The organism is Haemophilus parainfluenzae ATCC 33392 (assembly GCF_031191205.1).
In the GTDB taxonomy this organism is placed as follows: Bacteria; Pseudomonadota; Gammaproteobacteria; order Enterobacterales; family Pasteurellaceae; genus Haemophilus_D; species Haemophilus_D parainfluenzae.
This window is the reverse complement of record NZ_CP133470.1, coordinates 584,215-699,557: the sequence shown is the minus strand read 5'-3', so window position 1 is coordinate 699,557 and position 115,343 is coordinate 584,215. Positions and strand designations below refer to the sequence as shown.

The window sequence follows — 115,343 nt, the reverse complement described above, 5'->3', positions numbered from 1 at the left end:
GATCTTCACCGTCCAGGACATGTTTTCCCATTACGTGCCGCAGAAGGTGGTGTTTTAACGCGTCGCGGTCATACTGAAGCCTCAGTTGATTTAGCGCGTTTAAGTGGTTTTAAACCGGCAGGGGTGATTTGTGAAATTACGAATGATGATGGCACTATGGCTCGCGCACCAGAAATTATCGAATTTGCGAAAAAATTTGGTTATGTAGTGTTAACAATTGAAGATTTAGTGGCGTATCGTCAAAAACATCATTGCTAATTAAATACTCAGAAAAAAAGTGCGGTCAGAAAATCTGTTAAATTCTGACCGCACTTTACATTTTATAGATTTAATTGGTTTCCACAAAGCTTAATGCCGTTTCAACCACTTCAATGCCCGCGCCTTGTTTAAAGGCATTTTCACTTAGATAGCGTCGCCATTGTCTTGCCCCTTTGCAGTTTTGAAATGCACCGAGCATATGTCGAACGATATGATTTAAATAAACGCCTTGGCTCAGTTGTTTTTCAATATAAGGGAACATGGCTTCCACCGCTTGTTTTGGTGTGACGATATCCGCATTAGCATCAAAAAGCATTTGATCAACATAGCCTAGCAACGATGGATTTTGATAAGCCTCACGCCCAACCATCACGCCATCCACAAATTGCAAATGATGTTTCATTTCTTCGATGGTTTTAATGCCGCCATTAATTGCAATGGTCAACTGCGGGAAGTCTTTCTTTAATTGATAAACGCGATCATAATCCAAAGGGGGAATCTCGCGATTCTCTTTTGGGCTTAATCCTGAAAGCCAGGCTTTTCGTGCGTGAACAATAAATTCTTGGCAACCTGCATGATGAACTTTTTTGATAAAGTCGCAGAGAAATTGATAGCTATCCAAATCATCAATGCCAATGCGGGTTTTCACAGTGACAGGAATATTCACGACACGTTGCATTTCAGCAATACATTCTGCTACTAAATCGGCTTTTGCCATTAAACATGCCCCAAACATGCCGTTTTGCACGCGATCGGAAGGGCAGCCGACATTCAGATTGATTTCATGATAGCCTCGTTCTTCGGCTAATTTGGCACAATGTTTTAGCTGTGCGGGGTCGCTTCCGCCAAGTTGTAAGGCAACCGGGTTTTCTTGCAAATCAAAATCTAAATGATCGTATTTCGCATGAATAATGGCGGGAGCTGTGACCATTTCAGTATAAAGCAACGCATTTTTACTAAATTGACGATGAAAATAGCGACAATGGCGAGTCGTCCAATCTAGCATTGGCGCAACGGAAAAGCGGCCACGATAAAAGTGCGGTTGGTTTTCTGACATTTTTTATTTCTCTTGAATCTCGTTACGGCGAAGATCTTCTGCTTGTTGTTCCTGCATTCGTTGACGGAAACGTCCAGCCGCAAAGTGGTAAAAAGGTTTCGGACTAAATTGGCGCGAAATTATGGAGGCAATGATACTGGAAATCAAGAGCCAAATCAGCACAGGTTGAGCCCCTGTCATTTCCATCACCACTACGCTGGCGGTCACAGGAGATTGTGTGCCGCCAGCTAAGAAGGCGGCCATACATAAAATGACCAAGAAACGTTGATCGACCATGCCGTTGCTGATTTCCCATAACATAGTGCCGATACCAGCACCGGTGGTGAGAGATGGGGTAAAAATCCCACCCGCAATGCCATTCCAATAAGTCGTAACCGTTGCGAAGAGTTTTAGTATCCCCACTTCAGGCGAAACGAGTTGTCCTTCTAATGCTCTTGCGACAACATCATAACCTGTTCCATAGGTTTGCCCTTCGCTGTAGGTCCCTATCGCGGCAAGTATTAAACCGAGCAATAAAGCAATGTAAATAGGGTGTTTGCGAATCCAATCACGCCATTTGAGTGGAGAGAGTCCCGCTAATCCTTTTGCAAGGAGTCGCCCAAATATACCACCCAGTACGCCACAAATTACGCCACAAATAGCAAGCCAAAGATATAAATAGGGAATAGCTGTTGCACCTTTATAGGCAGGAAAGTAAGGGCTATTGCCTTGAATCGCTACTAAAATAAAACCAGCCGCTAATACACCGAGCAATACGCGTCGCTCCCAGCGTAACATCACGCCTCGACCAAGTTCTTCGATGGCAAAAATTACCCCAGCTAAAGGCGCATTAAATGCGGCGGCAAGACCGCCTGCAGCACCCGTTGCGATAAGTTCATTCGTACTTAAGCCACGGAAAGCAAAGTTATATTTACGACAGAAATTTCCCCAAGCGAGCATGACTGCAGCACCCACTTGAACAGAAGGGCCTTCACGGCCAACAGACGCACCGATAACCATTGCAAAGAAAGTAAGTGGAATTTTCCAAATGGTTTGGCGAAATTTAACCAGTTTCGTTTTATAGCCATTGTAAGGAAGATTAATGGAGGCAATCACTTGTGGAATACCGCTGCCGCCAACATAAGGCGTGTATTTAGCGGTAAACCAGGTGAGAAAAGCAAGACCAAGCGGTAAAACGATCCAAACGGTGAGAGGGTATTTAGCAGACCAATAGGCATTAAATTCAAGTCCAATATCGGCTAGCTTGGCAAATCCAAAGGAAAAGAGGGCAACAAACGTCGCTCCAATCAGTAAACATACAAACTCGAGTGTTTTATGAGAGATACGATGCGTTTGTCGAAGCTTTTTGTGATAGAAATAACGTAAGTGAAAAATAAATGAACGTAACATAATGATTGCCAACAAAATAATTCTGTTTGAAATTATAAAACCCTCATCATAGACAGGCAATTGATTTGGCAAAGTGCGTTCTGTTTTATCTGAATTTTTTGCTAAGCGATCCTTTGCGATCCTATTTCTGTTTAAATATTGACAATGTTAGGCGAAACCATTAAAATTCAGCGTCTATTTCTTCTGTCTATTGGATGGAGAGATGGATTTTGTAACAAACATTCTATTATGAATAACATTTAAACTGGAGCTTTTTTAATGGCAACTATCAACCAGCTAGTACGCAAACCGCGTGTGAAAAAGGTTGTAAAAAGTAACGTTCCTGCATTAGAGGCTTGCCCGCAGAAACGTGGTGTGTGCACTCGTGTATACACAACTACACCTAAAAAACCGAACTCAGCATTACGTAAAGTATGTCGTATTCGTTTAACTAATGGCTTTGAAGTAACTTCTTACATTGGCGGCGAAGGTCACAACCTTCAAGAGCACAGTGTTGTGCTTATCCGTGGTGGTCGTGTTAAAGACTTACCAGGTGTTCGTTACCACACTGTACGCGGCGCATTAGACTGTGCAGGCGTTAAAGATCGTAAACAAGGTCGTTCTAAATACGGCGTTAAACGTCCTAAAGCTTAATGGAACTCCGTTAAGTAAGGCCAAACGTCTAAATTAGTAAAAATTTAAATCAGAAACTCCAGTATCACATTAGCTCACTTTAAAGTGCGGTTAATTTTTATAGAGTTTTGGATATCCTGAAGATTAAATATACGGAGAAATTCGCAATGCCACGTCGTCGTAGTGTTGAACCACGCAAGATTCTTCCAGATCCGAAGTTCGGTTCAGAGTTACTTGCAAAATTTATTAATGTATTAATGGTAGACGGTAAAAAATCCGTTGCTGAAACCATCGTTTACGGTGCGTTAGACAAACTTGCAGAACGCACAGGTAAAGAACCTTTAGAAGCATTTGAAATTGCACTTGAAAACGTTCGCCCAACTGTTGAGGTTAAATCTCGTCGTGTTGGTGGTTCTACTTACCAAGTGCCAGTTGAAGTACGTCCAGTTCGTCGTAACGCATTAGGTATGCGTTGGATCGTTGAAGCTGCACGTAAACGCGGTGATAAATCAATGGCTTTACGTCTTGCAAATGAATTATCTGATGCATCAGATAACAAAGGCGCAGCTGTGAAAAAACGTGAAGACGTTCACCGTATGGCTGAAGCTAACAAAGCATTTGCTCACTTCCGTTGGTAATACGCTTTTAAAATTTAAGGGCTTCATCCTCGATGAAGCCTTACCCTTATATAAACAGATATTAAACTTAACAAGGTTATAATAATGGCTCGTACAACCCCTATTGAAAGATATCGTAATATCGGTATTAGTGCGCACATTGATGCTGGTAAAACTACTACCACTGAACGTATCTTATTCTACACTGGTGTAAGTCACAAAATTGGTGAAGTACACGATGGTGCAGCAACAATGGACTGGATGGAACAAGAACAAGAGCGTGGTATTACCATTACCTCTGCGGCAACTACCGCATTCTGGTCTGGTATGTCACAACAGTTCCCACAACACCGTATCAACGTTATCGATACCCCGGGACACGTAGACTTTACTGTTGAAGTAGAACGTTCTATGCGTGTTCTTGATGGTGCGGTAATGGTTTACTGTGCAGTTGGTGGTGTTCAACCTCAGTCTGAAACTGTATGGCGTCAAGCTAACAAATATCAAGTTCCACGTATTGCGTTCGTAAACAAAATGGACCGTACTGGTGCTAACTTCTTACGTGTTGTTGAACAACTTAAAACTCGTTTAGGTGCGAATGCTGTTCCTCTTCAACTTCCAATCGGTGCAGAAGAAAGTTTCACTGGTGTTGTTGATTTGATCAAAATGAAAGCGATCAACTGGAACGAAGCTGACCAAGGTATGACCTTCACTTATGAAGATATTCCGGCAGATATGCAAGCAGCGTGTGAAGAATGGCGTCAAAACCTTGTTGATGCAGCAGCTGAAGCAACTGAAGAATTAATGGAAAAATATCTTGGTGGTGAAGACTTAAGCGAAGAAGAAATCAAAGCAGGTCTTCGTCAACGCGTATTAGCAAACGAAATCATCTTGGTAACTTGTGGTTCTGCATTCAAAAACAAAGGTGTTCAAGCGATGCTTGATGCAGTTGTTGAATACTTACCAGCACCAACTGATATTCCAGCAATCAAAGGTATCAACCCAGATGAAACTGAAGGTGAACGTCACGCAAGCGATGATGAGCCGTTCTCTTCATTAGCATTCAAAATTGCAACTGACCCATTCGTAGGTAACTTAACCTTCTTCCGTGTGTACTCAGGTGTAATTAACTCTGGTGATACAGTATTAAACTCTGTACGTCAAAAACGTGAACGTTTTGGTCGTATCGTACAGATGCACGCTAATAAACGTGAAGAAATCAAAGAAGTTCGTGCGGGCGATATCGCTGCAGCAATCGGTTTAAAAGATGTAACTACGGGTGATACATTATGTGCAATCGAAGCACCAATCATCCTTGAACGTATGGAATTCCCAGAGCCAGTAATCTCTGTAGCAGTAGAACCTAAAACTAAAGCTGACCAAGAAAAAATGGGTCTTGCGTTAGGTCGTCTAGCTCAAGAAGACCCTTCATTCCGTGTTCACACTGATGAAGAATCTGGTGAAACCATTATTTCTGGTATGGGTGAGTTACACTTAGACATCATCGTTGACCGTATGAAACGTGAGTTCAAAGTGGAAGCTAATATCGGTAAACCACAAGTATCTTACCGTGAAACTATCCGTACTCGTGTTAACGATGTGGAAGGTAAACACGCAAAACAATCTGGTGGTCGCGGTCAATATGGTCATGTTGTTATTGACTTATACCCATTAGATCCAGAAGGTCCTGGTTACGAATTTGTAAACGAAATCAAAGGTGGTGTAATCCCTGGTGAATACATTCCTGCAGTTGATAAAGGTATCCAAGAACAGCTTAAATCTGGTCCATTAGCGGGTTACCCAGTAGTAGATCTTGGTGTACGTTTACACTTCGGTTCATACCATGATGTTGACTCATCAGAATTAGCGTTTAAATTAGCGGCTTCTTTAGCATTTAAAGCAGCGTTCGCTAAAGCAAACCCAGTTCTACTTGAGCCAATCATGAAAGTTGAAGTAGAAACTCCACCTGAGTATGTGGGTGATGTAATCGGTGACTTAAGCCGTCGTCGTGCTATGGTTAACGGTCAAGAAGCGAACGAATTCGTTGTTAAAATCGATGCAGAAGTTCCACTTTCTGAAATGTTCGGTTATGCAACAGACTTACGTTCACAAACTCAAGGTCGTGCATCATACTCAATGGAACCGTTAAAATATGCTGAAGCGCCAACAAGTGTTGCTGCTGCAGTAATTGAAGCGCGTAAAAAATAATTTTTTGTAACAATCCGCTCTATAAGTCGAATGGCTTATAGAGCATTTTCTAGGAAACTAAACAAATGTCTAAAGAAAAATTTGAACGTACAAAACCGCACGTAAACGTGGGTACAATCGGCCACGTTGACCACGGTAAAACAACTTTAACAGCAGCAATCACAACCGTATTAGCAAAACACTACGGTGGTGCAGCTCGTGCATTCGACCAAATCGATAATGCGCCAGAAGAAAAAGCGCGTGGTATCACCATCAATACCTCACACGTTGAATACGATACTCCAACTCGTCACTATGCACACGTTGACTGCCCAGGACACGCGGACTATGTTAAAAACATGATTACCGGTGCGGCACAAATGGATGGTGCAATCTTAGTAGTAGCAGCGACAGATGGTCCTATGCCACAAACTCGTGAGCACATCTTATTAGGTCGCCAAGTAGGTGTACCTTACATCATCGTATTCTTAAACAAATGCGACATGGTAGATGACGAAGAGTTATTAGAATTAGTAGAAATGGAAGTTCGTGAACTTCTTTCTCAATATGATTTCCCAGGTGATGATACACCAATCGTACGTGGTTCTGCATTACAAGCATTAAACGGCGTTGCAGAATGGGAAGAAAAAATCCTTGAGTTAGCAAACCACTTAGATACTTACATTCCTGAACCAGAGCGTGCAATTGACCAGCCGTTCCTTCTTCCAATCGAAGACGTGTTCTCAATTTCAGGTCGTGGTACAGTAGTAACAGGTCGTGTTGAGCGTGGTATCATCCGCACTGGTGATGAAGTTGAAATCGTAGGTATCAAACCAACAGCGAAAACAACTGTAACTGGTGTTGAAATGTTCCGTAAATTACTTGACGAAGGTCGTGCAGGTGAGAACATTGGTGCATTATTACGTGGTACCAAACGTGAAGAAATCGAACGTGGTCAAGTATTAGCGAAACCAGGTTCAATCACTCCACACACAGACTTCGAATCAGAAGTTTACGTATTATCAAAAGATGAAGGTGGTCGTCACACTCCATTCTTCAAAGGTTACCGTCCACAATTCTATTTCCGTACAACTGACGTAACTGGTACAATTGAATTACCAGAAGGCGTGGAAATGGTAATGCCTGGTGATAACATCAAAATGACAGTAAGCTTAATCCACCCAATCGCGATGGACCAAGGTTTACGTTTCGCAATCCGTGAAGGTGGCCGTACAGTAGGTGCTGGCGTTGTTGCGAAAATCATCAAATAATTGATGTATTAACTGTAACAGTTAGATTAAGAAGGCGTATCGAAAGATACGCCTTTTTCTTTACCTGAAATATTGCAAAATTGTAATGAAATTTAAAATAAAAATATGAATATTCAGAAAAGATGAATATTGGTTAGGAAGAAAAGTGTGGCGGAAGGTCATGGGAGTTGAACCCACCCGGGAACGCTGGCGTCCCCAACAGGATTTGAAGTCCTGCCACCTCACCGGAGATGACGACCTTCCATTATTGAAATTGCGGTTACTTTAGCGTAAATTAGTTCGTAATTCAACGCCATTTTGAAATAGGAATTAAAAATGACCGCACTTTTTCAACAACTTCCTTCGGTAGATAAATTTTTAAAAACACCAGAAGGTGAAATGCTTTTAACTGAATTTGGTCATTCAGCCGTTGTACGTGAATTGCGCCAATTATTGTCTGAAGGACGCGAGTTTATCAAACAACACCAAAACTTACCGCACTTTTTTGCCGATCATCCGAGTACATTGCATTATTTACAAGAGCGATTAACTCAACAAAATCATGTGCAGATTAAATCAGTTCATAACTTAACGGGCACGGTATTACATACAAATTTAGGGCGAGCATTATGGGCTGAAAGTGCACAACAAGCGGCACTTCATGCGATGAAAGGTAACGTTGCGCTGGAATATGATTTGGAAGAAGGCAAACGCAGTCATCGAGATAATTATATTAGTGAACTACTTGCGCAACTCACAGGTGCAGAAGCTGCATGTATTGTGAATAATAATGCGGCAGCCGTGCTCTTGATGTTAGCCACCTTTGCAAAAGATAAAGAAGTGATTATTTCTCGTGGTGAGTTAATTGAAATCGGTGGCGCATTTCGCATCCCTGACATTATGGCTCAAGCCGGCTGTAAACTGGTTGAAGTCGGAACTACAAACCGCACACATTTGAAAGATTATCGTCAAGCAATTAATGAAAATACCGCCTTCTTAATGAAAGTACATTGCAGTAACTATCATATTAGTGGATTTACTGCTTCGGTTTCAGAACAAGAGTTGGTTGATCTTGGGCGAGAATTTGATATTCCTGTTATTACGGATCTGGGTAGTGGGGCATTGATTGATCTAAGCCAATATAATTTACCAAATGAGCCAACGGTACAAGAAAAAGTTGCACAAGGCGTAAACTTGGTGTCATTCTCGGGTGATAAATTATTGGGCGGAACACAAGCTGGCATTATTGTTGGTAAAAAAGAGTGGATTGCTCAGTTACAAGCTCATCCATTAAAGCGTGTATTACGTTGCGATAAAGTGATTTTAGCCGGACTTGAGGCAACATTGCGCCTTTATCTTCAGCCCGAAAAGCTTACTGAAACGTTGCCAACTTTGCATTTGCTTACCCAGTCAATGGATGTATTACAAGAAAAAGCGGAACAACTTAAAGCTTGTTTAGCAAATCGTTTAAAAGATTATCATGTAGAGATTGAAGAAAGTTTTGCTCAAATTGGGAGTGGTTCCCAACCAATGGCGACGATCCCTTCTTTTGCAGTGACGATTGCTGAAAAAACAGAAGCAAAATTGACCGCACTTTTAACAGTATTCAAAGCGTTAGAACAACCAATAATTGGTCGTGTTGAAAAAGGAAAGATTTGGTTAGATTTACGTAGCGTGGCTGACTTTAAAGCATTATTAGATACGGTGGAAAAATTATGATCATAGTAACATCAGGGCACGTCGATCATGGTAAAACAGCCCTTTTAAAAGCACTGACAGGTACGAATACCGCCCATTTGCCGGAAGAAAAAAAACGTGGCATGACCATTGATTTAGGCTATGCCTATTTGCCTTTAAAAGAGAAAGTGCTTGGATTTATTGATGTACCTGGCCATGAAAAGTTTCTCGCCAACATGTTGGCCGGGCTTGGTGGTGTGCATTATGCCATGCTTATTGTTGCAGCCGATGAAGGGATTGCCGCACAAACTAAAGAACACTTAGCGATTTTACGTCAGCTTCAATTTACTGAAATCATGGTGGTGATTACCAAGGCTGATCGAGCAACAGATGAGCAAATTGAGGCATTAAAAACACAAATTCAGACGGCTTATCCATTCTTAGCTGAATCTCATTATTTTATTACATCGGCACAAACAGGCTTAGGAATTGATTCGTTACGCGATTATTTAGCCAATTTACCTGAATTAGCTGAAATAGATAAACCATTCCGTTACGCCATCGACCGAGTCTTTAGCGTGAAAGGGGCGGGGACAGTGGTAACAGGGACTGCATTTGCGGGAACGGTGGCCATTGATGATGAACTCTTCCTTTCTACGGGACAAAAGGTTCGCGTAAAAAATATTCATGCTCAGAATAAACCGAGCGAAAAAGGCTTGGCTGGTCAACGCTTAGCGCTCAATTTAAACGTTGATTTAGATCGTATTCCAATGCAGCGTGGTGATTGGTTGTTAGCCTCAGAACCGCTTGAGCCAACCGATCGTATTACCATTGAAATTACACCTGAAGTAAATTTGAAAGACAGTCAGCCTGTACACATTTATCATGCGGCAAGCCGTACGACAGGTAAGCTTACCTTGCTTGAAAGCAAAAATGCAATGAAAAATGACCGCACTTTGGCAGAAGTTATTTTAGAACAGCCATTATTTTTAGCTTTTGGGGATAAATTAATTTTACGTAGTGGTGATGCGAAAGCGTTAATTGGTGGTGCCAAGGTACTCGAAATTCATTCACCAAAACGTTATAAGCGCACAGAGGCTCGCTTAGCGTTCTTAGCTAAACTTAATCAGGTTCAAACCGCCACACAACGCATCGGATTGACCTTACAAAAAGAGGCGATTTCAGCTCAAGCTTTAATGTGGAGTGAGCAACTAACCGAAAATCAATTGGCTGAAGCATTGGCCGAGAACGGCGATATCCGTTTCCAAAATTGGTGTTTTAATCGCGATTATCAACGTGAAAAAACGCAGCAAATTTTGACCGCACTTGCTACCTATCATGAGCAACATAATGATCAGCTAGGTTTGAGTAAGGCCCGCTTATACCGTATTGCGACACTAAACCAACCGGAAAATCTGATTTATCATTTTATTGAAGAAATGCTTGATGAAGGCCAATTGCAGCAGACTCGTGGTTGGTTACATTTGCCTTCTCACAAAATCCAATTTTCAGCCGAAGAACAAAGCTTATGGCAAGCGGTGTTAGCTGAATTTGAGAAAGCGCATGGTCAAGCCATTTGGGTGCGTGATATGGCAACAGCCTTGGCGCAAGATGAAAGTGTGATGCGTAATTTTATGTATAAAGCGGGTAAATTGGGCTATCTTACGCCAATCGTAAAAGATCGTTTTTTCCTAACTGAAAGCATTTATGCTTATGCTCGGTTAATTAAGGAAATAGCAGGCGAAGAAGGTAAAGTTGCCGTAAATGAATTACGTGATAAACTGAACTTCGGTCGAAAACTGACAGTGCAATTAATGGAATATTTTGACCGTACCGGTTTTTTACGCCGCAAAGGCAATGATCACATTCTACGTGATAAAGATACATTTGATTTATAGGATAACATATGAAAAAGACATTCATTTCAGCCTTAATTTTAACTGCACTTTTTACTGTAACAGGTTGCGAAGATAAAGAAGCGAAAGCAATGATTGAGCAACAAACACAGACAATTGCGCAATTGACGGCAGAAAATACGCAATTAAAAGCTGAAAAAGAAAAGGCAGAAAAGGTTATTCCTGCTATTTTTGCGGAAAAAGACGTTATTTTTGAAAAAGTAGAAAAAATTAAATATACCCCATCGCAAGAACGTTGGTTTGAGCGTGATGAGGTAGAAATCGATATTAGTCTCTTAGGATTAAAAACGAATATAGATTGGTTAGATGAGCTGTTATGGTCAGAATTGGTTAAAAAGGAATTCGGAGAAAATGCATCTAAAACGCGAGACCAGGTGGTAAGTGAATACCAAATAAATTTTAATGATGTAAAAGCATCCTTAGAAAAAGAACCTGAGCTAGGTTTCTCTCGTAATTCTTGGATGACATTTGTTGGTCAAAAAGAAAAATTAGCGACTTTTGCTATGGGGTATTATAGCTATACTGGGGGGGCACATGGTCTTGAGGGGAACGAATATTTAACTGTAGATATGACTACACATAAAGTACTGACGCTTTCTGATATTATTGATCAGAAAAAGCTCCCTGAGGTTAAAGAATTATTGTGGAGTTTTTATACGAATTTTGGCTCTACTAAAGATGAGGATGCGTTTACGAAAAAAACAGATTTTGATGTTTCTGAGAATTTCTATCTTGCACACGATGGTATCCATTTCATTTATCACGAGTATGAAATTGCTTCGTATGCCGAGGGCGAGCAAGATTTAGTAATTCCATGGGCTTGGCTACAACGTGAAAATTTATTAACTTCAGATTTTGTAAAACAGAAGTATTATGATTTAGGATACACAGCACCAGTAAAAGGGTAATCAACGTGCGGTCAATAATGGCCGCATTTTTATTGGCCTTTTTTCACCCAGTATTTAAAAGGGGTGTCTTGGGTTTCACTCGCTAAAAGCGTATGTTCCATAAATTGGCAGAAGCTAGGAATATCGCGAGTCGTGGCAGGATCGTCCGCTAAAATAAGCAATACTTCACCTTCATTCATGTGGCGAATGTTTTTTCTCACGAGCATTACAGGTTCTGGACAACGTAAACCAACGGTATCAAGGGTTTTATTGACAGTAATTTCAGTCATTGTTATTCATTAGTTTTATTGAAATTGAGCTACATCATACAATAATTATGGGGAAATTTCGATAAATCCGCTATCAATGATAAACTACGCAACAAATTTACTTGAATAATATTCCATGGCTGAATACCTTATCCCCAAAAGTGCGATCGTTTTTGAAGAAGAAATTAAGAAAAGTCGATTTATCACGTATTTGCAACATACGGAAGGACTTGAACAAGCCAAAGCTTTTTGGGCAGAAATTAAAGCGCAGCACCCTAATGCCCGCCATCATTGTTGGGCGGCAGTGGCCGGCAAGCCAACGGATTCTCAACAATTAGGCTTTTCCGATGACGGTGAGCCAGCAGGTACTGCAGGGAAACCGATGCTATCCGCTTTGCAAGGTAGCCAAATCGGTGAGATTAGTGCCGTAGTTGTTCGTTATTATGGTGGCATTTTATTAGGCACTGGCGGTTTAGTTCGTGCTTATGGAAATGGTGTTCAGCAAGCTTTAAAATTATTAGAAACTGAACGAAAAGTAGAACGTCAGTTATTTCAAGTTCATTGTGATTATGCACAATTAAATTGGATCCAAATTTTATGTGAACAGCATAAAATTGAAATTTATCAGCAAGATTTTCAAGTGCAGATTACATTGCAGTTAGGCATTAGTGAAGATCAAATTAAACCTTTTGAACAAGCATTAATTGAGCGTTCTGCAGGAACGTTGAAATTAGAAGAAATGAATTAAGCGAGATATTGTGCATATTTTATCCATTATTCGGATTATCGGCATTTTGATCATGTGTTTTTCCGGCACAATGCTGATTCCAGCCTTCGTGGCGCTTATTTATGGCGATGGCGGCGGTAAAGCGTTTATGCAAGCTTTTGCATTAAGCTTAACCGTGGGCATGTTGCTTTGGTGGCCTTGTCATCACCATAAACAAGAACTGCGATCTCGAGATGGTTTCTTAATTGTGGTGGCATTTTGGTTCGTTCTGGGCGGTCTAGCAACCTTGCCATTGCTATTATTTGATTCACCTCATTTAACAGTGGCTTCCGCCGTATTTGAGGCGTTTTCCGGGTTAACAACCACGGGTGCCACCGTCATGACAGGATTAGATAATTTACCGAAAGCCATTCTGTTTTATCGTCAATTCCTACAATGGTTAGGCGGGATGGGGATCATCGTACTCGCGATTGCAATTATTCCTTTATTAGGTATTGGCGGAATGCAGTTATACCGTGCGGAAATGTCAGGCCCAATGAAAGATCAGAAAATTCAGCCACGGATAGCTGAAACGGCAAAGGCGTTGTGGTTTGTTTATTTCTTTTTAACCATGTCTTGTGCTTTGGCTTATTGGTTAGCAGGCATGACACCGTTCGATGCGATTACACATAGTTTCTCGACGGTATCCATTGGTGGTTTTTCTACTCATGATGCCAGTATCGGCTACTTTAATAGTTCGGCGATTAATTTTATCACGATCATTTTCTTGTGGATTTCAGCTTGTAACTTCGCATTGCACTTCAGAGCATTTTCGACTTTAGGACGAGAAAATATTTTGAAGATTTATACAAAAGATCCAGAATTCCGATTCTTTATGAGTATTCAAATTTTACTTATCGTGGTTTGTACATTAGTGATGATAAGCCATCAATATTTTGATTCCTCATGGCAAGATTTTGAGCAAGTCGTATTCCAAGCGGTATCGATCTCAACAACAACAGGTTACACCACATCAAATTTCGCTGAATGGCCTTCTTTTGTGCCAATGTTATTAATTATTGCGTCTTTTATTGGGGGCTGTGCTGGCTCAGTTGGTGGCGGTTTGCGTGTTGCGCGGATTTTAGTGTTATATCTTCAAGGTGCGAGAGAGCTAAAACGATTTGTTCACCCAAATTTAGTGTATCCAATTAAATGGGGTCAAAATGTTCTTGATGAACGTGTGATTGGAAGTATTTGGGCCTTTTTCTCAGCATATCTATTGGTATTCACTATTTGTTTATTAAGTGTGATTGCATGTGGTGTCGAACCTTTTGATGCCTTTAATGCGGTATTAGCAAGTATTAATAACCTTGGACCGGGATTAGGTTCAGTAAGCAGTAATATGACGGCGATGCCCGATAGTGCTAAATGGGTACTCACCATTGCGATGGTATGCGGTCGTTTAGAAATTTTCACATTATTGGCGCTCTTCACACCAGCGTTTTGGAAGGCATAATGAAAATATTAATTTTATATTCAAGCCGTGATGGACAAACTAAAAAGATTGCTGAATTTATGGCTCAGCATCTTGAAGGAGAAGTGGTGGTTTCACCGTTAATGGAGGAGCAGGATCTTCAAGTTTTTGATCGCGTGATTATTGGGGCATCCGTTCGTTATGGTCACTTTAATAAACAGGTATATCGTTTTGTAGAACGCCATCACGAATTATTGAATGCAAAAAGTGCGGTCTTTTTTGGTGTAGGTTTAACCGCGAGAAAAGAAGGAAAAGATACGCCAGAGGGAAATGTCTATGTGCGTAAGTTCCTTCAACACATAAAATGGACTCCGGTAAAAGTCGGCGTGTTTGCAGGTGCGTTGCTATATCCACGCTATAAATGGATTGATCGTGTCATGATTCAATTGATTATGAAAATTACAAATGGCGAAACGGATACGACCAAAGAAATTGAATATACCGATTGGGAAAAAGTAAAGGCATTTGCGGAAAGCCTGAATTCCTTGAATAAGACATCATAAAAATTGTGTTTTTAGGGCGATTTGATTAAAAGATCTTCAACCGATAAAAAATTTACATTTTTTTACAAAAAGAGCTTGCAAAGGCATCTGAAATGCCTATAATACGCCCCACACAACGACGCGCTGTTGTGACTATTAAGAAAAAACCAGTGCGTCGTTCTTTTTTGCTCTTTAACAATATATCAGACAATCTGTGTGGGCACTTGTTGATTGACTTGTTTTAAAAATATTTTTTAATTTTGAAGTCTTAATAGGTGCTAACTAGAAATTCATAATACTTTTTAAGTAGTGACATTTTATGTCAGCAGTATTGAGCGATTGAACTTGAATTGAAGAGTTTGATCATGGCTCAGATTGAACGCTGGCGGCAGGCTTAACACATGCAAGTCGAACGGTAACATGAAGAAGCTTGCTTCTTTGATGACGAGTGGCGGACGGGTGAGTAATGCTTGGGAATCTAGCTTATGGAGGGGGATAACTACGGGAAACTGTAGCTAATACCGCGTAGTATCGGAAGATGAAAGTGTGGGACCTTCGGGCCACATGCCATAGGATGAGCCCAAGTGGGATTAGGTAGTTGGTGAGGTAAAGGCTCACCAAGCCGACGATCTCTAGCTGGTCTGAGAGGATGACCAGCCACACTGGGACTGAGACACGGCCCAGACTCCTACGGGAGGCAGCAGTGGGGAATATTGCGCAATGGGGGCAACCCTGACGCAGCCATGCCGCGTGAATGAAGAAGGCCTTCGGGTTGTAAAGTTCTTTCGGTAGCGAGGAAGGCATTTAGTTTAATAGACTAGGTGATTGACGTTAACTACAGAAGAAGCACCGGCTAACTCCGTGCCAGCAGCCGCGGTAATACGGAGGGTGCGAGCGTTAATCGGAATAACTGGGCGTAAAGGGCACGCAGGCGGTGACTTAAGTGAGGTGTGAAAGCCCCGGGCTTAACCTGGGAATTGCATTTCATACTGGGTCGCTAGAGTACTTTAGGGAGGGGTAGAATTCCACGTGTAGCGGTGAAATGCGTAGAGATGTGGAGGAATACCGAAGGCGAAGGCAGCCCCTTGGGAATGTACTGACGCTCATGTGCGAAAGCGTGGGGAGCAAACAGGATTAGATACCCTGGTAGTCCACGCTGTAAACGATGTCGATTTGGGGGTTGAGCTTTAAGCTTGGCGCCCGTAGCTAACGTGATAAATCGACCGCCTGGGGAGTACGGCCGCAAGGTTAAAACTCAAATGAATTGACGGGGGCCCGCACAAGCGGTGGAGCATGTGGTTTAATTCGATGCAACGCGAAGAACCTTACCTACTCTTGACATCCAGAGAACATTCCAGAGATGGATTGGTGCCTTCGGGAACTCTGAGACAGGTGCTGCATGGCTGTCGTCAGCTCGTGTTGTGAAATGTTGGGTTAAGTCCCGCAACGAGCGCAACCCTTATCCTTTGTTGCCAGCGATTCGGTCGGGAACTCAAAGGAGACTGCCGGTGATAAACCGGAGGAAGGTGGGGATGACGTCAAGTCATCATGGCCCTTACGAGTAGGGCTACACACGTGCTACAATGGCGTATACAGAGGGAAGCGAGAGTGCGAGCTGGAGCGAATCTCACAAAGTACGTCTAAGTCCGGATTGGAGTCTGCAACTCGACTCCATGAAGTCGGAATCGCTAGTAATCGCAAATCAGAATGTTGCGGTGAATACGTTCCCGGGCCTTGTACACACCGCCCGTCACACCATGGGAGTGGGTTGTACCAGAAGTAGATAGCTTAACCTTCGGGGGGGCGTTTACCACGGTATGATTCATGACTGGGGTGAAGTCGTAACAAGGTAACCGTAGGGGAACCTGCGGTTGGATCACCTCCTTACCAAAAACGAGAGACAATAAGTGTCCACACAGATTGATTGATATATTGTAGACAATATCGAGCAGAAAGCCGTTATTCCCTTGGGTCTGTAGCTCAGGTGGTTAGAGCGCACCCCTGATAAGGGTGAGGTCGGTGGTTCAAGTCCACTCAGACCCACCACTCAAACTGAGTGAGTGATGAAGGTGAATAAGGTGATAAATAAACGATGACATGGGGATATAGCTCAGCTGGGAGAGCGCCTGCCTTGCACGCAGGAGGTCAGCGGTTCGATCCCGCTTATCTCCACCACTTATCATCGTTAAGTAAATTGACTGATTTAATGCTTAAAGTGCTTTAATGAGTTTATTTAACGATGATAACTGAAAATGTTATTTCTGTTCTTTAACAACCAGGAAACAAGCTGAAAAACTGAAGAGACTTTCAAGTCCTTTTAAAGGATAAGAAAAAGTCTGAGTAAGAAAAAAATCTTGATTGAACAAAAGCAATCAAGTGTTTAGTTGAAAACACAACATCAAGAATTTTTGAGGTTGTATAGTTAAGTGACTAAGCGTACAAGGTGGATGCCTTGGCAATCAGAGGCGAGGAAGGACGTGCTAATCTGCGAAAAGCTTGGATGAGTCGATAAGAGGCGTTTAATCCAAGATGTCCGAATGGGGAAACCCAGTAGATGAAGAATCTACTATCACTTACTGAATCCATAGGTAAGTGAGGCAAACCGGGAGAACTGAAACATCTAAGTACCCCGAGGAAAAGAAATCAACCGAGATTTCGTTAGTAGCGGCGAGCGAACGCGAAGGAGCCTGTTAGTGATAATGGCAGAGACAGAGGAACAAGCTGGGAAGCTTGGCGATACAGGGTGATAGCCCCGTACTCGAAGTCCAGGTCATGGTACTAAGCTAACGACAAGTAGGGCGGGACACGTGATATCCTGTTTGAAGATGGGGGGACCATCCTCCAAGGCTAAATACTCCTGATTGACCGATAGTGAACCAGTACTGTGAAGGAAAGGCGAAAAGAACCCCGGTGAGGGGAGTGAAATAGAACCTGAAACCTTGTACGTACAAGCAGTGGGAGCCCTTTAAGGGTGACTGCGTACCTTTTGTATAATGGGTCAGCGACTTATATTTTGTAGCGAGGTTAACCGAATAGGGGAGCCGAAGGGAAACCGAGTCTTAACTGGGCGTCTAGTTGCAAGGTATAGACCCGAAACCCGGTGATCTAGCCATGGGCAGGTTGAAGGTTGGGTAACACTAACTGGAGGACCGAACCGACTAATGTTGAAAAATTAGCGGATGACTTGTGGCTGGGGGTGAAAGGCCAATCAAACCGGGAGATAGCTGGTTCTCCCCGAAATCTATTTAGGTAGAGCCTTGAGCGGACACCTTCGGGGGTAGAGCACTGTTTCGGCTAGGGGTCCATCCCGGATTACCAACCCGATGCAAACTACGAATACCGAAGAGTGATACTCAGGAGACACACGGCGGGTGCTAACGTCCGTCGTGGAGAGGGAAACAACCCAGACCGCCAGCTAAGGTCCCAAAGTCTATATTAAGTGGGAAACGAAGTGGGAAGGCTTAGACAGCTAGGATGTTGGCTTAGAAGCAGCCATCATTTAAAGAAAGCGTAATAGCTCACTAGTCGAGTCGGCCTGCGCGGAAGATGTAACGGGGCTCAAATATAGCACCGAAGCTGCGGCATCAGTAGCAATACTGTTGGGTAGGGGAGCGTTCTGTAAGCGGATGAAGATGGCTCGAGAGGGCTGTTGGACGTATCAGAAGTGCGAATGCTGACATAAGTAACGATAAAACGGGTGAAAAACCCGTTCGCCGGAAGACCAAGGGTTCCTGTCCAACGTTAATCGGGGCAGGGTGAGTCGGCCCCTAAGGCGAGGCTGAAAAGCGTAGTCGATGGGAAACGGGTTAATATTCCCGTACTTGGATAAACTGCGATGTGGGGACGGAGCAGGTTAGGTTATCGCACTGTTGGATATGTGCGTTTAAGTTGGTAGGTGTGAAGTTTAGGCAAATCCGGACTTCTTTAACACCGAGAGATGATGACGAGGCTCTACGGAGCTGAAGTAACCGATACCACACTTCCAGGAAAAGCCACTAAGCTTCAGGTTTATCTAAACCGTACTGAAAACCGACACAGGTGGTCAGGTAGAGAATACTCAGGCGCTTGAGAGAACTCGGGTGAAGGAACTAGGCAAAATAGCACCGTAACTTCGGGAGAAGGTGCGCCGGCGTAGATTGTAGTCCCTTGCGGATGAAGGTTGAACCGGTCGAAGATACCAGCTGGCTGCAACTGTTTATTAAAAACACAGCACTCTGCAAACACGAAAGTGGACGTATAGGGTGTGATGCCTGCCCGGTGCTGGAAGGTTAATTGATGGTGTAATCGAAAGAGAAGCTCCTGATCGAAGCCCCAGTAAACGGCGGCCGTAACTATAACGGTCCTAAGGTAGCGAAATTCCTTGTCGGGTAAGTTCCGACCTGCACGAATGGCATAATGATGGCCAGGCTGTCTCCACCCGAGACTCAGTGAAATTGAAATCGCCGTGAAGATGCGGTGTACCCGCGGCTAGACGGAAAGACCCCGTGAACCTTTACTATAGCTTGACACTGAACATTGAATTTTGATGTGTAGGATAGGTGGGAGACTTAGAAGCAGTCACGCCAGTGATTGTGGAGTCGACCTTGAAATACCACCCTTTAACGTTTGATGTTCTAACGAAGATTACGAAACGTGGTCTCGGACAGTGTCTGGTGGGTAGTTTGACTGGGGCGGTCTCCTCCCAAAGAGTAACGGAGGAGCACGAAGGTTTGCTAATGACGGTCGGACATCGTCAGGTTAGTGCAATGGTATAAGCAAGCTTAACTGCGAGACAGACAAGTCGAGCAGGTACGAAAGTAGGTCATAGTGATCCGGTGGTTCTGAATGGAAGGGCCATCGCTCAACGGATAAAAGGTACTCCGGGGATAACAGGCTGATACCGCCCAAGAGTTCATATCGACGGCGGTGTTTGGCACCTCGATGTCGGCTCATCACATCCTGGGGCTGAAGTAGGTCCCAAGGGTATGGCTGTTCGCCATTTAAAGTGGTACGCGAGCTGGGTTTAGAACGTCGTGAGACAGTTCGGTCCCTATCTGCCGTGGGCGTTGGAGAATTGAAAGGGGCTGCTCCTAGTACGAGAGGACCGGAGTGGACGCACCACTGGTGTTCCGGTTGTGTCGCCAGACGCATTGCCGGGTAGCTAAGTGCGGAAGAGATAAGTGCTGAAAGCATCTAAGCACGAAACTTGCCTTGAGATGAGTTCTCCCTGTCTTTAAGACAGTAAGGGTTGTTTAAGACTAAGACGTAGATAGGTCTGGTGTGTAAGCGGTGCGAGCCGTTGAGCTAACAGATACTAATTGCCCGAGAGGCTTAACTATACAACGCTCAAGGGTTTTTGAGGTTGTAAGACTAAAATAAAAAGATTCAGAGATGAAGAAGAAAGTTTTGAAGTGAATCAGCTTGTTTGGTTGTGAGCACTAGAGATAGTGAGAGCAGAGAGAAAAGTTATTAAAGGAATAATCCTGGCGGCGATAGAGCGGTGGTCCCACCTGACCCCATACCGAACTCAGAAGTGAAACGCCGATGCGCCGATGGTAGTGTGGGGCTTCCCCATGTGAGAGTAGGACACCGCCAGGTACTTTTTATTTTGTTAGTTTATTTTAATAGTAAATTAACAAAATAAAAATTTTGGCAGCAACAGTGCAATGGTCCCACCTGAATCCATATCGAACTCAGAAGTGAAACATTGTTACGCCGATGGTAGTGTGGGGCTTCCCCATGTGAGAGTAGGTCACTGCCAATCATACCTTATTTAGCGGAGTGGTAGTTCAGCTGGTTAGAATACCTGCCTGTCACGCAGGGGGTCGCGGGTTCGAGTCCCGTCCATTCCGCCAATTCTTAATACCAATAGGGGCGTAGTTCAATTGGTAGAGCACCGGTCTCCAAAACCGGGTGTTGGGAGTTCGAGCCTCTCCGCCCCTGCCATTATTCCATATCAATTTATCTTTAATTTTTTATAAGAATATTGTCTATTTTGTTATTCGTTTTATACTAATTGCATTTTAGTGTTTCAGAGATATTCTTATGCGTTATTCTATTCAAGATTTTATTCAATTAATTGCACAATTACGTAATCCTAATGGAGGCTGTCCTTGGGATCTTAAACAAAATTATGACTCCATGATTCCTTGTTTAACTGAAGAAACTTATGAAGTCATTGATGCCATCCAAAAGAAAGATATTGCTAATTTAAGAGAAGAGCTTGGTGATCTTTTATTACAGGTGGTGTTTTTCAGTCAACTCGCTTCAGAGGATGGTTATTTTACATTTGATGATGTTCTTAATGATGTTTCTGAAAAGATTGTACGTCGCCATCCTCATGTATTTGGTGATGCTACAGCTGGAAATGAAGAAGAAGCGTTAGCCCGTTGGAACAGTATCAAAGCACAAGAAAAATTAGCTCAAAAACAACAGTCTATTTTAGATAATGTTCCAAATGCTTTTCCTGCATTGTTAAGAGCACAGAAAATGCAAAAACAGTGTTCAAAGATTGGGTTTGATTGGAATGAACTTGAGCCTGTATTTGCTAAAGTTGAAGAAGAATTAGAAGAAGTACTAGATGAAATCAACCAAACACCTCGCAATCAAGAAAGAATAGAAGAAGAAATCGGGGATTTATTTTTTGCTACTGTCAATTTGTCTCGCCATCTTAAATGTAATGCGGAAGAGGCTTTACGTAAGGCAAATAATAAATTTGAACAACGTTTTCGCAAAGTTGAAGGAAAGGCATTAGAACGAGGCGTATTACTTAAAGATCTTTCTTTAATCGAAATGGATATTCTGTGGGATGAAGTGAAAAAAGAAGAAAAATAATCAAAATGGCAGAGGCGTTTTCCTCTGCCATTTTTTATTTTATGGAATGGATAAGTAACATATAAGCACTGATTACCAATAAAATAATACCCAATAGTTTTTTGACTAAGTGCGGTGATAATTTACCTCGAATTTTCATTGAGAAAAATCCAGTTACAAAGGCACTTAACACAACAATAATCACAATCGAAAAATTGACATAACCGATTTGCCAACCAAAGTGATAAGTCGAGTTTTTTGAAAGATAGCCATAAAGGCTGCCTAATCCACCAATAAACATCATTGCATTGGTATAAGGCGCAATTTGATGAGCTTTAACGGATTTTAACTGACCAATTAAAGGCGCCATAATTGAGCCTCCTCCAATGCCAGTCATGCCAGCAATAAATCCACCTATCGTTGAAAGCCCTATTCCTTTAATCGTTTCATCCGCTGTAGATTGCTGAATTATTGCGGTTTCTTTACTAAAAATAGTACGAATTGCTAATAGGGAAAGTGTGATAACAAACACACTGATGATGGCAATATCAGGTACATAAAAACTGGATTCGAATCCTAGCTGCACACCAATAATCATACCCACAGACCAAATGAGCATCGCTTTGTAATTAATCGATACTTTTTGTTTGTAAAAATAAATTAAGTTAATAAAGGATGACCCCATGACAATCGTCAATGATGTAGCAGCAATCATTTGTAAAGGGAACTGTGGGAATAAGGTGTAGAGAATAGGTACCATCAATACGCCGCCACCGATGCCAAAAATAGCGGACATTATATTTGTCATCACACCACATAAAATTAAAATAAAAATTAACTGTAAACTCATTTCAAACTCCTTTTTTGTGGGAGTACGGCATTATTATTCTTTTGGATAAATAAATAATTTATGATCTTGCTCATAATTATCTATAAAAACAGACTTTATTTTAATTTTGTGATCCTTCTCACACAATCAGTATGACAATTATCATATGCTCTTTATACACCTAGCAGTAGTCTATAAATGGATATTAATAATGGCTTCTACAAGGAGGAGCGTATGCTATTAACAGTTTCGAGTTTCCTCATCGTAACAGCTTTGGTAGCCTATATTTCATGGCTACGGACGAAAAACGATGATTTAACCACCTCGAAAGGTTATTTCTTAGCGGGACGAGGATTAAGCGGTATTGTGATTGGTTGCTCAATGGTTTTAACTTCACTTTCTACTGAGCAATTGATTGGGGTGAATGCCGTTTCTTATCAAAACAACTTTTCTATTATTGCGTGGACTGTGCCAACGGTGATTCCGCTTTGTTTCTTGGCGCTTTATATGTTGCCGAAATATTTGCGTAACGGTTATACCACCATTCCTGAATTCTTTGAAAATCGCTTTGACCGACAAACACGTTTGATTATGTCTGGATTATTCTTAGTCTTTTATCTTTTAATCGTTATTCCGACCGCACTTTATACTGGAGCGATTGCCTTTAATAAAATCTTCAATCTAGAAACGATCTTCGGATTAAGCTATGCACAGGCAATTGTCTATACCGTGATTGCTATCGGTGTAGTGGGTGCGATTTATGCGATTTTTGGTGGGTTAAAAGCGGTAGCCGTTTCCGATACCATCAATGCCGTGATCTTAGTGATTGGTGCGTTGCTTGTACCTGTATTTGCGTTACTTTATTTAGGTAATGGCAGTATTTCAGAAGGGTTGAATATCATCACTACCACCCACGTTGAAAAATGGAACGCTATTGGTAGTTCAACCGACTCTACCCCTTGGCCGACAATTTTTACCGGTATTATGGTTGTTCACTTCTTCTATTGGACAACGAACCAAGCCATCGTACAACGTTGTTTAGGGGCGAAGGATTTAGCATCGGGTCAAAAAGGGATTTTAATTGCAGCACTCTTCCTACTCACATTACCGATTATTCTTAATTTACCGGGTTTATTGAGTTTCCATATTCTAGGTGAAGGCTTAAATCCAATTGATACCTCTTATCCATTGTTGGTGAATAAAGTGATGCCGACTGCATTACAAGGCTTCTTTATTGCCGCACTTTTCGGTGCAATTTTAAGTACCTTTAACTCATTCTTAAACTCTGCAGCGACCATTTATTGTAAAGACTTATTACCATCTATCAGTAAAAAACAACGTACCGATCAAGAGTTGATCGTCTATGCGAAAAAAGTCTCAACCATTATGGCGATTGTGACCATGATTATTGGCCCACTTTTGATGTTCGGTACAGATGGTATTTTCTTAATCACTAAACGCTTTGCCGGTTTTGTGAATATTCCAATCGTGGCGTTATTTGCTGTGGGTTTATTTAATAAAACTGTTTCTGGCTTGGCTGCACGTATTGCTTTACTTGTACACGTAGTACTTTATTTCAGTATTGTTTGGGTGTTCAATGTGAAAATCAATTTCGTGTATGTGATGGGTGGATTATTCGTATTTGATGTTGTTTTCATGTTGATTCTAGGTCAATTCTTAAAACGTGAACCTTATGTGGAAAATACCATCAATAAAGGCGATGTAGACTTAACCAATTGGAAATACATTAAAGTAACATCTGTTTCATTAATTCTTGGTTTAATTGCGCTTTATGCATTCTTATCACCAATTGGTATTGCTTCACCAGATGGCAATCCAATGTTAGTGTTGGAAGTGTATGCGGTATTACAACTCATTGTGTTGATTGTCTTTAGACCAAAAAATGAAAAAACAGAACATCAATTACATCTTTCTAACCAACATTAAGCAGTCGGGCGTACATCACGTACGCCCTTAAAATAGATAAGGATTGTGTATGAACATTATCTATATTTTACTCGACCAAGTGCGTAAAGATATGTTGGGGGCTTATGGTCACCAGATCGTTAAAACCCCGAATATCGACCGTCTAGCTAAAGATGGCGTGCGTTTTAATAATGCCTTTACGCCTGCTTCCGTTTGTGGGCCCGCACGGACTTCGCTCTTTACCGGTTTAATGCCATCTACCCATGGCATCATTCGTAATGGTGAAAAAGGCGGTACAGGTGAAGTGAGCGAAGCTGCACCGAATATCGGTAAACTAGACGGCTACAACACCTATGTTGTGGGTAAATGGCACGTGGGTACAAAATCCGTGCCGGAAGATTATGGCATTAAAGGGCATAACTTTGATGGCTATGGTTATCCGGGCAGTGGTGTGTATAAAAATTTAGTGTTCAACCAACCGCCGACACATTCCAATCGTTATAAAGAATGGTTAGATGAAAAAGGCTATGAAATTCCTGAAGTGAGCCGTGCTTATTTCGGTGATAACCCTCATTTACGTGTACAAGAACTTTGTGGTTTGCTTTCAGGCACAAAAGAACAAACCATCCCGTATTTCATCATTGATGAAGCGAAAAGTTATATTAGTGAATCACTTGCTGAAAATAAACCGTTCTTTACATGGATTAATTTCTGGGGACCGCATACGCCTTGTATCGTGCCAGAACCTTATTATTCCATGTATAAAAAAGAAGATGTGGTGCTAGATGAAAGCTTCTTCAAGCCACTAGAAGGCAAACCAGGACACTATCGTACCATCTCTAAAATGTGGGGGATGTGGGAAGCGAGCGAAGATCATTGGAAAGAGGTGATCACAAAATTCTGGGGTTATATCACCTTGATTGATGATGCAATTGGTGAGCTATTTACCTTCTTAGAAAACAACGGTATTTATGACCGCACTTTTATTGTGGCAACCGCTGACCATGGGGATGCGATGGGTGCTCATCGAATGATTGAGAAAGGGGAGTTCATGTTTGATACCACCTACAATATTCCGATGATTATCAAAGACCCAAATTCAAATCGTGTTAATCAACAAGATGATAACCTTGTCTATCTCCATGATTTAACCTCGACCGTTTATGATCTCGCTAATCAGCCTATTCCTCAGGCCTTTGAAGGGGAAAGTATTTTGCCGATTGTTCGTCAACATCAAGATAATCAACGTAAAGGGATATTGGCTCAGTTAGCAGGGCATTTCGTTTACTTTGAACAACGCATGTGGCACCGTAAAGACTATAAATTAGTATTTAATGCTTCGGATATTTGTGAGCTTTATGATGTGAAAAATGATCCGGCTGAAATGCATAATTTGTTCTACAAGCCAGAATATGAGGCGGTCAAAAAAGAGATGCTGGAAGAAATGCGTCAAGAAATGAAACGCTTAAATGATCCATTAGAAAATTGGGTATATCGGATTATAAACGAAGTGTAGAACCAATAAAAAATTGACCGCACTTTTAAGGGATGATTATGGAAAATTGCGCAATCAAGCCTACTGAATTGTCACATTGTCAGTTTACTGAGCTGCATCACTTACCGAAAGGTTCCTTCTTGTATCAACAAGGTGAGTCAGCACATGAATTTTATTATGTGCAAGCAGGCTTGGTTGGCTTATTTCATACCCTTGAAAATGGCAAGGAAAGCTTAGTGCGATTATATTCCAAGGGCGATTATTTTGGTTTTCGAACTTTGTTTTCGATGGCGGATAAACATTATCATTGCAATGCAAAAGTCTTAATTGATGCGGAGATTACTCGCATCAAACCTAATGTAGTGACTGAATTTTTCACACACAATACAGTGATGAGCCAATGTTTATTACAGATTTTGGCAGATGAATTACGTGAAGCAGAAGAACGTTTGGCAAAAAGTGCCTATTTGCGTACTTTAGATCGTGTGATGGATAGTTTGTATTTTCTCAAACAACATTTTCCTGATTATAATTGGACATATCGTGAAATTGCAGAATATGCCGGCTGTGAAACCGAAACTGCCATTCGTATTGCAAAAGAACTCAAACAAAATGGTGCATTAGACCGAATATCAGGTCATAAATAATGTTGTAACAAAGGATGGTTGATGTCTGTTTTTCCACCACAAGCTCATTTTCACTTAATGGCGAAACCAAGCAGTTTTCACTGTAACATTCAGTGTGAATATTGCTTCTATTTGGAAAAATCAGAACAGTTTGGGCAATATGCGCCTTTTATGTCGAAAGACACCTTAAAACATTACGTCAAAAACTATATCCAATCGCATGCAGGGAATGTGGTTGAATTTGCTTGGCAAGGTGGGGAGCCGACTCTCTTAGGCTTAGATTTTTATAAGCAAGCCGTTGAATATCAGCAGGAATTTGCTCAAGGCAAACAGATTACAAACGCCTTTCAAACCAATGGCATTGCCCTTAATCAGCAATGGGCTGCATTTTTCAAACAACATCATTTTCTCATTGGGCTTTCTATTGACGGTTTAAGTGCTGTGCATAATCGTTATCGTATTTCAGGTAATGGCAATCCCACTTTTGAAAAAGTCGTAAAAGCGTTAAATTTGCTGCAAGAATATGGCGTGGAATTTAACACCCTGACCGTCATTAATGATCAAAATTGGCAAAAAGGAAGAGAAACCTATTTAGCGCTCAAACAGCTTGGTTCGACTTATATGCAGTTTATTCCTATCGTCGAACGTCATACCAAAACACAATCAGTAACCGATTTTTCAGTACCATCAGAAGGTTATGGGCAATTTCTCGTGGATGTCTTTCATGAATGGTATGCTCATGATGTAGGAAAAATTTATGTGTCGCAGTTTGATAATTTACTAGGACAATGGCTCGGTTATCCTTCTACAACTTGTGTTCATCAACCCACTTGCGGTCAATCTCTTGTGGCAGAAGCCAATGGTGATGTGTATGCTTGCGATCATTTTGTGTATCCCGAATACAAGATGGGGAATTTAACTCAGCAACCTTTAACGGAGATTGTGCTTTCCAGTAAACAGCAACAATTCGGTTTAGAAAAATCACAAAAATTGACCGCACTTTGCCGTCATTGTGAGTTTCGTAAACTCTGTTATGGTGGCTGCCCTAAACATCGTTTTGTTTCTCTCAAAAATGAACCCAATCCACATAATTATTTATGTGCCTCTTACCGTTATTTCTTTGAACAAACGGCACTCTATATGCAAGCCATGGCTCGTCAAATTCGGTTACATCCATCCGCCGCTTAAGGTAGAATGGTGTTTTCTACTTTACGTTTTGATTGATATGAATCCTTGGATATTACTCGCTATTTCTATTTGTCTTGAAATTGTGGCAACAAATTTATTAAAAGTCAGTGATGGCTTTACCAAACTTTTACCCACCGTTGGTTCATTAGCGCTATATGCCATTTCGTTTTATTTTGTCTCCATTGTTTTCCGAACACTTTCCGTGGGCTTGGTTTACGCCATTTGGTCGGGCGTTGGTATTGTTCTGACCGCTATTGTGGCATATTTCGCATTTGGTCAGAAAATTGATACCGCAGGGCTGATAGGCATGGCGTTGATTATCAGTGGTGTTTTAGTGATTAACTTGTTTTCTCAAACAGGGCATTAATCCTCCAAATGAAATGTGATCAAGCTCACGAATTTTATTTTTCTTCAAAATAAAATTATGTAAGCAATCGATTCACCGCTATAATTCTCCGGCATTTTTAACCGCACTTTGTGCAACTTTAAGGAAATTCTATGAAAAAATTACTTTGTTCATTATTTGCGCTTTCTGCAATTAGTACTGCAATGGCACAAGAAGTGAATATTAAATTATTAGGGACCTCCGATGTTCACGGTCGTATCGTACCTTGGAGCTATGGTGCAGACGTAGAGGACAAATCAGGTTCTTATGCACAAATTGCAACTTATGTGAAAGATGTGCGTAAAAATAATAAAAACGTGGTGTTAGTGGAAGTCGGTGATGCGATCCAAGATAACCAAATCGAAGTGTTCGCAAAAGATAAAAAATACTATAAAAATCACCCGGTTCCAAAAGTATTAAACGAAATGAATTATGATATTTTCGTATTGGGTAACCACGAATTTAACTTTGGGATGAAAGCATTAGATGAAATCCTAAAAGATATCAAAGCGAAAAAATTAACCGCAAACTTCTATCATAAGAAAAATGACAAACGTTATATCGATGCGACAACTATCATCGAAAAAGATGGCGTGAAGTTAGGGATTATTGGTTTAAGTACCCCAATGTCAGCAAAATTTGAAGAAGACACGGGAAACTTAAAAGACATGAAATTTACTTCGCCGACAGAAGAAGCGCGTACACAAGTTGAGAAATTAAAAGCAAAAGGCGTGGATGCGATTATTGCGGTAACCCACATGGGTATCGATAATGAAAACAATATTCCTGATACCGGTATGCGTGATGTCATCAATGCAGTAGATGGTATTGATGTGGTTATCGCGGGTCACATGCACAAAGATGTACCAAGTGAAACCATTAAAAACACACTAATCACTGAACCACACCGTTACGGTACCGTGGTATCTGAAGTGAATCTCACTTTTGATATCAATGATAAAAAAGAAGTGAAATTAGTGAAGAAAGAATCTAAAACGGTTCCAGTTAAAGCACTTGAAGCAGATAAGAAAATTGTGGAAATCTACAAACCTTATCACGAGAAATTACGTGAATTAAACAACGTAGTAATCGGTCAAACAGCGAATGAAATGGTACCTCAAGAGACTAAACACGGTGTATCTGCTGCATTCTCAAAAGATACTGGTTTATCTTCATTTATTAATGATGTTGAACAACATTACAGCGGTGCAGATGTGGTGACTTTCTCTTTCGACCATCAAAAAGCACGTATGGATAAAGGCGATATCAAGAAAAAAGACATCATCTTTAACTATCGTTATGCAGGCGGTGATGTTACCGTTTATGAAATGACCGGTAAACAATTGAAAGAATATATGGAATGGTCTGCAAACTACTTCGATACCATCCAACCAGGTGATACTGAATACCGTTACAATGCAGAGCGTAAAAAATCAAAATATGTGACTTACGACATTTTCGGTGGCGTAAATTATAAAATTGACTTACGTAATCCAAAAGGTAGCAAAATCGTTGATTTAACCCTTGCTGACGGCAAACCGGTGACAGATGATATGAAATTAAAAGTGGGTATGAACTCATATCGTTTCGCTCAATTAAACGGTAAAGGTGGTATTTGGGAAGGTCAAGAAATCCCAGTACTTTGGGAATCTAAAGTCGCAATGGGCCGCGAAAAAGGCACTATCCAAAATATGATGATCGATTACATCACGAATGTGAAAAAAGGCAAAATCGATGGTCAATCTCACAACCGTTGGGAAATCATTGGATTAAACTAATCGGTCTTTTTAAAATACGATAAAAACCAACCGCACTTTGAGGTAATTGAATCAAGTGCGGTTATTTTTTTCTTTGTTTTCAGCTAAAACTTGTAAATAATCAAGGTAAAATTAAGCCTAACGTAGTAAACTACAAGGACTTTTATCCTTTAGGAGATGACAAATGAAACCTTATTTAATCGCCCCTTCTATCCTTTCTGCAGATCTTGCTCGTCTAGGAGATGATGTGCAAAACGTGTTGAATGCCGGTGCGGATGTGATTCATTTTGATGTAATGGATAATCACTATGTGCCGAATTTAACCTTTGGCCCAGCTGTGTGTAAAGCTTTGCGTGATTATGGCATTAAAGCACCTATTGACGTGCATTTAATGGTTAAACCGGTCGATCGTATCATTCCTGATTTTGCCAAAGCAGGTGCAGATTACATTACGTTTCACCCTGAAGCCAGTGAACATATTGACCGCTCTTTACAACTCATTCGTGAGCACGGCTGTAAAGCGGGTTTAGTGTTTAATCCTGCCACACCATTAAGTTATTTGGATTATGTATTAGATAAGGTTGATGTGATTTTGTTAATGTCCGTGAATCCAGGATTTGGTGGACAATCCTTTTTACCTTCAACATTGAAGAAATTACAACAAGCTCGTCGTTTGATTGATGAAAGCGGTTTAGATATCCGTTTAGAAGTTGATGGTGGTGTAAAAGTGAATAATATTGCAGAAATCGCGGCGGCTGGTGCAGATATGTTTGTGGCAGGCTCAGCGATTTTTGGCAAACCAGATTATAAACAAATCATTGATCAAATGCGTGCACAGTTAGCTTCAGTTAAATAGATGGTGGTGAGAATGAAGACTCAATTTAAAGTTATCGGTTTTGATTTAGATGGTACGCTCGTGAATAGCTTGCCGGATTTAGCGTTATCCGTGAATTCTGCATTGGCTGATTTTGGTTTTGCACCTGCATCAGAAGCACAGGTTTTAACTTGGATTGGTAATGGCGCACCTGTATTAATTGCGCGTGCTTTAAAATGGACGGAAGAGCAAACAGGTAAGACATTCTCTGAAGCTGAAATCGAGCAAGTGAAAGAGCGTTTTAATGTGCATTATGCTGAAAATCTTTGCAATGTGAGTCGTTTATATCCAAATGTAAAAGAAACATTGGAAACTTTGAAAGCTCGAGGTTATACCTTAGCCGTGGTAACGAACAAACCAACTCGTCATGTTCAGCCAGTATTAGCGGCATTTGGTATCGATCATCTATTCAGTGAAATGCTTGGTGGACAATCATTACCCGCGATTAAACCACACCCAGGCCCATTGTATTATTTATGCGGTAAATTTGGCGTAGAACCTCGCCAAGTGCTGTTTGTGGGTGACTCTCGAAATGATATCCTCGCGGCACATTCAGCAGGTTGCCCGGTTGTGGGATTAACTTACGGATACAACTACAATATCCCAATTGCTGAATCAAACCCAGATTGGGTGTTTGATGACTTTGCGAAGTTATTAGAGATTCTTTAATTTTATTACTGAAAGTTTAGTTAAAATATAATAAATCTGGGATGCTATATAGCTGTATAAATTTAAGGGAATAGTATGAGTGTATTGGATAATACTCGAGATGAAAAAGCTATCTTTGACGATTTAGAAGCTTTATGTCAGCAACCTGGCTATGCACATATAATTGCTTACTTTTGTTTTAGAGATAATTCTATTTTCTCTGATTCTAAGCAGGCAACTAAAGATGCTATTTTAGAAAAATATAACCAGAATAAATTAATTAGGAATGAAATATCTCTACTCATAGGTTTAATGTGCAAAAAAACTCTAAATTTAGAACTTCCTGAACCTAAAAAATTCCAAGAATTAGTGAGTCAAACAGAACTTTTATTAAAAGAGTTACATTTATCAATGATGATAGGAACCGGTGATTCAGGTTCAATTGAAGAATTTTTGAAATATATGAATTCAGGAGAGATGCTAAGAGAACCTATATTTTATACAGGTGATTCAGCATATCATTTTCAGTATAGAGACTTTTCAAAATTTAAGTATAGCTATGATAATGATTGGTTTATCCTTAATAAAGAATATTCTGTAGAGCAACTTTATAAAGTTATCTCATCTATAGAGGGTATTCAAACAGAAAAAATAAATGAAACGTTGAAGGATTTACAAAAAGAGAAGTTAAATAATTATACAATTCTACCTGGATATATATTTTCTATACAGGATATTTCTTATAAGACAGGAATAGATGCAAAAACTATAGAAAATATTATTAATTCATTTTCTTTTTCAAAAGAGTCTAATGATAAATTTGAATGCATTAATGATTTTAATGCCACTAATGCGTATCCAATTTTACCGTTAGAAAACGGTGAATTTCTACTACTTCAGTATTATAGCTTATTGGAAGCTCTATACGAAACGCCCTTCTTTTGGTTTAATCAAGATCCTAAGTATAAAAATAAAGCAATGGAACATAGAGGGAAATTCACAGAAGATTTCTCCTATGAGCGATTAAGGCATGTATTTGGTGAAAAAAATGTATTTAAAAATATAGATATAAAAGATACTAATAGCAATAAATTAGGCGAAATAGATGTATTAGTTACTTTTGGTAATAGATTAATAATATTGCAAGCAAAATCTAAAAAATTAACAATTTCCGCTAGAGCAGGAAATGATGACGCTTTAAATAATGATTTTAAGAAGGCTATACAAGCATCCTATGATCAAGCTGTAGAATGTGGAATATTTTTATTAGATACTACAAATACACTAATTTTACCCTCTGGTGAGGAATTAAAAATTAATAGAAACATTGCTGAAATATATCCTTTATCTATTATTTCTGATCATTATCCTGCTTTATCTATACAGGCTAGACATTTTTTAAAACAGAGACAACATCCTATTATTAAATCTGCTTTTGTTATAGATATTTTTACTTTAGATGTAATCACAGAAATATTAAAAACTCCGTTATATTTTTTAAGTTATATTAACCGTCGTGTTACATATGGGGATAAAGTTATTTCCAACCATGAATTGACAATTCTTTCTTATCATTTAAAAAATAATTTATATTTAACCGAAGAACATTCAGTTCTATGGCTCCTTGATGATATTGGAGCTGAACTAGATCTAGTAATGCTATCTAGAAGCGGAGGATTAGGAAATGAATATGCTCACAGTGGGATATTAACTAAGTATCAAGGAACATTCTTTGATACCTTAATTAAAGATATTGAGAATGATAAAAATCCTAATGTTATTGACTTAGGATTTAAATTATTGATGTTGAGTGAAACTTCTGTATCTGAGTTAAATGAGAAAGTTCGTAGAATCTGCTTAGATAGTATGAGAGATAGGAAGTTACATGATCTTACTTTAATTTTTGGTAAGGATAACTCTTTTGGTTTAACGATCCATTGCACAGATGCACCTGATGATGAGGCTATGCTTAAATTGAATAGTCACTGCGAATTAAGAAAATATGTATCTAAATTAGAGCATTGGTTTGGTATTGCCGTTAATATTGATAGTTCTAGGGTTCGATTCGGTATAAATAAAATTTATAAATGGCGGCAATCAGACGAAATGGACGAAAAGTGTCGGAGATTTACTAAACTTATTTCTCAGTCAAGCTTAGGAAAATTTAAGAGAAAAACTGGACGAAACGATAGCTGCCCATGTGGAAGTGGAAAAAAATATAAAAAATGTTGTCTTAATAAATAGGATTAATTTACCGCACTTTTTCTTAAACCTCCCACCAAATCAACGCCCATTTGCGTTGTCCGTGTTTTATCGGTTCATTGTTTATTTGTTTTTGTTGATAGAATTTTGCTAAATCTTGTTTTTCTTTTTCGGTGAGATTACCGAGAGAAAACTCCACAGAATTTAATAAATCCTCAAAGGTTTCGCCTTGGAAATGACCGGATTCGGTTTCAATAAAACTCACATTCGCGTGAATGCCTTTTTGGTAGAGACGATTGACTAAATAAATATAAGTTGGGAAGCCAACGTCATCACGGCCAATGGCTTCAAATACGCCTTCATCGAGAAAATGGCGTTGGGTCACTGAGGTTAAAAAAATGCGTTTTTTCGCCTTGCTTTGCAGCTTTTCAATCATATCATCCAAATCATCCACAAGCGTCGAGCGAGAGGCGAGTATTACATCCGCTTGAGGCACATCATCCCAGTTATCGGACCATGATTTATGTAGAAGGGTAATATTATTCAGTTGATGCTTTTCTTTGTATTGTTGCACCATATCCAGCATCCCTTGGCTGTAATCGAGGGCATACACAGCTTGGCATTGTTGGGCTAAAGGAATCACAAACGTGCCGGGGCCACAGCCAATATCTAACACCGTTTCATTGGGTTGCACATTCATGGCTTTAAGCAAAGTATCGTTATAACGGCTTGGTTTACCTACTAAATTCTCGGCCATTTTAGGCGCTTTTTTATCCCACTTTGTTGGTGGAAGATTATAGTGATTGCAGGCTTTCAGATGTTGTTGATAGAGATCGTTGAAATTGATGTCATTGATGATCATAGTGGCGCCCCAAAGTGCGGTTAGTTTTCGGATTGTTTTTAAATTGCTTGATGATTATATGCTTTCTCCCACTGAAAATCATTTGAAAATGATTGACGCAAACGTTTTCGTTTTGGCGTATTTTCCTTTATAATAGCCCGCGATTTTCATCTCAAACATAACTCAAAGGTACCCGTATGTTTCAAACTTTTCGTGGCTCACCCGCCCTTTCTGAATTCCGTATTCAAGGTTTAATGCAAAAATTCCAACAAAATCAATTACCGGTGAAATCGGTTTACGCGGAATATTTGCATTTTGTGGAATTAAATCGACCGCTTGTTAGCGAGCAGGAAGCAAAACTAAAAGCATTGTTACATTACGGACCAACCTTGGCAGAGCATGAAGCCAAAGGCGAAACTTTTATCGTGATTCCACGTGTTGGCACGATTTCTTCTTGGTCTTCTAAAGCGACCGATATTGCACATAACTGTGGTTTAAGTGAAGTGGAGCGTATTGAGCGTGGTTTGGCGTATTATTTTGAGTTAAGCCAACCGCTTGATGAAAAAACAACAGAAAAATTGACCGCACTTTTACATGACCGAATGATGGAAACCGTGGTGCGCAATCCGCAAGATGCGGAGATTTTATTCCGTCATCAAGATCCGAAACCGTTCAAAACCGTGGATATTTTAAAAGGCGGACGTGAAGCCTTAGTCACTGCCAACGTAGAATTAGGTTTAGCACTGGCAGAAGATGAAATTGATTATTTGGTGGAAAACTTTACCCAATTAGGACGCAATCCACACGATATTGAACTTTATATGTTTGCGCAAGCCAACTCTGAGCACTGCCGTCATAAAATCTTTAATGCGGATTGGATTATTGACGGCAAAAAACAGGATAAATCCCTGTTTAAGATGATTAAAAACACCTTTGAGAAAACCCCTGATTTCGTGCTTTCAGCCTATAAAGATAATGCCGCGGTAATGGAAGGCTCAAAAGTCGGCCGTTTCTTTGCGGATCAAGATGGGCAATATCGCTATCACAATGAAGATGCACATATCTTAATGAAAGTGGAAACCCACAACCATCCAACCGCAATTTCGCCATTCCCGGGGGCCGCAACGGGTTCTGGCGGTGAGATTCGTGACGAAGGGGCAACCGGTCGAGGTGCAAAACCAAAAGCTGGTTTAACCGGTTTCTCGGTATCAAACCTCATCATTCCAAACTTTGAACAACCTTGGGAAAATCCACTTTCCAAACCAAACCGTATTGCTTCAGCCTTAGATATTATGATTGAAGGCCCATTAGGTGGCGCTGCATTTAACAATGAATTCGGTCGCCCTGCGTTATTGGGTTATTTCCGTACCTATGAAGAGAAAGTCAACAGCTTCAATGGCGAAGAAGTACGCGGTTATCACAAACCGATCATGTTGGCCGGTGGTATCGGTAACATTCGTGGCGAACACGTTCAAAAAGGCGAAATACCAGTGGGTGCGAAATTGATCGTATTGGGTGGCCCAGCCATGAACATCGGCTTAGGCGGTGGGGCAGCTTCTTCGATGGACAGCGGTAAATCAAAAGAAGATTTAGATTTTGCTTCCGTTCAACGTGAAAACCCAGAAATGGAACGCCGCTGCCAAGAGGTGATTGACCGCTGCTGGCAATTAGGCGAAGAAAACCCAATTCTCTTTATTCACGATGTGGGCGCGGGTGGTTTATCCAACGCGATGCCTGAATTGGTGCACGATGGCGAACGTGGCGGTAAATTTGATTTACGCTCAATTCTTTGCGATGAAAAAGGCATGTCACCATTGGAAATTTGGTGTAACGAATCGCAAGAACGTTATGTCTTAGCGGTTGCGCCAGAAAAACTCAAATTATTTACCGCACTTTGTGAACGTGAGCGTGCGCCATTTGCGGTCATTGGTGAGGCAACGGAAGAGAAACATTTAACCTTGCACGATAGTCATTTTGACAATAACCCAATTGATTTGCCAATGAATGTGTTATTGGGCAAAACCCCGAAAATGACGCGCGAGGTTTCGTCAAAAACTGTCGAAAATCGACCGCTTGCAACAGAAAATATTCAATTAAAAGAAGCCTTCCATCGTGTATTACGTTTACCGGTGGTGGCAGAAAAAACCTTCTTAATCACCATTGGCGACCGTTCGGTAACCGGTATGGTGGCGCGTGATCAAATGGTCGGCCCATGGCAAATTCCGGTGTCTGATGTTGCCGTCACAACTGCCTCATTAGACAGCTATCATGGTGAAGCCATGGCAATGGGCGAACGTGCTCCAGTGGCATTATTAGACTTTGGTGCATCTGCACGTTTAGCGGTGGCTGAATCCATTACCAACATTGCAGGCACCAACATTGGCGATATTAAACGTATTAAACTTTCTGCAAACTGGATGTCTGCAGCCGGTCATGGTGGTGAAGATGCCGGCTTATATGAAGCGGTGAAAGCAGTCGGCGAAGAACTTTGCCCTGCGTTAGGTATCACCATTCCAGTGGGTAAAGACTCCATGTCGATGAAAACCACTTGGGAAGAAAATGGCGAGAAAAAATTCGTTACTGCTCCGCTTTCTTTAGTGATTTCATCTTTTGCGCGAGTGGAAGATGTGCGCAAAACTGTGACCCCGCAATTACGTACAGACAAAGGTGCAAGCCGCTTATTATTGATTGATTTAGGCGAAAGAAAAAATCGCTTAGGCGCGACCGCACTTGCGCAAGTGTATAAACAATTAGGTGATAAACCAGCCGATGTGGTGAGTGTCGCCAAACTGAAAAACTTCTTCGATGCAATGCAAGCATTGGTGGCAGAGCGTAAATTATTGGCTTACCACGACCGTTCAGACGGTGGTTTAATCACTACGCTTGCAGAAATGGCATTTGCGGGTAACTGCGGTGTAGATATGGATATCTCTGCATTAGGCGATAATGATTTAGCCGTGTTATTCAATGAAGAATTAGGTGCAGTGATCCAAGTATCAGAAAGTGAATTAAGCGCGGTGCGTGAGGTATTAAAAGCCCATGACTTGCTTGGTTTAACTTATGAACTTGGTTCTGTAAGTACAGAAGATCGTTTTGAAATCACACGAGGCAGCAAAAAACTATTAAGCGAAAAACGCTCTGAATTACGCGGTATTTGGGCAGAACTCACTCACCAAATGCAACGCTTACGTGATAACCCAGAATGTGCTGACCAAGAATTTGAAGCGAAAAAAGCCACTGACAACAAAGGCTTATCCGCTTACTTAACCTATGATGTGAATGAAGATATTGCTGCGCCTTACATTAGTAAAGGCGTGAAACCGAAAGTAGCCGTATTGCGTGAACAAGGCGTAAACAGCCACGTTGAAATGGCAGCCGCTTTTGACCGTGCTGGCTTTGCAGCGATTGATGTTCATATGAGCGATTTAATGGCAGGCCGTTACAACTTAAACGACTTCAATGCGATGGTGGCCTGTGGTGGCTTTTCTTACGGTGACGTATTAGGCGCAGGTGGCGGCTGGGCGAAATCCATTTTATTCAACCCACAATTACGCGATCAGTTCAGCCAATTCTTCGCCAATGAAAACACCCTTTCATTAGGTGTATGTAACGGCTGTCAATTTATCTCCACCCTTGCGGAAATCATCCCTGGTGCAGAAAACTGGCCACGTTTCGTGCGTAATAAATCAGAGCGTTTTGAAGCGCGTGCTGCAATGGTGAAAATCAACGACACTAACTCATTATGGTTTAAAGGCATGGCAGGTTCACATATGCCGATTGCCGTTTCTCATGGTGAAGGTCGCGTAGAATTCAAAACACCTGAGAATTTGACCGCACTTCAAGCGCAAAACTTAATTGTGGCGCAATATATCGACAGCCATTTAAACGTGACGGAAACTTATCCCGCTAACCCGAATGGTTCGGCATTAGGGATTACTGCTATTTCTAACGTCGATGGTCGTATTGCTGCGATGATGCCACACCCTGAGCGTGTATTCCGTGCCGTGAGCAACTCATGGTATCCGGAAGATTGGTCTGAAGATGGTGCTTGGATGCGAATTTTTAGAAATGCGAGAGTGAATTTTAAATAATGTGAGATTGCTCACAGAAAATTAATCAAAAATAAGAGATACTACTAAATTGGTATCTCTTTTTTATTATATAAATTTTAGTAATAAAAAATGCCAACAATATTAGCAAGTAATATTGTTAATGTTTATATAAAAATTCTTGGGCATTATGCCCGTAATATCAATTGAACTATATGAGGAGTTCTACATGAGTGCATTAGTTACATTGCTAGCTAATATTGTTGCGCCATTGCAACGTCAATTTATTAACTTTATCCGCATTGCCATTTGTGTTGTGATGGTTTGGATTGGAGGTTTAAAAGTTTGCCAATATGAGGCAGATGGTATTGCACACTTTGTGTCAAATAGTCCTTTCTTAAGCTTCCTTTACAAAAACGGTGCAAATGAAGTGACAAATGATAAGGGTGTTTTAGTAAAAGAATATACCTTATATAAAAACCCTGAAGGCAAAATGGTCGCAAAAAATATCGAATGGCATAAAGCCAACGGCACCTACACAGCATCTTATATTATTGGCGCAATCATTGTGACAATTGGTATTTTAGTATTAGCAGGCATTTGGTCTCCAACATTAGGTTTATTCGGAGGCTTACTCACCTTTGGTATGTCGATAGTCACGCTGTCGTTCCTGATATTTACGCCAGAAACCTGGGTGCCAAATTTAGGTGGGGACTTCCCAACACCTAATTATGGCTTCCCATATCTCTCAGGTGCTGGCCGACTCGTGATTAAAGATATTATTATGATGGCAGGCGGCTTAGTTGCTGCAGCAGAATGTGCAAAACGCTATTTAGAGAATAAAAAGCAATTTGCTTAATTGCGTTATTTTAGAAGGCTTGCTGGGATAAATGGCAAGCCTTTTTATTTTTTAATATAAAATAATAAAAAAGAATGAATTAATAGTATTCATATGGTGAGTGGTTCGGTAATTCTATGACCAGATTATTTATTCCGTATAATGAATGATGCATTATGTCTAGTGTCTTAGTCTAAAATTTCTGCTTGAATTTGAAGTTTTAGAAATTCTATACATTTTATTTTATAAGTAGGTAATAATTAGATTTTTTCTTTATTTTAAGGCTTTGTATATGGCAAAAAATAAATATCAATTAGATAGATTGTTATATAAGAAAACGGATGATAAATCGTTTCATGAGATAATTAAATTAGTAGGTTTTTTTAGTGCGTTTATAAAGTATGCTCCATTGCTTGGAGTGTTGTTGATATTTAAATATTGTTTTATTGATATAAATTATATTCCTAAAGGGCTAAGTATTTCGGATTCACTTGTTTATATATTTGTTTCTGTTGGATTTGGTATATTTATTATTTTTTTTACATTACTTCATGTTTTTTCAATATTGTTTTTATCTTCTTATTTAAGGAAAAGGTACTTGTCCACAAATAATAGATTTGAATCGTGTTTCTTAATTTTTATGGGGTTTGTTTTTCTTTTTCTTGTTTTTTTCATTCGTTTGTATATATTTGACAATATTTATTTTAATATTATTCTGCTTTTTGTTTATTTTGTTATTATATATTTTTCATTAATTGAGATTGATAAATCTAAAAATAGTAGTGTTAAGGTTTTTTTTGGCATTTCTCTCGTTTTTTTTAATTTTGTTTTGGGTGGTGTTTCTGAAAGGTTATTAGATAAAACCTTGTCTAGCTTAAGTATAAAAAATGATCATGCAAGTATTAGGGTAACTGATAAAGATTTTTTATTCATAAATGATATTTTGGAAAAGCAAAATTTAAGTCTTAAAACAACTTGTGATGTGCTATATAAAACTAATATTATTCATGATGTGAGGGTATTATGGGGTATTGGTCAAGAATCATTTCTTGACATAGAAGGAGTTAGATTTTCTATAAATAATGATAATTTGACTATTATTAAAAATACGAACTCACCTCCTAGAAAATGTGTTTTAAAAAAATTTAGATGGATTTTTGATGAAGGGGCATACCATATTCAAGACAGTGCAAAAAAAGAAGTTGATGACTTTGTATTAAAATATCCTAAAGAAAGTATAAAAGAAATAACAATCTATGGACTTACAGATCTAAAGCCTTATAAGAAAGGTGGAAATAAAAAGTTATCTGAAAAACGAGCTGAATCTGTAGTTCAATACATAAAAGAAATAGATAAAAAATCCAATTATGAAAGAAATATATCTTTAAAAACAAAAGGATTGGCAAACTTTGAGTATAATCCTTATTGTAAAAAAAATATATTACCGATTAGGGATCTTAAAGATTGTGATGGTATTAATAGAGGTGTTATTTTGGAATTAGAATTAGATAATAAAGAGGGCAAGGAAGATCCTATCCATCATAATAATACTCTTAACAGTATCTGGAGTTATTTTTCTTCTATAAAATTTTAGTATATTCAATATGAATATAGAAGAATTACTTTTTTAGTAGCATACTATTAGTGTTTTAGTTAAAAAAGCGGTCAAAAATCACAACGAATTTTGACCGCTCTTTTTATTACTTTTACTTACGTATTATTTTTGTTTTTTCAAAAACTCAACACCAGTATCTGGGAAGTCGGTGAATACACCGGTTGCACCAGATTTGTTCAATAACGCATCGTACATTTGATTTACGTCAGTGAAGAATTCAGGTAACGCATCTTTACGCACGGTGTATGGGTGTAATTCCACTTTGTATTGTGCAAGTTCTTTCACTAATGGGGTGTACACGATGTTGCCTGGTTTAGATTTTTCTTTATCCACTAACATGTACCAGCCAGGACCAACGCCGTCAGCATATTTTACCACTTCTGCCATTGCGCCTGGTTTGAACATCCAATCGTAATCGTAGTTCACCCATTTGCCTTTCGCATCTTTTTCTTCAGTTTCATGCCAGTCGGTGTATGCCACTAATTGAACAAGTTTTAAATCCATGCCCATTTTTGGTAGCAATTCGTTTTTGATACGTTTTAACTCATTGAAGTCGAAGGTTTGTAAGTAAACCATGTCAGATTTCTTGTCGTAACCGTATTTTTTCAACACTTTAAGGGTTTCAACTGCAATGTCTTTGCCATTTTGGTGGTGGAACCAAGGTGCTTTGATTTCAGGGTAGATACCCACTTTTTTACCGGTAGATTTTTCTAAACCTTGGATGAATTCGATTTCATCTTCAAAAGTGTGAATTCTGAAATGCGATTTCCAAAGTGGGAAGCGTCCTGGATATACTGCAACTTGTTTACCATCTTTAGTTTCAAAGTTTTCAGTCATATTTAAACTTTGAATTTCTTTTAAGGTGAAGTCAATTACATAGTAACGACCATCTTTACGATGACGATTTGGGAATTTTTTCGCTACGTCAGTTAAGCCGTCTAAGAAGTGGTCATGGATAACCACTAAACGACCATCTTTTGTCATCGCTAAGTCTTGTTCTAAGTAGTCTGCGTGTTGTGCAAATGCAAGCGCTTTAGATTCAAGCGTATGTTCTGGTAAGTAACCACTTGCACCACGGTGAGCAATGATAATTTTGTCTGATTTCATAGTGTCCACAGAAGAGTGTGCGCTACATCCTGCAAGTACGCCTGCAGCTAATAAAGAAAGCGCTAAAGTTTTGAGTTTCATTGTGTGTTCTCCTTGATTTACTTATTACATCTTGGTTTCATGTCGTAAAAATAGATTTCACTAATTTCACGGTCATATCCTGGATAAAATCCTTTTGGCATCCCTAACACAATTTGTTTGCCTCGGTTTGCATGGACAAGCAGTTGTTTCGTTTTCGGATTCACATTCAAGCCTTCGACTTCGCCGACATCTCGAATGTCATTCAATGTTTTTTCTAAAACAACGCGAGCTTCATTATTTTTATCTGAAATTTCTACACGATAAATATGATCGGGTTCTTTTTCATCTGCCGTACCATCATCAGATGTAACGTAGAGATCACCGTTATAGGCATAAACCCCTTGAATCCATTGTGGAACAGGTTGTAAATGCACTTTACGTTTATATTTACCTGTTGAAAGATCATATTCATATAAATAACGGCCACTTTCTTCACCAACCCAAGATGCCATCCAAACTGAATTGTGAACGGTATCTACAGTGATGCCGGAAACTTCGACTTGACCTGACTCAGGATTAAAATCAACTGATCTTTTTAATGCGAGGGTTTCAGGATCGTGAATCGCAATTTGAATATTTTTACCTACGCCGGCATCAAACCATTCGGAGGAAACATAAAGTTCATTGTTGTAGATATCAATGTCGCCAATGTGATTGGCTTCCTTTTGGTAGCCGACAAAAGGATCTTTATTTTCTTTAATCAGTTTCCCATTCATATCGTATTTAGCGAGCGTTTTACTGCCTGATACATATAAATATTTACCATCAGTGGTAATGCCTTGACGTCCGTTGACTTCGAGCACCTTGTCTAATTTATAAGTATAAGCGGGGAGTGCTGAACGATAGGGCGCTTCACAAGTTTGATTTGCTAATGCTGCATTTGCCATAACTGCCGCGCCTAACATAATGGTTAATTTATTCAATTTCATCACATTATCTCCTTTTAAAGTGCGGTTAAAAATTCAGTTGTTTTTGTAATAAAAAAGGCGGCAAGCCTTCGCCTGTCGCCTTTAATTTATAGATTATTTAGTACCGTAGGTATCGCCTAATTTAGCTTTATGTTTACCTTCTTCAACCATTACGATGAAGAGTAATAACACCGCTAAGATACCACCGCCGATCATGACGTAGAAACCGCCGTCCCAGCCATAGTGTTGTGCTGCCCAACCGATAACAGCTGATGCTGATACTGTACCGCCTAAGTAACCGAATAAACCGGTGAAACCTGCTGCTGTACCTGCTGCTTTTTTCGGTGCAAGCTCAAGAGCGTGTAAGCCGATTAACATTACAGGACCGTAGATTAAGAAACCGATTAAGGTCATTAAGATGAAGTCAGTTAATTGATATGGGTTTTCATACCAAGCTGCATAGTTTGCAAGCTCTGCTTCAGGTGTAGCTGGGTTCATCCAGTATGCTACAACTGCTGCGGTAGTTAAGATCATGAAGATGAAACCGGTTAAACCACGTTTACCTTTGAAGACTTTATCTGATACCCAACCACATAATAATGTACCTGGAACCGCTGCTAATTCATAGATTGTGTAAGCCCATGCAGTACCTTTGATGTTGAAGTGTTTTACTTCACTTAAGTAAACCGGAGACCATTTCAATACGCCGTAGCGGATTAAGTATACGAATACGTTAGCAATCGCGATGTACCATAACAATTTGTTTTTCAATACATAAGTGACGAAGATTTCTTTTGTGCTTAAATCGTTTTCGTAAGTTTTTTCGTTATAGTCATCTGGGTAGTCATTACGCCATTTTTCGATTGATGGTAAACCACAAGATTGTGGAGTATCACGCATGACGAAGTAAACTGGAATTGCACAGAGCATTGCCGCAATACCCGGATAGTAGAGGGATTGTTGCCAAATATCTTTTGCTTGCGCTTCGACACCATGAGTGCTGAAGAAGACGGCACTTGCTAATAGCACCATTGCACCCGGCATCATACCACCGATGTTGTGCGCGGTATTCCAGATAGATACGATAGTACCGCGTTCTGATTTAGACCACCAGTGTACCATTGTACGACCACATGGAGGCCAACCCATACCTTGGAACCAACCATTTAAGAAAATCATTACCCACATGATGGCCACGCCAGAGGTTGCCCATGGGAATAAACCCATCATGGTCATACAAAGACCAGAAAGCAATAAACCAAATGGTAAGAATACGCGAGGGTTCGAACGGTCAGACATACCTGCCATGACGAACTTAGATAAACCGTAGGCAAGACCAGCCGCTGAGCCGATAACACCTAGTTGCGCTTTAGTGTACAAGCCCTGTTGAATTAAACCGGGTTGTGCTAAGTCAAAGTTTGCACGTACAAAATAGTAAGCAGCATAACCAAAGAAGATCCCTGCAAACACTTGCCAACGTAAGCGTTTATACGTGGAATCAATTTTCTCCGCTGGAAGTTCCGCAATATGCGGAGCGGGTTTAAATGGTCCAAACATAATTTCTCTCCAATATCATTTTAATTATGAGTCCACCCCCATGCTGGGGATAGCGTGCATAATAAAATAAAAATAGAAATTAAAAAGGGAAATAATTCAAAAATGTGATGCATTTCACAAAATATTTTTTAACAAATGAGCGAATTCGAAAATTGTGTGATCTGTCTCACAAAACAGCTTTCTTTTTCGCTCAAAATGTTGTGAATTTAACCGCTCTCTCATACAATAGCCATGGAATTTGTAACAGTTTTTACGTTTCTTTTTATTAATATTTTGGCTTTGGGGGTAACAATGGGATTATCGCCTAATATGTATCGTGATGTGGGTGATTTTTCACCTATCTCGACGGATGTGATTATCATTGGTGGCGGTGCGACAGGTGCGGGGATTGCCCGTGACTGTGCATTGCGTGGAATTAACTGTATTTTATTAGAGCGTCGTGATATTGCGACAGGCGCAACAGGCCGTAACCATGGTTTGTTACATAGTGGTGCGCGTTATGCCGTGAACGATCAGGAATCAGCAGAAGAATGTATTAAAGAAAATAAAATTCTGCGCAATATCGCTCGTCACTGTGTGGATGAAACAGAAGGTTTATTTATCACCTTACCTGAAGATTCCCTTGATTATCAAAAAACCTTCATCGAAAGTTGTACCAAATCCGGTATTGAAGCGGTCGCCATTGATCCTAAACTTGCCCAAATTATGGAACCATCAGTCAACCCTAATTTAGTGGGTGCCGTTGTGGTGCCAGATGGTTCAATCGATCCTTTCCGTTTAACGGCTTCCAACGTGATGGATGCCACCGAAAATGGCGCGAAAATGTTCACTTATTGTGAAGTAAAAAGCTTAATTCGCGAAGGTGGCAAAGTGATCGGTGTGGATGTTTACGATCACAAAAATCGTGTAAATCGTAAATTCTTTGCGCCATTAGTCGTCAATGCGGGTGGTATTTGGGGACAAGGTATCGCAGAATATGCGGATCTCAAAATCAAAATGTTCCCCGCAAAAGGCGCATTACTTGTCATGGGGCACCGCATCAACAAAATGGTCATTAACCGTTGCCGTAAACCGGCGGATGCGGACATTCTTGTGCCAGGTGATACCATTTGTGTTATCGGTACAACCTCTAGCCGTATTCCTTATGATCAAATCGATAACATGGAAGTCACCCCGGAAGAAGTGGATATTTTATTCCGTGAAGGGGAAAAACTTGCACCAAGCTTGCGTCATACTCGCGTATTACGTGCTTATGCCGGTGTACGTCCGTTAGTCGCGTCTGATGATGACCCATCTGGTCGTAACGTGAGTCGAGGTATCGTGTTGCTTGACCACGCAGAGCGTGATGGCTTAGAAGGCTTTATCACTATCACTGGCGGTAAATTAATGACTTATCGCCTAATGGCAGAATGGGCAACGGATCTTGTTTGTAAAAAACTCAACAAAACCGCACGTTGTACAACCGCTGAGAGTCCATTGCCGGGTTCAACTGAAAGCCGCGCAGAAACCAATCAGAAAGTCATTTCACTTCCAAGTACGATTCGTTATTCAGCCGTGTATCGTCATGGTTCTCGCGCCACTCGTTTATTAGATAAAGAACGTCTCGACCGTTCAATGGTGTGCGAATGTGAAGCCGTGACAGCGGGTGAAGTCCGTTATGCCGTTGATGAATTAAATGTGAATAACTTAGTGGATTTACGTCGCCGTACTCGTGTAGGTATGGGTACTTGCCAAGCTGAGCTTTGCGCATGTCGTGCAGCGGGTTTAATGAACCGTTTTGACGTAGCAACACCTCGTCAATCGACCACTCAATTAACCGCTTTCATGGAAGAGCGTTGGCGCGGTATTGAGCCTATTGCATGGGGTGAAGCGATTCGTGAAGCGGAATTTACTTCATGGATGTATGGCAGTGTGTTGGGTTTAAATGACGTTCAACCGCTTGAAACTGACAAACAGCAAGGGACGGATAACAATGAATTTTGATGTAGTGATTATTGGTGGCGGCCTTGCAGGTTTAACTTGCGGCATCGCCCTACAAGAACAAGGCAAACGTTGTGTCATTATCAATAACGGCCAAGCAGCGATTGATTTTGCATCCGGCTCATTAGATTTATTAAGCCGTTTACCAAATGGTGCGTTTGTTAAAAATATTCCTGAAAATTTGACCGCACTTGCAGCTCAATTACCACAACACCCTTATAGCATTATGGGTGCTGAACGTGTATTAGCGAAAGCGCAAGATTTCGAGAAATTAGCGGAATCGTTAAATTTAGATTTAATTGGTTCAACCGCAGAAAATCATCTTCGTGTAACGGGTTTAGGTAGCTTACGCGGTGCATGGCTTTCACCAAATAGTGTGCCAACCGTGCAAGGCGAAACCCCATTCCCTTATAAAAAAATTGCGGTTTTAGGCATTGAAGGCTATCACGATTTCCAACCAGAATTATTGGCAGATAACCTCACGCTCAATCCACAATTTGCACATTGTGAAGTGAAAACCGGCTTTTTAAATATCCCTGAATTAGATCAGTTACGTGCAAACTCTCGTGAGTTCCGCAGTGTAAACATTGCTCAAGTTTTAGAATATAAACTGAAATTTGATGATCTTGTAGCTGAAATGAAAGAAGCGGCGAAAGGTAATGAAGCCATTTTCTTGCCAGCATGTTTCGGCTTAGAAAATCAAGAGTTTATGGAGTCACTTCGTAAAGCAACTGGCTTACCATTATTTGAATTGCCAACTTTACCGCCTTCTTTATTAGGTATGCGTCAACGTATTCAATTACGTCATCGTTTTGAGAAATTAGGCGGACTCATGATGAATGGTGATAGCGCATTAAAAGCACATTTTCATGGCAATAAAGTTCGTGCTATTCAAACGCGTTTGCACGAAGAGGAAGAAATCACAGCAGAACATTTTGTCTTAGCTTCTGGCAGTTTCTTCAGTAAAGGTTTAGTTTCTGAATTCGATAAAATCTACGAACCCGTATTCCATTCTGACATCATCGGTGTGGAAGGTTTTAACGATACGGATCGCTTTACTTGGACTGATCACCGTTTCTCAAATCCACAACCGTACCAATCTGCGGGCGTGGCGATTAATGCGCAATGCCAAGTACAAAAGAGCGGTCAATTTTTAACGAATTTATATGCGGTGGGTAATGTGATTGGTGGTTTCAATGCCCTAGAGCTTGGTTGTGGTTCTGGCGTAGCAGTGGTAACAGCGCTTGCTGTTGCTGATGAAATTCTTCACAACACACATTAAGGAGGCGTTATGAACATTCAACAATTAATTGAAAATGCAAAACAATCCCTTAATGCACCACAACATCATCATGCCTTTGATGAGAGTTTTGAAAGTTGTATTAAATGTACGGCTTGTACAGCAGTGTGTCCGGTTTCGCGTCAGAATCCAAACTATCCAGGTCCAAAACAATCGGGGCCGGATGGTGAGCGTTTACGCTTAAAATCAGCCGAGCTTTATGATGAAGCATTGAAATACTGTACTAATTGTAAACGTTGTGAAATTGCCTGTCCGTCTGATGTAAAAATCGGTGACATTATTGTTCGCGCAAGAAACAAATACCTTGCTCAACAACACAAGCCCGCAGTGCAAAAATTACGTGATGCGATTTTAAGTAACACCGATATTATGGGGTCACTTAATACACCGCTTGCACCAATTGTGAATACGATTACAGGCTTGAAAGCGACAAAATTTGTGTTGGAAAAAGCGTTAAAAATCAGTCGTCATCGTACATTACCAAAATATTCCTTTGGTACGTTCCGCAGCTGGTATATGAAAAAAATGTTGGAAAGCCAACAAAAATTCGAACGTAAAGTGGCGTATTATCATGGCTGTTATGTGAACTACAATAACCCACAATTGGGCAAAGAATTTATTCAAGTATTCAATGCCATGGATATTGGCGTGGTATTATTGGAAAAAGAAAAATGCTGTGGCTTGCCATTAAGCGTGAACCAGTTCCCAGAACGAGCGAAGAAAATCGCACAATTTAATACCGATTACATCAGCAAAATGGTGGATGAAAATGGCTTGGATGTGATCAGTGAAGCATCAAGTTGTGCCTTAAATTTACGTGATGAATATCATCATATTTTAGGTATCGACAATGCGAAAGTTCGTCCGCATATTCACATGGTGACACCATTCTTATATCAACTCTTTAAAGAAGGTAAAACTTTACCACTTAAACCACTGAAATTGCGTGTGGCTTATCACACCGCATGTCACGTGGATAAAGCGGGTTGGGCACCCTACACCTTGGAAGTGTTAAAACAAATTCCAGGTTTAGAAGTAGTGATGCTCCCATCACAATGTTGTGGTATCGCAGGAACATACGGTTTCAAAGAAGAAAACTACGAGGTTTCCCAATCTATCGGTAAAAACTTATTCGATAACATCAATGCAGGCGGATTTGATTACGTAATCTCTGAATGCCAAACTTGTAAATGGCAGATCGATATGTCATCTAACGTGACTTGTATCCATCCATTAACATTATTGTGTATGTCAATGAATCAAGTTTAGTGAAAAGAGCGGAAACTGATAAAAAAAGTGACCGCTCTTTTTGTTATTCAATCCAATATGGAGAATTAATTATGCAAAAAATCTTCAAAGTTTCCTTACTTGCTGTGCTTTCATCCCTTGCGGTCAACAGCTTTGCCAGCACGGCAGAAGTGAAAGTGCTTGAGCCTCAATTAAATTACCAACAACTTCTTACTCAAAGACAGGTTGTGGATGAGTTGCTTGAACAAGCAGTGAAAATCCAAAACTCGCCGGCTCGTGTGTCAAATGCAGGTTTTACGGCGAAACTTCCTTCTAATATGGAGCGTATTGCGGATCTTTTATTGGAAGCGTATAAGCTTGAGCCTTATCGTGTGGATTTTTTGTTTGGCGCAGCGAATGCCAATATTTATAACGGTAATACAGATAAAGCCATTGAGCTTTACCAAAAAGTGCTTGATGTGGCGCCAGATGATGTGAAAGCCCACACTTACTTGGCGGCATGGAATCGTTTTAAAGGCAATCAAGCAGAAACTACTAAACATTTAGAACGCTTAAAACAACTTTCACCAGAAAGTGCGAGCAAATTAGAAAAAGTCTTTGCCGTGATTGATAAAGCAGCTAATCAACCAATTACAGATAAACTGGAAACCAAGTTACCGGCACAATCTGCAATTATTGCATTGGGCTATGCGTTAAACCCAGATGGCAGTATGCATGATATTTTGGTGCAACGTTTAGAGAAAACCTTAGAAATTGCGAATCAAAATCCAGATGCGTTAATTATTGTGACGGGCGGTGTGCCACAAAATAATAAAACCGAAGGGGATTTGATGAAGCAATGGTTGATTGAGAAAGGCGTGGATGCAAGCCGTATTTATTCTGATAACTATGCACGTTCAACTGTTGAAAATGCGCTTTTCTCTCGTTACTCTTTAGCGAAACATAAAATCAAACATGCTGTGTTGATTAGCTCGGGTAGTCATGTTCGTCGTGGACAAGCGTTATTTGAAATTGCGACGCAAGAATCCGGTCCACAAGGTATTGTGATTGAAACGGTCGCCGCATTAGATAAACCGTTAGATCAGCTACAAAAAATTACAGAGAAAGATTTGCTGGGTATTTATCGTGACAGCTTAAAAACCATGGGATTGCCAATGTTTAATAGCGGGCCATTGCAAGATTAATTAATCTTTCCAAAAACAAAAGTGCGGTGAAATTTCACCGCACTTTTTTATCTTCTCGTTCGATTAAAGAATATGTTGATATTGTTCTAACATTTCTTTTGGCCATACGCTTGATTGCACTTCACCAATGTGTTTTTTGTGAAGTAAAAGCATTGCCATACGAGACTGACCGATACCACCACCGATAGTGATAGGTAATTTGCCGTTTAATAAATCTTGGTGCCAATCCATTTTTAAGCGATCTTCATCGCCGGTTAAACCAACTTGTAAACGCAATGCGGATTCATCTACACGAATACCCATTGAAGAAAGCTCAAACGCTTTACCTAACTCAGCGTTCCATACCAAAATGTCGCCGTTTAAACCTTTGTAGCCGTTTTCAGATTCTGTTGTCCAGTCATCGTAGTCTGGTGCACGACCATCATGTGGTTTACCGTCTGATAATTTGCCACCGATACCAATTAAGAACACGGCACCATATTCTTTACAAATGGCGTTTTCACGCTCTTTGCTTGAAAGAGCTGGGTAGCGTTTCACTAAATCTTCACTGTGAACGAAGGTGATTTCTTTTGGTAAGCTTGATGGAATGTCAAAGCGAGCTTCTACGGCTAATTCAGTTAAACGGATTGCACGATAGATAGAACGTACAGTTTCTTTTAAATAAGCAAAGTTACGACGACCTTCAGGAATCACTTTTTCCCAGTCCCATTGATCCACATAAACAGAGTGAGTTTGATCCAATGAATCTTCATCTGGACGTAATGCTTTCATATGAACAAATAAGCCTTCACCTTCTTTAAAGTGGAAACGTGCGAGAGTATGACGTTTCCATTTAGCCAATGAGTGAACCACTTCATAAACGGCATTTGGGATACATTTCACGTTTACTTGAACCGCTTTCTCAATGCCTGATAAGTTATCTTGCATACCGTTGCCAACTTCACTAAGGATTGGACCTTGTACTTCGATAATGCCAAGTTGTTCAATCAAGTTTTGAGTAAAGGTGTTCTTCACAAAGCTAATTTCTTGTTGTTGTAAAATAAACGTCTTTTTCATATTTATCCTTCTTTTTATAATAACCGGTAAGATTTGTTGTGCATTATTCAATAAAATGACAAATTATTTCAAGTAATTTCTTTACATTGTTTTAAATGTTGAATATTATCAAAAATAAAGAAGGTATTTTGGAAAAGATCTAATAAGGAGTGTTTTATGAACAATATCGATACACTTGATCGACAAATTCTCCGTGTACTGACTAAAGATGCCCGTACACCTTATGCTGAAATGGCCAAAAACTTTGGGGTGAGCCCAGGTACGATTCATGTTCGCGTAGAGAAAATGCGCCAGTCTGGTTTGATTGAAGGCACAAAAGCGATTATTGATGAGCGTAAGCTGGGTTATGATGTGTGCTGCTTTATTGGTATTATTTTGAAAAGCGCAAAAGATTACGAAAAAGTGATTAAAAAGCTCGAAACTTTCGATGAAGTGGTAGAGGCGTATTACACCACAGGGAATTATTCTATTTTTATTAAAGTAATGACACACACGATTGCTGAATTACATTCTGTGCTGGCGACTAAGATCCAGTTAATTGATGAAATTCAATCGACGGAAACTTTGATCTCCATGCAAAATCCAATTTTACGAGACATTAAACCTTAAATGTCACCGAAACAATAAAGGCGTGTATTAAACACGCCTTTGCTTTTTTTGATTAACGATAACGATCGAGGAATTTGTAATAGAGTACGCCGATCTTGGTGGCTAAGTTTTTGAGGTATTTTCCACCGTAAAATGAAGGCACTTTCAACCCTTCAAAAATTCTCAAACGTTCATCATTACCTAAAATCGCTTCTGCAATAATACGTCCCGCAAGCCCGGTTAGTGCGACACCATGACCAGAATAGCCCTGCGCAAAATAAATATGCGGCGAGATACGACCGAAATGTGGGCTAGCGTTCATTGTCATATCAATCGGTCCTGCCCAACCATAATCAATTTTGACATTTTCTAATTGTGGGAAGACATGCAGCATATTGCGGCGCATAATTTGCACCATATCTTTTTCGGAGCTTGAATCGCTACCAAATAACAAACGGTTATCCGCACTCAAACGATAGTAATCAAGTAAGATATTGTTATCGCAAACAGACATACCATTGTTGATCACGGAATCAGCAGTGGCTTGATCTAAGGGCTCGGTCGCAATAATAAAGCTCTCAACCGGTAAGATTTTACGATTAATGCCGTGATGAATGGATTTCGGTAGTGCATCAATATAAGCATTGGTAGCTAAAATAACGTCTTGAGAAATGACCGCACTTTTATCGGTTTTGACTTCAATGCAGCCTGATTTTTCTACTAAATCCACAACAGGAGATTGTTCGTAAATCTGCACGCCCAAATCTAAGCAGGCTTTTGCTAAACCTAAGCAATAGTTTAATGGGTGTAAGTGGCCTGAGTTGCTATCGTATAAACCGCCTACATAAATATCACTGCCTAGATGTTGTTTCAGTTTGGCTTTATCCCAAAGTTGCATTTTGTCATAGCCAAAAGTCGCGTGGCTGGCTTTTTCCATTTCAATGAGATCGTCCATACGACGTTCATTTAACGCCAATGTGGCATAACCTTTTTTCCAATCGCATTGAATGCCATATTTCGCAATGCGCTCATCAATAATATCAATGGCCTCTAGCGACATATCCCAAAGTTGCTTCGCTTTATCAAAGCCTACTTGAGCAATATATTCATCAATGCCTTCTTCAAAACCGTTGATGGCTTGACCGCCACTTCTACCAGATGCACCAAATCCGACTCGCGCGCCTTCTAGCACAATCACTTTTTTGCCTTTTTCTGCTAATTCAAGGGCAGCAGATAAGCCAAAGAAACCCGCACCGATGACACAAACATCTGCTTCTTCTTGCTGAGTGAGCGGCGGCAGTTCAAAGGTTTGATTTCGACTGTCGAGATAATAAGATTTGACGTGTTCTTGATGAGCAAATTCGAGCATAGTTGATGACTGATTAACATAAAATAGAGATAGGCGAAATCTTACCCTGATGGGAAAATATGTCAAACCTTTTGCAAAAAAGGTGCTATACTCCTCAAGTTTACATAGGTAAACGATTACTTAAGGTTTATTTTGATTGTCCTGAGGAGGTCAATAAATTGAAAAAAAATGCTGTTCAATACATTAAATCTCTTTGTCTGTCTGCCGTCGCATTCGTCGCAACCTCTGCGGCATTTGCTGCTGAAAAACTTTATGTTTATAACTGGACTGACTATGTGCCATCTAATTTGGTTGCGGAATTTACCAAAGAAACCGGCATTGAAGTGATTTATTCAACATTTGAAAGTAATGAAGAAATGTATGCTAAATTGAAGCTGACCTCTAGTACAGGTAGTGGTTATGATTTAGTTTTCCCATCAAGCTATTACGTTAATAAAATGGCGAAAGAAGGCATGTTACAAGAGCTTGATCACAGCAAATTAAGTAATTTTAACCAAATTCCAGCAAATTTATTAAACAAGGAATTTGACCCAAATAACAAATATTCTCTGCCTTACGTTTATGGCTTAACCGGTATCGGTGTGAATGCGGATGATATTGACCCAAGCAAAATTACGAGTTGGGCTGATTTCTGGAATCCAGAATATAAAGGTAAAGTATTATTAACCAGTGATGCGCGAGAAGTGTTCCATATTGCATTACTTTTAGATGGAAAATCACCAAATACCACGAATGAAGAAGACATTAAAGCGGCTTACGAGCGCTTAGTGAAATTGTTACCAAATGTGGTGACTTTTAACTCTGACTCGCCAGAAGTGCCGTTTGTTCAAGGTGAAGCTTCTATCGGTATGTTATGGAATGGTTCGGCTTATTTAGCACACAAAGAAAATCCAAGTATCCAATTTGTGTATCCAAAAGAAGGCGCGATTTTCTGGATGGATAACTACGCGATTCCAAAAGGTGCGAAAAATACAGAGGGCGCTTATAAATTTATCGACTTCTTACTTCGTCCTGAAAATGCGAAATTAGTGGTTGAAAAAATGGGCTTCTCAATGCCAAATGAAGGCGTGAAAGCGTTACTTTCACCTGAAATGGCGAATAACCCAACCTTGTTCCCATCTGCTGAAAACATTGAAAAAGGCATTATGCAAGGCGATGTGGGGGAAGCAGTAGACATTTACGAAAAATATTGGAATAAATTAAAAACCAATTAATCAAATATTGATAAAAAGTGCGGTGAGTTTGACCGCACTTTTGCTTTGTAAAGGATGACAAATGAGTTTTCTTGAGCGACTTTTTCACGCAATCTTGTTTGAAACCACGGTTGTGTTGCTTTCTGTTTTCGCTTTGTATTTCTTTACAGAAGAAAGTGTTTCTATTCTCTTTGGATCCATGGTATTGGTTTCCTTAACCGCCATGCTATGGAATCTCGTTTTTAATTATTTTCTTGATAAAGTGTTTACGGGGCCGAGAGAAAAGCGAGGCGTCATATTTCGTACTTTACATGCCATTTCATTTGAGGGCGGTTTGCTTATTTTCACCATGCCGATCATTGCTTACTTTTTAAAAGTGGATTGGATTACAGCTTTTATGATGGATTTCAGCTTAACGGTGATGGTGACCGTTTATACCTTTATTTTTAATTGGGTGTATGATCACGCACGATTGCTGTTTATTAAGCATGAATGATGCAATAGGTAAGAGAAGAAATAAAAAAGTGCGGTCAAAATATAAGATGTTTTTGACCGCACTTTGATTTTTTAAGGGCATTATAAAACGCCCTTTTATTTCTTAAAGTTTTTCTACTAACTCAATAGCTGCACCAATATAGGTTGCAGGAGTGAGTTGTTGTAAACGGGCTTTTTCATCGGCTGGGATAGCCAGTTTTTCGATGAATTCACGCATTGCTTTTTCATCAACGCGTTTACCACGAGTGAGCTCTTTTAATTTTTCGTATGGTTTTTCAATACCATAGCGACGCATCACGGTTTGGATTGGCTCAGCTAAAACTTCCCAGTTTTGGTTGAGTTCATCACGGAGATGTTGTTCGTTCACTTCTAATTTGCTGATACCTTTACGCGTTGCGGCATACGCAATTAAGCAATAACCTAAACCCACACCTAAGTTACGTAATACAGTGGAGTCGGTTAAGTCACGTTGCCAGCGAGAAATTGGTAATTTTTGACCTAGGTGAGTCATCACAGCATTGGCTAAACCTAAGTTACCTTCTGAGTTTTCGAAGTCGATAGGATTTACTTTATGCGGCATGGTAGATGAACCAATTTCACCCGCGATAGTGCGTTGTTTAAAGTGATTTAACGCAATGTAACCCCATAAATCACGATCGAAGTCGATGATGATGGTATTAAAACGTACCACGGTATCAAAGTATTCAGCAATGTAATCATGTGGTTCAATTTGCGTAGTGTATGGGTTCCAATCTAAACCTAATGAGGTGACAAACTCTTCGCTGAATTTGTGCCAGTTGATATTTGGATAAGCCGATAAATGCGCATTGTAGTTACCTACGGCGCCGTTGATTTTACCCAAGATTTCATTTTGTTGGAGCTGTTTGAATTGGCGTTTTAAACGGTAAACCACGTTTGCCATTTCTTTACCCACAGTACTTGGTGAGGCAGGCTGGCCGTGTGTACGAGAGAGTAATGGGATGGTTTTGTATTCGTTTGCTAAACGAGTGATTTCATCAATCAGTTTTTGCCATTCCGGTAAGATTACTTCTTCACGCGCCGTTTTTAACATTAAGGCATGAGAAAGGTTGTTAATGTCTTCTGATGTACACGCAAAGTGAATAAATTCAGAGACTTTGGCTAATTCTGGTAAGGCCTCACTTTTTTCTTTTAAGAAATACTCAACTGCTTTTACGTCATGATTTGTGGTGCGCTCAATTTCTTTGATACGTTCAGCATCTTGAAGACTGAATTTTTCCACAATTTTATTAAGGTAATCGTTTGCTTCTTTAGACAAAGAAGAAACTTCTTGGATTTCAGCGGTCGCCGCCAATTTTTGTAACCAACGTACTTCCACGGTGACACGGAATTTGAGCAAGCCAAATTCACTGAAAATACCACGCAATGCGGTGGCTTTATCTTGATAACGACCGTCAATCGGGGAAAGAGCGGTTAATGCGGAAAGTTGCATAAGAGTTCTCCAAGGATTAATTTAAAGTTAAGTAGAGTTGTCGTGCCGCTTGCACTAATTTTTTACGATGAAATAACAGTTGCCATTTGCTGCCGCCGACTTGACGCCACAAAACGGCGGAACGAATGCCGGCAAGTAAACACGCACGGATTTTGTCTTGCACACTTTGTTGCTGTAAATGATATGCCGAACCAATAATATGAATGCGTTTACCTAAAGGACTAATCGTATCGACATAAATGTTTGCCATGATAGAAAACATCTCATCATCAAATTGATTGTCGTGATAAGCAAGTTGTTCCGGTAAACGGGCAATACGGCGGCCAAGTTCTTGTTTGATTTCAGGTTGTTTGTTTAATTTGCTCTCTAACGCTAACAAGCTGCCCCAATAATTTAATAAATTTTTGTCATTTAATTGGGTGAGTTGCTCGATAAGCGTGTTTAATCCCACTTTAAGATGTTGAACATCACCGCCAAATACGGCTAATGTATCTTCGGGTTGAGTAATGAGAAGAGAATGAATGGTCGTTTGGAATGCATCTTGGTTATCAACTTCGCCTTTTTGAGCTAATTGACTGATTAATAAGACTGATTGACAAACACCGGCAAGTGCCAGAGCCATATCATTATAATTTTTCATTGGGATTATAAATTGTGAGCTGCAGAAATTTTTGGCGTAATATAGCATTTTTACACATTGTTTTGAACTCAATCATTAAAAAACGCCCTATCTTTTGTTATCATAGCGTCAATTCAGTTTACAGAATAAAAGGATAACCAATGACAAAACCAATTGTATTCAGTGGCGTGCAGCCTTCCGGCGAATTAACTATCGGGAATTATTTAGGTGCACTTCGCAACTGGGTGAAAATGCAAGAAGATTATGAGTGTATTTTCTGTGTGGTGGATTTACATGCCATCACTGTACGTCAAGATCCTGTAGCACTTCGCAAGGCAACCCTTGATGTGCTCGCCCTTTACTTGGCTTGTGGCATTGATCCGAATAAAAGCACGATCTTCGTGCAATCTCATGTACCTGAGCATACTCAACTAAGCTGGGTATTAAACTGTTACACCTATTTTGGTGAGATGAGCCGTATGACTCAATTTAAAGATAAATCAGCACGTTATGCCGAAAATATTAACGTGGGTTTATTTGATTATCCGGTTTTAATGGCAGCAGATATCTTACTTTACCAAGCGAAAAGCGTGCCGGTAGGGGATGACCAAAAACAACATTTAGAAATCACCCGTGATATTGCCGCTCGTTTTAATGCCCTTTATGGTGATATTTTCACTATTCCTGAAATCTTCTTAGGTAAAGCGGGCGCGCGTATTATGTCTTTGCAAGATCCTGACAAAAAAATGTCTAAATCCGATGATAACCGTAATAACGTGGTGACCTTGCTTGAAGATCCAAAATCGGTGGCGAAAAAAATCAAACGTGCGGTAACAGACTCTGATGAACCACCTGTTGTACGTTATGATGTGAAAAACAAAGCGGGTGTGTCTAACTTATTAGATATTCTTTCTGCGGTAACGGATAAATCTGTGGCAGAACTTGAAAAAGAATTTGAAGGCAAAATGTATGGACACTTAAAAACAGCCGTTGCTGATGAAGTGTCAAATTTACTTGCGGGGTTACAAGAACGTTTTTATCAATATCGTAATGATGAAGCACTTTTAGACGAGATTTTGCGTCAAGGTGCAGAAAAAGCCCGTGCAAGAGCGAAAGAAACCCTTGCCAAAGTGTACGAAGCCGTGGGCTTTGTTGCTGCAAAATAATTTTAAACTTAATAAGCCGTGTTATATCACGGCTTTTTTAGATAAGGAGAAAAAGATGGCCATTCAAACTGAAAAACCAATTGAATGCGTAGGTTGTAATACTTTCGATATGAAATCATTGTTTGATAACAGTGATTGTAGTTTACCTATCGAACAGTTTTATGCGACTCGTCAAGATGCAGAAGGCGCATTGGAATATTTCACATTAAAAGCACGTGATGTAGAAAGTGAACCTTGCCAAATTCAATCTGAAATTCAACAGGTTGAAGAGGGATATGTACTTAAAGCGGTTTTCACATTCTGCTGCCAAGCGGAATTAGTGATTTTCCAAATGAAGCTTGTGTAAGTGATAACTTACTCTAGAAAAAAACGCTATTTGTGACCGCACTTTCTGATATTTATGTCCCCCTGCATCGTATTATTCCTTTTTCTAATGTAGAAGGGCAGGGGAATCGTACCAGTATTTTCTTACAAGGTTGTAAGTTAAACTGCCTTTATTGCCACAATCCAGAAACCATTCCGCGTTATGCGGAAGGGGCTCATCAAGTCAGTTTGCAGTATTTGTATGAGCAAGCGATGGATGCGGTACCGTTCATTCGTGGTGTAACGGTTTCTGGCGGGGAACCTACTATTCATCATAAAAAGCTTGTCCCATTGTTTCAAAAACTACGTGAGGAAGGGCTAACTTGCTATTTGGATAGCAGTGGTTTCTTTGAATTTGACGCAATTCGTCCTTTAATTGATGTCACGGACAAATTTCTCTTTGATTTGAAAGGAGAAGGACTTGGCTTACAGAGTTTGTGCTTTGATAGACAAAATCGCCAAGGCATTGTCCCGAAAAACATCATCCCCGCTCATCAACATATCAAGCAAGAAAACTTAGATCGCAATTTGAAGAACTTGGCGCAATTATTACCATTAAATAAAGTGGAAGAAGTGCGGTTAGTTTATGTGGCGAATTTTTTTGATGCAGAAAAGTTGGTGGAAAAGGTCGCGTCCTTATTGAAAGACTATCCGAATGTGTTGCTCAAAATTATCCGAATGCACACAAAAGGTGCACGAGATGCCGAAGGACTCACTCCTTATGTCCCAACCGTTGAGCAGACTCAAGCGCTTGAAAACTATGCGAAATCTTGTGGTCTGACCAAAATTGTGACCATTTTATAAGCAAACATGCCGAAAATAGTAAAAATATTCCGACTTTTTACCGAAAAACAAGTAGAATAGGACAATTTTATTCACTTACTTATCTAACCAACCTAGGGGAAAAAAATGGGTATTTTAGGTAGCGTTTTAGGCATTGTCGTATTACTGGTCATTGCCGTATTATTTTCAAATAATCGTAAGGCGATTAATTTACGTACTGTATTAGGGGCTTTGGCGATCCAAATCGGATTTGCGGCCCTTATTTTGTATGTGCCGTTTGGTCGTGATGCATTACAAGCGACAGCAAATGGTGTATCAAATGTTATCGCTTATGGTAATGAAGGGATTAACTTCGTCTTTGGTGGCTTAGCAGATCCTTCAAATGCCGGCTTTATCTTTGCGGTGAAAGTGTTACCAATCATCGTCTTTTTCTCTGGTTTAATTTCAGTGCTTTACTACTTAGGCATCATGCAAGTGGTCATCAAAGTGATTGGTGGTGCATTGCAAGCGGCATTAGGTACATCTAAAGCAGAATCGATGTCTGCAGCAGCGAATATCTTCGTTGGTCAGACTGAAGCACCTTTAGTAGTTCGTCCTTACATTAAAAATATGACCCAATCTGAATTGTTCGCTATTATGGCGGGTGGTACAGCTTCTATCGCGGGCTCAGTAATGGCGGGTTATGCAGGAATGGGCGTGCCGTTGACTTACTTAATCGCGGCATCTTTCATGGCTGCACCAGCAGGTTTATTATTTGCGAAAATTTTATTCCCACAAACTGAACAATTTACTGATAAACAACCTGAAACGGATGATAGCGAAAAACCAACCAACGTGCTTGAAGCAATGGCGGGTGGTGCGAGTGCAGGTATGCAATTAGCGTTAAACGTAGGTGCGATGTTAATCGCATTCGTGGGTTTAATCGCTTTAATTAACGGTATCTTAGGTGGCGTAGGTGGCTGGTTCGGTTACGGTGACTTAACATTACAATCAATCTTTGGTTGGATCTTCAAACCATTAGCGTACTTAATTGGTGTATCTTGGGATGAATCTGCAATCGCGGGTCAAATGATTGGTATGAAATTAGCCGTAAATGAATTCGTGGGTTACTTAGAGTTCGCGAAATACTTACAACCAGATACAGCAGTTGTATTAAGTGAAAAAACTAAAGCAATTATTACTTTCGCATTATGTGGTTTCGCTAACTTCAGCTCTATCGCGATCTTAATCGGTGGTATCGGTGGTATGGCACCAAATCGTCGTGGTGATGTGGCTCGCTTAGGTTTAAAAGCAGTTGTCGCAGGTACATTAGCTAACTTAATGAGTGCGACTATCGCAGGTTTATTCATCGAGTTAAGCGGCGTAGCAATGTAATTAAAATGTGGTGAATTTTGACCGCACTTTATCTCTCAACACCACGAATCATTCGTGGTGTTGTACTTTAAAGCAGGCGAAAACGTTTGCTTAAATGACTTTTTATTTATCAACAAGAGGAAAAAACAATGACTCCACATATTAACGCTCCTGAAGGCGCATTTGCAGATGTTGTATTAATGCCAGGCGATCCGCTTCGTGCAAAATATATTGCTGAAACATTCTTAGAGGATGCGAAAGAGGTGACTAACGTTCGCAATATGTTGGGTTATACCGGTACCTATAAAGGTCGTCGTATCTCTGTTATGGGTCACGGTATGGGTATCCCATCTTGCTCAATTTATGCGAAAGAATTAATTACTGAATACGGCGTGAAAAAAATCATCCGTGTTGGTTCTTGTGGTGCCGTACGTATGGACGTTAAAGTACGTGATGTCATCATCGGCCTTGGTGCATGTACTGATTCAAAAGTAAACCGTATTCGTTTCAAAGATAACGATTTCGCTGCAATTGCTGATTTTGATATGGCACAAGCAGCGGTTCAAGCAGCAAAAGAAAAAGGTAAACAAGTTCGCGTAGGGAATCTTTTCTCTGCAGACCTATTCTACACGCCAGATTTCGAAATGTTTGATGTGATGGAAAAATACGGCATCTTAGGCGTAGAAATGGAAGCAGCGGGTATCTATGGCGTGGCAGCAGAATATGGTGCAAAAGCACTTTGTATCTGTACTGTTTCAGACCATATTCGTACACACGAACAAACTACTGCAGAAGAACGTCAATTAACCTTCAATGATATGATTGAAATTGCGTTAGAATCAGTATTAATTGGTGATAATGCATAATCTGTTTGATTTATAGAATAAAAAAGAGCGGTCAAAATTGACCGCTCTTTTGTTTAGCCCTATTTTTTAAGTCTGTCATAAAAACAGTGATTAAAATTTATTTCCTTGAAAATAATATAGAAATTCACTCCTCCTATTTTATTTCTTTATGTTGATTTCACATTGACAAAAGTTGACTAATAAACTAAAGTATTCTTGGATATTTTTAGTGATTATCTTGTTTTATTCGTTTTTAATTTCAGTGAATGTAGTACTTAATAGCTGGCTTTATGTAACGATATCTTATTAATTTTATATTTAAGGTGAACTATGCATATTAGAAACCCAAATGCTTCTTTCTGCGAGAGTGCGTTCAAAATTAAATTAACTGGTTTAGCTTGTATTCTTATGGGAGTGTTTTCCACATCGGCTCAAGCTAGTGATCTTTACGGATGTCAAAATACTTCTCTTGTTAAAGCTGAAAACTCAAATGGTTGTTCCGTTTCAGTTGGTTTAAATCAAAAAAATGATGGTTATGTTTTTGGTGGACTTGCCGATAATGGTACAGCGAATAATAACCGTGTAAATATAGCGCATGGTGCGAATATTACATCAACTGTTAATGGCGGTTTTACGACTAAAAAAGAAGCGAATCATAATGAAGTGGTGATTGGTAATAATGTTCAAATCGGCACAGGTAGAGATGGTGGTTATGTTAAAGGAGGTACATCGATTGAATCGACCTCTGATTTTAATGCTGTCCGTATTGGCACAAATGTGACGGTTGCTGGTAGTGTAATTGGCGGTGATGGCGGTTCTTATAATAAATCTGTAGCGAATAATGTAAGTGCATCTAGTAATAGTGTGCATATCGGTGATCTTTCTTATATCACTTCTTCGGTAAGTGGAGGTAGTGGAGGAAAAACCTCTTCTTTTAATGAAGTCGTTATCGGTAACGGAGTTAGAGTCGGAAGTGAAGTGTCTATTACTAGCTCTGGTGGTATTGTTGAGGGAGGAAGCGCTTCTGTAAAATCTGATTTTATGAGCCAAGAGGCAAACTCGAATGTTGTGCATATTGGGGATGATGCTCAAATAGGTATGATTTCAGGTGGTGTTGCTAACGCGGTTTTTAGTAAAAATAATGTTGCAAATGATAACCGTGTAACGATTGGCAATCGTAGTCATACCTTATTGGTGAGTGGTGCCGAAGGGTGGGAAAGTTCAACCGTTACCAATAACTCTGTAACAATAGGAACGGATGCTGTAGCGGGTGAAATTTATGGCGCACGTTCTTCATCTGGTAATGTATCTAAGAACACTGTTCAAGTTGGTAAAAATTTAGTGGCTAATTTTGTGACGGGTGGTGATGCTTATTCTGCAGTTGCTGGTGAGGGAAATGCACACAATAATACTGTTGTGCTAGGTGAGAATGCAAAAGTAGCAGGAAATATCATTGGTGGGAGTGCATTAACAAAGGCGAACAATAACACAGTGGTACTACATAAAGGGTTCCATATTGGTGGTGTTGGTGGTGGCTCAGCTCAAAATGAGTCGAGCAATAATACCGTAACGCTTTTTGCTGGAACTGTGGATAACAATATTGCAGGTGGGACGAGCTTTCATTCCAAAGGTAATGTACTTAATTTGGGGACAGCCAAAGAAGGTATTGAAATGAATAAGCTAAAAGCTGAAGAGGTACTGAATTTTGATACCATTAATTTCTATTTACCTGATAATGTCCGTCATAACGATACTGTCTTAAATCTTTCTACGTCATATCTTCAGTTAGGTAATACAACGATGAATGCTTATGTACCTGGTAATGCTAATTTACATTCTGGCGATGTGGTACATTTGATTAAGGCTAATGACGGTTTATTTTGGAGTGGTAAAGGGAATGTGTATCAAGGTATTACCTTAGCACATGATTTAGCGAGTATTGCGTTGACGGCAGATAATAAAAATTTAGATCTTACCTTTAAACGTAGTAATCAACAAAAAATTACACCAGTTACTGATTCAAAAACTAAACCAGTTGTAAATACCAATACAACAGCAACTAAACCGGCTGTAAATACTAACACAACAGCAACTAAACCGGCTGTAAATACCAATACAACAGCAAACAAACCAGTTGTAAATACTAATACAACAGCAACCAAACCAGTTGTAAATACTAATACAACAGCAACCAAACCAGTTGTAAATACTAATACAACAGCAACTAAACCAGTTGTAAATACTAATACAACAGCAACTAAACCAGCTGTAAATACCAACACAACAGCAAATAAGCCGGTTGTAAATACCAATACAACGGAAACGACAACTAAACCAGTGGTGAATGCAGATGCAACACCAGTAACAGCAGTAAATCCAAAAACTAAATCATTAGTACAAGGTCGCTTAGTTGCCCCTGCGTTAGTCAATAATGGAGCAAGTTATCTTGCTGGAGGTTTGAATTCGTTGTATCAAGATGCTAATTTAAGTCAAGTTGGTGCAAATGAAAGCGGGTTTGTTCAAGCAGGTACAGCCGATCGTGATATTACGACTGGTAGTTATGTTAACTTGAAAGGGCTTACATTGGATGCCGGCTATGCCTGGAATAAACCGAGTGTTTCGGGTAATTGGTTATATGGTGTAGCAGCTGAATATGGTTATAGTCATTATACAGCGCATTTAGATGACGGTACAAAAGGTAAAGGTAAAGCCTGGAATCTTGGTGCAAATGTATTTAGCAATTATTTATGGAATAATGGCCTATATGCACAAGTAAGTTTACGTGCAGGACGCGTATGGAATGATTATCGTAGTGATGATTTCGTCCATGCAAATGGTACAGGTGTAAGATATAAGAGCAATGCAAATTACCTAGCTAGCCATGTCGGTTTTGGTAAAGTATGGCAGTTAGGTGAGAATAACTCCCTAGATACCTATGTGAAATATTTCTATTCGCATACTTCTGGTGATGAAGCGCATTTAAGTTCTGGTGAAACCTACCATTTCTCATCAGTTCGCTCTAAGCGTGGTCGTGTGGGTGTGCAATATAGCCATAATTTAAGCAATTTAGGTATGCACTTTGGTGTGGCTTATGAGCGTGAATGGAATGGAGACGTACGTGCACAATACCAAGGTTATGCATTGCCAACACCAACAATGAAAGGTGGTACAACCATTGCTGAAGCAGGGGTAGATTATAAACTTGCAGGCAAACAATTTAATACAACCTTACAAGGCTATGCTGGTCGTCAAAAAGGTTTGGGCATTCGTTTTGGTATGACATTCTAATCTAGAAATGCTTGATAAAAGAGCGGTCAATTTTGACCGCTCTTTTGTTTTTTTACTTCGCTATTTTTCATACCAAATTCGGTTCACATAGAGCACGACTTTACCGGAAGGTGTCTCCACATGAATTTCATCATCAACGTCTTTCCCGATCAAGGCACGTGCGACGGGAGAATCAATGGAGATCCAGTTTTTAGCGGGATCGAATTCATCGCAGCCGACAAGGCGGTATTGCTTCACTTCACCTTCTTCATCTTCTAGCTCAACCCAGGCACCGAAAAACACTTTGCCTTCTTGTTTCGGATGGTAATCCACGATTTGTAGCACTTCTAATCGTTTGGAAAGGAAACGCACACGGCGATCAATTTCACGTAAACGACGTTTACCGTAAATATATTCTGCGTTTTCACTGCGGTCACCAAGCGCGGCAGCATCTGAAACCGCTTGGGTAACTTTAGGACGTTCTTCTTTCCACAAAAATTTAAGTTCTTGGTCAAGCGCAAGCCAGCCTTGACGGGTAATGTAATTTGATTTTGCCATGATAAAAATAAAAGAATTTTTTTGAATTATATTTGAGCCTGTTGTCTAAAACCAGTATTCTATTCCCGTTTTTATCGAATCCTTTAATAACAAAGAAGTATGACAATGTTAAATCAACAAATTAGCCAAATTATTGCGGCAGAATTAACCGTTCAACCCCAACAAATCCTCTCCGCCATTCAATTACTAGATGATGGCAACACCATTCCATTTATCGCCCGTTATCGTAAAGAAGCCACAGGTGGCTTAGATGACACCCAACTTCGTCATTTTGAAACCCGTTTAATTTATTTACGTGAATTAGAAGATCGTCGTCAAACCATTTTGAAATCCATTGAAGAGCAAGGGAAATTGACCGCTGAATTGCGCGATAAAATCCATGCGACCCAAAGTAAAACCGAATTAGAAGATTTGTATTTGCCATACAAACCAAAACGTCGCACGAAAGGGCAAATTGCGATTGAAGCCGGCCTTGAGCCATTGGCTGATTTACTTTGGAACGAGCCGAAGAATGATCCTGAAACGGCAGCCGCTGAATTTGTAAATGCTGATAAAGGCGTAACAGATACTAAAGTCGCACTTGATGGTGCACGCTATATTTTAATGGAGCGTTTTGCTGAAGATGCGGGCTTATTAGCGAAAGTTCGTGATTATTTAGCGAAAAATGCCGTTATCGTATCCAAAGTGATCGAAGGCAAAGAAACGGAAGGCGCAAAATTCCAAGATTATTTCGACCACCAAGAATTATTGAAAAATGTGCCTTCTCACCGTGCATTAGCGATGTTCCGCGGGCGTAATGAGGGCATTTTACAATTAAGCTTAAATGCGGATCCTGATGCGGAAGAGGGAAGTCGCCAAAGTTATTGTGAAGAGATTATTCGTGATTATTTAGATGTCCGTTTCACGGGGCAACCTGCGGATAAATGGCGCGAGCAAGTGATTGCGTGGACATGGAAAATCAAAGTGTCGTTGCATTTAGAAACGGAATTAATGGCAAGTTTACGTGAAAAAGCGGAAGAGGAAGCTATTGATGTTTTTGCTCGAAATCTGACCGCACTTTTAATGGCTGCACCGGCTGGCGCAAAATGCACCATGGGCTTGGACCCAGGCTTACGTACGGGAGTTAAAGTCGCCGTAGTAGATAACACAGGTAAATTATTAGATACCACCACCATTTATCCACACACAGGGCGTGAAGCTGAAGCGCAAGTAGCGATTTTCAGCTTAATCCGCAAGCATAACGTGGAATTAATTGCCATTGGTAACGGTACGGCTTCTCGTGAAACTGAACGTTTTGCGAAAGAAGTGATTAAAGAAATCAAAGAAAATAAACCACAAACCGTTGTGGTGAGCGAAGCTGGCGCATCGGTTTATTCCGCCTCTGAATTTGCCGCAAATGAATTCCCGAACTTAGATGTGTCTTTACGTGGTGCAGTTTCTATTGCACGCCGTTTACAAGATCCATTGGCAGAATTAGTGAAAATCGAACCGAAAGCCATTGGTGTAGGGCAATATCAGCACGATGTAAACCAAACCCAACTTGCGCGTAAACTTGATGCAGTGGTGGAAGACTGTGTAAACGCGGTGGGTGTGGATTTGAATACAGCATCCGCACCGTTACTTGCTCGTGTGGCAGGGATGACGAAAACTTTAGCGCAAAACATTGTGGAATATCGTGATGAAAATGGTCGTTTTGAAAGCCGTGCAGAATTGAAAAAAGTGCCACGTTTAGGGCCAAAAGCCTTTGAGCAATGTGCAGGCTTTATGCGTATTGCTGGCGGGAAAAATCCACTTGATACTTCAGGTGTCCACCCAGAAGCTTATCCTGTGGTCGAAAAAATCTTGCAAGCCACCGCACAATCTATTCAAGATTTAATGGGCAATGCTGGTGTGGTACGTCAGCTTGATGCGAAACAATTCATTGATGAGCAATTTGGTTTACCAACTGTTCAAGATATTTTTAAAGAATTGGAAAAACCGGGGCGCGATCCGCGTGGTGAGTTTAAAACTGCAGTATTCGCAGAAGGCGTGGAAGAAATCACCGATTTAAAACCAGGTATGATTTTAGAAGGTACCGTCACCAATGTGACCAACTTCGGTGCATTTGTGGATATTGGTGTTCACCAAGACGGTTTAGTACATATTTCATCATTAAGCGATAAATTCGTGGAAGATCCACATCAAGTGGTGAAAACGGGCGATATCGTAAAAGTGAAAGTCTTAGAAGTGGATGTGCCGCGTAAACGTATTGCGTTGACGATGCGATTAGATGAAAGTGCGGTCAAAAATGACGGCAAATCTGACCGCACTTTAAGTGCTAAACCAAGAAGCAATGCGCCTCGCCAAGATCGTAATCAAAGAGGAAATAGTGCGATGGGTAATGCCTTTGCCGATGCGTTGAAAAATTGGAAAAAATAATTTCGTCATTTAGATGAACATTGTGGCCAAATAGGCGTACAATGAAGGGGATCTGGTCAATCATCCAATCCCCTTTTTTATTTCAACGAAAGGAATATTCTTATGGAAAAAGGTATTCTTGGGCCGCATGAAGGCAAGGAGCTGGAATTAATGTTAAGGGGCGAAAAGCAAGTGGCATTATTCAATCAGGAACTCGGTATTCCTGACGCCTTTCTCCCTTATCTTGAGCTAGGAATGCTTCATTCAAAAACAGTGCAACGTCATGTAAATGATGTTTGCTTAACCGATTTTATTGTCTATTTACCCCAATCTCTTGCACTCGCTGAACAGATGGAAGTGTTACTTCCTGCAAGCACTGTGAATGGTTTTGATCCAAAAGTGGAACGTGAAATCGGCCGAATTCTTGGCTACCGAGAAAAAGATATCGAATACTATATTCAGCATTTTCAAGATAATTTAGAAAAGTATCGGCAGCAGTATAGTTAATAGATAAAATAAAAGTGCGGTTGATATTTGAGCAAGATAGGAATGTATAGATTTGAAAAAGTATCTGACTAAATCCAAAAAGGGAATGAATAATGAAAAAAAAAGAGCTTATCTCTATCTTTCTGGTTTCTTTTTATATTATAGCAATGGTCTATCTCCTTATTTTATACAAGTTTAGTTTTGAGTTCTCTAAGGTTAATATCTTAATTATATTAAAATGGTATCCTGTGAGTCTTTTTGTTACATTAGTAGTGTTTTATCTAAAGAAATCAGAGTGAGTTATGGCGTGTAGCCAAATAGCATCGTCTGCAAGGTATATAGCAGACGAAATAGGATAAATACAGCGTCTGATTCTATTACCTATGAAAGATAATGAATTAAATATTACAAGCCATGTTTTTCTCTATAACGAGTTTGTTCATAAAATGGAGGATGATTATGGTCATTTAGATAGCTGGCTTAATATGGAAATATTAAATGCTTTGGCTCTTGATGATTGGGAAATGGAGGGGAGACCTGAAGTATGGAATGGTTGGAAAGATATATATCAGGAAAAAGCGTTAATTTTATTGAAGCTTTTTTTTAATGAGAGTGGCTTAAATTGTTACTAGATCGAGTATAAGATATAGGTAATGTTACTAATACTAATTTTGGTACTTGATTTGTAATAAACCAGAAAGTCTATTGTAGTGGTAAACAGAAATGATTGGGATATTTATGCGTTAATTCATTTTAATTTAGAAGTTTCTTTTTATATTAATTCTGACGACGTAAGGTTTATTGTAATCCCGTCGTTAATTATTAGTGTATTTATTGCAGGTATTGCATTGTATAATCGAAGGTAATAAAGACAACTTATGTCTGTTAAAAAATTAAATAGCATGCAATTTTAAACATTTTTATATAAAGTGCGGTCAAAAACACAAGCGATTTTGACCGCGCTTTTGTTTCCAAAGATGATTATTCTAAGTAAACCTTATAATTTCACATTCATTTTTCTGTAGAAATATCACTATAGATAGCATAACAAGTCAAAGTGGTAAATTAGGTAATTCTTTAATGTATACTAGATCGAAAGGAACTAATATTATTGTTAATAAGGTAAATTGATATGAATAAACCAAAAACTGTTTCAGTTATAGTAAATAATGAATTCTTATTAGTGACTTCTATTATTAGAGGGATGATTGGAATGACAAATCCAGATCAAGATTTTATTTTTAATCAAGTTGATATTACAGATTCATATTTTGGAAAGTTGGTTAGAGAAAAACTTGATGAAAGCAGAGAAGTATCCCTCCAGGAATTTCAAGCTATTTTTAATTCTGAGAAAATGAAGGGATTACAAAAAAGACTTGAGGAAGAGATGAAAAAACGCTATGGATACAAAAATAAAAAATCTATCTATAAGGATATGTCTTTTTTATCTTTAGAACAGGATAATTTATATATAACCATTTCGCCTCTTCATCAAGATTCTTTAGATGGAAGTACAGAAATTTCACTTCCTGACAATTCAGCATTAGAATTTAAATATGATAAGAGTATTTCGGATGAAGAATTAGGAAAAGCCATAAGACAAGCCCTGACGTATTGTACGAGTATTTATCGGTAATATATTTCCTCAAAATGTAAAGTGCGGTTAATTTTAAAGAGTTTTAAAATATCTCAAAAACTGACCGCACTTTTGTATTTTCAACGATGCTTATGTTAAGTGAATCAACTATTATAGCAGGTGTAGATAAATCAAATGGTAAAGCTGTGTTATTACCAGTTAGAGTTCCTAATAAGAAGTAGTCATATGAGGTCAATATGGAAAAATATCAAGTGTTTTTAGGCAGCGATATTGCAAAGACTTACAGTGATGCTAAAAAATTTACCTGGGAACGGGTTAATTCGTTTTCAGAGAATTCTTATCTCGTATTATTTCAAAGAATAAAATTAATTGATGAGTTTCGTGGAGATGTGTTTTTTTCAATTGGTTTATTAGATGACTATCACCGCGCATTAGCCTCTAAGCATTTATTAGAAAATGATATTTCAGGATTTAAAGAAAATGCTTCTATTGCGGGTTTCTTAGGTATTTTGTCTGAATATGATTTTCAATGGGCGTACAACGGAATTAATACAAATTTCTTTTTTATGAGTTTGCTTTCAGATAATCAAAAGTTGATTGATTATTTAATCAAACATCGTGATGAAATTGTCGATATTTCAGTCCCCTATAAACGAACTGATACGAGACCTTTTTTTAATGCGAACACTTTATTGGCGTTAAGTGGAGATTGGCAATTATTAAAAGAACGCGCACTCACGTTCTTAAATGATGAGAAAAAAGCCCGTAGTGATTTAAAGCGCATTCCCGATCATGAATTTTATGTGGCACTAGCAGATAAAAATATAAAAGGAATGCAAGAGGCTTTAGATAAATTACTCGAACTTAAGCTTGCGAAACGAGCAGCAAAAGATACACTTTTACATTTTGATTTTTATTTGCAACCGCAAGTTTTAATGTATGCCAAAATCGCAGCAATCCACGGTTTTGATTTGGGTATTGATAGTCCTATAGCACCCAAAGAATTGATTGATATAAATCCATTAGCAGAATATAAAATTCCTTATGATTTTATGAAATTATTTGATTTTGATGCGCCCCATCAAGTTTGGGTAAATTATGTCAAACAAAGAATGGAAGAAGCGAAGCAAAAGAAAGTTGAAAATAAAAAAGGATTTTGGGCTTCGCTATTTGGTAGATAAATCTACAGGAGAAATAGTTATATTTGATGAAGCATACCTGAGTTCAGGAATATATCATGGACATGTTAGAAAATGGGATGATTTAAATCAGGAAATGAAAAATAAATTAATAACAGAAGGGTTATTTAAATCTAATGGAAAAAAGTAAATAGTATGAAATATATGGATCCTAAATATTGTTCTTTTACACTTGATACGGTGGCGAATTGTTGCAATCTTATTTTAAATATTGTGCTATATTCAGTAGATAGAGATATCGCAGAAAAAATAGTTTTAGATAACCTTGATTCATCAATAGATGAATTAAAATATACATCAATAATATCAGTAGGACATATAGTTAGAATTGATAAAAGAATTTCCTTTGATATTATCAATAAACTAGAGTTATTAAAAAATAGTGGTCAGTTTTTAGGCGCGATAAGTGATGTTTTTGACGATATAAATTTATTTTGTGATAAGTAAAGGCAAAACGTAGCTTAATGGAGATGTTTGTAGTGATACACTAATCTCGCAGTGGTTTAGATTGGAAAATCGTTCGGTGAATCGAAGTCATAGAAATGAAATGCTGGGAAATGGTGATATTCAAAAAATTAAAGAGAATATGAAATTGTTTTTACACAAAAGAGGAAACTAATATGACAAATTTATATGAAGAATATAAAGATGACCATAAGATGCTTGTTGCGATAGCAGATGGAGAAGGAAATATCGCAATGCTGGAGGATATTTTCTTTATAAGTAAAAAGTTAGATATTCACTATGTATCGGCAGATAAATGGAATTGGCTACACCAGTGTAATTTAATTTGTGCGGCTCCGTTGTCGGTTGTGGAGTTTTATATAAAACATGGAGTGGAGATTAATGCGCAAGATATGTACGGAATGACTCCTTTGCATTATGCATTACGAAGTAAAAATGCTGAGGCGGCGATAGCGTTGCTTAAAGCAGGAGCAAATCCTAATTTACCGAACCAAGATGGTTTAATCCCTTTATCTATGATTGGATATATCCCAGAGAGATTGGATGTTTTAGAGCTTATGCTTCAAAAAGGGGCAAATGTGCATTACCTAGTAAATGAGGATGAAACTATTCTTGAAAGTTATAAACCTACAGAGAATGAGCCTCAATTAAAACCAATTTATGAATTAATGAAAAGGTATTCGTAGTGTTAAATATTTAGAGATGATATGAGTCCAAAAGTTAGAAGATATATTGAAGTATATAGTAATGAAACAGATGAGTTGCTTTATTCTTATAAAATAACAATTCCAGATCATCTAGTTATTGAGATAGTTTCACCTGATGAGGATGATGAATTTGCATTTTTTTCATATATTTTGACTCAGGAAAAAGTTCTTTCTCTAGGCGGTAAACATATTATAGATGAATATCATAACAATGATGTTGGATATTATGTTGCCTGTTATCAATCATAGGATATATAGATACCAAATAAAAGTGCGGTCAAAAACACAAGTGATTTTGACCGCACTTTATTATGGATTAGAAAGGATTATTCTGCGTCTTCTTTTGCCCATTCTAATGAGCGTTTAACGGCTTTTTTCCAACCTTTATAACGACGTTCACGTTTTTCTTCATCATTATCTGGTGTAAAGGTTCGTTCTACACGGGCTTTGTCGTGAAGCTCGTCTAAATCTTTCCAGAAACCAACTGCAAGACCTGCAAGGTAAGCCGCACCAAGTGCAGTCACTTCTTTCACCACTGGACGTTCTACGTTCACATCTAAAATATCTGCTTGGAATTGCATTAAGAAGTTGTTGTTGGTTGCGCCGCCATCGACACGTAAATATTGTAAGCGTTGTCCAGAGTCAGATTGCATTGCTTCTAATACGTCACGGGTTTGGTAAGCAATAGATTCAAGGGTTGCGCGTACAATATGGTTGCGGTTAGAACCACGAGAAAGACCAAAAATTGCACCGCGTGCATATGGATCCCAATATGGTGCGCCTAAACCAGTGAAGGCCGGAACAACGTACACGCCATTGCTATCTGGGACTTTTTGTGCGAAGTATTCGGAGTCGTGGCTGTCATGTACGATTTTGAGTTCATCACGTAACCATTGGATTGATGCGCCAGCGATAAAGACAGAACCTTCAAGCGCGTATTCAGGTTCACCTTTGGCGTTACACGCGATGGTGGTTAATAGGCCATTTTTAGAGGTAATGGCTTTATCACCGGTGTGAAGCAACATAAAGCAGCCTGTACCATAGGTATTTTTCGCTTGACCTGCGCGTGTGCATAGATGGCCGTAAAGTGCTGCTTGTTGGTCACCCGCGATACCTGCAACTGGAATGCGTACACCGCCTTTACCCCCGATGTTGGTTTGGCCATACACTTCGGAAGAATTGCGTACTTCAGGCAGCATAGAGCGTGGAATATTTAATAATTCCAACATTTTGTCATCCCATTTTTTCGTATGGATGTTAAATAACATGGTACGGGAGGCGTTGGTGTAATCCGTTACGTGAACACGGCCTTGGGTTAATTTCCACACAAGCCAGGTATCCACGGTACCAAATAGAAGCTCGCCGCGTTCCGCTTTTTCACGAGCACCTTCTACATTGTCTAAAATCCATTTCACTTTTGTACCGGAGAAGTATGGGTCTACCACTAACCCCGTGGTGTTGCGGATATATTCTTCGTGACCATCCGCTTTAAGTTTGTCTGTAATATCTGCAGTACGACGACATTGCCACACTATCGCGTTATAAACCGGTGTGCCGGTTGCTTTTTCCCACACGATGGTGGTTTCACGTTGGTTAGTAATACCAATTGCTGCAATTTCATCTGAGGTAATGCCTGCTTTTGCAACCACTTCGTTTAATGTTGAACTTTGTGTTGCCCAAATTTCCATTGGATTATGTTCCACCCAGCCTGCGCGTGGATAAATTTGTGTAAATTCACGTTGGGCGATTTCGACAACATTCGCATTGTGATCTAATAATACTGCACGAGAGCTTGTGGTACCTTGGTCCAACGCGATGATGTATTTCTTGTCTGTCATGGTGCTATTCCTTAGAGTGCTTGGCACTCTCATTAAATGAATGAAGAAATTTTGAGCTTAAACGAACAAATTGCGAACCTAACTTAATTGAATTCGAATCTAATTGGAACAAGCAATGTTGGGTTTTGTGATTAGCATCACAGATTTCGCCCCGAAAATATGTAAACGATTGCGTTAACGCACAAAATAATGTGATCGCTCTCTCATTTTTAGAAAATAGATCGATTTTATCTATTGAATTAATTGGTTAAAACTAGATAATGAAGCCACTCACTTTGAGTATCTCAATATTTGATCAAACAACGAAACGAATTGCAAAGCAAGATTTCTTCAATGAAATCATTAAGTTAATCATTATTTGGAGATTCTCTTATGAATGCCTATTTTGCAGAATTTTTTGGCACAGCACTCTTAATCCTGTTAGGTAACGGTGTGGTAGCCAACGTATGTTTAAATAAAACGAAAGGGCAAAGTTCTGGTTGGATTGTGATTACTACCGCGTGGGCATTTGCGGTGTATGTGGCGGTTGTTGTGACAGGTCCTTATAGTGGGGCACACTTAAATCCTGCGGTAACACTTGGCGTGGCAATGAAAGGTGCATTTTCTTGGGAACTGGTACCTGGCTACATTGCGGCACAAGTGGTGGGCGGCATGCTTGGTGCGTTGTTGGTTTACATTACCTATAAAGATCACTTTGCAGCCACCGAAGAAGAGGGCTTAAAACGCGCTTGTTTCTGTACCGAACCTGCAATTCGTAACTATCCAATCAACTTAGTAAACGAAATTGTTGGTACCTTCGTGCTTGTTTTCGTGATTTTCTATCTTGCGGGGGCAAATATCACTTTACCTGGCACAGCAGAAAGCACGCCAATTGGTTTAGGTTCTATCGGGGCATTACCAGTAGCGATTTTAGTTTGGGCAATTGGTTTGAGCTTAGGTGGAACAACCGGTTATGCGATCAACCCTGCTCGAGATCTTGGTCCGCGTTTAACCTTAGGTCTTTTCTTGGGTGGTACATTAAAAACTAAAGCTGACTGGGGATACAGTTGGGTTCCGGTTATAGGGCCATTTATCGGGGCGGCTTTAGCAGCGGTATTCTATAATGCCATTATGTAATTTATTCAAATAGAAAGAGCGGTCAAAATTCATGATGTTTTTTGACCGCTCTTTTTATATTTAGAGGTTTGATTAAATACAATAATCTTCGAATTCCATTGGCATTTTAGCTTGCAATAAGAATTGTTTGGTGCGTTCTTGCTGTGGATGACTGAAGAATTCAGCCGCGGTATTTTGTTCAACTACCTGACCATTTTCCATGAGAATCACGCGATCTGCCACATCTTTGGCAAAATTCAATTCATGGGTGACGATAATCATTGTCCAACCTTCTTGTGCGAGCATTTTGAGTGCTTGTAACACTTCACCGACGAGTTCAGGGTCAAGAGCGGAAGTAGGCTCATCTAACAAGATAATATCGGGTTTAACGGCTAAAGCACGGGCGATCCCGACACGTTGCTGTTGACCACCAGAAAGTTGAGAGGGATATAAATCCGCTTTTGCTTTTAAACCAATTTTTTCCAATAATGCTAAGGCTTTTTCACGCGCAATCTCTTTCGCTTGTTTTTGCACAACTACCATGCCTTCCATCACATTTTCGAGAGCTGTGCGATGGGGAAATAGATTGTATTGTTGGAATACCATTGAAGAACGACGACGCAATTTTAGTTCATCGGCTTTGCTGATTTTTTTACTGAAATCAATGGTTAAGTTTCCATCAGTAAATGCTAATACTCCTTTTTCCGGACGTTCGAGCAAATTTAAACAGCGTAAAAAAGTCGTCTTGCCTGAACCTGATGGACCCAGAATGGCAACCACTTCGCCTTTATTAATTTCAAAATCAATGCCTTTTAATACATGGTGGCCATTAAAACTTTTCTGAATATTCGTGACTTTTAACATAACCAGTCCTTATAAATGGCGAGAAAGGCGTTTTTCTAAGCGGGTTTGCCCTATCGACAGCACAAAACAGAATACCCAATAAATGAGAGCCGCTTCACTATAAATTAAAATAAATTCGTAGTTTTCAGCTGTGATGTTTTGTGCCACACGGAATAATTCAGCGATCCAAACGAGTGAAGCAAGGGATGTATCTTTCACTGTGCTAATAAATGTATTTGATAGCGAAGGGACGGAAATATGTAAAGCTTGCGGCATAATGGTGCGTACGAAAGCTTGTGTGTAATTCATGCCTATCGCATAAGAGGCTTCCCATTGACCTTTAGGTATCGCAAGAATAGAGGCTCGCACGGTTTCAGCGGCATAAGCACCAATGTTAATGGAGAATGCAATAATTGCGGTCGGGAAAGGTTCCAGTTTGATACCGACTTCAGGTAAACCATAGAAAATAATGAAGATTTGCACCAACATTGGCGTGCCGCGAATAATTGAAATATAGGTGCGACAAATGCCCTGCAGAATTTTGGTCATTAAATTGGGATGTGGCAATGTGCAAATCACAGCCACGATAACTGCAATGAATAAACCGCAAAAGAAGGAAATGACCGCAAGGGGGATCGTATATAAAATTGCCCCTTCCATCATAGGCCAAAACGAGCTGATTACATAATCAGCTCGTTCTGCGGTCATAAATGGAAGGCTGGCTAACCAATTATTGAGTAATGTCATCGCCAAACCATTTGATTGAAAGTTGTTTTAAAGTTCCGTCTTTGCGTAGTTCTTCAAGTGCTTGGTTCACTTTTGCAATAAGCGGTTCTTCACCTTTCAAGAAAGCAAAACCGGTTGGGATTTTCTTATCACTTTCTACAGCAATTTTTAAGCCTGCATTAGGTTGTTTTTTGAAGTAATCTAACACCGCAAGCTTATCGTTTACTGTTGCATCAACACGACCTTGTTTTACCGCTTCAAGGTTTTGCGCCAAGCTATCTACAGTCACGATAATTGCACCATTATCACGCGCATCTTTGCTCCAGTTACTGGTTGCAGATTGTGCAGATTTTTTACCTTTTAAATCAGGGAATGATTTAATGCTATCGTTATCAGCTTTCGTCACGATTACGCCAGCAGAGTAGTTATAAGGTGCACTGTAATCATATTTTTTTAAACGTTCTGGGCTTGGATTGGTTTGGTTCGCAATAACATCAAAGCGTTTTGCATTTAAACCTGCATACATGCCGTCCCAAGCGGTTTCTTTAAATTCAACTTTCCAACCTAATTTTTGTGCCACTTTTTCGATAATTTCCACATCGAAACCTGTTAACTTGCCATCTTTGTCGTGGAAAGTAAATGGTGCGTAGGTTCCCTCAGTACCGACTAATAAGGTTTTAGTTTGTTCAACGCGATCAGCAATTTCACCGGCGTTAGCAAAAGTAGAAAGGGCTAATCCTGCCGCTAAAAGTGCGGTGCTAAAAAATGATTTTTTCATAAGTATTCCTTTTTTAGATAAATAACGAAAGTGAAATGAATTATAAGAAGCGAAAAAGAAAAGAAAAGTATTATTTATTTATGAATTATTTCTTTTCGTTATATCAAATAAAAGTTGTTTAATTAATAAACAAAAAAGGTCTGTAAAAACAGACCTTAGATAAAATGAATTCAATCAATAGATTAAGCTTCAATACCTTCGAATAATGCTGTACTTAAATAACGTTCTGATGCAGAAGGTAGGATTGCAACGATTAATTTATCTTGGAATTCAGGTAGTTTTGCTAAGCGGTCAGCCGCTGCCACTGCAGCACCTGAAGAAATACCCGCAAGAATGCCTTCTTCAGCCATTAAGCGACGAGCGGTCGCAATTGCCGTATCGCTATCTACAGTTTCCACACGATCGATTAATGATAAATCTAAGTTTTTCGGAATGAAGCCCGCACCGATACCTTGAATTTTGTGTGGGCCTGGTTTCACTTCTTGGCCTGCAAGGGTTTGGCTAATAACAGGTGATTCTGTTGGTTCAACCGCCACAGAGGTAATTTTTTTACCGTGATCTAATTTGATCGCACGAGAAATACCGGTAATTGTACCGCCGGTACCCACACCTGCAACCACAACATCAACTTTACCTTCCGTATCTTTCCAGATTTCTTCACCAGTGGTTTGACGGTGAATGTCCGGGTTAGCCGGGTTTTCAAATTGTTTTAGCATCACATAATGATTTGGGTTAGACGCCACAATTTCTTCTGCTTTAGCGATCGCACCTTTCATCCCTTTTGAACCTTCAGTAAGCACGAGATTCACGCCTAAACCACGTAATAAACGTTTACGTTCAAGGCTCATGGTTTCAGGCATGGTTAAGGTGATTTTATAACCGCGTGCTGCTGCTACATAAGCTAAAGCAATACCTGTGTTACCGCTGGTTGCATCTACAATTTCTTTACCCGCGGTTAAAATGCCGTCTTTTTCTGCTTGCCAAATCATATTGGCACCAATACGGCATTTCACGCTAAAGCTTGGGTTACGACCTTCAATTTTTACGACAACGTTACCATTGTGTCCGAAGTGTTTTAAACGAACTAATGGCGTATTACCGATTGAGTATGAGTTATCTGCATAAATTGTCATTTTACTGTCCTTTTATATTGTTGAATTAATTGATGCAGTAGTTATAACACCGGCTTTTATATAAAAAAAATAGTTAATAGCTATATTTTATAACTAAATGCTATTTATTCACGATGTTATTTTCTGAAGGCTTAATTTCTGTACTCGTAGAACGTGTCACAATTTGTGTTGAACCTGAAGTGCGGTCAAAATTCATATCAAATTTTAATTGTGAGCGATAATTTTCCACCCACATTACGGTTGCACCACAGACCGCCACAGGAATAATCACTAAATTCACAAGTGGCAATGCGGTACAAAGAGTAATTAATGCCCCGAATGTCAGGCTTTGAGAACGTCTTTCGCCTAACGCATTTTTCATAATGCCAAAAGAAATTTTATGGTTATCAAACGGGTAGTCACAGTACTGAATCGCCATCATCCAACAGGTAAATAAGAATGTCAGCACAGGAATAATGGTTTGCCCAATAACTGGGATAAAACTCAATAAGAACAAGCCCACAAATTTCGGTAAGCTGTACCATAGTTTTTGCCATTCTCGGTTCAACATACGCGGCACATCTTTCATAATTTCGGCAAAACCATCATTATTAACGGCTTCACCGGTCAGCATTTTTTCGACTTTTTCTGCTAATAATCCATTAAACGGTGCGGCAATAAAGCCTGAAAGTGTCGTAAAGGCAAAATAGAAAAATAAGAGAATTGAGCCAATAGACAGCACGAGCAAAATCACACTTAAAAAGCTTAACCAATCAGGAATAAAGCTCATTACCCAGTCGATCATTGTGGAGATTTGAGAAACAAATAACCAAAATAAGCCTGTAAGCAGGACGATATTCAGTAGAATTGGCATAATCACAAAACGTCGGAGACCTTTTTGCGTAATGAAATGCCAACCCATCACGAAATGATTGAAAGCAGATTTTATTTCATTTTGATCGATCATCATTGTTCCTTTAAATTGAAAAGTAAAAATACAAAACGTCACAGAAAGACAATATTTTTTGAGGAAAATTCCATCTCATCCCTTTTAATATCTTGTTTGCTTTTCTATTTTTTCACCTGTCGAAATGTGATAGGATCAGCAAAAATCATTGCGTTAAGGAGCAACAAGCATGGACTTAAATACCATTTTGATCATTCTAGGGGTGATTGCTTTAATTGCCTTAGTGGTACACGGATTATGGTCAAATCGTCGTGAGAAATCAAAATATTTTAAAAGTGCGAATACATTTAACCGCACTTCTAAAAGTGGGGAGGTCAATTCTTTTTCGCAAGCCGCTGATCCTAATGCGGATATTCGTTTAACACATCGTGCTCAAGCGGCACAGCCTGTACAACAAAATGTTCAACCTAAAGTGACACCTCAGGCGGCAAGCCAACAACAATTAAATTTTGATGAGCAACATGCTCAAGTTGATGCGCGTCAAATAGAAAAAAGTGTGGATGATATTAAAATCTCCTTACCAAATCAGCCAGTTTATGAGATGAATACGGCGCAACCTGCTCCTGCGCCACAGCCTGAACCTGTGGTTTATCCTGAAACGAATGTACAACCGAAACCACGTGTGGCAGAGATGACAATCGAAGAATTAGAAGCACAAAGCAGTGATTTTGATGGTGTGAATTCTTCTTCGCCTGAATTGCGTGAGCAGTTAGCCGAGATGTCATTAAACCCACATCAAGAACTCACTCACGAGAATGTGCATTTTAACTATCACGAACCGGTAGAAGTTGAAAAACCAAAACAAACCACCGGTTTTGTTCAACTTTATGTGATTTCAAATCAAAATCGTGAATTCTATGGTCCACAATTATCTCAATCTTTAGAAAACTTGGGATTCATTTTTGGCGAGCGTCAAATGTATCACCGCCACTTTGATTTAAGTGTGGCAAGCCCAGTGTTATTTAGTGTGGCAAACATTGAACAGCCCGGTACGTTTGATTATTACAATATGGCAGAGTTTTCAACCATGGGCGTAGTGCTCTTTATGCAGCTACCATCACCAGGTAATAATTTGGCAAATTTACGCATGATGATTCGCGCAGCGAAAACCATCGCAGAAGATTTAGGTGGTGTAGTGTTGACCGATCAACAAGAAATTTTTGATGATGTAGCTGAGCAAGATTATTTATCTCGCATCGCATAAAACGCACGAAAAAATAACCGCACTTTGGGCGAGCCGATGGTTCGCCCATTTTAATTCAATGAGTAAACCGTTAGAGAACATTATGAGCCTTCAGCAACAAATTGATACATTACGTCATGATCTTCGTCGTTATGAATATGAATATCACGTGTTGGATAACCCAACCATTCCGGATGCAGAATATGACCGTTTATTTCACCAACTTAAAGCTTTAGAAGCCGCTCATCCGGAACTCATTACGGCAGATTCACCTACTCAACGTGTGGGCGCAAAACCGCTTTCAGGTTTTGCCCAGATTCGTCATGAGATTCCGATGCTCTCTTTGGATAATGCTTTCTCAGACGAAGAGTTTTATGCATTCGTAAAACGCATTGAAGATCGTCTTATTCGTTTGCCAGAACCCCTTACTTTCTGCTGTGAACCTAAGTTAGATGGTTTAGCGGTGAGTATTTTGTATGTAAATGGCATACTGACTCAAGCGGCAACCCGTGGTGATGGGGCAACAGGGGAAGATATTACCGCGAATATCCGTACGATTCGAAATATTCCGTTGCAGCTTTTAATGGACAATCCGCCAGCTCGTTTAGAAGTGCGTGGTGAAGTGTTTATGCCACACGCGGGCTTTGAGCGTTTAAATCAACAGGCGTTAGAGAAAGGTGAGAAAACCTTTGCTAACCCGCGTAATGCAGCGGCGGGATCGTTGCGCCAGCTCGATCCGAAAATTACGAGTAAACGTCCATTGGTATTGAATGCTTATGGTATTGGCATTGCGGAAGGGGTAGATTTGCCGAATACGCATTATGATCGTTTGCAATGGCTGAAGTCTATTGGGATTCCGGTAAACCCAGAAATCCGTTTATGTAACGGCACAGATGAAGTGTTGGATTTTTATCGTGATATTCAAAATAAACGCAGTGCTCTTGGCTACGATATTGATGGTACCGTACTGAAAATCAATGATATTGCGTTACAAGAGAAATTAGGTTTTATCTCAAAAGCACCGCGTTGGGCAATTGCTTATAAATTCCCTGCACAAGAGGAATTAACTCGCCTAAATGATGTGGAATTCCAAGTGGGTAGAACAGGGGCGATTACCCCTGTGGCTAAATTGGAACCGGTATTTGTGGCTGGTGTCACGGTGAGTAACGCCACATTGCATAATGGTGATGAAATTGAACGCTTGGATATTGCTATTGGCGATACGGTAGTGATTCGCCGTGCGGGAGATGTGATCCCTCAAATTATCGGTGTATTGCACGATCGTCGTCCAGCGGATGCGAGACCGATTGTTTTCCCTAAAACTTGTCCGGTATGTGATTCGGCCATTGTTCGTATTGAAGGCGAAGCGGTAGCGCGTTGTACGGGTGGTTTATTCTGTGCCGCACAGCGTAAAGAAGCGCTTAAACATTTTGTTTCTCGCAAGGCCATGGATATTGATGGCGTAGGGGGAAAATTAATCGAACAATTGGTGGATCGTGAATTAGTTCATACACCCGCCGATTTATTTAAGTTAGATTTAACCACATTGACTCGTTTAGAAAGAATGGGCGCAAAATCAGCTGAAAATGCCTTAGCGAGCCTTGAAAAAGCAAAAAATACGACGTTAGCACGTTTTATTTTTGCTTTAGGGATTCGTGAAGTGGGTGAAGCAACAGCATTGAATTTAGCGAATCATTTTAAAACCCTGGAAGCCTTGCAAAATGCAGATTTAGAAGCCTTACAGCAAGTGCCTGATGTGGGCGAAGTGGTGGCTAATCGTATTTTAGCATTTTGGCATGAACCACATAATGTGGCAGTGGTGAATGATTTAATCGCTCAAGGTGTACGTTGGGAAACCGTAGAAACCAAAGAAGTGGCAGAAAACCGCTTTAAAGGTAAAACAGTGGTGTTAACGGGAACCTTAACTCAAATGGGACGTAATGAAGCCAAAGCGTTATTACAAGATATGGGCGCGAAAGTGAGCGGCTCTGTTTCAGCAAAAACAGATTTTGTGATTGCCGGTGATGCGGCGGGTTCTAAGCTCACAAAAGCACAAGAATTAGGTGTTACCGTTCTAACGGAAGAAGAATTTTTGGCTCAGATTTAACCGTCTCAATCGAAAAAAAAACTAAAAAAATGACCGCACTTCATCTCATCTCAAGATTAAGTGCGGTTTAACTTTTCTTCTTAATAAACGATAGCGGACATTTTAAGCTCTTAATTTACTGGCTCCACGTTCCAGTTGTTTTGCCAAGCATTCTTTTGAAGCAATAATCTGTTTACCAAAACGTTTATATAAACGTTGTTTTAATTTTGCCAACCCTTTCACTTTAGCACTTTTTTCTGCCCCAAATAACTGCTTAATATGGAGTGTCACCTGACCAATCTCTTGTAAGGCTATACCTGTTTTGGCTTTTAATTCGTTTAATTGGAACGTGATTTTTTCCTGTACATGCTGTTCCAATCGTTGCGTTAATTCTGTCGTATCGGCGGTTTCATTTTGACACAACTGTTCAAATTCGGCGATTTCTGTACTGAAATCTAGCTGTAACCCTTGTTCCAGTTCAATTAATACTGCCGTGCCGTATTCCAATTGTGATGTTAATTGCTGTTGGCTTTGAACTAATTGATTTTGAATGGCTTCACTTTGCTCAATACATTCATTTAATGACTGTTTCATTTCTGTTTGTTGCTGCATGGCAGAGGCTTTTATTGAATCAATTCGTTGTTGAATTTGCTGCATAAGATCTGACATTGTTTGTACGTTTTCCATTTTCTTCTCCTTTGGGATTTTTAACCGCACTTAAGAAAAGTGCGGTCATTTTGTTACTTATTTTTTGATGATTTGTTTCACATCCACTTCTGTTTTATTCCATTCTTTATCGACTTTACCAATAATTTGAATGTTATCTTGAGGTGCTATCGTTTCACCATTCCATGCTTTTTTGCTGACTTCAATTTGAATTTCTTTTCCACTTGCGTCTTTAAATAAGAAATCCTTTTTACCAATTTGTTTTACAATTTGTCCGTCTAAACGAACTGGAGTATCATCATTGGCATTTAATGCATCATCAACGGTTTTTACAATAACACTTTCATCGACAAAACCTTGTTGGGTGTTGTGCTTGTGACCATCATTAAATCCTTGTGCTATTGCGGTGTTATATACGGCAACAGAAGATAATGCGATAGCTGCAACAGTAAGTAATTTTTTCATAGTTTGTTCTCCTAAATAAGATAATCATAAAGTAAGTTGAAAGCTTTGCTTTCAGATGTATTAAATCATTCAAATCTTAATCTTTTCTTAAGTGATTAACATTTTTCAGATTTATTTATCGATTGGATTGTTTGCCTTTCGATGAGTGTATTTAAACAAGGAATCTTAAGGAAAGATTAAGAGAGGTAAAAAAAATGAAAATTTTTTGAAAATAAAAAAATAGGGCGTTTAAGCCCTACTTTTATGAGAAAAATGCCCTGGAAATCTACCGCACTTTAGCCTGCTACTGCAGGTAAATAACCTGCTTGAATTAAGAATGGTACGATCATAATGATTACGCCAATTACTAAGGCTATCACTAAGGTTACGTTTCCACCGATTACACGATAAGACAGATTTGGATTTGCTTGACGTGTTTTCCATGCTAGTCCAATAGGTAAAATCAAGCAGTAGAACGCACAGAGTAAACCCGCATAGCTTAATGCAGCGATAAAGCCTTCAGGATAATACAAGGCAAATGCAAGTGGTGGCGTAAAGGCTGCAATGGTAAGTGTTAAACGGTTGTGTGGCAATTTGTAACGTTTAAATAAATCGCCTAAACCTTCAAACACGCCTAGCATCACACCGAGGAAAGAGGTGATTAATGCAAGTGCAGAGAACACACGCACGATTTCGCCCATGATGTGGGAATTGGTGATTTGACGTGTGGCATTGACTAAGCCGTTAAGGGTTGGATCTGCTTGGAGCAATTGTACGAACTCATTTTGGCTTAATACACCGTGAGTCGCTAATTGCCATATCAAATAAGCGATCAGTGGAATGGCTGTACCAATTAAAATCGCTTTACGGAATTGAGTGACACTACCATCTAAATAGCTATTTACGCTACCCATGATGATGTGGAAGCCAAAAGAGGTAAAGAAAATTGGTGCCGCAGAGATCACGAAAGCATAATTTAAAGGTAAGGCCATCAGGTTATCGACAGATACTTTTGGTAACATCATGAACAACACAAAAGCAAAGGCAATTAATTTACCGATGAACAGAATACGGGTGGCACCATCAACGCCTCTTGTACCTACAACCACAAAGGCACCGAGTACGACGGTAAATAAAATGATTGAAAGTTCGGAGGAGAGACTTTCAAAGCCAAAAGCCGTTGGTAAACCAGATAATAATGAACCGCCTCCGGTGATGTAGGCCGCAGAAAGGGCGTAAAGTAAAATGAGCAAGCTAAAAGTCGCTAAGACACGTCCAGTGATACCAAAGTATTTTTCAGCGAGAGTCGCTACGCCATCATTCAGGCGATCAGCTGTTTGATAGACTTCAACAAAAAGTAAACCGCTATAAACTAACAGCGCCCATAAGCCGACTAATAATAAAACAGTGTAACCAAAACCAATTCCGGCAGAGGTTAATGGCATCGCGAGCATCCCGGCTCCGATGGTCGTGCCTGCAATGATTAAGGCACTGCCGAATGTTTTGTTCTTTAGCATAAAATTGTCCTCCGAGTATAAAATTGAAAAATGAGATTAAAGCTGACCGCACTTTTCTTTGTAATGATAGCGGCAAACCGAAAGATAAGAGTCATTTCCACCGATTTGGATTTGTTCCCCTTCCTTAATGACTTCACCTTGTTCATTTAAACGTAAAACGAAATTGGCTTTACGCCCACAATAACAGATTGTTTTTAATTCTTCTAGTTGATCTGCCCAAGCAAGTAAATACTTACTGCCTTCAAATAGCTCAGCCTGGAAGTCGGTACGCAAGCCATAACAAAGCACAGGAATCTTCAGTTTATCTACAACATCGCTTAATTGATACACCTGTTGTTTCATTAAAAACTGGGCTTCGTCAACCAAAACACAATGAATTTTTTCTTGTTGTAAACGTTGACTCACTTCAGCAAAAAGGTCACTGGTTGACGTAAATAAATTCGCCTCTTCATGAATACCAATACGTGACGTGACTTTGCCTGCGCCAAAACGATCATCAATCGCTGCCGTATAAACCATGGTGTTCATATTGCGTTCACGATAGTTATAGGAAGACTGTAACAATGTGGTTGATTTACCCGCATTCATCGTAGAGTAGTAAAAATAGAGTTTTGCCATTATTTAATCACCCATTTCCAGAAATGATAGGCAATGAATCCTGCAACAGGTGGACAGGCTGCTAGCATAAAGGTCCCGTAAGTGGCACCTCCTCCCACCATTTTTCCTGCTTCAGCAAGAGCGTCAACAATATCACTGCTTGGCGTGGTAAAAATCCATGCACCAATAATCGCGAGCACCAAAAAACAAGCGATACCGGCTGCACGCATGGCTCTTACTTTAATCATATTTTCCATATTTTTTCCTTAAATTGCAGGGAGTTCGGCCATTGCCCAACGAGGTTTGACATCAATGGCGAGATCGCTGTGCTGACCTTGTTTTAAGCGCAAAAAGCCTGTGTAGGCAATCATGGCACCATTATCGGTACAAAATTGAGGTTGCGGATAAAATACTTCACCACCAAGATTTTTCATCATTGTGCCAAGGGTTTCACGTAATTTTTTGTTTGCACTTACGCCGCCAGCAATGACTAAACGCTTATAACCGGTTTCTTTTAAGGCACGTTTGCATTTAATTGCAAGTGTATCCACGACAGAATCTTGGAAGGCAAAGGCAATATCAGCTTTGGTTTGTTCGGTTAATTCACCTTCTTGTTTGAACGCCTGATTAATGGTGTTTGCTGCTGAGGTTTTTAAACCTGAAAAGCTAAAATCAAGACCAGGTCGATCCGTCATTGGTCGAGGGAATACAAAGCGATCTTTTGATCCTTTTTCGGCTAAACGTGAAAGTGCCGCACCGCCAGGATAATCTAATCCTAATAATTTCGCGGTTTTATCAAAGGCTTCGCCTGCCGCATCATCAATGGATTCGCCAATGACTTCATATTTCCCTACTCCATCAACGCGCACTAATTGTGTGTGTCCACCTGAAACTAAGAGGGCAATGAATGGAAAGTGCGGTCGGTTTTCATCAAGCATTGGAGCAAGTAGATGACCTTCCATGTGATGTACGCCAATAGCGGGCACATTCCAAGCATAAGCTAGTGAACGAGCAATTGTTGCGCCCACTAATAACGCACCCACTAAACCCGGACCGCTTGTATAAGCGATACCATCGATTTGATCAGCAGTTAGATTGGCTTCTTCTAATGCAGCTTTAATTAATGGCGCCGTTTTGCGAATGTGATCGCGGGAAGCTAGCTCTGGCACCACACCGCCGTAATCCGCATGCAAGGCAATTTGCGTGTAGAGCTGATTAGCAATTAAGCCTTTATCTTCATCATAAATTGCGACACCTGTTTCATCACAGGAGGTTTCGATTCCTAAAATACGCATTTTATTCTCATTTTATTAAAAAAATTGGCAAAGATTTTACCTTGTTTAGCCCGCTTAAACCAGTTCAAACGCCAAATTTTCAGCAAATAGGCGATCTTTCCTTTGCTTTTGCAGGGAAGATCGATTAGAATTGCGTCCTTTATTGAATTTGCCGTTCATTCGGCAGTAATAAAAATTTAAAATTGCAATTAAATTAAACTCATTGAGGTGATTGGCTTATGCCTGTAATTAAAGTACGTGAAAACGAATCATTCGACGTAGCTTTACGTCGTTTCAAACGCTCTTGCGAAAAAGCTGGTATTTTAGCAGAAGTTCGCGCTCGTGAATTCTATGAAAAACCAACTACAATCCGTAAACGTGAAAAAGCAACACTTGCTAAACGTCACGCTAAACGTAACGCTCGCGAAAACGCGCGCAATACCCGTTTATACTAATTTGTAGTATTTTCTAACTCGAGTTAAGACAAACCGTGAAACCTTTTGGGTATCACGGTTTTGTTGCTTTAAATTCATCGAAAAAAAGTCACGCAAAATCAACCGCACTTTCGCATCGTATTCAAGGAGGCAAGGCAATGAAATGCTCAATTCCACGCCAGTTTATTGATGATCTGCTCACAAAATCGAATATTGTCGATGTGATTAATACACGCGTGAAACTCAAAAAAGCGGGACGAGATTATCAAGCTTGCTGTCCGTTTCATCACGAAAAAACACCATCCTTCACAGTAAGTGAAAAAAAACAATTCTATTATTGCTTTGGCTGTGGCGCGAAAGGCAATGCGATTTCATTTTTAATGGATTATGACAAATTAGAATTTGTTGAAGCTGTTGAAGAACTTGCCGCTTCGGCAGGACTTGAAGTGCCTTATGAAAAACGTCCAAACCAATTCGGCAATAAACCGGATGTGAGCTATCAAACAAAACGTAATTTATACGATTTGATGCAAGAGATTGCGTCGTTTTATCAAGCTCAACTCCCGCTAAATATTCCTGCTCAAATCTATCTTCAGCAACGTGGTTTATCGCCAGAAATTATCGAGCGTTTTCAAATCGGTTATGTGCCCAATGCGATGGATACGGTGTTGCGTCAATTCGGTAAAAATCGAGAAGAGCAGAAAAAGCTATTCGATTTAGGTATGCTTTCTCGCAACGATCGTGGCAACGTGTACGATAAATTCCGTAATCGCATTATGTTTCCAATTCGGGATAAACGTGGTCGAACAGTTGCCTTTGGTGGACGTGTTTTAACGGATGAAAAACCTAAGTATTTGAACTCCCCCGAAACCATTACGTATCATAAAGGTAATGAGCTTTATGGTTTATATGAAGCTTTACAAATCAATGATGAGCCAGAAAAACTACTGGTGGTTGAAGGTTACATGGATGTGGTGGCATTAGCGCAATTTGGTGTCGATTATGCAGTAGCATCTCTCGGGACATCAACGACTTCAGAGCAAATTCAATTATTGTTCCGTTCAACAGAGCAAGTCATTTGCTGCTACGATGGTGATAGAGCAGGGCGTGATGCCGCTTGGCGCGCACTTGAAAACTCTTTGCCTTATCTGGAAGATGGACGACAAATCAAGTTTATTTTTCTGCCAGATGGAGAAGATCCGGATACTTATATTCGTCAATATGGTAAAGAAAAGTTTGAAGAATATATTGATCAAGCTCAGTCTCTCACAGAATTCTTATTCGCGCATTTAAGTCCACAAGTAGATTTCTCGACGCAAGAAGGACGAGGCAAATTAGTGGCACTCGCGGTGCCTTTAATTCGTCAAATTCCTGGTGATATGCTGCGTCTTTCATTGCGGAATATGTTGGCGCAAAAGCTTGGTATCTTTGATCAATCACAGCTTGAAAGCTTAATACCAAATCAAATAGACAAGGCAGCCCCAAAACCTAAAACGCCACAAAAAACCATTAAGAAAACGCCAATGCGCGTGGTGATTTCGCTGTTGTTACAGAATTCACAATTAGTAAATCGTATTTCGGATGTCGGTTTGCAAGCCTTAAAGCATGAAGCGGGTTATGAATTACTTGAAAAATTGACCGCACTTTGTCGTGAAAGAGAAGGTATTACAACGGGGCAAATCTTAGAATATTTTCGTGATACAGAATTCAGTAAGCCTCTTGAAATATTAGCCTCTTGGGATCATCTATTAGATGACTTAGAAATCATTAATGCATTCTCTCAAAACTATCGTCGATTGAATATTCAAGCGATTGAACGTGACATTGAAATGCTGATTGCAAAAGAAAGGGCGGAAGGCTTAACTGACCAAGAACGAGCAATTTTAGTGAATTTGCTCAAGGGAAAAGAAGAGCAGAAAAAACAGTTAGTTAATCCGTCATAACAATGGTAAAATCTCCTGTTCAAAACAAGGGCTTTTATCTTCCAAAAATAACGCAAAACGGGAATAAAAATGGAACAAAATCAACAATCTACCGCAGAGCAATATTCAGAACAAATTGAACAGCTTATGGAATTAGGTCGTACGCAAGGTTATTTAACCTATGCGGAGATTAATGACTTACTTCCGGAAGATGTGATCGATCCAGAGTATTACGATAAGTTGTTGCAGACTTTACAGCATGATGCGGGTATTCCGGTTCTTGATGAAGCGCCGGAAAGTGACGAAATGATGTTGAATGACACGATTCCGGATGAAGATGCAGTGGAAGAAGCAACACAGATTTTGTCAAATGTGGAATCTGAAATCGGCCGTACAACCGATCCTGTGCGTATGTATATGCGTGAAATGGGAACGGTTGATCTTCTTACCCGTGAAGATGAAATCAGCATTGCAAAACGTATTGAAGAAGGGATTGATGAAGTTCAGACAGCAATTGCTGCATACCCAGAAGCGTTAACTGAATTATTAGATCATTATGACCAAGTTGAAGCGGGTAATTATCGCTTAGCTGATTTAATCACAGGCTTTGTTGACCCAAATATTGCTGAAGAGGAAACGGCAAATATTGATGAGCATTTTGCCGATGAAGATGAAAGTGCTGAATCTGCTGTAGACGTTGATGATGAGAGCGATGAGGAAGATGAAAGTGATAGCAGCTCAAGTTCAGATGACAGCGACTCTGACAATAGCATAGATCCTGAAGTTGCTCGTGAAAGATTTGCGGCCTTAAGAGAGCAACACACCAAAACATTGGCGACTATAGCAAAACATGGACGTAGTGGTAAACGTGCAAAAGATCAAATTGCTCAACTCGCAGATATTTTTAAACAATTCCGTTTAGTGCCAAAACAATTTGATGTGCTTGTTTTATCAATGAAAAATATGATAAAACGAGTACGTGCAGAAGAGCGTCAACTGCAGAAAGTATTAGTTGATATTGCGGGTATGCCAAAAGATGAATTTGAGGCACTTATTGTTGCTAATGGCAGCAATGATACGTGGGTAGCAAAAGCATTAAAATCCACGAAGGCTTGGGCAAAACGCTTACCAAAATATGAAGAGCGTATCCGTTTATCTTTAGATAATTTAGCGAATATTGAACAGCATACTAATCTGACCATCCAACAAATGCGTGAGATTTGCGATGCGGTATCTCGTGGTGAACAAAAAGCTCGCCGTGCGAAAAAAGAAATGGTTGAAGCTAACTTACGTTTGGTCATTTCTATTGCGAAAAAATATACCAACCGTGGTTTGCAATTCTTGGATTTAATTCAAGAAGGGAATATTGGTTTGATGAAAGCAGTAGATAAATTTGAATACCGTCGTGGTTATAAATTTTCAACTTATGCAACTTGGTGGATTCGTCAGGCAATTACTCGTTCGATCGCGGATCAAGCGCGTACAATCCGTATCCCTGTTCATATGATTGAAACGATTAACAAATTAAATCGTATTTCTCGTCAAATGCTACAAGAAATGGGACGTGAGGCGACGCCAGAAGAGCTCGCTGAACGCATGGGGATGCCAGAAGATAAAATCCGTAAAGTGCTTAAAATCGCGAAAGAACCTATTTCTATGGAAACCCCAATCGGTGATGACGATGATTCACATTTAGGTGATTTTATTGAGGATTCAACTCTTGAATTGCCATTAGATTCTGCAACCGCACAAAGCTTAAAAGTAGCGACTCATGAAGTGTTAGAAGGCTTAACACCTCGTGAAGCGAAAGTATTACGTATGCGTTTTGGTATTGATATGAATACCGACCATACACTCGAAGAAGTGGGTAAACAATTTGATGTAACTCGTGAGCGTATTCGTCAGATTGAAGCGAAAGCATTGCGTAAATTACGTCATCCTAGCCGTTCTGAGACATTAAGAAGTTTCTTGGATGAGTAATTGTTTATTTATATAAAAAGAAAAGGCAGAGATCTCTGCCTTTTTTATTTGATTAAATTTGGTTATTTACCGCGAAATCACATTCCTTTAAAATACGCGCCTTTCTTCATTTAAAAACAAAAAAGGAACTTTATGGAAGAATCTCAAGAACTCGAAAAACTACCTCGCGTGGTTACAGGTGTATTAAAAGTGGTATTAAGTTTTTCACTTATTGCTTTAGCTGTAGTATTGATTATTGCATTAGCTAAAATTACATATACGTTAGCGATCATGGTATTTAATACATCGAGTGTAGTGCCTTATGATGTTGCTGAACAAGCTGTGATGTTTTTCTTATATTTCGGTTTTATTGGTCTTATTGTGCAATATTTTAAAAGTGGCTATCACTTTCCTTTGCGATATTTTATTTATGCGGGGATTACCGCCATGTTGCGCCTGATTATCGTGAATCATGAGAGCTCCGTTGATACCATCTTATTCGCAGGCGCGATTTTAATTATGGTTATTGCACTTTGTTTAGTGTTGTATTCCAATAAAATTAAAATTTAAAAGCGCGGTCGTTTTGACCGAGATTTTGGAATGGATTATTCCGGCACAATCCATTCCACTGTCCAACTTCCCGTACCTTCAGGGACAAGAGTTTGGGTCAAATAAGGCAAAATAGCTTTCATTTGCTGTTCTAATTGCCAAGGCGGGTTAATCACCACCATTCCACTTGCGGTCATACCACGTTGATCGCTATCAGGGCGAACTGCCAATTCAAATTTCAATATTTTACGAATTCCCGTCGCTTCTAATCCTTTAAATATGCGTTTTGTTTGTTGGCGTAGAACCACTGGATACCAAATGGCATAAGTGCCTGTCGCAAAGCGTTTATAACCTTCTTCTATCGCTTTCACCACCAAATCATAATCTTCTTTTAATTCATAAGGTGGATCAATAAGCACTAAACCACGGCGCTCTTTTGGTGGAAGCGTGGCTTTGAGTTGTTGGAAACCATTTTCTGATTTTGTGGTGATATTCTTAAATTCTTTGAAATTATTGCGCAATAATGGAAAATCGCTCGGATGTAATTCGGTGAGCAAAGCGCGATCTTGTGAACGCAATAATTGGGCGGCAATCATTGGCGACCCAGCATAATAGCGTAATTCTTTGCCGCCATAATTGAGCTTCTTAATAATTTCCACATAGCGAGTAATTTCTTCGGGTAAATCTGTTCTTTCCCAAAGTCTGCCTATTCCTTCTTTATATTCGCCCGTCTTTTCTGATTCATTTGAGCTTAAACGATAACGACCGACTCCTGAATGGGTATCAAGATAGTAGAAGCCTTTTTCTTTTAGTGAAAGATTTTCTAGAATCAGCATTAATACAATGTGTTTAAGCACATCTGCGTGGTTGCCAGCATGAAAACTGTGGCGATAACTTAACATAGTTTCTCCTTTATGATGAGAAAAGTACACTCAAGATTGATGATGGTATAACTTTTCTGTAGAAAAAATATTATCACTTGAAACACTAAAACCTTTGAAAGGCTTTGAATTCAAGGGGATATTCATGATGACAGAATTTTTTATGATCCGGCAACTTATGGGAAAGCAAATTGAAAGGTTAATAATATATTATATGCTTATAGAGAATCTAGTTTTTTATTATAAATACTTTTGTTGTCTTACTTTACAAGATAAGATGTAATTCCTAGAAATTTGAATATAACACTTGAAAAGTGAGTATATAATTTAACTTATTATTTTCATTGTTTAAATTGACTCTCGAGGACTAAACAAAAAAACTAAACTAAAGTTAATGTCATTTCCTATTGTTTTATTCTTAATTGCGATATAAAATCCTTTCAAATTTTAGTCGGGGTGCCACAAGGTGGCTGAGATGATACCCGTGAACCTGAAACAGTTAGCACTGACGTAGGAAACTAATATGCCAAAATACTTTCTTATTCTTCATACCAATTTTCATTCCTTTTATATCGTTACCTTGAGTCGTTAATCCTTAGGTTAATGCTATGGTGCATATTCAGGATCTTAGTCTTGCTTTTGGAGAGCAAGTACTATTTGAACACCTTGATTTAACCCTTTTACCGAATGAATGGGTCAGTTTACTTGGCTGCTCTGGTGTAGGTAAATCAACGCTTTTGAGATTAATTGCAGGGCTTGATATACAAGGGAAAATCCAAGGCAATATCATCTCACATCCAAATATTCGAGTGTCATGGTTACCACAAAAAGATACCCTTTATCCTTGGCTTTCAATTGTTGATAACGTCCAATTAGAAAACGTACTATTTGGAAATAAATCTGCAAAAACCACCATTCAAGCCAAAGTATTACTTGAACAAGTGGGCATGTCAGAACATCTTCATAAAAGCTGTGCTCAATTATCTGGAGGGCAAAAACAAAGAGTGGCTCTCGCTCGAGTATTAATGCAAAACGCTGATTTAGTTTTACTTGATGAACCATTCTCTGCCCTTGATGCGATTAGTCGTTACCAATTACAAAACTTGGCCTATGAACTATTAAAAAATAAATCAGTGTTATTAGTTACCCATGATCCTCAAGAAGCATTACGCTTAAGCCAACGTATTTTTGTATTACGTTCACCGCAGCCTAATCAATCAGCATTATCCGATGTCATAAAACCTGAAGGTAAAGCACCACGAGATCTAAACCAAAACAATTTGTGGATGCTCCAACAGCAATTATTGAACGAGTTATTAGAGGGAAAAAGATGAAACTTAGCCTTCTTAAACCGCTCTTTATTGGAATTATATTGCTTTGTCTTTGGCTACTTATTGGTGTATTCGGTGATTTTCCCCATTACATATTTCCTTCTCCGCAAGCTGTATGGCTGCAATTAACTTCTCATTCAGAACTACTTTGGCAACATACACTAATCACCTTAATTGAAATTGGCTTAGGGCTGCTACTGGGTTTTCTTTTTGGATTGTCATCAGCCCTATTACTCTCTTTTTCGCCTAAAACATCGTCCTTACTGTTACCAATTTTAGTGATTTCTCAAGCAATTCCTGTTTTTGCTATCGCTCCGATACTCGTACTTTGGCTAGGTTATGGAATGCCATCAAAAATTGTTATGGCTATTCTCATTATCTATTTCCCTGTAACGGCAGCTTGTTACGATGGCTTACGCAATACGCCTCAAGCTTGGATTGATCTCGCCAAAACATTCAAACCATCCCCTTGGCGTTTATTACTTAAAGTACGTTTACCAGCCGCTTTACCCGCATTTGCATCGGGGTTTCGTATTGCCGTTTCTGTCGCCCCAATTGGCGCTGTAATCGGAGAATGGGTGGGTTCATCTGAAGGGCTTGGCTATTTAATGATCCACGCCAACGCTCGTATGCAGGTGGATTTAATGTTTGCCGCGTTGCTGATATTAGTGGCAATTTCACTTTGTTTATATTTCAGCATCGATTGGCTACTACGCCGTTTTATTTGGCACGTTTAACTCTTCATGACACAAGGAGACAAAAATGAAGAAAATCATCCGTTATTTCAGTATTTTAATTGGACTCACCGCCAGTTTTACCAGCTTAGCAAAAGAGAAAATCAGCTTAATGCTTGATTGGTATGTGAATCCTGACCACGCAGCAATCATCGTGGCACAACAAAAAGGTTTTTTTGAAAAAAATAACTTAGACGTCGATATTATCGAACCTGCTGATCCATCATTACCGCCTAAATTAGTTGCAGCAGGAAAAGTGGATTTAGCCATTAATTATCAACCTCAACTTTATCAACAAGTCGCAGAAGGATTGCCTTTAGTGCGTGTCGGCTCTCTGATTTCCAGCCCATTAAATAGTGTTGTGGTACTTAAAAATAGCAACATTAAAACACTTGCCGATCTGAAAGGTAAAAAAGTAGGCTATTCAGTTAGTGGTTTTGAAGATGTGTTGCTCGACACAATGCTTCGCTCTATTGGACTCAGCAATCAAGACGTAAAATTAGTAAATGTGAATTGGTCACTTTCCCCTTCTCTTTTAACGGGACAAGTCGATGCTGTCATCGGAGCATTCCGTAATTTCGAACTGAATCAGATCCATTTAGAAAAACAAGAAGGCCTAGCATTTTTCCCAGAACAATATGGTGTGCCGGCTTATGATGAATTGATTTTAGTGGCTAACAAAAACAGTCTTGCTTCTAAAAAAATTTCTGATTTTTTGACCGCACTTGAACAAGCTACAACCTACCTACAAAACAACCCAAATGACGCATGGCAAGCATTTGTGAGCTATAAACCAAAAGAACTTAATACGGAATTAAATCAATTAGCATGGAAAGATACTCTGCCTTTATTAGCAACCAAACCTCACCAATTAGATACCAAACGTTATCAACAAATGGCGGAATTTATGCATCAGAAAGGCTTGATTCCAAAAGCACTTGAATTGAAAGACTATGCTGTCGAATTACAGTAAGGGAAAATGATGATTGAACAACTCATTCAGCAAGCGCAACCTTATTGGAAGCAATATGTTGAGCATGAATTTGTGCAACAACTTGCAAAAGGCACCTTGCCAAAAGCTTGTTTTCAACACTATTTAAAACAAGATTACATCTATCTTTTCCATTACAGCCGTGCTTTTGCCTTGGGCGTCTTCAAGGCAAAAAATTTCACTGATATGGAAATGCCACGTAAAACGCTCGACATTCTTTGCCAAGAAATCCAATTACATTTGGATTACTGTCGTCAATGGAAAATCAGTGAGCAGGAAATATTCCAAACACCAGAAAGTGCGGCATGCATTTCCTATACACGCTACTTGCTTGATTGTGGAATGACGGGCGGCTTACCAGAGCTATATGCAGCCGTTACGCCTTGTGCTTTAGGTTACGCACAAGTCGCCCGCTACATCACAGAAAATTATCCAAAACTACCAAGCAATCCTTATCAAGCATGGATTGACGCATATTCATCGCCTGAATATCAACAAGCGGCACAAGAAACGGTTGATTTTCTTACCGCACTTTGTGAGCCACTTAATGATTCTCAGTTAACTAATATTCAACAGATTTTTACCACTGCCACTCGAATGGAAATCGGATTTTGGCAAATGGGATTGGATTTAGCATAAAAATGGAGGGGTAAAATGAAATCAGTTTATTTATCAAAAATTCGTGAACAGAATCCATTGATTCATAATATTACCAATATTGTTGCGGCAAATTTTAGCGCCAATGGTTTGCTCGCTTTAGGAGCATCACCATTGATGTCTGCTAATATTGAAGAAATGGTTGAAATACCGAAAATCAGCCAAGCATTAGCCATCAATATCGGTACTCTCATAGGTAAAGAACGAGATGCTATGTTACTAGCGGGTAAAACGGCTAATTCTATAGGAATTCCTGTCGTGCTTGACCCGGTTGGAGTGGGCGCCACTCGTTACCGACAAGAAACAGTCCGTCAGTTATTGGCGGAAGTAAAATTTGCCCTAATTCGAGGTAACGCTGGCGAACTTGCGGCGATTGCAGGTGAAGACTGGCAAGCAAAAGGCGTGGATGCGGGGCAAGGGAAAACGAATCTACCAAAAGTCGCTCAACGTGTTGCACAACGCTATGACTGTACGGTGTTAATTAGTGGAGAGATCGATATTATCAGCGATGGACAACAAACGGCTACAGTCCATAATGGTACGCCGCTATTTCCAAAAGTCACTGCATCGGGTTGTTTATTAAGTGCAGTATGTGCAGCATTTTTAGCCGTTGATGAAGGAAAACATTTTTCAGCAACAATCGAAGCCTGTGCCGCTTACACCGTTGCAGGGGAGATTGCGGCTAAAAACTTAACCACGCAAGTCGGTCAGTTCCAAATTCGCTTACTTGATGAATTAGCTACCTTGATGCCTGATGTAATAGAACAAAACGCGGAGGTGAAATATGTCTAACATTCCACAAACATTGACTATTGCTGGTTCGGATAGTGGCGGCGGCGCTGGCATTCAAGCAGATTTGAAAACCTTTCAAATGCAAGGTGTATTTGGAACCTCAGTGATTACTGCAGTCACTGCTCAAAACACGCTTGGGGTATTTGATATTCACCCAATTCCGCTGAACACGATTCAAGCACAACTGGAAGCAGTCAAAAATGACTTTCAGATTGCAAGTGCCAAAATTGGTATGCTTGGCACAGCAGATATTATTGAATGCGTTGCTGATTTCTTAAAAAATCGTCCATTCGGCACATTGGTTATCGATCCTGTCATGATTGCGAAAGGTGGGGCCCCTTTATTGCAACAACAAGCGGTTTCCGCACTAAGCAAATATTTATTGCCACTTGCCGATGTGATTACGCCAAATATTCCTGAGGCAGAAGCTTTAACTGGTTTTAAGATTTCTGATACAGCCAGCATTCAACAAGCCGCGTTAGACTTGCAAAAACAAGGTGCGAAGAATGTGATTATTAAAGGCGGGCATTCACTCAATTCACAAAGTCAGCAATGCCAAGATTGGATCCTTTTACAAGATGGTGAACTTTTTGTTTTGGAAAGTCCACGTTTCAATACCCCACATACTCATGGCACAGGTTGTACTTTTTCAGCTTGCTTAACGGCAGAATTAGCCAAAGGGGCGCCGTTAAAAAGTGCAGTCAAAACAGCCAAAGATTTTATTACGGCAGCTATTTCTCACCCATTGAATATTGGTCATGGACATGGACCGACTAATCATTGGGCTTACAGTCGCCTTTAAGGATTGAAAGATGAAAAATATTCAAGAAATTTTACCGCTCTATTTTGTAGCAGGCACACAAGATTGCCGACATTTAGGTGATAATCCAGCTGATAACTTGCTTTCTGTTCTTAGACAAGCTTTAGAAGGTGGCATTACCTGTTTTCAATTTCGCGATAAAGGCAAATTCTCATTAGAAAATTCTCCAACAGAACAACGAGCCTTAGCCATTAAGTGCAGAGACTTATGTCGTCGATATAATGTGCCATTTATTGTCGATGATAACGTTGATTTAGCTTTAGAAATTGAAGCGGATGGTATTCACGTTGGGCAAAGTGATACGCCCGTAAAAACGATTCGAGCAAGAACCCATAAACCATTCATTATTGGTTGGTCAGTCAACCGTTTAGACGAAGCCAAAATCGGAGAGGAATTATCTGAAATCGATTATTTCGGTATTGGTCCAATTTTTCCGACTCAGTCAAAAGAAAATCCTAAACCTACTCTAGGAATGGCGTTTATTCAAACCTTGAGAAAAGCAGGTATCACAAAACCACTTGTAGCTATTGGTGGCGTGAAATTGGAGCATGTGAAAACGTTGCGAAAATACGGCGCAGATGGTATCGCGGTAATAACCGCAATCAGTCAAGCCAAAGATATAAAGGCAAGCACCAAAGCATTAAAGGAAGCAAGCGGATGCAACCACTGAATAAGCCAAATAGTTTGAAACGTGTAGCAATGGCAACAATGATTGGCACCGCTATTGAATATTTCGATAACTATATTTATACCATGGCTGCAGTGCTCGTTTTCAATCATCAATTTTTCCACGCTGCTGACCCACTTTCGGGCCAAATTGCTGCACTTTCCACACTAGCACTGACTTTTATTGCTCGTCCTCTGGGGGCCGTATTATTCGGACATTTTGGCGATCGCTTAGGAAGAAAAAATACCTTTGTTATGAGCCTGTTAGTAATGGGAATATCAACCGTAGTGATCGGCTTATTACCGACTTACGACAGCATCGGGATATGGGCAACCATCTTACTTTGCTTGTGCCGTATCGGGCAAGGCATTGGTTTAGGTGGCGAATGGGGCGGCGCTGCATTAGTGGCAATCGAAAATGCACCTGAAGGAAAACGTGGTTGGTATGGCACTTTTCCACAATTAGGCGCTCCTCTAGGATTACTACTTGCCAATGGTGTCTTTTTACTCATTACCGCGCTTTTTGGACAAGCAGCAATGACTGACTGGGCATGGCGAATTCCATTTCTTTCCTCTTTTGTATTAGTTGCCGTTGGGTTGTATGTTCGATTAAAACTTACTGAAGCACCAATATTTATTGCTGCACTTAAAAAGCCTAAACCTAAAACTTTACCGATGATGGAAGTGATCGTTACTCATTTCAAACCGTTCTTCTTAGGTATGTTGATCTGCATGGCTGGCTATGTGCTCTTTTATATTATGATCGCTTTCAGCCAAATTTATGCAAAATCTGCCCCAACCGTATCGGAAGCCGGTTATGCAATGGGCTTAGGCTTCTCACCACAAATTTTTACTGCTTTACTAATGTGCAGTGCGATTTCATTAGCCATTACAATTGCTATTTCAGGCAAATATATCGATATCGTTGGACGACGAATTTGGTTAATTTGGACGACTGTTGGCGTTGCTCTTTTTGGTTTAGTCTTACCGTATTTTCTAGAAAATGGAACAACTTTGAGTTTGTTTTGGTTCTTAATCATTGGAATGGGATTAATTGGTATGGGTTATGGACCACTTGCAAGTTTCTTACCAGAATTATTTCCTACACACGCTCGTTATTCCGGAGCATCCTTAACCTACAATATTGCAGGATTATTTGGTGCCAGTGTAGCAGCAATTATTGCATTACCATTGAATGCTAATTATGGCTTAAAAGGTGTTGGAATTTACTTAACCTTAAATGCTGTATTGAGTTTAATTGGATTATGGTTTATTACGGAAACAAGAGATAGGCAACTGCTCTAGATGAATTTATCAAACTTAAGATTTCACTAACATGGAAAATATTTTGGATAAAAGAATGCCTTTCACAAATTTAGATCGGAAAGGCATTTAAAATTAACTATATTTTTTATTATTTAAACCAGCACTAGAATAATTCTTCTGGTTGCGTTGCAGGAATTGCATCTTTGGTTTTTCCAGTTCCGCCATTTAAACGTTGTTGTAACTCTGGTGGAACATAATATCCACGTTCTTGCATTTCCGCAATATAAGTACGTTTAGGTTCGGTACCAACGATGAAGTATTCTTTACGCCCACCACCTTCAGACAGTAAACCAGAGTTACTATCAATGGTTTTTTCCATAATGTTTGGTGGAAGTGCAAGTTGACGTTCAGGTATATCAGAAAGTGCAGCTTTCATATAAGCCACCCAAGCAGGCATTGCTGTTTTTGCACCTGCTTCCCCTTTACCTAATACGCGTTTGTTATCATCGAAGCCGACATAGGTAGTGGTGACTAAGTTTGCACCAAAACCTGCATACCAAGCAACTTTCGCGCTATTGGTGGTACCAGTTTTACCACCAATATCGCTACGCTTAATACTTTGAGCAATACGCCAGCTGGTACCTTTCCAACCAAGACCTTGTTCACCATAAATTGCAGTATTTAATGCACTACGAATTAAGAAGGCTAATTCTCCACTAATAACGCGAGGCGCATATTCCTGCTTTGCGGTACCGTCTTTCGCATCAGCCATCAAATCAACAGCTCCATCATTTAATGTTGATGTTTGAACTTCTGGTAAATCTGGTACATTTTCTGGTTGCTGATCACCTTCTTCTGTATCTGTATTGTTATTACCTTGTGCTGATTTTAGGTTATCTGGATTAGCTACTTCTGCAACATCTTTGAAACCATCGATTTTATCCTTTGTTTCACCATAAATTACTGGAATGTCATTGCAGGTGATACAAGCAATTTTCGGGTTCGCAATAAATAAATCTTTACCGGTATTGTCTTGAATTTTTTCGATAAGATAAGGATCAATTAAGAAACCACCATTATCAAATACTGCATAAGCACGAGCCATTTCAAGCGGTGTAAAAGAGGCAGCACCTAATGCAAGCGCCTCACTGGCAAAATATTGATCGCGTTTGAATCCAAAACGTTGTAAGAAATCAGCAGTAAAATCAATGCCGGCAGTTTGTAATGCTCTGATCGCAATCATGTTTTTAGATTGACCTAAACCTACACGTAAACGCATTGGGCCGTCATAACGATCAGGTGAGTTTTTCGGTTGCCACAGAGGTTGCCCTGGTTTTTGAATAGAGATAGGACTATCTTGCAATACGCTTGAAAGCGTTAAACCTTTTTCTAATGCAGCGGCATAGATAAATGGTTTAATCGAAGAACCTACTTGCACTAAAGATTGCGTTGCACGGTTAAATTTACTTTGTTCGTAACTGAACCCTCCCACCATGGCTTCAATGGCTCCATTATCAGAGTTTAATGAAACTAGTGCAGAGTTAGCCGCTGGAATTTGACCTAAAATCCATTCACCGTTATCACGTTTGCGAATCCAAATTTGTTCGCCTACTTTAACCGGTGATTTACCAGCCCAACGCATTGCGTTAGAAGAAAGCGTCATCGTTTCATTATTCGCTAAGAGCAATTCTGCCCCATTTTTACCCAATGCGGTTACTGCTGCTGGAATGAATGGTTCTGAATCAGGTAATTTTTTCAAGAAAGCAACAATGCGTTCATTATCCCATGGGGCTTCACCTTTTTTCCAAAGTGGTGCACCGCCACGCCAGCCATGACGCATATCATAATCAATCAAGTTATTACGGACAGCTTTTTGTGCTTCCGCTTGATCTTTTGAAAGCACTGTCGTGAAGACTTTATAGCCTTTGGTATAAGCCTCTTCCTCACCAAAACGTTTCACCATTTCTTGACGAACCATTTCAGTCACATAGTCTGCACGGAATTCAAATTTGGCTCCATGATAACTTGCGACGATTGGCTCTTTAATGGCTGCATCATATTCCGCTTTGGTGATTTTGTTTTCATCAAGCATTCGGCTTAGTACAACGTTTCGACGTTCTTCAGCACGTTTCGGTGAATACAGTGGATTCATTGTAGAAGGTGCTTTAGGTAAGCCTGCAATGATTGCCATTTCAGAAAGCGTTAATTCATCTAAGTTTTTACCAAAGTAGGTTTGTGCAGCAGCTGCAACGCCATAAGAACGATACCCTAAGAAAATTTTATTCAAATAAAGTTCTAAGATTTCTTGTTTGCTTAAGGCATTTTCAATTTCAATGGCTAATACCGCTTCGCGGGCTTTACGAATAATGGTTTTTTCTGGGGTTAAGAAGAAGTTGCGTGCAAGTTGTTGCGTAATGGTACTTGCTCCTTGAGAGGCGCCACCATTATTGATGGCAACAAAAATCGCACGGGCAATACCAATAGGGTCTAAACCGTGATGTTCATAAAAACGGCTATCTTCTGTCGCTAAGAAGGCATCTTGCAGACGCTGAGGCACATTTTCTAATTTCACCGGAATACGGCGTTGTTCACCGACTTCACCGATTAATTTGCCATCAGCCGTATAAATTTGCATCGGTTGTTGCAATTCAACGGTTTTTAGGCTTTCTACCGATGGTAAGGAGGATTTTAAGTGAAAATACAGTACACCACCGGCGACTAACCCCAGTATACATATCGTAAATAGGGTACTTAATATTAATTTTGCGATCCGCATCGTAAAATTCTCTCTGGTTTAATGAATATTCAAAAAATTAAAATTATGATTTTGGCTGCTAAGTATAAAAGATTAATCCCCTAAAGAATAGGAAAGAATATGGAAATTGCCCATAGAAAGCAGCGAAAACAACAAATTGGTGTGAGTAAACAACAAGATAACCTCTATTTCGTTTGGCTAGATGCATTCCACAAAGTTCAATCTATTTGCTTAAATGGACAGCAAAAAGACATTTTTTCCCATTTATTACCTCATTTACCACAAAAAACTAGCCAATGTTGTTTTATCGGAGCCATTTCACCCCATTTAACTTGGTCTAAAACGCTTATTTTACCGCAAACTCTCAATGTCCAGGAATGTGAACAACAATGTCGTTTCATTTTGCAAAAAGAATTACCGATTCCGTTGGATGAATTATGGTTTGATTATCTGACCACGCCATTAAAACAAGGTTTTCGTTTGGATATCACGGCGATTCGAAAAGAAAGTGCCAATGCAGAATTAGTAAAATATTTGCCGCTAAAATTAACCGCACTTGATTTACTGAATCACAGTATTTTACGCGCATTTTATGTCATTTTAGGGCAAGAGCCGATTAACACTTTATTTTTATATCAAGATCAACAAGGTTGTCTCGCCGTTTGTGAACGCTTACAACAACGACAAGTTTTGCAATCTCAAAGTGATTTATCTGAGCTTTATCAACAATTTATCCAACGCTTTCCCGAAACGATAGAACAGGTTTATGTGTATCAAACGCCAGATATATTGAATTCACGCACGATAGAATCACTGCCTCAGGATTGGCAACGCATCGAAACAGATTTACCTTTCATCGCTTTAGGTAATGCACTGTGGCAAACCGATTTAAAGCTAGTGGATTTATCCTCAAAAACACCCGCACTTTTGCCTCCAATTAATCGGGAGAGTGATGATGTTAAGCCTTAATTTATTGCCTTGGCGCTTAGAACAACATCAAAAGGCTTTTAAGCGCTTTATGTGGCAAGGTTTAATTTGGCTAGCTTGCTCAGTGTTGATTGTCTTTGGCTTGAGTCATCTTAATGAACAACAAGTGTATGTGCTAAATCAGACAAAAGAAAAACTCGCACAAATCACCAATCAAGTCCATAAGAAACATATTCAAGTTCAGCAACTACAAAGTAACCTGAAAGAAATGAATGAGCTGACAGAAATGGATACAGAATATGTGTATCGGATGCTTAACTTATTAAGTGAGTTACCATTACAACAAGGTGAGTTAGATGTATTTACGCTCAATGCTAAGCAAGTTGCCCTTTCTGGCATGACGGAAAATCAACAAGAATTTGAAGCGATACATCAATTTCTTAAACATCATTTTACAGAGGTTAATTTGACCAAGTTTCAACCAGTGCAACAACAGTTATTCTTTCAATTTGATATTCAGTTATTGGAGTCTGAGCAATGAAGAATCTTATCGATGAGATTGTTCAAAAAACTGCACAAGGTTGGTTGGGGAAATGGCTTCGATTATCTCAAATGGTGCATGCTATCTTTTGGTTGAGTGCACTAAGTGCGGTCATTTTTTTACCTGTTTTTCGTTACGTTGAAAATAGCAATGAACGACATCGACTTGACGCAGAATTGAGTTTGCAACAACAAGAGTGGGAGAAACAGGAAAAGATTTTACAAACTTTAAGGCAAAAGTCAGACAGCCGACAACTTTCTCCAGAATTGGCTAATTCTGTGTTGCCGATCAATCAGCATGTTCAGGCATTGTTAAATGGGCGACTTCGAGCGTTGGATTTACGTTGGGATTTTTCTCAACATACTTTGTTACATTTGTCATTACAAGGCTATTTTGCCGATTTACAGCAATTTTTGACCGCACTTTTAAGGGACATTCCTAAACTTTCGTTAACTCAATTAAACATTGAGAAATTAGATGAAGAGGAAAATGCTTCTATTACATGTGAGTTAATTTTCCAATTGAATAAGGACAAGTAATGAAAAAGCTCTTTTTAATCTTGATAGCGACTTTTTCTGTATCCGTATTTTCGCAAGATCCTTTTGATCGTAAACAAAGAGAACAAACCGAATATCCAAAAGAGGGGCTCACCCTACCGCCGGTGTCGACTTGCGTATATTCGGAGCCGAGACTGGCGGAGGAACGCCCATTGGTTCAACTACATATTGTGGGTGTCGTGCAATACGGTAAACAGGCAGAAGTGTTCTTTAATGATGATGGGCATATTCTTTCTGCTCAAGTGGGGCAGCGGATTGGAAAGGAAGGCTATTTAATCGAAAAAGTAAGTAAAAACAGTGTGGCTTTCCAAGGTTATAAAACAGGGCAATGTGAACAAACGACCTCAATCATAATGGGATTTTAAAATGGTAAAGCAGAAAATAAAAACAAAGTTTGGTCAGTTTTTAATGTGTTTTCTGATCCTATGGACAACTTATTCAGTGGCAGAAAATCGCGTATTTTCACTTCGCTTAAAACAAGCTCCCATAGTAGCGACACTCCAACAACTTGCCCTTGAGCAAAATGCCAATTTAATGATTGATGATGAGTTAGAAGGAACACTTTCATTACAATTAGATAACGTAGATTTTGATCGTTTATTGCGTTCTGTTGCAAAAATCAAAGGGCTCTCTTTTTATCAAGAAAATGATATTTATTATTTAGGTAAGCCTTCTCAACATGAACAATATTCAGAGAAAATAACAGAACCTATGGCGATTAGCGGAGAAAGTTTGCCTAGTGAAACACCACTTGTGAGTACAACGGTTAAACTGCATTTTGCTAAGGCTTCTGATGTGATGAAATCTTTAACCACAGGGAGCGGTTCTTTGCTTTCACCTAGCGGCACAATTACATTTGATGATCGAAGCAATGTATTACTGATTCAGGATGATGCACGTTCACTTAAAAATATCAAAAAATTAATTGCAGAGCTGGATAAACCTATTGAGCAAATTGTCATTGAAGCACGTATTGTGACGATTACCGATGAAAGCCTAAAAGAATTAGGTGTGCGTTGGGGCATTTTTAATCCTACTGAGGCAGCCCATCGAGTGGGTGGCAGTTTAGATGCGAATGGGTTTAGCAATATCAGTAATAATTTAAATGTGAATTTTGCGACAACGGTCACGCCAGCTGGCTCATTAGCACTTCAAGTAGCCAAAATTAATGGTCGATTGTTAGATTTAGAATTGACCGCACTTGAACGTGAAAATAACGTAGAAATTATTGCAAGCCCTCGCTTACTCACGACCAATAAGAAAAGTGCAAGCATCAAACAAGGGACAGAAATTCCTTATGTGGTGACAAATGGGAAAAATGACACCCAATCAGTAGAGTTTCGCGAGGCTGTCTTAGGATTGGAAGTCACGCCGCATATTTCGAAGGATAATAATATTTTATTGGATTTATTAGTGAGTCAAAATTCCCCAGGGAATCGCGTGGCTTACGGGCAAAATGAAGTCGTATCTATTGATAAACAAGAAATCAATACGCAAGTTTTTGCCAAAGATGGTGAAACAATTGTATTGGGTGGTGTATTCCACGATACGATCACGAAAGGTGTCGATAAAGTACCATTATTGGGCGATATTCCAGGTATTAAGCGCTTATTCAGTAAGGAAAGTGAACGTCATCAAAAACGAGAACTCGTCATTTTTGTGACACCTCATATTTTAAAACAAGGTGAAAGAATGGAAATGGCTAGAAAAGAAAAGCATTTTAAGCAAGTTGAAAAAGTGAAAAAATAAAGTGCGGTCAATTTCTTTTATGTTTTCCCATTTTTTTCAGTTTAGCTGTGTGCATTGCAAGCGATCTATTCATCTTGGGCGAAATGGATTGTGCAGTCGATGTCAGAAGCAAATTAAAACTTTCCCTTATTGCGGGCGATGTGGTTCACCCTTGCAGCATTATGCAATGGGCTGTGGACATTGTTTGAGAAATGAACCTGCTTGGGATCGTATTGTGATTATTGGGCATTACCTTGAACCGCTTTCTTCACTTATTCATCGTTTTAAATTCCAAAAACAGTTTTGGTTAGATCGGAGTTTATCGCGTTTGCTTTATCTTGCGGTGCGAGAGGCGAGACGAACACATGGGCTCTCTCTGCCACAAGCGATTATCCCCGTACCGCTATATCATTTTCGACAGTGGCAACGGGGCTATAATCAGGCTGATTTATTGGCTAATTGGTTAAGTCGTTGGTGTGATGTGCCTAACTGTAATCATGTGGTGAAACGGATTAAACATACTCATACTCAGCGAGGTTTAACGGCGAAAGATCGACGACACAATCTTAAAAATGCTTTTGCAGTGAATACCAAAAAGCCTTTTCCTTATGAACGCGTTGCTTTGGTGGATGATGTGATTACAACCGGCTCAACGTTGGCAGAGATAGCCAAACAGCTTCGAAAATTAGGTGTAAAAGAAATTCAGGTATGGGGTTTAGCGAGAGCTTAAATTCTGTTAAAGATAGGATTCATCTATATCTATAAAAATAGGAATAAATGTAGAAAAAATTGCCATATCGGAGTATTATTCTTAACATATTATATCAAATATTAGGACTTTATTTATGGAACAAATTTTTATTTCAGATGCTGCACAAGCACATTTTCGGAAACTTTTAGATACGCAAGAAGAAGGTACAAATATTCGTATTTTTGTTGTGAATCCGGGTACGCCAGGAGCAGAATGTGGCGTGTCCTATTGCCCGCCAAATTCAGTTGAAGCGACTGATACCGAAATGAAATACGATACTTTTTCAGCATTTGTAGATGAAATAAGCTTACCGTTTTTAGAAGATGCGGAAATTGATTATGTAACAGAAGAGCTTGGGGCTCAACTGACTTTAAAAGCGCCTAACGCAAAAATGCGTAAAGTTGCAGATGATGCGCCTTTAATCGAGCGCGTAGAGTATGTGATTCAAACACAAATCAACCCACAATTAGCTAGCCATGGCGGTAAAATCACGTTAATTGAAATTACTGATGATGGTTATGCTGTTCTACAATTCGGTGGTGGCTGTAATGGTTGTTCAATGGTTGATGTCACCCTAAAAGACGGGGTAGAAAAACAGTTAGTTTCGCTCTTCCCGAATGAATTAAAAGGTGCAAGAGACGTAACAGAACACCAACGTGGTGAACATTCTTATTATTAAGAATAGAAGATAAAAAAGGGCTAATCATTCGCCCTTTTATTTTTTAAGCGGCAGATAATTTCTGTAACAACCGATCCATTGCCCGATATCCTAGCGCTTCTGCTAAATGAGGTTGTTGTATCTCTTTTTCGCCATTCAAATCGGCAATTGTGCGTGAGACTTTCAAAATTCGATGGTAGGCTCTTACTGAAAGCCCTAGCTTATTCAGTGCATTCTCAAGAAATAGTGAATCTTTATCTTGTAATTTACAGTCTCGTTCAATTTCTTTGCTTGAAAGATATGCATTGATCTTGCCTGCTCGAGCAAGTTGAATTTCTCTCACTTTTAACACTTTTTCTCTTACTTGTTGGCTTGTTTCGCCTCTATCTCCAGTATTCTGTAAGCTACCTTGTGGCAGAAGGGGCACTTCAATGGATAAATCAAAACGATCTAAAAATGGGCCAGAAAGGCGATTTAAATAACGTATCACTTGTTGTGGCGAGGTGCGGTTATGTGTTCCAGTATAATGCCCCGTTGGACTTGGATTCATCGCCGCAACTAATTGAAAGCGAGCAGGAAATTGGATTTTAGCATTGGCTCGCGAAATAATAATTTCTCCACTTTCTAATGGCTGGCGGAGTGCATCCAGTACTTTACGCTCAAACTCAGGCAATTCATCAAGAAAAAGTACGCCATTATGTGCGAGCGATATTTCGCCTGGTTTTGGAATGGTTCCTCCACCTACTAAGGCTGGCAAAGAGGCACTATGATGTGGTGCTCGAAACGGTCGTTGTTTCCAGTTATGAAAATTTAATTCATTTTGTACTAAACTCGTAACCGAAGCGGTTTCAATGGCTTCTGAATCAGTCATTTCAGGGAGTAATGCGGTGAGACGACTTGCTAACATAGTTTTACCTGTACCGGGAGGACCTAAAAAGAGTAGGTTGTGCTGACCTGCGGCAGCTATTGTTAGTGCTCGTTTCGCATGTTGCTGACCAATAATATCCGTCAAATCTAAGTGATTTTTAGCTGAAAATCTGACTGCACTTTCTTGTACAAGTAATGAGGCCAAAGGTAATTTATCTTGATTATTTAAGAATTGCACGACCTCTAAAAGGTTTTTAGCGAAATAAGTCTCTTGCTCTGAGACAAGCGACGCCTCATTGGCATTTTGATAAGCGATAATGGGTGCGCGTTTCGCTTTTTGAGCTGCTAAAATGGCAGGAATGACACCGTGTACGCCACGTAATTCACCCGTTAATGCGAGTTCACCAACGAATTCAAATTGTTTTAAACGGCTACCATCTAATTGATCTGATGCAGCCAAGATACCTATCGCAATGGGTAAATCAAATCGTCCCCCTTCTTTGGGTAAATCAGCCGGTGCAAGATTTACGGTGATGCGTTTGGCAGGATATTTGAACTGCGCATTCATTAATGCACTTCTGACACGATCTTGCGCTTCTTTTACAGTTTTTTCGGGTAGGCCAACTAAGGTAAATCCAGGTTTTCCGTTACTTAAGTGTACCTCAATGGTAACAAGAGGGGCTTGTACGCCCATTGAGGCACGGCTATAAACAATGGCAAGAGACATTCAGATTCCTTAAAGTGCGGTCAAAAATAATCAGATTTTCGCACTATAAAAAAAGCACAGAATGAAATCATACATTCTGTGCTTTTTTTGCGATCTTGATCGCAGAAATTACTTTTTCTTGATAAAAAACTACGCGAAAAGTGGGGCAAACCAACTATCTAACTTGGCAGCCAATTTATCAATACCAATTTTATTTTGTGCAGAAAAAGCCTCTACTTGAATATCACCTTGGAAGGGTAAAATCGCTTCACGTACCATTTTGACTTGTTTGCTACGTGCACTTTGGCTGAGTTTATCCGCTTTAGTTAAAAGTAGCATAACCGGTAAATCAGCAGAAACTGCCCATTCTATCATTTGTTGATCGAGATCTTTTAAAGGATGGCGAATATCCATTAAAACAACAAGTCCGCCTAAACATTCTCGTTTTTGCAAATATTCCCCGAGGGATTTTTGCCACTCGATTTTCATTTTTTCAGGAACGGCAGCATAGCCATAGCCAGGTAAATCCACTAGTTTACAATTCGGCTCCACCTCAAAAAGGTTGATGAGCTGTGTTCTACCAGGGGTTTTAGAGGTTCGAGCTAAGCTTTTCTGATTGGTTAATGCATTAAGTGCGGTTGATTTTCCTGCATTTGAACGCCCTGCAAACGCAATTTCAATCCCTGTATCTTCTGGGATGGAACGAATATTGGGGGCGCTCGTAAGAAAATGCGTTTTATGATAATTCAGTTTAATTTCAGACATAATTGTTCCTTTCATTAATTGCGCCTAGCATATCACAAATAGAAAAATTGCTGAAATTATGAGAGAATGCGCGCTTTGCATTGATTTAAAGTATCTTTAATTATTTTTTACTATGGAATCTCAAGAGAATCAATATCGCTGGCCAAAAGCGGAAGCCGTTTATCCCGATAGACCAGGGCGTTCTTATGCGCTTAAGCGCCTACGTTATCGTCTTCGTTCTTTTTTACATCGAGGATCAATTGCTCATTTTGAGCAATTTATTAATCAGCATCCTTTTCTTGTCACATTATTAAATGAGCGTGCAGATTATAGCTACCCATTAGTTTATCGTTTTTTAGATAAACGTTTTAATAGCAAACAGCGTTTCCAAGCTATCTGCGACAATCTACTTTTTTTACCTGAAAAATTGACCGCACTTTCAGTACTCATTTATAAAACGCCATTAAGTTTTGGTGAAGTGATTCCTGATTTTGAGATGACATTGTCGATGACCACGCACCAACCGATGGAAGGCTATTGGGTATTGGAATTATGGCATAAACCACGTAATGAATTAGTGTATTTGCTTACTTTTGCCAAACTTGATGAGGCATTACTTATTTCTGTGGTGCAGGGACCCAATTTTGAAGGTTCCAAAGAGATGGTGAAGCAACTTACAAAAACTTGCCATGGTTTACGCCCTGCTTATTTGATGGTAGAAACGATGAAAGCATTGACGAAAGCATTAGGTTTTAATCAATTGTTAGGTATTCCTCAAAAATATCAAAATAAATCGCGTTTTATTCAAAGTTCACATTATGTTGTAGATTATGATGCGATTTTTTCTGAATCAGATGGACAGTTGAAAGACTATTGGGAATTGCCTTTAGAGATCGATAGAAATCTTGATGAGGTACCGAGTAAGAAACGTTCTATGTATCGCAAACGCTATGCAATGCTAGATGATTTGGCTAAAGTGATTGAAGAAAAATTAGAATTGTAAAAGTAAAAAGTGCGGCGAATGTTGACCGCACTTTTTGTTTTATAAGACCTTCAAGCAAGCCACAAAATGGCTGTTGTTTTGGCTGGTGAAAGGTGGTTTTTGTTTCGCACAATTTTCATCGGCTTTTAGGCAGCGAGTACGGAACACGCAACCAGACGGCGGATTAATTGGCGAAGGTAGCTCACCTTCAAGTAATTCGATGGACTTATTGCGTTCCAATTTCGGATCGGGAATCGGAACAGCAGACATTAAGGCTTTGGTATAAGGATGTTTAGTGTTGTTATACACTTCCTCATCGCTGCCTAATTCCATGGCATTACCTAAATACATCACCAATACGCGGTCAGAAATGTGTTTTACCACCGCTAAATCATGAGCGATGAAAATTAAGGAAAGCCCCATTTCTTTTTGTAGGGATTTTAATAAATTTACCACTTGAGCTTGAATCGACACATCTAACGCAGAAACGGGTTCATCACAAATGATCATTTTAGGCTCAATGATTAACGCTCGAGCGATACCGATACGCTGACATTGGCCACCAGAAAACTCATGTGGATAGCGGTTAATCAAGTTCGGTAAAAGTCCGACTTTCAACATCATAGCTTGCACTTTTTCTTTCACTTCAGCAGCACTTAAGTGCGGTTGGTAGATCTTTAATGGCTCGGCAATGATTTCGCCAATGTTCATTCGCGGGTTGAGAGAAGCGAGTGGATCTTGGAAAATCATTTGAATATCTTTACGAGTATCTTTCCATTGTTTAGCTGATTGTTTTCGTAAATTTTTACCAAGCCACAAGATCTCCCCTTCACTCGCTTCGACTAAGCCGATGATGGCACGTGCAAGCGTGGATTTACCACAACCCGATTCACCTACTACACCGAGAGTTTCACCTTCATAAAGCTTAAAGGAAACATCCTTTACTGCTTTTAAGGTTTGAGGCTTGGCGAAGAAAAGGGATTTATCATTTTGAATTTTAAAACTGACGCCTAAGTGATTGACTTCAAGGAGTAATTCTTTGTTATTTGAAACTGTCATAGGGTAAATTTCTCCACGGGTAACCAACAATTGCGTAATTGACCTTCATTAAATGCGGTCAGTTTTGGCGCAGTTTGGCATTGTTCTGTTGCAAATTGGCAACGGGGTGAGAATGGGCAACCTTTTGGCAAATGCAATAAATTCGGTGGATTGCCTGGAATGGTGACCAAGTGTTCTTCATTGCCATCTAAGCGAGGAATCGCATCCATTAAGCCAATAGAATAAGGATGGGTTGGATGATAGAAAATTTGCTCTGCTGTGCCGTATTCCATGGTTCGTCCGGCATACATCACCATCACTTGATCGCAAATACCCGCTACCACACCTAAATCGTGAGTGATCATAATAATCGCGGTATTAAACTCACGTTTTAACTCATTTAACAAAGTCATGATTTGCGCTTGAACGGTCACATCCAAAGCGGTTGTTGGTTCATCGGCAATAAGTAATTTAGGACGACATAGCAAAGCCATCGCAATCATCACCCGTTGACGCATACCACCTGAAAACTCGTGTGGATACATGCCCATGCGTTTTTTAGCTTCTGGCATTTTTACCGCATCCAGCATTTTCACGGATTCAGCAAAGGCAGTTTGTTTATCATAACCTTTGTGTAACTGTAGAACTTCCATGAGCTGTTCACCGATTTTCATGTAAGGGTTGAGAGAGGTCATCGGATCTTGGAAAATCATGGAAATTTGCTCGGCACGGATTTTATTCAATTCAGCCTTCGGTAAATTAACCAATTCTTTACCTTCAAAGATGGCGGAACCTTCCACTGTACCATTGGCCGCCAATAAGCCCATTAACGCAAAGGCAGTTTGTGATTTGCCTGAACCACTTTCACCCACGATGCCGAGCGTGCTTCCCGCATTAAGTGTGAAGTTTAAATCATTCACTGCAGTGACGATGCCATCTGGTGTTTTGAAGCGAACGTAGAGATTTTTTACATCTAATAAAGGATTCATGATTCGCTCCTATCTATCTTTTGGATCGAGTGCATCACGCAACCCGTCACCGATAAAGTTAAAACAAAACAGCGTGAGACAAAGGAAAAATGCCGGGAAAATTAATAGCCAAGGCGAGACTTCCATTTGTGCTGCTCCATCACTTAATAGTGCGCCCCAGCTACTCATCGGCTCTTGTGTTCCTAAGCCTAAGAAACTTAAGAATGATTCGAAAAGAATAAGTCCAGGTACTTCAAGCGAGGCGTAAACTGCCACTAAGCCCAATACATTTGGAATGATGTGCTTAAAAATGATTTGGCGACGAGACACGCCACAAACGATGGCGGCTTCGACGAATTCTTTATTTTTCAAACTAAGCGTTTGACCACGTACGATACGAGCAAGACCAAGCCAAGCAATCGCCCCGATTGCGATAAAAATTAAGAAAATGTTTTGGCCAAAAAGGGTCACCAACAAAATGACGAAGAACATAAATGGAAATGAGCTGAGAATCTCTAAAAAGCGCATCATCAACATATCTGTTTTACCGCCTACATAACCAGAAATAGCCCCATAAATTGTACCGATGGTTACGGAAATGAAAGCACCCGCAATACCTACTAATAATGAAATCCGTCCACCAATAGCAGTACGTATCAATAAGTCTCGACCCGAGGCATCGGTACCGAAGAAGTGATAGCCTTCCATTGTTGGTGGGGAGCTCATCATATTCCAATCGGTATCTTCATAGGTAAATGGGAAGAACCAAGGTGCTACGGTAATAAATACAATAATAAACGCCAAAATAATCAGACTGGCAACGGCCGCTTTATTGCGGAAAAAACGGCGTTTCGCATCTTGCCATAGGCTGCGGCCTTCCAGTTGCATTTCTTCAATACGGTCAGCCACTTGTTCCACAAAATCCGCATTTTTCTGATTAATCGGCTGAGTACGATAATCTGTCATAACTTATCCTTAATAACGAATTTTTGGATCGATGATAGCGTATAAAATATCCACAATCGCATTAAATAAAATGGTTAATGTGCCCACTAAAATGGTGAGACTTAAAACTAAAGAATAATCACGGTTTAATGCACCGTTTACAAATAATAACCCCATGCCGGGTAAACCAAACACGCTTTCGATGACCATTGAGCCGGTAATAATCCCCACAAAAGCTGGCCCTAAATAGGTAATCACAGGTAAAAGAGCCGGGCGTAAAGCATGTTTTAAAATGATTCTTGAGGTTGAAAGCCCTTTGGCTTTAGCGGTACGAATAAAGTTGGAATGCAGTACTTCAATCATGGATCCGCGCATGATACGCGCAATCCCTGCAACATAAGCGATAGTTAATGAGGCAACGGGTAAAATAATGTACATTGCTGAACCGCCATTCCAACCGCCAGCGGGTAACCAACCCAAATAAATGGCGAAAATCAGTACTAAGACTGGTGCGAAGACAAAGCTTGGCATAATGACCCCAAGCATTGAAAAGCTCATTAGAATATAATCCCAGCGACTATTTTGATTGAGTGCGGCGAGCGTACCCGCTGTGACACCTAATACCACAGCAAAGGCAAAAGCGACCATCCCCAATTTTAAGGAAACCGGGAAGGCTGATGCGATTAAATCATTGACCGATTGATCTTTATATTTAAAAGAGGGGCCAAAATCACCTTGGGAGAGATTTTCCAAATAAAGAAAGTATTGTTTATACAAAGGTTCATTCAAATGATACTTCG

At 39.7% G+C, this 115,343-nt stretch carries 101 protein-coding genes, 5 tRNA genes, 4 rRNA genes and 1 riboswitch (2 of these 111 only partly in view); of the genes, 76 read left to right on the top strand and 34 right to left on the bottom strand.

Annotated features, from left to right (window positions below; genetic code table 11):
- On the top strand, positions 1–258 hold the final stretch of the coding sequence (gene ribB / locus RDV53_RS03390) for a 3,4-dihydroxy-2-butanone-4-phosphate synthase (RefSeq protein WP_005694820.1). Its footprint begins 390 nt before the window's first position; only the last 258 of its 648 coding nucleotides appear in the window; its start codon lies off the left edge, out of view; its stop codon occupies positions 256–258.
- Positions 259–328: 70 nt separating this feature from the next.
- Here the strand turns inward: ribB and dusA are convergent, their stop codons facing one another.
- Together dusA and RDV53_RS03380 are read right to left on the bottom strand one after the other, a co-directional pair.
- Positions 329–1,315: a tRNA dihydrouridine(20/20a) synthase DusA gene (gene dusA / locus RDV53_RS03385; protein WP_005694819.1), complete on the bottom strand. Its 987-nt coding sequence runs from the start codon at positions 1,313–1,315 to the stop codon at positions 329–331.
- Positions 1,316–1,318: 3 nt separating this feature from the next.
- Entirely contained in the window at positions 1,319–2,704 is a 1,386-nt protein-coding gene (locus tag RDV53_RS03380) for a chloride channel protein (RefSeq protein ID WP_005694818.1), read from the bottom strand.
- Positions 2,705–2,962: 258 nt separating this feature from the next.
- On the opposite strand from RDV53_RS03380, the gene rpsL reads away from it, so the two are divergent.
- From rpsL to tuf, 4 genes are all read left to right on the top strand, one after another.
- Entirely contained in the window at positions 2,963–3,337 is a 375-nt protein-coding gene (gene rpsL, locus RDV53_RS03375; protein WP_005543325.1) for a 30S ribosomal protein S12, read from the top strand.
- 146 nt (positions 3,338–3,483) lie between these two features.
- Positions 3,484–3,954, top strand: coding sequence for a 30S ribosomal protein S7 (gene rpsG, locus RDV53_RS03370; protein WP_005699184.1), 471 nt, complete (start codon positions 3,484–3,486; stop codon positions 3,952–3,954).
- Positions 3,955–4,038: 84 nt separating this feature from the next.
- Positions 4,039–6,141 (top strand): elongation factor G, encoded by a 2,103-nt coding sequence (gene fusA / locus RDV53_RS03365; protein ID WP_005694816.1) that lies wholly within the window; start codon positions 4,039–4,041, stop codon positions 6,139–6,141.
- Between the two features lie 65 nt (positions 6,142–6,206).
- On the top strand, positions 6,207–7,391 hold the full coding sequence (gene tuf, locus RDV53_RS03360) for an elongation factor Tu (RefSeq protein WP_005635637.1): 1,185 nt from the start codon (positions 6,207–6,209) through the stop codon (positions 7,389–7,391).
- A 148-nt stretch (positions 7,392–7,539) separates the two neighbouring features.
- On the opposite strand, the gene RDV53_RS03355 is transcribed toward tuf, so the two are convergent.
- Positions 7,540–7,634, bottom strand: a tRNA-Sec gene (locus RDV53_RS03355).
- Positions 7,635–7,706: 72 nt separating this feature from the next.
- On the opposite strand from RDV53_RS03355, the gene selA reads away from it, so the two are divergent.
- From selA to RDV53_RS03340, 3 genes are read left to right on the top strand one after another with little or no spacing between them, the layout of a single operon-like run.
- Positions 7,707–9,089, top strand: coding sequence for an L-seryl-tRNA(Sec) selenium transferase (gene selA / locus RDV53_RS03350; RefSeq protein ID WP_005694815.1), 1,383 nt, complete (start codon positions 7,707–7,709; stop codon positions 9,087–9,089).
- On the top strand, positions 9,086–10,945 hold the full coding sequence (gene selB, locus RDV53_RS03345) for a selenocysteine-specific translation elongation factor (RefSeq protein ID WP_005694814.1): 1,860 nt from the start codon (positions 9,086–9,088) through the stop codon (positions 10,943–10,945). The genes selA and selB overlap by 4 nt, the downstream gene beginning before the upstream one ends.
- Before the next feature lie 8 nt (positions 10,946–10,953).
- Entirely contained in the window at positions 10,954–11,871 is a 918-nt protein-coding gene (locus RDV53_RS03340) for an RsiV family protein (RefSeq protein WP_005694812.1), read from the top strand.
- Between the two features lie 29 nt (positions 11,872–11,900).
- Here the strand turns inward: RDV53_RS03340 and tusA are convergent, their stop codons facing one another.
- Positions 11,901–12,140, bottom strand: a complete 240-nt coding sequence (tusA, locus tag RDV53_RS03335; RefSeq protein WP_005694811.1) for a sulfurtransferase TusA — start codon at positions 12,138–12,140, stop codon at positions 11,901–11,903.
- A gap of 115 nt (positions 12,141–12,255) precedes the next feature.
- Here tusA and RDV53_RS03330 point away from each other — a divergent pair, with 115 nt between their 5' ends.
- The 12 genes from RDV53_RS03330 to mazG all read left to right on the top strand — a co-directional run bounded on the left by RDV53_RS03330 (position 12,256) and on the right by mazG (position 21,654).
- On the top strand, positions 12,256–12,867 hold the full coding sequence (locus tag RDV53_RS03330; protein WP_005694810.1) for a YigZ family protein: 612 nt from the start codon (positions 12,256–12,258) through the stop codon (positions 12,865–12,867).
- 10 nt (positions 12,868–12,877) lie between these two features.
- Positions 12,878–14,341: a TrkH family potassium uptake protein gene (locus RDV53_RS03325; protein WP_032822573.1), complete on the top strand. Its 1,464-nt coding sequence runs from the start codon at positions 12,878–12,880 to the stop codon at positions 14,339–14,341.
- Complete coding sequence (hemG, locus tag RDV53_RS03320) at positions 14,341–14,862, top strand: menaquinone-dependent protoporphyrinogen IX dehydrogenase (protein ID WP_005694808.1); 522 nt, start codon at positions 14,341–14,343, stop codon at positions 14,860–14,862. Before RDV53_RS03325 ends, hemG begins: the two co-directional genes overlap by 1 nt.
- Before the next feature lie 326 nt (positions 14,863–15,188).
- Positions 15,189–16,728, top strand: a 16S ribosomal RNA gene (locus RDV53_RS03315).
- 82 nt (positions 16,729–16,810) lie between these two features.
- Positions 16,811–16,887, top strand: a tRNA-Ile gene (locus RDV53_RS03310).
- A gap of 53 nt (positions 16,888–16,940) precedes the next feature.
- Positions 16,941–17,016, top strand: a tRNA-Ala gene (locus RDV53_RS03305).
- 245 nt (positions 17,017–17,261) lie between these two features.
- A 23S ribosomal RNA gene (locus RDV53_RS03300) occupies positions 17,262–20,159 on the top strand.
- Between the two features lie 143 nt (positions 20,160–20,302).
- Positions 20,303–20,418 (top strand): 5S ribosomal RNA (rrf, locus tag RDV53_RS03295).
- Between the two features lie 50 nt (positions 20,419–20,468).
- Positions 20,469–20,584: ribosomal RNA gene (gene rrf / locus RDV53_RS03290) — 5S ribosomal RNA — on the top strand.
- Together the 16S, 23S and 5S rRNA genes with 4 tRNA genes alongside form the textbook arrangement of a ribosomal RNA operon.
- 14 nt (positions 20,585–20,598) lie before the next feature.
- A tRNA-Asp gene (locus RDV53_RS03285) sits at positions 20,599–20,675 on the top strand.
- Positions 20,676–20,690: 15 nt separating this feature from the next.
- A tRNA-Trp gene (locus RDV53_RS03280) sits at positions 20,691–20,766 on the top strand.
- 99 nt (positions 20,767–20,865) lie between these two features.
- A complete protein-coding gene (gene mazG, locus RDV53_RS03275; protein WP_005694807.1) occupies positions 20,866–21,654 on the top strand; it encodes a nucleoside triphosphate pyrophosphohydrolase in 789 nt (262 codons plus the stop codon).
- 34 nt (positions 21,655–21,688) lie between these two features.
- Here the strand turns inward: mazG and RDV53_RS03270 are convergent, their stop codons facing one another.
- The gene (locus RDV53_RS03270; protein WP_005694806.1) at positions 21,689–22,483 is read right to left on the bottom strand and encodes a sulfite exporter TauE/SafE family protein; all 795 of its coding nucleotides are present in this window, start codon (positions 22,481–22,483) and stop codon (positions 21,689–21,691) included.
- A gap of 213 nt (positions 22,484–22,696) precedes the next feature.
- On the opposite strand from RDV53_RS03270, the gene RDV53_RS03265 reads away from it, so the two are divergent.
- From RDV53_RS03265 to RDV53_RS03225, 9 genes are all read left to right on the top strand, one after another.
- Positions 22,697–24,409, top strand: a complete 1,713-nt coding sequence (locus tag RDV53_RS03265; RefSeq protein ID WP_032822348.1) for a solute:sodium symporter family transporter — start codon at positions 22,697–22,699, stop codon at positions 24,407–24,409.
- A gap of 49 nt (positions 24,410–24,458) precedes the next feature.
- Positions 24,459–25,904 carry a sulfatase family protein gene (locus RDV53_RS03260; protein ID WP_005694804.1) on the top strand — a complete coding sequence of 482 codons (1,446 nt, stop codon included), beginning with the start codon at positions 24,459–24,461 and terminating at the stop codon, positions 25,902–25,904.
- A gap of 38 nt (positions 25,905–25,942) precedes the next feature.
- Positions 25,943–26,530, top strand: coding sequence for a Crp/Fnr family transcriptional regulator (locus RDV53_RS03255; protein ID WP_032822349.1), 588 nt, complete (start codon positions 25,943–25,945; stop codon positions 26,528–26,530).
- A 21-nt stretch (positions 26,531–26,551) separates the two neighbouring features.
- Complete coding sequence (locus RDV53_RS03250) at positions 26,552–27,697, top strand: anaerobic sulfatase maturase (RefSeq protein WP_005694802.1); 1,146 nt, start codon at positions 26,552–26,554, stop codon at positions 27,695–27,697.
- Positions 27,698–27,734: 37 nt separating this feature from the next.
- The gene (locus RDV53_RS03245) at positions 27,735–28,064 is read left to right on the top strand and encodes a DMT family transporter (RefSeq protein ID WP_005694801.1); all 330 of its coding nucleotides are present in this window, start codon (positions 27,735–27,737) and stop codon (positions 28,062–28,064) included.
- 131 nt (positions 28,065–28,195) lie between these two features.
- Positions 28,196–29,860, top strand: a complete 1,665-nt coding sequence (locus RDV53_RS03240; protein WP_005694800.1) for a bifunctional metallophosphatase/5'-nucleotidase — start codon at positions 28,196–28,198, stop codon at positions 29,858–29,860.
- Between the two features lie 163 nt (positions 29,861–30,023).
- Entirely contained in the window at positions 30,024–30,695 is a 672-nt protein-coding gene (gene rpe, locus RDV53_RS03235) for a ribulose-phosphate 3-epimerase (RefSeq protein ID WP_005694798.1), read from the top strand.
- Positions 30,696–30,707: 12 nt separating this feature from the next.
- Entirely contained in the window at positions 30,708–31,382 is a 675-nt protein-coding gene (locus RDV53_RS03230; RefSeq protein ID WP_032822351.1) for a phosphoglycolate phosphatase, read from the top strand.
- A 75-nt stretch (positions 31,383–31,457) separates the two neighbouring features.
- A complete protein-coding gene (locus tag RDV53_RS03225) occupies positions 31,458–33,605 on the top strand; it encodes an SEC-C metal-binding domain-containing protein (RefSeq protein WP_005694796.1) in 2,148 nt (715 codons plus the stop codon).
- A gap of 22 nt (positions 33,606–33,627) precedes the next feature.
- On the opposite strand, the gene RDV53_RS03220 is transcribed toward RDV53_RS03225, so the two are convergent.
- On the bottom strand, positions 33,628–34,425 hold the full coding sequence (locus RDV53_RS03220; protein WP_005694795.1) for an SAM-dependent methyltransferase: 798 nt from the start codon (positions 34,423–34,425) through the stop codon (positions 33,628–33,630).
- 176 nt (positions 34,426–34,601) lie between these two features.
- On the opposite strand from RDV53_RS03220, the gene purL reads away from it, so the two are divergent.
- The 3 genes from purL to RDV53_RS03205 all read left to right on the top strand — a co-directional run bounded on the left by purL (position 34,602) and on the right by RDV53_RS03205 (position 40,885).
- Positions 34,602–38,495, top strand: coding sequence for a phosphoribosylformylglycinamidine synthase (gene purL / locus RDV53_RS03215; RefSeq protein ID WP_005694794.1), 3,894 nt, complete (start codon positions 34,602–34,604; stop codon positions 38,493–38,495).
- Positions 38,496–38,682: 187 nt separating this feature from the next.
- A complete protein-coding gene (locus RDV53_RS03210) occupies positions 38,683–39,312 on the top strand; it encodes a YkgB family protein (protein WP_005697450.1) in 630 nt (209 codons plus the stop codon).
- Positions 39,313–39,583: 271 nt separating this feature from the next.
- On the top strand, positions 39,584–40,885 hold the full coding sequence (locus tag RDV53_RS03205) for an OmpA family protein (RefSeq protein WP_115353572.1): 1,302 nt from the start codon (positions 39,584–39,586) through the stop codon (positions 40,883–40,885).
- 123 nt (positions 40,886–41,008) lie between these two features.
- Here the strand turns inward: RDV53_RS03205 and glpQ are convergent, their stop codons facing one another.
- From glpQ to glpT, 3 genes are all read right to left on the bottom strand, one after another.
- Positions 41,009–42,094, bottom strand: coding sequence for a glycerophosphodiester phosphodiesterase (gene glpQ / locus RDV53_RS03200; protein WP_005694789.1), 1,086 nt, complete (start codon positions 42,092–42,094; stop codon positions 41,009–41,011).
- Positions 42,095–42,111: 17 nt separating this feature from the next.
- Positions 42,112–43,023 (bottom strand): hypothetical protein, encoded by a 912-nt coding sequence (locus RDV53_RS03195; protein WP_005694787.1) that lies wholly within the window; start codon positions 43,021–43,023, stop codon positions 42,112–42,114.
- A gap of 93 nt (positions 43,024–43,116) precedes the next feature.
- Complete coding sequence (glpT, locus tag RDV53_RS03190; protein ID WP_005694786.1) at positions 43,117–44,559, bottom strand: glycerol-3-phosphate transporter; 1,443 nt, start codon at positions 44,557–44,559, stop codon at positions 43,117–43,119.
- Positions 44,560–44,850: 291 nt separating this feature from the next.
- Here glpT and glpA point away from each other — a divergent pair, with 291 nt between their 5' ends.
- From glpA to RDV53_RS03170, 4 genes are all read left to right on the top strand, one after another.
- A complete protein-coding gene (gene glpA, locus RDV53_RS03185) occupies positions 44,851–46,542 on the top strand; it encodes an anaerobic glycerol-3-phosphate dehydrogenase subunit A (protein ID WP_032822355.1) in 1,692 nt (563 codons plus the stop codon).
- Positions 46,532–47,821 (top strand): glycerol-3-phosphate dehydrogenase subunit GlpB, encoded by a 1,290-nt coding sequence (glpB, locus tag RDV53_RS03180; RefSeq protein WP_005694784.1) that lies wholly within the window; start codon positions 46,532–46,534, stop codon positions 47,819–47,821. The genes glpA and glpB overlap by 11 nt, the downstream gene beginning before the upstream one ends.
- 9 nt (positions 47,822–47,830) lie before the next feature.
- The gene (glpC, locus tag RDV53_RS03175; RefSeq protein ID WP_005694783.1) at positions 47,831–49,108 is read left to right on the top strand and encodes an anaerobic glycerol-3-phosphate dehydrogenase subunit GlpC; all 1,278 of its coding nucleotides are present in this window, start codon (positions 47,831–47,833) and stop codon (positions 49,106–49,108) included.
- Between the two features lie 71 nt (positions 49,109–49,179).
- Complete coding sequence (locus RDV53_RS03170) at positions 49,180–50,271, top strand: YdcF family protein (protein ID WP_032822356.1); 1,092 nt, start codon at positions 49,180–49,182, stop codon at positions 50,269–50,271.
- 63 nt (positions 50,272–50,334) lie between these two features.
- Here RDV53_RS03170 and asnA read toward each other — a convergent pair whose 3' ends face one another.
- Entirely contained in the window at positions 50,335–51,327 is a 993-nt protein-coding gene (gene asnA / locus RDV53_RS03165) for an aspartate--ammonia ligase (RefSeq protein ID WP_005694781.1), read from the bottom strand.
- A gap of 156 nt (positions 51,328–51,483) precedes the next feature.
- Here asnA and asnC point away from each other — a divergent pair, with 156 nt between their 5' ends.
- Positions 51,484–51,936 (top strand): transcriptional regulator AsnC, encoded by a 453-nt coding sequence (asnC, locus tag RDV53_RS03160; RefSeq protein ID WP_005694780.1) that lies wholly within the window; start codon positions 51,484–51,486, stop codon positions 51,934–51,936.
- Between the two features lie 52 nt (positions 51,937–51,988).
- Here asnC and RDV53_RS03155 read toward each other — a convergent pair whose 3' ends face one another.
- Positions 51,989–53,284 (bottom strand): NAD(P)/FAD-dependent oxidoreductase, encoded by a 1,296-nt coding sequence (locus RDV53_RS03155; protein WP_005694779.1) that lies wholly within the window; start codon positions 53,282–53,284, stop codon positions 51,989–51,991.
- A gap of 158 nt (positions 53,285–53,442) precedes the next feature.
- Between RDV53_RS03155 and RDV53_RS03150 the strand changes: the two genes are divergently transcribed.
- Together RDV53_RS03150 and RDV53_RS03145 are read left to right on the top strand one after the other, a co-directional pair.
- Positions 53,443–54,498 carry an extracellular solute-binding protein gene (locus tag RDV53_RS03150; protein ID WP_032822358.1) on the top strand — a complete coding sequence of 352 codons (1,056 nt, stop codon included), beginning with the start codon at positions 53,443–53,445 and terminating at the stop codon, positions 54,496–54,498.
- Between the two features lie 61 nt (positions 54,499–54,559).
- Positions 54,560–54,973: a PACE efflux transporter gene (locus RDV53_RS03145; protein WP_005694775.1), complete on the top strand. Its 414-nt coding sequence runs from the start codon at positions 54,560–54,562 to the stop codon at positions 54,971–54,973.
- A 102-nt stretch (positions 54,974–55,075) separates the two neighbouring features.
- On the opposite strand, the gene purB is transcribed toward RDV53_RS03145, so the two are convergent.
- Both purB and hflD read right to left on the bottom strand, forming a co-directional pair.
- On the bottom strand, positions 55,076–56,443 hold the full coding sequence (gene purB, locus RDV53_RS03140) for an adenylosuccinate lyase (RefSeq protein ID WP_005694774.1): 1,368 nt from the start codon (positions 56,441–56,443) through the stop codon (positions 55,076–55,078).
- 16 nt (positions 56,444–56,459) lie between these two features.
- The gene (hflD, locus tag RDV53_RS03135) at positions 56,460–57,083 is read right to left on the bottom strand and encodes a high frequency lysogenization protein HflD (RefSeq protein WP_005694773.1); all 624 of its coding nucleotides are present in this window, start codon (positions 57,081–57,083) and stop codon (positions 56,460–56,462) included.
- Positions 57,084–57,223: 140 nt separating this feature from the next.
- On the opposite strand from hflD, the gene trpS reads away from it, so the two are divergent.
- The 6 genes from trpS (at position 57,224) to RDV53_RS03105 (ending at position 64,860) form a co-directional block, all read left to right on the top strand.
- Positions 57,224–58,228 carry a tryptophan--tRNA ligase gene (gene trpS / locus RDV53_RS03130; protein WP_005694772.1) on the top strand — a complete coding sequence of 335 codons (1,005 nt, stop codon included), beginning with the start codon at positions 57,224–57,226 and terminating at the stop codon, positions 58,226–58,228.
- Between the two features lie 55 nt (positions 58,229–58,283).
- On the top strand, positions 58,284–58,574 hold the full coding sequence (locus RDV53_RS03125) for a YfcZ/YiiS family protein (RefSeq protein WP_005697358.1): 291 nt from the start codon (positions 58,284–58,286) through the stop codon (positions 58,572–58,574).
- A gap of 32 nt (positions 58,575–58,606) precedes the next feature.
- Positions 58,607–59,395: a 4Fe-4S cluster-binding domain-containing protein gene (locus RDV53_RS03120; RefSeq protein WP_005694770.1), complete on the top strand. Its 789-nt coding sequence runs from the start codon at positions 58,607–58,609 to the stop codon at positions 59,393–59,395.
- A gap of 105 nt (positions 59,396–59,500) precedes the next feature.
- Positions 59,501–60,748, top strand: coding sequence for a NupC/NupG family nucleoside CNT transporter (locus RDV53_RS03115; protein ID WP_005694769.1), 1,248 nt, complete (start codon positions 59,501–59,503; stop codon positions 60,746–60,748).
- Positions 60,749–60,876: 128 nt separating this feature from the next.
- Positions 60,877–61,593, top strand: coding sequence for a purine-nucleoside phosphorylase (gene deoD / locus RDV53_RS03110; RefSeq protein ID WP_005694768.1), 717 nt, complete (start codon positions 60,877–60,879; stop codon positions 61,591–61,593).
- A gap of 309 nt (positions 61,594–61,902) precedes the next feature.
- Positions 61,903–64,860: an autotransporter domain-containing protein gene (locus RDV53_RS03105; RefSeq protein WP_005694766.1), complete on the top strand. Its 2,958-nt coding sequence runs from the start codon at positions 61,903–61,905 to the stop codon at positions 64,858–64,860.
- Between the two features lie 60 nt (positions 64,861–64,920).
- Here the strand turns inward: RDV53_RS03105 and greB are convergent, their stop codons facing one another.
- The gene (gene greB / locus RDV53_RS03100; RefSeq protein WP_005694764.1) at positions 64,921–65,397 is read right to left on the bottom strand and encodes a transcription elongation factor GreB; all 477 of its coding nucleotides are present in this window, start codon (positions 65,395–65,397) and stop codon (positions 64,921–64,923) included.
- 105 nt (positions 65,398–65,502) lie between these two features.
- Here greB and RDV53_RS03095 point away from each other — a divergent pair, with 105 nt between their 5' ends.
- The 8 genes from RDV53_RS03095 (at position 65,503) to RDV53_RS03060 (ending at position 72,497) form a co-directional block, all read left to right on the top strand.
- A complete protein-coding gene (locus RDV53_RS03095) occupies positions 65,503–67,815 on the top strand; it encodes a Tex family protein (protein WP_032822360.1) in 2,313 nt (770 codons plus the stop codon).
- A 102-nt stretch (positions 67,816–67,917) separates the two neighbouring features.
- Entirely contained in the window at positions 67,918–68,301 is a 384-nt protein-coding gene (locus RDV53_RS03090) for a hypothetical protein (protein ID WP_005694761.1), read from the top strand.
- A gap of 362 nt (positions 68,302–68,663) precedes the next feature.
- A complete protein-coding gene (locus tag RDV53_RS03085) occupies positions 68,664–68,912 on the top strand; it encodes a hypothetical protein (RefSeq protein ID WP_005694759.1) in 249 nt (82 codons plus the stop codon).
- A 500-nt stretch (positions 68,913–69,412) separates the two neighbouring features.
- Positions 69,413–69,916, top strand: a complete 504-nt coding sequence (locus RDV53_RS03080; RefSeq protein WP_005694758.1) for a contact-dependent growth inhibition system immunity protein — start codon at positions 69,413–69,415, stop codon at positions 69,914–69,916.
- A gap of 197 nt (positions 69,917–70,113) precedes the next feature.
- A complete protein-coding gene (locus RDV53_RS03075) occupies positions 70,114–71,058 on the top strand; it encodes an Imm49 family immunity protein (RefSeq protein WP_005694757.1) in 945 nt (314 codons plus the stop codon).
- Positions 71,059–71,211: 153 nt separating this feature from the next.
- Complete coding sequence (locus RDV53_RS03070) at positions 71,212–71,523, top strand: hypothetical protein (RefSeq protein WP_005694754.1); 312 nt, start codon at positions 71,212–71,214, stop codon at positions 71,521–71,523.
- A 173-nt stretch (positions 71,524–71,696) separates the two neighbouring features.
- Positions 71,697–72,227, top strand: coding sequence for an ankyrin repeat domain-containing protein (locus RDV53_RS03065; protein ID WP_005694753.1), 531 nt, complete (start codon positions 71,697–71,699; stop codon positions 72,225–72,227).
- Positions 72,228–72,248: 21 nt separating this feature from the next.
- Positions 72,249–72,497 (top strand): DUF7683 domain-containing protein, encoded by a 249-nt coding sequence (locus RDV53_RS03060; protein WP_005694751.1) that lies wholly within the window; start codon positions 72,249–72,251, stop codon positions 72,495–72,497.
- Positions 72,498–72,574: 77 nt separating this feature from the next.
- On the opposite strand, the gene glpK is transcribed toward RDV53_RS03060, so the two are convergent.
- Positions 72,575–74,086, bottom strand: coding sequence for a glycerol kinase GlpK (gene glpK / locus RDV53_RS03055; RefSeq protein ID WP_005694750.1), 1,512 nt, complete (start codon positions 74,084–74,086; stop codon positions 72,575–72,577).
- 372 nt (positions 74,087–74,458) lie between these two features.
- On the opposite strand from glpK, the gene RDV53_RS03050 reads away from it, so the two are divergent.
- On the top strand, positions 74,459–75,202 hold the full coding sequence (locus RDV53_RS03050; protein WP_005694749.1) for an MIP/aquaporin family protein: 744 nt from the start codon (positions 74,459–74,461) through the stop codon (positions 75,200–75,202).
- A 72-nt stretch (positions 75,203–75,274) separates the two neighbouring features.
- On the opposite strand, the gene RDV53_RS03045 is transcribed toward RDV53_RS03050, so the two are convergent.
- The 5 genes from RDV53_RS03045 to cysZ all read right to left on the bottom strand — a co-directional run bounded on the left by RDV53_RS03045 (position 75,275) and on the right by cysZ (position 79,607).
- Positions 75,275–76,045, bottom strand: a complete 771-nt coding sequence (locus tag RDV53_RS03045; protein ID WP_005694747.1) for an amino acid ABC transporter ATP-binding protein — start codon at positions 76,043–76,045, stop codon at positions 75,275–75,277.
- Positions 76,046–76,054: 9 nt separating this feature from the next.
- Positions 76,055–76,771 (bottom strand): amino acid ABC transporter permease, encoded by a 717-nt coding sequence (locus RDV53_RS03040; RefSeq protein WP_005694746.1) that lies wholly within the window; start codon positions 76,769–76,771, stop codon positions 76,055–76,057.
- Positions 76,755–77,528: an amino acid ABC transporter substrate-binding protein gene (locus RDV53_RS03035; protein ID WP_005694744.1), complete on the bottom strand. Its 774-nt coding sequence runs from the start codon at positions 77,526–77,528 to the stop codon at positions 76,755–76,757. Before RDV53_RS03035 ends, RDV53_RS03040 begins: the two co-directional genes overlap by 17 nt.
- Positions 77,529–77,710: 182 nt before the next feature.
- Entirely contained in the window at positions 77,711–78,661 is a 951-nt protein-coding gene (cysK, locus tag RDV53_RS03030; RefSeq protein ID WP_005694743.1) for a cysteine synthase A, read from the bottom strand.
- 100 nt (positions 78,662–78,761) lie between these two features.
- Positions 78,762–79,607, bottom strand: a complete 846-nt coding sequence (cysZ, locus tag RDV53_RS03025) for a sulfate transporter CysZ (RefSeq protein WP_032822365.1) — start codon at positions 79,605–79,607, stop codon at positions 78,762–78,764.
- Between the two features lie 169 nt (positions 79,608–79,776).
- Here cysZ and zipA point away from each other — a divergent pair, with 169 nt between their 5' ends.
- Together zipA and ligA are read left to right on the top strand one after the other, a co-directional pair.
- Positions 79,777–80,811 carry a cell division protein ZipA gene (zipA, locus tag RDV53_RS03020; RefSeq protein ID WP_005694741.1) on the top strand — a complete coding sequence of 345 codons (1,035 nt, stop codon included), beginning with the start codon at positions 79,777–79,779 and terminating at the stop codon, positions 80,809–80,811.
- An 82-nt stretch (positions 80,812–80,893) separates the two neighbouring features.
- Entirely contained in the window at positions 80,894–82,897 is a 2,004-nt protein-coding gene (ligA, locus tag RDV53_RS03015) for an NAD-dependent DNA ligase LigA (protein WP_162177821.1), read from the top strand.
- A 102-nt stretch (positions 82,898–82,999) separates the two neighbouring features.
- Here the strand turns inward: ligA and RDV53_RS03010 are convergent, their stop codons facing one another.
- The 6 genes from RDV53_RS03010 to tsaD form a co-directional block, all read right to left on the bottom strand.
- Positions 83,000–83,563, bottom strand: a complete 564-nt coding sequence (locus RDV53_RS03010; RefSeq protein ID WP_032822367.1) for a hypothetical protein — start codon at positions 83,561–83,563, stop codon at positions 83,000–83,002.
- A gap of 57 nt (positions 83,564–83,620) precedes the next feature.
- On the bottom strand, positions 83,621–84,007 hold the full coding sequence (locus RDV53_RS03005) for a YgiW/YdeI family stress tolerance OB fold protein (protein ID WP_005694737.1): 387 nt from the start codon (positions 84,005–84,007) through the stop codon (positions 83,621–83,623).
- A gap of 275 nt (positions 84,008–84,282) precedes the next feature.
- Positions 84,283–85,503 carry an aromatic amino acid transport family protein gene (locus RDV53_RS03000; protein ID WP_005694736.1) on the bottom strand — a complete coding sequence of 407 codons (1,221 nt, stop codon included), beginning with the start codon at positions 85,501–85,503 and terminating at the stop codon, positions 84,283–84,285.
- 36 nt (positions 85,504–85,539) lie between these two features.
- The gene (locus RDV53_RS02995) at positions 85,540–86,121 is read right to left on the bottom strand and encodes a thymidine kinase (protein WP_005694735.1); all 582 of its coding nucleotides are present in this window, start codon (positions 86,119–86,121) and stop codon (positions 85,540–85,542) included.
- On the bottom strand, positions 86,121–86,357 hold the full coding sequence (locus RDV53_RS02990) for a hypothetical protein (protein ID WP_005694734.1): 237 nt from the start codon (positions 86,355–86,357) through the stop codon (positions 86,121–86,123). The genes RDV53_RS02995 and RDV53_RS02990 overlap by 1 nt, the downstream gene beginning before the upstream one ends.
- Positions 86,358–86,366: 9 nt before the next feature.
- Complete coding sequence (tsaD, locus tag RDV53_RS02985) at positions 86,367–87,395, bottom strand: tRNA (adenosine(37)-N6)-threonylcarbamoyltransferase complex transferase subunit TsaD (RefSeq protein ID WP_005694733.1); 1,029 nt, start codon at positions 87,393–87,395, stop codon at positions 86,367–86,369.
- A 218-nt stretch (positions 87,396–87,613) separates the two neighbouring features.
- On the opposite strand from tsaD, the gene rpsU reads away from it, so the two are divergent.
- The 4 genes from rpsU (at position 87,614) to psiE (ending at position 92,259) form a co-directional block, all read left to right on the top strand.
- Positions 87,614–87,829 carry a 30S ribosomal protein S21 gene (gene rpsU / locus RDV53_RS02980; RefSeq protein WP_005694732.1) on the top strand — a complete coding sequence of 72 codons (216 nt, stop codon included), beginning with the start codon at positions 87,614–87,616 and terminating at the stop codon, positions 87,827–87,829.
- 137 nt (positions 87,830–87,966) lie between these two features.
- On the top strand, positions 87,967–89,751 hold the full coding sequence (gene dnaG / locus RDV53_RS02975; protein WP_032822368.1) for a DNA primase: 1,785 nt from the start codon (positions 87,967–87,969) through the stop codon (positions 89,749–89,751).
- 69 nt (positions 89,752–89,820) lie between these two features.
- Positions 89,821–91,710 carry an RNA polymerase sigma factor RpoD gene (gene rpoD, locus RDV53_RS02970; RefSeq protein ID WP_005694728.1) on the top strand — a complete coding sequence of 630 codons (1,890 nt, stop codon included), beginning with the start codon at positions 89,821–89,823 and terminating at the stop codon, positions 91,708–91,710.
- Positions 91,711–91,842: 132 nt separating this feature from the next.
- Entirely contained in the window at positions 91,843–92,259 is a 417-nt protein-coding gene (psiE, locus tag RDV53_RS02965; protein WP_005694726.1) for a phosphate-starvation-inducible protein PsiE, read from the top strand.
- 35 nt (positions 92,260–92,294) lie between these two features.
- Here the strand turns inward: psiE and RDV53_RS02960 are convergent, their stop codons facing one another.
- A complete protein-coding gene (locus RDV53_RS02960) occupies positions 92,295–93,140 on the bottom strand; it encodes a 23S rRNA (adenine(2030)-N(6))-methyltransferase RlmJ (RefSeq protein WP_005694725.1) in 846 nt (281 codons plus the stop codon).
- 421 nt (positions 93,141–93,561) lie between these two features.
- A riboswitch (TPP riboswitch) is annotated at positions 93,562–93,653 on the top strand.
- A 74-nt stretch (positions 93,654–93,727) separates the two neighbouring features.
- On the opposite strand from RDV53_RS02960, the gene RDV53_RS02955 reads away from it, so the two are divergent.
- From RDV53_RS02955 to RDV53_RS02920, 8 genes are read left to right on the top strand one after another with little or no spacing between them, the layout of a single operon-like run.
- Entirely contained in the window at positions 93,728–94,453 is a 726-nt protein-coding gene (locus RDV53_RS02955; protein ID WP_005694724.1) for an ABC transporter ATP-binding protein, read from the top strand.
- Positions 94,450–95,187: an ABC transporter permease gene (locus tag RDV53_RS02950; RefSeq protein ID WP_005694723.1), complete on the top strand. Its 738-nt coding sequence runs from the start codon at positions 94,450–94,452 to the stop codon at positions 95,185–95,187. Before RDV53_RS02955 ends, RDV53_RS02950 begins: the two co-directional genes overlap by 4 nt.
- A gap of 25 nt (positions 95,188–95,212) precedes the next feature.
- Positions 95,213–96,157, top strand: coding sequence for an ABC transporter substrate-binding protein (locus RDV53_RS02945; protein ID WP_005694722.1), 945 nt, complete (start codon positions 95,213–95,215; stop codon positions 96,155–96,157).
- 9 nt (positions 96,158–96,166) lie between these two features.
- Positions 96,167–96,814 (top strand): thiaminase II, encoded by a 648-nt coding sequence (gene tenA / locus RDV53_RS02940; RefSeq protein ID WP_032822370.1) that lies wholly within the window; start codon positions 96,167–96,169, stop codon positions 96,812–96,814.
- A gap of 15 nt (positions 96,815–96,829) precedes the next feature.
- Entirely contained in the window at positions 96,830–97,624 is a 795-nt protein-coding gene (gene thiM / locus RDV53_RS02935) for a hydroxyethylthiazole kinase (RefSeq protein ID WP_005694720.1), read from the top strand.
- Complete coding sequence (gene thiD, locus RDV53_RS02930) at positions 97,617–98,426, top strand: bifunctional hydroxymethylpyrimidine kinase/phosphomethylpyrimidine kinase (RefSeq protein ID WP_005694718.1); 810 nt, start codon at positions 97,617–97,619, stop codon at positions 98,424–98,426. Before thiM ends, thiD begins: the two co-directional genes overlap by 8 nt.
- Positions 98,427–98,436: 10 nt before the next feature.
- The gene (thiE, locus tag RDV53_RS02925; protein WP_005694717.1) at positions 98,437–99,114 is read left to right on the top strand and encodes a thiamine phosphate synthase; all 678 of its coding nucleotides are present in this window, start codon (positions 98,437–98,439) and stop codon (positions 99,112–99,114) included.
- Positions 99,111–100,415, top strand: a complete 1,305-nt coding sequence (locus RDV53_RS02920; RefSeq protein WP_115353608.1) for an MFS transporter — start codon at positions 99,111–99,113, stop codon at positions 100,413–100,415. The genes thiE and RDV53_RS02920 overlap by 4 nt, the downstream gene beginning before the upstream one ends.
- A gap of 124 nt (positions 100,416–100,539) precedes the next feature.
- Here the strand turns inward: RDV53_RS02920 and RDV53_RS02915 are convergent, their stop codons facing one another.
- Complete coding sequence (locus RDV53_RS02915; protein WP_005694715.1) at positions 100,540–103,152, bottom strand: penicillin-binding protein 1A; 2,613 nt, start codon at positions 103,150–103,152, stop codon at positions 100,540–100,542.
- A gap of 99 nt (positions 103,153–103,251) precedes the next feature.
- On the opposite strand from RDV53_RS02915, the gene RDV53_RS02910 reads away from it, so the two are divergent.
- The 7 genes from RDV53_RS02910 to nfuA all read left to right on the top strand — a co-directional run bounded on the left by RDV53_RS02910 (position 103,252) and on the right by nfuA (position 108,314).
- Positions 103,252–104,100 carry a pilus assembly protein PilM gene (locus tag RDV53_RS02910; RefSeq protein WP_005694714.1) on the top strand — a complete coding sequence of 283 codons (849 nt, stop codon included), beginning with the start codon at positions 103,252–103,254 and terminating at the stop codon, positions 104,098–104,100.
- Complete coding sequence (locus RDV53_RS02905; RefSeq protein ID WP_005694713.1) at positions 104,084–104,599, top strand: PilN family protein; 516 nt, start codon at positions 104,084–104,086, stop codon at positions 104,597–104,599. Before RDV53_RS02910 ends, RDV53_RS02905 begins: the two co-directional genes overlap by 17 nt.
- Entirely contained in the window at positions 104,596–105,138 is a 543-nt protein-coding gene (locus RDV53_RS02900; RefSeq protein WP_005694712.1) for a hypothetical protein, read from the top strand. Before RDV53_RS02905 ends, RDV53_RS02900 begins: the two co-directional genes overlap by 4 nt.
- Positions 105,138–105,521, top strand: coding sequence for a hypothetical protein (locus tag RDV53_RS02895; protein ID WP_005694711.1), 384 nt, complete (start codon positions 105,138–105,140; stop codon positions 105,519–105,521). The genes RDV53_RS02900 and RDV53_RS02895 overlap by 1 nt, the downstream gene beginning before the upstream one ends.
- A gap of 1 nt (position 105,522) precedes the next feature.
- Positions 105,523–106,905 (top strand): type IV pilus secretin PilQ, encoded by a 1,383-nt coding sequence (pilQ, locus tag RDV53_RS02890; protein ID WP_005694710.1) that lies wholly within the window; start codon positions 105,523–105,525, stop codon positions 106,903–106,905.
- Positions 106,906–106,924: 19 nt separating this feature from the next.
- On the top strand, positions 106,925–107,614 hold the full coding sequence (locus RDV53_RS02885) for a ComF family protein (RefSeq protein WP_032822376.1): 690 nt from the start codon (positions 106,925–106,927) through the stop codon (positions 107,612–107,614).
- A 115-nt stretch (positions 107,615–107,729) separates the two neighbouring features.
- Entirely contained in the window at positions 107,730–108,314 is a 585-nt protein-coding gene (gene nfuA / locus RDV53_RS02880; RefSeq protein WP_005694707.1) for a Fe-S biogenesis protein NfuA, read from the top strand.
- A 43-nt stretch (positions 108,315–108,357) separates the two neighbouring features.
- Here nfuA and RDV53_RS02875 read toward each other — a convergent pair whose 3' ends face one another.
- Together RDV53_RS02875 and yihA are read right to left on the bottom strand one after the other, a co-directional pair.
- A complete protein-coding gene (locus RDV53_RS02875) occupies positions 108,358–109,887 on the bottom strand; it encodes a YifB family Mg chelatase-like AAA ATPase (protein ID WP_005694706.1) in 1,530 nt (509 codons plus the stop codon).
- A 129-nt stretch (positions 109,888–110,016) separates the two neighbouring features.
- A complete protein-coding gene (yihA, locus tag RDV53_RS02870) occupies positions 110,017–110,631 on the bottom strand; it encodes a ribosome biogenesis GTP-binding protein YihA/YsxC (RefSeq protein ID WP_032822378.1) in 615 nt (204 codons plus the stop codon).
- 112 nt (positions 110,632–110,743) lie between these two features.
- Here yihA and RDV53_RS02865 point away from each other — a divergent pair, with 112 nt between their 5' ends.
- Positions 110,744–111,613: a VirK/YbjX family protein gene (locus RDV53_RS02865; protein WP_005694704.1), complete on the top strand. Its 870-nt coding sequence runs from the start codon at positions 110,744–110,746 to the stop codon at positions 111,611–111,613.
- Positions 111,614–111,652: 39 nt separating this feature from the next.
- Here RDV53_RS02865 and oppF read toward each other — a convergent pair whose 3' ends face one another.
- The 4 genes in view from oppF to oppB are tightly spaced (at most 9 nt apart) and all read right to left on the bottom strand, a layout consistent with a single transcriptional unit that may run on beyond the window.
- Positions 111,653–112,651, bottom strand: coding sequence for a murein tripeptide/oligopeptide ABC transporter ATP binding protein OppF (gene oppF, locus RDV53_RS02860; protein ID WP_005694703.1), 999 nt, complete (start codon positions 112,649–112,651; stop codon positions 111,653–111,655).
- Positions 112,648–113,619 carry an ABC transporter ATP-binding protein gene (locus RDV53_RS02855; RefSeq protein WP_005694702.1) on the bottom strand — a complete coding sequence of 324 codons (972 nt, stop codon included), beginning with the start codon at positions 113,617–113,619 and terminating at the stop codon, positions 112,648–112,650. Before RDV53_RS02855 ends, oppF begins: the two co-directional genes overlap by 4 nt.
- A gap of 9 nt (positions 113,620–113,628) precedes the next feature.
- Positions 113,629–114,564, bottom strand: coding sequence for an oligopeptide ABC transporter permease OppC (gene oppC, locus RDV53_RS02850; RefSeq protein WP_005694700.1), 936 nt, complete (start codon positions 114,562–114,564; stop codon positions 113,629–113,631).
- Positions 114,565–114,573: 9 nt separating this feature from the next.
- Positions 114,574–115,343 carry the 3' portion of an oligopeptide ABC transporter permease OppB gene (gene oppB / locus RDV53_RS02845; protein WP_005694699.1) on the bottom strand. Its footprint extends 151 nt past the window's final position, so the window shows 770 of its 921 coding nt (coding positions 152–921); its start codon lies beyond the right edge, outside the window — the gene reads right to left on this strand; the stop codon is at positions 114,574–114,576.

Coding starts and splice junctions, on each gene's coding strand:
- RDV53_RS03125 (WP_005697358.1), top strand. CDS start 58,284: ATGGCCATTCAAACTGAAAAACCAATTGAATGCGTAGGTTGTAATACT.
- RDV53_RS02855 (WP_005694702.1), bottom strand. CDS start 113,619: ATGAATCCTTTATTAGATGTAAAAAATCTCTACGTTCGCTTCAAAACA.
- glpC (WP_005694783.1), top strand. CDS start 47,831: ATGAACATTCAACAATTAATTGAAAATGCAAAACAATCCCTTAATGCA.
- psiE (WP_005694726.1), top strand. CDS start 91,843: ATGGAAGAATCTCAAGAACTCGAAAAACTACCTCGCGTGGTTACAGGT.
- glpB (WP_005694784.1), top strand. CDS start 46,532: ATGAATTTTGATGTAGTGATTATTGGTGGCGGCCTTGCAGGTTTAACT.
- nfuA (WP_005694707.1), top strand. CDS start 107,730: ATGGAACAAATTTTTATTTCAGATGCTGCACAAGCACATTTTCGGAAA.
- RDV53_RS03195 (WP_005694787.1), bottom strand. CDS start 43,023: ATGAAATTGAATAAATTAACCATTATGTTAGGCGCGGCAGTTATGGCA.
- RDV53_RS03145 (WP_005694775.1), top strand. CDS start 54,560: ATGAGTTTTCTTGAGCGACTTTTTCACGCAATCTTGTTTGAAACCACG.
- tusA (WP_005694811.1), bottom strand. CDS start 12,140: ATGACTGAAATTACTGTCAATAAAACCCTTGATACCGTTGGTTTACGT.
- RDV53_RS03045 (WP_005694747.1), bottom strand. CDS start 76,045: ATGTTAAAAGTCACGAATATTCAGAAAAGTTTTAATGGCCACCATGTA.
- RDV53_RS03250 (WP_005694802.1), top strand. CDS start 26,552: ATGTCTGTTTTTCCACCACAAGCTCATTTTCACTTAATGGCGAAACCA.
- tuf (WP_005635637.1), top strand. CDS start 6,207: ATGTCTAAAGAAAAATTTGAACGTACAAAACCGCACGTAAACGTGGGT.
- asnC (WP_005694780.1), top strand. CDS start 51,484: ATGAACAATATCGATACACTTGATCGACAAATTCTCCGTGTACTGACT.
- RDV53_RS03260 (WP_005694804.1), top strand. CDS start 24,459: ATGAACATTATCTATATTTTACTCGACCAAGTGCGTAAAGATATGTTG.
- zipA (WP_005694741.1), top strand. CDS start 79,777: ATGGACTTAAATACCATTTTGATCATTCTAGGGGTGATTGCTTTAATT.
- thiE (WP_005694717.1), top strand. CDS start 98,437: ATGAAAAATATTCAAGAAATTTTACCGCTCTATTTTGTAGCAGGCACA.
- RDV53_RS03230 (WP_032822351.1), top strand. CDS start 30,708: ATGAAGACTCAATTTAAAGTTATCGGTTTTGATTTAGATGGTACGCTC.
- RDV53_RS02895 (WP_005694711.1), top strand. CDS start 105,138: ATGAAAAAGCTCTTTTTAATCTTGATAGCGACTTTTTCTGTATCCGTA.
- cysK (WP_005694743.1), bottom strand. CDS start 78,661: ATGACAATTTATGCAGATAACTCATACTCAATCGGTAATACGCCATTA.
- RDV53_RS03065 (WP_005694753.1), top strand. CDS start 71,697: ATGACAAATTTATATGAAGAATATAAAGATGACCATAAGATGCTTGTT.
- RDV53_RS03060 (WP_005694751.1), top strand. CDS start 72,249: ATGAGTCCAAAAGTTAGAAGATATATTGAAGTATATAGTAATGAAACA.
- RDV53_RS02865 (WP_005694704.1), top strand. CDS start 110,744: ATGGAATCTCAAGAGAATCAATATCGCTGGCCAAAAGCGGAAGCCGTT.
- RDV53_RS03080 (WP_005694758.1), top strand. CDS start 69,413: ATGAATAAACCAAAAACTGTTTCAGTTATAGTAAATAATGAATTCTTA.
- RDV53_RS02955 (WP_005694724.1), top strand. CDS start 93,728: ATGGTGCATATTCAGGATCTTAGTCTTGCTTTTGGAGAGCAAGTACTA.
- hemG (WP_005694808.1), top strand. CDS start 14,341: ATGAAAATATTAATTTTATATTCAAGCCGTGATGGACAAACTAAAAAG.
- oppC (WP_005694700.1), bottom strand. CDS start 114,564: ATGACAGATTATCGTACTCAGCCGATTAATCAGAAAAATGCGGATTTT.
- ligA (WP_162177821.1), top strand. CDS start 80,894: ATGAGCCTTCAGCAACAAATTGATACATTACGTCATGATCTTCGTCGT.
- RDV53_RS03245 (WP_005694801.1), top strand. CDS start 27,735: ATGAATCCTTGGATATTACTCGCTATTTCTATTTGTCTTGAAATTGTG.
- RDV53_RS03000 (WP_005694736.1), bottom strand. CDS start 85,503: ATGCTAAAGAACAAAACATTCGGCAGTGCCTTAATCATTGCAGGCACG.
- RDV53_RS03095 (WP_032822360.1), top strand. CDS start 65,503: ATGTTAAATCAACAAATTAGCCAAATTATTGCGGCAGAATTAACCGTT.
- selA (WP_005694815.1), top strand. CDS start 7,707: ATGACCGCACTTTTTCAACAACTTCCTTCGGTAGATAAATTTTTAAAA.
- glpA (WP_032822355.1), top strand. CDS start 44,851: ATGGGATTATCGCCTAATATGTATCGTGATGTGGGTGATTTTTCACCT.
- dnaG (WP_032822368.1), top strand. CDS start 87,967: ATGAAATGCTCAATTCCACGCCAGTTTATTGATGATCTGCTCACAAAA.
- tenA (WP_032822370.1), top strand. CDS start 96,167: ATGATTGAACAACTCATTCAGCAAGCGCAACCTTATTGGAAGCAATAT.
- RDV53_RS03085 (WP_005694759.1), top strand. CDS start 68,664: ATGAAAGATAATGAATTAAATATTACAAGCCATGTTTTTCTCTATAAC.
- RDV53_RS03255 (WP_032822349.1), top strand. CDS start 25,943: ATGGAAAATTGCGCAATCAAGCCTACTGAATTGTCACATTGTCAGTTT.
- RDV53_RS02900 (WP_005694712.1), top strand. CDS start 104,596: ATGAAGAATCTTATCGATGAGATTGTTCAAAAAACTGCACAAGGTTGG.
- RDV53_RS03105 (WP_005694766.1), top strand. CDS start 61,903: ATGCATATTAGAAACCCAAATGCTTCTTTCTGCGAGAGTGCGTTCAAA.
- purB (WP_005694774.1), bottom strand. CDS start 56,443: ATGCAACTTTCCGCATTAACCGCTCTTTCCCCGATTGACGGTCGTTAT.
- RDV53_RS03205 (WP_115353572.1), top strand. CDS start 39,584: ATGGCAAAAAATAAATATCAATTAGATAGATTGTTATATAAGAAAACG.
- thiM (WP_005694720.1), top strand. CDS start 96,830: ATGAAATCAGTTTATTTATCAAAAATTCGTGAACAGAATCCATTGATT.
- asnA (WP_005694781.1), bottom strand. CDS start 51,327: ATGAAAAAGACGTTTATTTTACAACAACAAGAAATTAGCTTTGTGAAG.
- RDV53_RS03155 (WP_005694779.1), bottom strand. CDS start 53,284: ATGCTCGAATTTGCTCATCAAGAACACGTCAAATCTTATTATCTCGAC.
- deoD (WP_005694768.1), top strand. CDS start 60,877: ATGACTCCACATATTAACGCTCCTGAAGGCGCATTTGCAGATGTTGTA.
- thiD (WP_005694718.1), top strand. CDS start 97,617: ATGTCTAACATTCCACAAACATTGACTATTGCTGGTTCGGATAGTGGC.
- RDV53_RS03005 (WP_005694737.1), bottom strand. CDS start 84,007: ATGAAAAAATTACTTACTGTTGCAGCTATCGCATTATCTTCTGTTGCC.
- RDV53_RS03050 (WP_005694749.1), top strand. CDS start 74,459: ATGAATGCCTATTTTGCAGAATTTTTTGGCACAGCACTCTTAATCCTG.
- dusA (WP_005694819.1), bottom strand. CDS start 1,315: ATGTCAGAAAACCAACCGCACTTTTATCGTGGCCGCTTTTCCGTTGCG.
- RDV53_RS02875 (WP_005694706.1), bottom strand. CDS start 109,887: ATGTCTCTTGCCATTGTTTATAGCCGTGCCTCAATGGGCGTACAAGCC.
- RDV53_RS03040 (WP_005694746.1), bottom strand. CDS start 76,771: ATGACATTACTCAATAATTGGTTAGCCAGCCTTCCATTTATGACCGCA.
- rpe (WP_005694798.1), top strand. CDS start 30,024: ATGAAACCTTATTTAATCGCCCCTTCTATCCTTTCTGCAGATCTTGCT.
- RDV53_RS03225 (WP_005694796.1), top strand. CDS start 31,458: ATGAGTGTATTGGATAATACTCGAGATGAAAAAGCTATCTTTGACGAT.
- RDV53_RS03070 (WP_005694754.1), top strand. CDS start 71,212: ATGAAATATATGGATCCTAAATATTGTTCTTTTACACTTGATACGGTG.
- rpoD (WP_005694728.1), top strand. CDS start 89,821: ATGGAACAAAATCAACAATCTACCGCAGAGCAATATTCAGAACAAATT.
- pilQ (WP_005694710.1), top strand. CDS start 105,523: ATGGTAAAGCAGAAAATAAAAACAAAGTTTGGTCAGTTTTTAATGTGT.
- fusA (WP_005694816.1), top strand. CDS start 4,039: ATGGCTCGTACAACCCCTATTGAAAGATATCGTAATATCGGTATTAGT.
- tsaD (WP_005694733.1), bottom strand. CDS start 87,395: ATGCGTATTTTAGGAATCGAAACCTCCTGTGATGAAACAGGTGTCGCA.
- RDV53_RS03380 (WP_005694818.1), bottom strand. CDS start 2,704: ATGTTACGTTCATTTATTTTTCACTTACGTTATTTCTATCACAAAAAG.
- RDV53_RS02945 (WP_005694722.1), top strand. CDS start 95,213: ATGAAGAAAATCATCCGTTATTTCAGTATTTTAATTGGACTCACCGCC.
- rpsL (WP_005543325.1), top strand. CDS start 2,963: ATGGCAACTATCAACCAGCTAGTACGCAAACCGCGTGTGAAAAAGGTT.
- RDV53_RS02960 (WP_005694725.1), bottom strand. CDS start 93,140: ATGTTAAGTTATCGCCACAGTTTTCATGCTGGCAACCACGCAGATGTG.
- trpS (WP_005694772.1), top strand. CDS start 57,224: ATGACAAAACCAATTGTATTCAGTGGCGTGCAGCCTTCCGGCGAATTA.
- oppF (WP_005694703.1), bottom strand. CDS start 112,651: ATGACAGTTTCAAATAACAAAGAATTACTCCTTGAAGTCAATCACTTA.
- cysZ (WP_032822365.1), bottom strand. CDS start 79,607: ATGATCGATCAAAATGAAATAAAATCTGCTTTCAATCATTTCGTGATG.
- RDV53_RS03170 (WP_032822356.1), top strand. CDS start 49,180: ATGCAAAAAATCTTCAAAGTTTCCTTACTTGCTGTGCTTTCATCCCTT.
- RDV53_RS03220 (WP_005694795.1), bottom strand. CDS start 34,425: ATGATCATCAATGACATCAATTTCAACGATCTCTATCAACAACATCTG.
- glpK (WP_005694750.1), bottom strand. CDS start 74,086: ATGACAGACAAGAAATACATCATCGCGTTGGACCAAGGTACCACAAGC.
- RDV53_RS02910 (WP_005694714.1), top strand. CDS start 103,252: ATGGAAATTGCCCATAGAAAGCAGCGAAAACAACAAATTGGTGTGAGT.
- RDV53_RS03270 (WP_005694806.1), bottom strand. CDS start 22,483: ATGAGTTTACAGTTAATTTTTATTTTAATTTTATGTGGTGTGATGACA.
- selB (WP_005694814.1), top strand. CDS start 9,086: ATGATCATAGTAACATCAGGGCACGTCGATCATGGTAAAACAGCCCTT.
- rpsU (WP_005694732.1), top strand. CDS start 87,614: ATGCCTGTAATTAAAGTACGTGAAAACGAATCATTCGACGTAGCTTTA.
- RDV53_RS03240 (WP_005694800.1), top strand. CDS start 28,196: ATGAAAAAATTACTTTGTTCATTATTTGCGCTTTCTGCAATTAGTACT.
- RDV53_RS02950 (WP_005694723.1), top strand. CDS start 94,450: ATGAAACTTAGCCTTCTTAAACCGCTCTTTATTGGAATTATATTGCTT.
- RDV53_RS02885 (WP_032822376.1), top strand. CDS start 106,925: ATGTTTTCCCATTTTTTTCAGTTTAGCTGTGTGCATTGCAAGCGATCT.
- RDV53_RS03035 (WP_005694744.1), bottom strand. CDS start 77,528: ATGAAAAAATCATTTTTTAGCACCGCACTTTTAGCGGCAGGATTAGCC.
- RDV53_RS02995 (WP_005694735.1), bottom strand. CDS start 86,121: ATGGCAAAACTCTATTTTTACTACTCTACGATGAATGCGGGTAAATCA.
- RDV53_RS02905 (WP_005694713.1), top strand. CDS start 104,084: ATGATGTTAAGCCTTAATTTATTGCCTTGGCGCTTAGAACAACATCAA.
- greB (WP_005694764.1), bottom strand. CDS start 65,397: ATGGCAAAATCAAATTACATTACCCGTCAAGGCTGGCTTGCGCTTGAC.
- RDV53_RS03330 (WP_005694810.1), top strand. CDS start 12,256: ATGGCTGAATACCTTATCCCCAAAAGTGCGATCGTTTTTGAAGAAGAA.
- glpQ (WP_005694789.1), bottom strand. CDS start 42,094: ATGAAACTCAAAACTTTAGCGCTTTCTTTATTAGCTGCAGGCGTACTT.
- RDV53_RS03090 (WP_005694761.1), top strand. CDS start 67,918: ATGGAAAAAGGTATTCTTGGGCCGCATGAAGGCAAGGAGCTGGAATTA.
- RDV53_RS02915 (WP_005694715.1), bottom strand. CDS start 103,152: ATGCGGATCGCAAAATTAATATTAAGTACCCTATTTACGATATGTATA.
- RDV53_RS03265 (WP_032822348.1), top strand. CDS start 22,697: ATGCTATTAACAGTTTCGAGTTTCCTCATCGTAACAGCTTTGGTAGCC.
- RDV53_RS03075 (WP_005694757.1), top strand. CDS start 70,114: ATGGAAAAATATCAAGTGTTTTTAGGCAGCGATATTGCAAAGACTTAC.
- mazG (WP_005694807.1), top strand. CDS start 20,866: ATGCGTTATTCTATTCAAGATTTTATTCAATTAATTGCACAATTACGT.
- glpT (WP_005694786.1), bottom strand. CDS start 44,559: ATGTTTGGACCATTTAAACCCGCTCCGCATATTGCGGAACTTCCAGCG.
- RDV53_RS03340 (WP_005694812.1), top strand. CDS start 10,954: ATGAAAAAGACATTCATTTCAGCCTTAATTTTAACTGCACTTTTTACT.
- yihA (WP_032822378.1), bottom strand. CDS start 110,631: ATGTCTGAAATTAAACTGAATTATCATAAAACGCATTTTCTTACGAGC.
- RDV53_RS03210 (WP_005697450.1), top strand. CDS start 38,683: ATGAGTGCATTAGTTACATTGCTAGCTAATATTGTTGCGCCATTGCAA.
- RDV53_RS02990 (WP_005694734.1), bottom strand. CDS start 86,357: ATGGAAAATATGATTAAAGTAAGAGCCATGCGTGCAGCCGGTATCGCT.
- rpsG (WP_005699184.1), top strand. CDS start 3,484: ATGCCACGTCGTCGTAGTGTTGAACCACGCAAGATTCTTCCAGATCCG.
- hflD (WP_005694773.1), bottom strand. CDS start 57,083: ATGAAAAATTATAATGATATGGCTCTGGCACTTGCCGGTGTTTGTCAA.
- RDV53_RS03115 (WP_005694769.1), top strand. CDS start 59,501: ATGGGTATTTTAGGTAGCGTTTTAGGCATTGTCGTATTACTGGTCATT.
- RDV53_RS03010 (WP_032822367.1), bottom strand. CDS start 83,563: ATGGAAAACGTACAAACAATGTCAGATCTTATGCAGCAAATTCAACAA.
- purL (WP_005694794.1), top strand. CDS start 34,602: ATGTTTCAAACTTTTCGTGGCTCACCCGCCCTTTCTGAATTCCGTATT.